This window comes from Brucella sp. NBRC 14130 (assembly GCF_040371715.1).
GTDB lineage: Bacteria > Pseudomonadota > Alphaproteobacteria > Rhizobiales > Rhizobiaceae > Brucella > Brucella intermedia.
On the sequence record NZ_BAABTE010000001.1, the window covers coordinates 1 to 115,343 of the forward strand.

Sequence of the window (115,343 nt, forward strand, 5' to 3'; positions counted from 1 at the left end):
TACAAACCACCGGCACCCGAAGCAGCCGTCTGGCCTCCACAAAATGGGCCAGCGTCAACACCAGCAGTGGCAAGCAGACCGATCATGCACTAACATTCCAAACGGATCACCTCGTGGGGGCAGGCCATGCCGGTGACCTCTGCGATCATGTCGCCGAGACGGTCGCTGGCTGAAAGATCGATCGGTTCGAACCCGACTTTCCGTGCGTGATCCAGACGTTCCTTGTTGAAGTCGCCGATCATGACGACCGCAGCTCCCAGAATGCGTGCGGATGCGGCGACGGCAAGACCGACTGGCCCCGCGCCCGCGACATAGACAATCGAGCCGACTCCGACGCCAGCCTTGACGGCACCGTGAAAACCGGTTGGCAAGATATCGGAAAGCATCGTCAGGTCGCGGATTTTTTCCATCGCCTGTTCGCGATCAGGAAATTTAAGCAGATTGAAATCCGCATAGGGAACCATGACATAGCGGGCCTGTCCGCCAATCCAGCCTCCCATATCGACATAACCATAGGCGCCGCCGGCACGCGATGGGTTGACCGTCAGGCAAACGCCAGTGTCCTGGGATTTACAGCAGCGGCAACGTCCGCAAGCGACATTGAATGGCACCGAGACGATGTCACCCACGTCGAGCATTTCAACATCGCTGCCCTTCTCTATAATTTCACCGGTAATTTCATGGCCAAGTACAAGACCGGGCATCGCAGTGGTGCGTCCCCGGACCATATGTTGATCTGAGCCGCAAATATTGGTGGAAATTACCTTCAGTATAACGGCGTGGTCCAGCTTCCTCCCATCCGGTGCCGCCAACACTGGGTCTTCAATATCGCGTACTTCGACTGTCCCGGGCCGCAAATAAACGACGCCACGGTTCTTGCTCATGTCTACCTCCTCCAGGTCGAACAACACTGACAGATTTCAAACAATGCAATGATCGATAGTTTCCGGGCATACGTTGGAACGCCCGTTTCTGGGAGGTTACAGACAGAACGCGTGTGGTTCAGTCCCAATCGCGACACGTCTCATTCAAATTGACCGTCAAAAGACTGGCTGCGGGCAGTCAGTAGGTAGCGGACTTTGCCTGCGCCGCATCTTCGTCGAAAATGAATGCAGGACCAATCACACGTACATTACGATCACTCATGGGAGCAAAAGACGTTGCCGAAATCGCGACCTCGTCATTGCGTGTCGGTCGCGTGTCCGGCATGGGCACGACCACGTTTTTGAATGCACGACTGCCTTTGCTATTGGCTCGCAATTCGCTGATCTTGTTGACATAACCAGCCCAATCGCACTTTTTGAAATCGCTGCCGCCTTGATAATTGTAGGCAGTTGGAAGCTCGATGTAGGACTTGCCGTTGGAAGCGGAAATCATGTCCGCTGTTTCGCCATTCGGATCGTTCAAAATATAAAGATCGACATTCTCTCCCTGACAGATAAAGCGGCATTGCGCCAATGTCTCCGTCACATTGTCGGATTTCTGGAACTGCGAATGCGGAGCCGGAAAAAGATAACCGTCCGACAAGCGCACGCAATAGGTCAAGGCGCCCTTCACACCGCTGGGAACCCACGGCTTGCCGGGCGTGGTGACCGAAGACGTTTTCGGCCGATCGAGTTTTACTTTTGCAGTTTGCGGTGCAGTCGGCTGTTCCGCACACGCCCTAGAAGAAAGCGAACTGGACGCGATTTGCCGCTGGATTTCAGCAATACGCTGGGCAAGATCACGACACGGATTGAAGAAACCTCCACGTTCGTCGCCCCCCTTGCAGCCACGGCTCCGCTCCATTGCGCGCAGGGCTGAAAGCTGGCGTTGCGTCATCAAATCCGCGGCACCGGCTGCTCGCGTGCAGGACGCGGCAGCCAATTGCGGATAACAAATCAGTCCAATCAAAAGCAGCAAGGCGAAAGATTTTGTCACAACAACACCGTTGAAACCCAAGACTTCTGACAATTATCCTGCCGACAAGAGGTGAAGCGGCCTTTCCATTTCCGAATTCCCGCGCTTGGGGTTCAGCACTTCATCCGGGTCCATTTCCGAGACCAGGGCGGCCAACGCCAATCGCAGATAAAGAGGCGCATCAGTCCGATCTATCGCCTTCAGGGCAACTCGCGAAATACCGAGAGAATGAGCCAGTTCCTGCTCGGATGTGTTCAGGGATGCACAGATTCTCGCGAGCTTTTCGTATGCACGTCTACCCATTGCCGTCGTTCCCTCCTCCAATTTTCTGGCGATCCGTTTCGGTCGCCATTGTTTTTCATCGTTCTGTTTCACCCCGAGACGGCCTTACCCTTAACCGGTGATCGCCCCCGACTTGACGAGGGCTGCAATTTGATCCGGAGCGAGCTTTGTGTCGGTCGAAATGAAGCCGTAAGTGCCCAGATTACGGTCACGCATCATCTCAACTATTGGTCATATCTTACCCGCAACAATAGAAGGACATTTTCTTACATTAAGCAACGTGAAATATCAGACAGAAAATGAAACTACTTCAACCAAACAAGGATAACCAAACAACCCTGCTCCATGTTCCAATATGGCATATACCGGTTTTGAGTATACCGACTCCTTGTATACTTTTTATGCTAAACGGTTGATTTCAATATCAAATATGTACGAATCCCCCTGAATAGGGGAATGCCCACACCCACAAATTTTACCATCTTTAATTGAAAACCAACAAAAAGATCAAATTTAAATTGCATGGATTTCAAACGAAACAAAGGTTAACTTTATCTGGAAGAATGGAGCCCCACTGCGCTTTCGGGTCGGGTGCAGTAGCAGCGCATGGATTGAATCAAAAAACTGGCGAAGAATCGACATCAGGTCGACGCAAGTGCGCGCGACCTTCTGCTCGCCAAGTCGGACGCAAACGGGGATGTGAGGCCCTAGAAGTCATCCCGGTGGCGAATGGACTGCAGATAGGCGTAGGCCGTGCCCAAAAGCACGGGGACGATTACCAAAGCGGTCCAGAATAGAATGTTGCTCATCTCTGCCCTCTCCCATAGTGCGTAGCGATGTGCGTTCTGCATCTCTGCAGGCACTATTCTAACACGGAAATGGTCGTCCTGTTTCAAATTCTTAATGGGAGGTTAATGCGCTTCCAGCATCCTGACGGGCAAATATCGTCACCAACCAGTCGATAAATACTCTGACCCGCGGAGAAAGCTGACGGTCACGGGGGTATATGACAGAGACTGGTGATGGAGTTGGAGGATAAGCAGTGAGTATCTGCACCAGTTTACCATCAACGATGTGCTTCATCGCATGATAGCGGGGAATCTGTATGATCCCCAGCCCCTCACAGGCAGCAGCGGTATAGCTTTCGGCGGCATTGACCGTGACCGACGCAGGGATCGTGACGGTTCGCAATTTTCCGTCGATCATGAATTCCAGCGGCATGCGCGTAATACTACCGCTCGCCCTGAAACCGATCATCCGGTGACCTTCGGCCAACTCATCGGGGTGTTGGGGGTGTCCAAATCGCGAGATATAAGAAGGGGACGCGACGGTGATCTCATCCAGCACCGTAACGCGCCGGGCAATCATGTCGCTGTCTTGCAGCGCACCAACGCGCAGAACGCAATCGATACCTTCCCGAACCAGATCGACGAACCGGTCTCCCTCGGTCATATAGAATTCGATCTCATTATATTTTTCCAGAAAGGCTGGCAGTTCGGGAAAAAGAAAATGACGGGCCAATGTTCCTTGAACTTCAACCCGAAGCAGGCCTTTGGGCGCAGCTCCGGAAAACCCGCCTTCGGCATCCTCCACATCAGCGAGGATTGCTGTGCAACGCTGATAATAGGCCTGACCGTCAAGCGTTGGATTGACGTGTCGGGTGGTGCGTAGAAACAGCTGCGTACCCAGTCGTCTTTCAAGCTGCTTGATCGCGTCGGTAACGGTCGAACGCGGAATTCCGAGATCTTCGGCAGCCAGGGTAAAACTGCGGCGTTCCAATACGCGGGTGAAGACCCGCATCGCGTCGAACCTGTCCATCCGATTGTTCGCTCTTCTCGGATAGTGATACCAAATAATGCCCGATTAAACGGCTAGAGAAAAGTGCGATCTTGTTGGTGCTTAACAAAACGGACCTAAGTGATCGGAGCACACAATGTCAGATATGAAAAACAGGGTTGCCATCGTCACCGGAGCATCGCGAGGCATCGGCGCCGCCATTGCCGAACGTCTGGGGCGCGATGGTTTTACGGTTATCGTCAACTATGCCGGCAACGCTGCGATGGCCAACGCCGTAGTGACCAGGATCGAGGCTACGGGTGGCGTCGCGCTATCAGCACAGGCCGATGTTGCCGATCCCGTCGCAGTAAAGAAAATGTTCGATGCCGCCGAAACCGCATTCGGAGGAGTTGACGTCCTCATCAATAATGCCGGTATCATGGCCCTATCACCTCTCGCTGCTACCGAAGATTTGGATTTCGACAAGACTGTATCGGTCAATCTAAAAGGGACATTCAATACTATGCGGGAGGCAGGCAGGCGTCTGCGCGACAATGGACGCATTATCAATTTTTCGACCAGTGTGGTTGGCCTGAAACTGGAAAATTACGATATTTACGCAGCGACCAAGGCCGCCGTCGAAACGCTGACGGCTATCATGGCCAAGGAAATGCGCGGTCGAAACATCACCGTCAATGCCGTCGCCCCCGGCCCCACCGCGACTGACCTCTTTTTGGATGGAAAATCCGAGGAAGTCGTTGCTCGCATGGCGAAGATGAGCCCGCTCGAACGGCTCGGCACACCGGAGGACATCGCAGGCGTAGTTGCGTTTCTCGCGGGACCCGACGGCGCTTGGGTGAACGGCCAGACCTTACGCGCCAATGGTGGGATCATCTGAAATACGGACATGCTCTGCGAGGCAGGTATCTCGCAGAACGTATTTCCCCTAAAACTATCCTAATAGTTGTAGATAATCCCTATTCGCCTTGACAGTTTGTCGCGGTGAGGCTTCACATGAGCCGGATTCTTTTCGCCTTTTCCAGATAAATTGGAATTGGCATCGGTCGTTGTGAGGGGATGCAAATGCTTATTGGTTACAACCGGCTTTTACGGGCCTTTGCAGTCGCAGCTTGCCTTTTGGCAGCTCCACACAGCACGCAAGCCGCCGAAAGTCGGCAGATAGAGATAACCAAAGACAGCGATTATTTCGGCTTCGACCTGCGAACGGAGAAAAATGTCTCCCTTGACCAGTGCAAAAGCATTTGTCTGGGCGACAACGCCTGCCTCGCCTTCACCTACAATCCGAAGGTCAAATGGTGCTTTCTGAAGTCTGATTTCAACAAGCTCAATCAGTCCGTTGGTTCCATCGCAGGCAAGGTTGTAACCCAATCCACAGCAGCCCGCGAAGTTGAAGATATTGGAGCTCCGCCAACTATCTCCTTTTTTGCCGCCAATCTGATTGACGAAGCCCGTCGCTTGAAGCGCGAACTGGCTGGTCTCGAAAGCCCCGACAGCCTTCGCTCGTTGAAGAGCGAAGGCGCGTCTGCGGCGTTGAATGGCGACCCTCGCACAGCGATGGAAAAGTTCCGCCTGGCTGTCAGCATGTCCCCCGATGAAAGCGAAATCTGGGCCGGATATGCGCTGTCGGCGCTTGCGACCGAGCCATCCAACGGGCAGGAACGTTCAAAATTCCAACGCGATGCGACGTCCGCCTCCTGGTTTGCCTACCAGACTTCGCGCACCAAGGAGGAGCGCGCGCAAGCGCTTGCCATCATGGCCCAGGCGCTCGAAAAGCGCGATGCATCGCGCCCGGCCTTGCAGGCCTATGAAGCAAGCCTTGATCTCGTCAATTCCGCATCCGTTCGTGCGGCCTATGAAGACCTGAAAGCCCGTAAAGGCTTCCGTATCGTCAACAACACGGTCGATAATGACAATGCCGCGCCGCGCATCTGCGCGCAGTTCTCCGAAGAACTGGTGAAAAGCGGAGTCGACTATTCGAGCTTCGTCACGCTCGACAATGGCGCACCGCAGGCAGTTGAAGCCAAGGATCGCCAGATTTGCGTCGAGGGACTGGAGCATGGCCGCAATTATACGGTGACGTTCCGCCAGGGTCTGCCGTCGACGGTCGGCGAAGTGCTGCCGGCGCCGGTCAATCTTTCGATCTATGTGCAGGACCGTGCCCCATCGGTGCGTTTTACCGGCGACAGCTTCGTGCTGCCTGCCAAGGCGCGCCGCGGCATTCCGTTGGTCAGCGTCAATCTGGATGCAGCCAAGGTCAAGCTCTACCGCGTCGGCGACCGTTCGCTCGCTCAGCTTCTTTCAGGTTATCAATTCCTGCGCCAGCTCGACAGCTACGACATCAGCACGGTATCCGACCAGTTGGGCGCACCCGTCTGGGAGGGCGAAATCGAGGTTGCAGGCAACCAGCTGAACAAGGAAGCCACAACCAGCTTCCCGGTTGATGAGGCGCTGCCCGAACGCAAGCCCGGCGTCTATGTACTGACTGCCGAGCCGCTGGTTCAGAAGCCCGATGATGCATATGGCACCAAGGCAACCCAGTGGTTCGTCGTCTCCGACATCGGCCTTTCGACCTATACCGGACAGGACGGCATCAATGTATTTGCCCGTTCGCTGGAAAGCGCAGAACCGCTTAAAGGCGTGAAGCTGACGCTGCTTGCACGCAACAATGAAGTGCTGGGCGAAGCGACCACCGACAGCGATGGCCGTGCGACGTTTACGCCTGGCCTGACACGCGGCATCAACGGCATGGTGCCAGCGGTTCTGATGGCCAGTCAGAATGACGACGATTTCACATTCCTCGATATGGCGCGCGCTGGTTTCGATCTTTCCGATCGTGGTGTGACTGGCCGTGCAGTGCCGAAAGCGCTTGATCTTTATGCATGGACGGAGCGCGGCATTTATCGCGCGGGCGAAGTCGTGCATGTGGGTGCGCTTGCGCGTGACGATACCGCAACGGCGATTGACGATCTGCCGCTCACCTTCATCTTCACGCGTCCCGATGGTGTGGAAGATCGCCGTCTTGTTTCCGACAGCAAGCTCGCGGGTGGTCATGCCATCGACCTGACCTTGCCGTCCAACGCCATGCGCGGCACCTGGAATGTTTCGGTCTATACCGATCCCAAACAGCCCGCCATCGCAACGCAGATGTTTCTGGTTGAAGATTTCGTGCCGGACCGGATCGAGTTCGATCTGACGTCCGACAAGCCGGAAATTGCAGTAGGCGAAGCCGCCAATATCACCGTAGATGGTCGTTTCCTCTATGGCGCTCCTGCCGCGGGCCTTGCACTCGAAGGCGAAGTCACGCTTTCGACCAAGCGCCAATGGGACCGCTTCAAGGGCTATTATTTCGGCCTCGCTGACGAAGAACAGGGCGAAGCCACGCGCCTTCCGCTCGATGGCCTGTCAAAAGTCGATGACAATGGCAAGGCGACTTTCCCGGTTGCGGTCGACGAAATGCCGTCAACGACGCGTCTCGTAAACGCGGCCGTGACAGTTCGTATGCGCGAAACCGGTGGTCGTGCTGTGGAACGCAAGATCGACATCGCCATTCAGCCGGAAACCGATCTCATCGGCATTCGCCCGAATTTCGCTGGCGATGAAGTCCCGCAGGTTGGAACCGCGAAGTTCAGCCTGATCGCCTCTGACAGCAAGGGTGATCGTAAGACACTTGACGGCGCGCAATGGTCGCTGGTCAAAATCGAGCGTAATTATCAGTGGTATCGCAATGGCAACAGCTGGAACTATGAGCCGGTCACCTTCACCAAGGCGATTGCCAACGGCAAGATCGATCTGAAAACCGATAGTGAGGCTGAAATCAGCCTGCCGGTCGATTGGGGTCGTTACCGTCTGGAAGTCGAAACTGCCGACGCCTCAGGCCCGGCTACGAGCTACGAATTCGATGCGGGCTGGTATGTAAGTTCGACCTCGACTGAAACACCGGATGGGCTCGAAATCGCACTCGACAAGGAACATTATGCGGCGGGTGACACTGCAGAACTGAAAGTTTCGCCTCGTTTTGCCGGTGAATTGCTCATCACCATCGGTGCAGAAAAGCTGCTCAAGACCATCACGGCCAGCGTTCCGGAAGGTGGCACGACCATCGATATTCCGGTCGGTGAGGATTGGGGTGCGGGCGCCTATGTTACGGCAACGCTGTTCCGTCCGGGCGAGGCCGCTGAAAGCCGCATGCCTGCGCGGGCGATTGGTCTTAAATGGCTGAAGGTCGATCCTGCCGACAAGCAGCTTGCGGTCAAGCTGACCCCGCCTGAAAAGATCGCTCCGCGTTCCACACTTTCCATTCCGGTTTCGGTTGAAAATGCGGGTGGCGAGCAGGCCTATGTCATGGTTGCGGCAGTCGATGTCGGCATTCTCAACCTGACACGCTACCAGCCGCCGAACCCTGAAAACTGGTTCTTCGGCCAGCGTCAGCTGGGTCTTGAAATGCGGGATATGTATGGCCGCCTGATCGATGGTTCGCTCGGCGTCACCGGCAAGCTGCGCACGGGTGGCGATGGTGGCAATATGGCAGCCGAAGGCAGCCCACCCACCGAAAAGCTGCTCGCGCTGTTCTCCGGTCCGGTTGAACTCGACAGCGATGGCAAGGCGACGATCAGCTTCGACGTACCGCAGTTCAACGGCACTGCGCGTGTCATGGCTGTCGCCTGGTCGAAGAAGGCCGTCGGTCACGCGGTTACCGATCTCATCATTCGCGATCCGGTGGTCATCACCGCTGGCCTTCCGCGCTTCATGGCTCCCGGCGATCAGGCAAATATCCGCTTCGATATTGCCAATACGGATGCGCCGGACGGCGATTATCGTGTGAGCCTCGAGACCACCGATAATCTCGGGGTTCAAGTTGGCTCCTATCCTGAAAGCATTGCGCTTAAAGGTGGCAAGCGGCAGTCGATCACCGTTCCGCTCAATGCTGTGGCCACGGGTGCCGGTGGTGTGACGATCCGGCTTTCCAACGATGCGGGTCTCAATGTTGAACAGGCTTTGGCATTGCCGGTGCGTCCGGTCGATCTGCCGGTCACGAGCCGCCATGTCGTCAATCTCGCAGCCAATGGCGGGAGCCTGAAGGTCGATGGTGGCCTTCTGTCGGAGAGCCTGCTTGACGGTGCCTTTGTCAGCGTCGGTGTCACGCGTAGCGCGGCCTTTGATGTCCCAGCCCTGTTGATGGCGCTCGACCGCTATCCTTATGGCTGCACAGAGCAGACCACCAGCCGTGCCCTCCCGCTGCTTTACTTGAGCGAAATGGCCGCAGGTACGGAAGCGGCAGCAGGTCTGGAAAGTCAGGAAGAACTGAAGAAGCGCGTCCAGGATTCCATCTTCCGCGTGCTGAACAACCAGTCTTCAAGCGGTTCGTTCGGCCTGTGGTCGCCGGGTTCGGGTGATCTCTGGATGGACGCCTATGTGACCGACTTCCTCACGCGTGCTCGTGAAAAGGGCTATGACGTGCCGCAGCAGGCAATGCTCTCTGCGCTCGCCAATCTGCAAAACGCTCTCGGCTATACAACCGACGTGAAAGAACGCGGTAACGACATTGCCTATGCGCTTTACGTTCTCGCGCGCAACAAGAAGGCATCCGTCGGCGATCTGCGTTATTATGCCGATACCCAGCTTGAAAACTTCGCTAGCCCCATGGCAGTCGCACAGCTTGGCGCCGCACTCGCCCTTTATGGTGATCAGCCGCGTTCCGAACGCGTCTTCGATGCGTCGCTCCAGCTTGCAACCAGCCAATCCAGTTTCGACTATAATCGCTCCGATTACGGTTCGCCGCTGCGTGACGGTGCTGCAATGCTTGCGCTTGCTTCGGAAGCCAAGCCTGCGCCGAAAGTGCTGCCGTCGCTCATCACACTGGTCGAGTTCCAGCGTGAAAAGGCGCGCTATCTCAGCACGCAGGATCAGGCATGGATGCTGCTTGCCGCACGCGGCCTGCAAGATGACAATGGCGCAATCAGCCTCGACATCAATGGCACAGTGCATCAAGGTGCATTCTCAGAACGCCTCAATGGTGCAACCCTGGAAGCGCAGCCGCTGATTGTTACGAACAAAGGACAAGGCTCGGTCGACGCAGTCGTGACCGCCGTTGCGCCGCCGGCCCAATCTCTTCCTGCGGGTGGCGAAGGTTTCAATATCGAGCGCACCTATTATACGCTTGACGGTGAACCAGCCAATGTCACCGGGGTCAACCAGAATGAGCGCTATGTGGTTGTACTGAAAATTGACGATTTGCAGGAATGGCAGTCGCGTCTGCTCGTGACAGACCTGCTGCCAGCTGGTTTCGAGATCGATAATCCGGGCCTCGTTTCCAGTGCCAATCTCGGCAATTTTCCATGGCTTGAAAGCACGCAGGCAGCGCATCTCGAATTCCGCAATGATCGCTTTGTGGCGGCTTTCGACCGCTCTGCAAGCACGAAGACGCCGATCACACTGGCTTATGTGGTGCGTGCGGTAACGCCGGGACTTTATACCCATCCGGCGGCCACGGTTGAGGACATGTATCGTCCGCAATTTGCAGCGCGCACGGCAACCGGCATGATGGAGGTGGCAGCGCCGTAAGCAATCCCAAAAGTGGGACCGGTTTTCGGACAAGATCATGGCTAGACATAAATCATGGCCAAAGAGATGAAAAGGCGATGGAAAATAGCCGTTAGCGGTGCCGTGTTCCTCTGCATCGCCGCTTTTGGAACCGTGGTCGGGCTGGACTGGCTCGACCGTGCCTATCCTCCGCCTTTGCCGGAACGGCTGACCATTTCCACCGAGGTCATGGATCGCGACGGCTCGCTGCTGCGCGCCTATGCGACGCCGGACGGATACTGGCGGCTTAACACCCGGATTGAGGACGTTGATCCGAAGTTCCTGAAAATGCTCATCGCTTATGAAGACAAGCGTTTTTACGATCATGGCGGCATTGATTTCCGGGCTCTTGCCCGGGCTGCGATGCAGCTTGCGGGCAGCGGCCGCATTGTATCCGGTGGATCGACGCTTTCCATGCAGCTTGCGCGCCTGATCGAGCCGCGCGAAAGCCGCAGCTTCGGTTCCAAATTCAGGCAGTTGGCCCGCGCTATCCAGATCGAACGGCGGCTGAGCAAATCCGAAATCCTCGAACGCTATCTGACACTCGCGCCCTATGGCGGCAATTTGGAAGGTGCGCGCTCGGCGTCATTAGCCTATTTCGGCAAGGAGCCCTTGCGCCTCACCATATCGGAAGCGGCTTTGCTCGTTGCCTTGCCGCAACTGCCTGAACGTCGCCGCCCGGATCGGGAGATGCATAATGCAGTTGCAGCACGTGATCGTGTATTGAAACGCATGGTTTCGGCGGACGTGTTTACGGAAGAGGAAGCTGACCGCGCATCGCGTGAGCGCATATCCGCTACTCGTCATCCCTTGCCTTCATTGGCCGCCCACTTTGCCGATCTGGCGCTGAAGCAGGCTCCCACCGAAGCACGCCATCATCTCACGCTCAAAAAATCCGTGCAGGCAGGACTGGAAGCCGTTGCGCGGGAAGCCGCAGCGAAACTTGGGCCAAACGTCTCGGTTGCCATGGTGCTGGCCGACAGCCGCAATGGCAATATTCTGGGCGAAGTCGGTTCGGCTGACTATTTCGATGGCAATCGGCAGGGCTGGATCGACATGACCCGCGCCGTGCGCTCCCCGGGCTCAACGCTTAAACCCTTCATTTATGGACTGGCTTTCGAGCAGGGACTGATTGCGCAGGAAACCATCATCGAAGACCGCCCGCAGGATTTCGCAGGCTATCGTCCGCGCAATTTCGATATGAGCTATCAGGGCGATGTCAGTATCCGTCAGGCGCTGCAAATGTCCCTCAATGTGCCGACTATCAGCCTGCTCGATGCGGTCGGCCCTGCACGGCTGACGACGCGCATTCGTCAGGCAGGTGTCAATCTGCAACTGCCTAAGGGCGAAGCGCCGGGACTTGCTATCGGCCTTGGCGGCGCGGGGATCAGCCTGCGGGATCTGGTGCAGCTTTATACCGGGCTTGCGAATGGGGGTCGCGGCACGGCCTTGCGTGATGGCACCGAAAGCTCGGAGCCTGTGCAGCCCTCCGCCCCCATTCTCACCGAGCAGGCGTCCTGGCAGATTGGCGATATTCTGGCCGGTGTCGTGCCGCCGCAAGGGGCGAAACGTTTAGGCATCGCTTACAAGACCGGCACATCCTATGGTTATCGCGATGCTTGGTCGGTCGGCTACGACGGCCGCTATGTACTGGGGGTCTGGGTCGGCCGTGCCGATGGCGGCTCGGTGCCGGGCCTTGCAGGCTATGTTTCGGCGGCGCCCATCCTGTTTGATGCCTTTGTGCGCTCAGGCATCGCTTCCGTACCGCTTCCGCGTGCGCCAGCCGGCGCGTTTCGCACTGCACGTGCCGATCTTCCGGTGACGCAAATACGCTTTTCATCGGCAAGCGATCCCCTGCCGGTTTTCAAAGCCTCGATTGAGCCTGCCCCGCGCATCGTGTTTCCGCCCGATGGCGCGCATGTGGAACTGAAAGCGCTGACGGACAATGCGTCACCCTTGGTGCTAAAATTGCAGGGCGGACGCGCACCATTTCGCTGGCTCGCCAATGGCAAGCCGATCGCCGAGATCGAACGGAGAAGGACGACAAACTGGCAACCGGACGGAACCGGATATTCGACACTGACCGTAGTCGATGCAGCGGGGCGGGCCGCTAGCGTCAATATTTTTGTTGAATAACGACCTACTGGGCGGCTTCTGATAGCACTGGGTTCACCGGAGCCTGCTTCTCAAGCGACATGACTTTTAAATTGCCGGAAAACAGGATGCCGGTGATCGGAAGTACCGGTTGCTCGGGCTGTTCCTCATGGTGCGTGCTGTCTTTCGGAACATGCAGCTTATGTTCAACGCCCTCTTCAGCACCCGACAGGGTGAGCGCAACATTCCCCCGTGCTTCCAGCAGTTTCGCGCCGTAAAGAAACTCGAAGCTCAGCATCGAAACGAGGAATTTGTAGGTTCCGTCGCGAACGCCCCCCTTCATCATGGCAGCACGATGAACCTCCCCGCCCGTCACTACATCAAGCGGCGGAATGCGGGGATCGCAGACGTAACCCAACGCAAGCAGTTGTCCGCCCTCAACCTCGAAGCGCATTTTATCCGCGCCAAGATCGAGTGCTGAGATCGAGAAACGGCGATTGCTGTATCGAACCGGAACACGCCCCAGCCGCTTGCACAATTGCTCGCCGCTCAAGGCGCGCGCATTCGCGAAATGGTCTGGATCGATGGCGAATGGCAGTGCTTTTGCGCGATGCGGAACAGAAAGGGCCGGTTCAAGAACATCCGCAATCAAATTCGCAACGATAGTCGTCGAAACCGGTCGCGCATAATGGCCCTGATCGAGATAGAACGCCGGATTACCCACGACATCGCGGCCATATTGCTGCATCAGCATTCGGGAGACATCGACCGAGATCGTTCCATACCATTGCGAAATATAATTGATGCCCGCATCGATCGACGGAACTGAATTCAGAAACGAGCCATTGCGAGCGCCGAATACAAGCGTTGCAACCCGTAAATTCGGATTGCGGTCAAGCGCGTAGCGAATGATCCCTTCATAAAACCGGGCCCAATGGCGGAATGGCCGCCGCTCATCCCCATAAACAAAGGCATCGTTGATCGCATATTCAATCAACAGCAATTCGCAATCTTCAAGCTGTTCGAACTGCTTGAGTTGATAAAGGCCGAGCGCACTCGTCGTGCCCCCCACCGCGAGATCGGCGACAATATCAAGTTCCACACCGCGCCGCGCCATCGTTGACAGAAGTGTGGGCAGATAGCCGGGAAGCATGACGGTGTTCGAACCGCCGATAATTACAGTCTTGAGTTTCATTTCGTCACCGTTGCAGCTTTACCGGCTGACGTCAGCGCACCGCAACGCCACACACCGTAAGTGCTTGCATCCCAATCAAAATAATAAGCAGCGGCGATCTGGCCGCTATCCATCATCTGTCGAAAGCGGTCGCGCGTCTTTTCGACCAGTTGCTCGCGATTATTGTCATTGGCTGGACAGGCTTTTGAAGTATTGGCAAAACCCCATTCTGTGACCCAGCAAGGCTTGCCGTCCACACCACCGCAAAAAGAAAGCGCATTGTGGATGTGTTTTGCGCGAGCAGCGCGCGTCCCGCTGCTGCCGGGATAGATATGAATACCATAGCCGTCAGCAACGTCGTCCAGACCATATTTCTTCAAAAGATCGGTAAAGGCCGCAGGTTCGACAGTGTCTATCCCGCGCCGGTCCGCATCGATGAAAGGGATATCGGACAGACCCGCAGATACGACCTTTGCCTTGGCGCTGTGCCTGGTTTTCGCTAATTCCGCCCGCACGATGCGCAAAAGTTCGACGTATTTTTCCGCCCCCCTTTCGACCAGAGGAAGCTCCTCCATCTCGGTCAAAGAGCGCGCGGTCTTCATCTTCTCCTTGGGCAGAATGGCGAGATCGCCATTATAGGCACCCCAGTTGATCTCGTTTCCGGGTTCAACCGCCACAAGAGGAATCCCCAGGGCATCGATCTTCTGCAAGGCATCCGCCATCGCGTTCCGGAACCGCTCAGGAGATATGTCGGAAAGCCGATACATGTCCCATATACGCCCGCGCCCCGACCGGGGTTTTGTTCCTTCCGGATAAAAATCCGCATTGTTGAGCGAGATTTCGAGCAGGATCGCCAGCCCCTTCTCGTGAGCAAGGCGTGCGGCATCGATGCTTTGATCGAGCGGTCGGGTGAGCGACAGCCGAACCGCCACTACCCCGTTTTCCACCATCTGATGGAATATCTGCTCGCGCTCGGCTGGCTTGAGCCAGGCCATATTCACCCGGTTGACCCCAAAGCGCGAATCGGCAAGAGCGCTCTGGGATTGAGCGGCCAACAACATGCCGCCCAAAAGCGCCACCGCTGCCGCCATTCCGCCCCCGATGCTCTTGCAGGTTTTCATCATCGGATACCGATATCCTTCAGCGCACCGTTGAAATTGGCTTCGCATTCCGAATAACGGTTGATGGCCGCAGGCACGTCGATCTTGGAAAGGAAGTCGCGCAGGTAGGCTTTCTTCTGCGGCTCGCGGTTCCAGACGCTCGCTTCGATATGCGGAAAACCGACAAAGCCCAGCATCTCGCGCATGCGGTCATCGACTGCGATCATCAGGCCCGGAATACCCGACTGCATGCCGATGATCGTGCCATGGAATCTGCGGCTCAGTCCGAAATCCTGGCTGGAGATCCAACTGCGCCATTTGTGCGTGTCGAAGAACACCAGCAGCTCGTTCTTGCGCTGCCATTTTTCCATATGCTTGTAATCGACGGGCGCAGTGATGCGGCTTGCCGCCTGATCATAGGCTTCGGCATGGTCTTCGCCTGCCATGTTCATGTTGTAGACGATCACCTCGTCCTGAATGACATAGCTTGCAACGCTATCCTTTTCGAGCAGCGCGTGGGCGTCCACAATCGTATCGGCAACGCTGCCGAGATAACCGCCAAAGGAGATTTTCTGCGCATCGGCAAGTGTTGGATCGGCAAGGCGGCTCAGCGAGCGTTTCATCTGTTCCGGCGCATAATAAAGCGAGGGACAGCCGGTCGGGCGGACATATTTCATGCCCGCATCTTTCAAAAACTCCTCGGTGAAATGCCCGCGCGTGAGGAAGAAGCTTTCCTTGCGGCGCAGAATTTCGAGGAAACGACGCGTGCCTTCCGGCAACTCTGCCTTCAGGTTTTCCTTCTTTTGAATGCCGATGCCCATGACCACGATTGGCATGTTCAGCTTTTCAAAGACGAAGGATTCCGTCGTCGCTGCATAGCCGGGTCGCAAAAGATTGGCGGAGGCAAACAGGCACAGGTCGAAATTCTCATTGAGTTCTGCATAGGTGTCCGGCGAATTAAGGCTGTTGGCCAGATGCCAGAACGGAACGTAGGTCACATCGTGGCCGCGCACTGCGTTGGCCGCGCCCTCACCGATGAGATAATTGCCCGTATTGGCAATCTTCTTGACCTGATCGATCACATCCTTCTTGGTGCGGATGGGCTCGAAATAGGGGCGATGCTTCACTCTTGCCCCGGAAACGCTTTCGACGGTCCGCATCAGATATGACGGGATGCCGGTGATCATTATGCGCATGGTGATCCATCTTCGCTGGAATTAAGGAAACTGGTGAAGAGTGCCTGAGATCAGCCGATGCCGATTTCTGAAAGCACGCTCCGGAAATTGCGTTCTCGCGCCGAGTAAGTTTCGATGACTTCGGGAATGTTCATCGAAGCGATGTGGTCGCTGACGAAAGCCCGCCTGTCGTTGGCGGCGTTGAGATCGCGGGCATCTATCTTCGGCAGGCCGGAGAAATTCAGCATCTCGCGCATACGGTCATCGACAGCGACCATCAGGCTCGGCACGCCCGCCTGCATGGAGATGATATTGCCGTGGAAACGGCGACCGAAAGAAAAGTCCATGGCCGAGCACCAGGCGCGCCATTGATTGGTATCGAGGAAGGCGTGAACACTGACCTTCTTTTTCAGATCGCCCGAGCCCTTATAGGTCAACGGGCCGACAAGTTCGCCCGTGGTGGAGTCATAGGCGCGGCCATTCGCATCCGATTCAAGCTGCATGTCGAAATGCAAGAGCTCATCCTGAACCACATAAGCCGAACGCCCGTCATCCGAACCGAGCGCGTTCATATCGCCGATGGTTTCGAGTTCCGCTCCCATATAGCCGGTGAAGACGGTACGGCCCTCACCCACCTTCACCTCTGGCAGGCGACTGATCGCTTTGCGCATATTGTCCGGACGGAAATAAAGCGACGGACAACCGACCGGGCGGACATAGGAAAAGCCCTGATCGCGGAGATAGCCGGCTGCATTTTCGCCCCGCGTGAGAAAATAGTGTTCGCGGCTTTTCAGCACTTCCAAAAGCTTCTTCGTACCCGCTGGCAGGCCGTCCTCGCCTTCAATGTCGGGGCGGTTCTGGATGCCGATGCCGAGCATTACGACAGGCATATCCAGTTTCGACAGAACAAGCGCTTCTGCATCCGCCGACAAGCCCTTGCGGAGAAGGTTTGCGCAGGTAAAGACGCAGATATCGAACTCCTTGTTGACCTCCTCAAGCCCCGTTCCGTTGTTCACGCAATTGTAGAGGTGCCAGAACGGAATGTGCCTGGCAGATGGCAGAAGCGCTGTCATCGCACCTTCGCCGATCAGATAATTGCCGGTATTGCTGATGTTCTTCAGCTCCTGGATAAAACTATCGCGGGCTTCGGAATCCCGCTGCTTTTCCGAATAATAGACCTGCGCCTTATCCGCACGCTGGATGAGGCGGGTCAGATGGCTCGGAATGCCCGTGACGAGGATTCTTGGGTTGGTTGGGCGGCTCATAAGTCGACCTTTCTGGTATAATCAGGCAACTGCACGACCGGGGAGAACGGCGGTCGCGCTGGCATCGTCTGCAACATCCGGCTGGGAAGACCGGGATTTCGGATAAACGGGGCTTATTTCGTTCGCCCAATCGGTAAATTCGGAGAACGCCGAGCTCCATGTGCGATGTGCTGCGGAAGCGAGAGCGCCTTCGGCGGTCCGCATCAAGGCTTCGCGATCCTGTGCAAGGATCGTCAGAATGCGCGTCATGTCTGAGACGATCTGCGCATCGTTGCCATTGCGGATGAGAATGCCATCGCGTCCGTGATTGATAAGCTCATCGACGGCGCCGACCGCCGTGGCGACCGGCACGCAGCCGAGTTGCTGCGCTTCGGCGATCATCAGCGGCGCGCCTTCCCAGCGCGACGGCATCAGGAGAACATCGGCCCAGGCCAGATGGTTGGCAATGTCCTTGCCGTCGAAAACCGGCGGCGAGACTTTCACGCCCGCATCCTTCAAACGTGTCATCCACGATGCGCTCGGATCGTCGGAGAGAATTTCGCCGCCGATGGCCTGCGCTTCAAAAGGAATGCCCTGCTCTTTCAGCTTGACGATTGCATCATGCAAACGGTCGATACCCTTCTGGCGGTCGAGGCGTCCCATGTAAAGGATACGCATGGGCTCGCCCTTGCGCCCCTGCTTGCGCGCGGCGGTGACTTGCGCCCGCTGTTTTGTATCGATTGAAAAACTGGCCCCGTTTGGCACCGAAAACACTTTTTCATACGGCACGCCAAAGCTGTGCAGATAAATTTTCAATTGATCCGAACACGTGAGAAAAGCGTCATAGGCATGTTCGAAGGCGATCGCCGCATAGGGTTGACCTGCCTGACGGCGGAAGACTGTTTCGTCCACCACATGCAGATAGCAGGCGGTGCGGGTGCCTTCCGAGCGAAGCTTACCCATCAGGGGATGAGCGGCCATGACGTGGTTGTTCACGACAAGATCGAAACCGGAAAGCTGGCCGCGCAGGATACTCCAGTCGAGCGGATGATCTTCAGTGATAAAATCCTGACCGAGGAAGCGGTTTGTGTCTCCCCAGGCGGGAATGCCATCCTTCCAGAAATGCAGGTAATCGAAGGACTGGTCGAACTCATCGAGCACGTCCATCCGCTCATTGCCGAGCACGAAGAGATGGGTTTCAAACCCCTGGTTCTTCAGCTCCCGCCCGGCGGCATAAGCGACCTTTTCCGCCCCGCCGAAAGAAGCATTCGGCACCAGAACGGCCGCGGTCTTTTTCCTTGCGGGGTTATGCGCAAGCGGCAAAACTGGTCCGCCGCCAAGTTCATTGCGCAGCACCTGATACATTTCGGAAAGAGCCGGTAGACGGCGCGGACGCCACGTCCAGCGTGTGGCCGCACTCTGCTTCAGCGGGCTTGTTGCAATCGACGTCACCAGATTGAGCATTGATTGTTCTGGCCGTGAGAGAGCGCGGCGCTGGCGAACACGCGGGAACGGAAAGCGCACCTTCATGCGCGCCGAGGTAGGCCATAGTTGCTGCGTACCCAACGAAGCGAACCAATCGAGCGCATCGTTTTCAATGATTTCCTTTATGAGCCGGGTCGAAACGAAAATCAGGTCGGCATGTGGCTGCCGCGTACCCGACGGCATGATTTCGGTGTCGATGCGCCGCTCGTCCTCGACATTGGTGAGTTCCACAAAGACGATGTTGGCCTGTTCCGCCAGCTTCTCAAGCCGCGACAGGATATTCGGCAACAGGCGCGAACGCGCCAGAAGTTTCAGCGTCTCTGTGTTGGACGAGGCAAGAAACGGCGGGAAATGGAAATTATCCGGCTCGGACACACTGCCCCAGAAGGCACGGATCGCATCATCGAACTTGAGATCGGCAGTGCCAAGGCTGAGATCGGTGAAAAGGCTGACCGTCCCCTCGCCTGCGCGGATCACGCCATAACGCGGGCACTCCTCATGCTCGAAACCTACGAGCGTCGGACGGCGAAACAGCGCCTTGTGCCGCTTGCGCAGAAAGTTGATCGAGCCTGAGCGGTCGCGATTGGCTTCCTTGAAACGGCTTTCCGCACGTAAGCGATATTCAAAGCCGGTATCGTGGCATGGCGTCCCGACAAACCCCGCCTCGATCGCCGAAAGCCAGAACTCCCAGTCTTCAAAACCATTCTGGCGATCATCATCAAAACGGACACCGCTACGGAAAACATCCGCAGAAATCATCGATCCCGTATCGCAGATATTGTCAGTGATGCAGTGGATCAGGCGCGAATAGCTGTTGCCATAATGTGCGCGCCAATTGACCGAGAAAGTGTCGATATTGGTGTAGACCCATCCAGCGTTCGACGCCAGTAGCTGACGATAGAGCGTATCGATGGTGTGCGGCTGCACGCGGTTGTCTGCATCGACAAAATATACCGCCTTCACGTCAGGCATTTCTTCAAGAATATAGTCGACGGCGCGATTACGTGCGCCGCCCGGACCGGCGTTTTCGCCAAAGATGATATGGATGTTGGAATGCGCCGCCGCATAGAGCGTCAGGCTGTCGAATACTTCGCGGCGCGGATCGCCATCCACCGACACCACGATCTGGGTACGGAAAACCGTTTCTGATGCAAGAATGGTTTCCAGTGCTTCAAGCGCCAGCGCCGCGTGGCCGTAAAGCGGCATGGCAACGACGATCAAATCCTTGGACCTATCGTACATTCGCGGCCTCTTTGGCTAATTCCTGAGCGGGCCGGGCCTCAATGTGCTTGACCAGCCGGAAGTTGAAGACCTTGAGCCAGGAAAAATCGACGGAATCGGCAGCGGCCTTGCTAAGCACAACGAGATCCATCGTCCGGTCGACCGGTCCCTCAAGCATGAAATTGATATCGATGGGGCGATTGGGCGCGACCTCCGACCAACCGCTGAACAAAACCTGCTGGCGTCGTCGATCAAGATTGGAAATCGCGTCGATTTCCTCCTTCACGTCTGATGCCAGATTGACCAGCAACAGACCGACGGCACAGGGTTTGCCCTCCGGATGGTCAATCACAGCCCGCGCGGACACGCGGACCGTACCCGGAGCAACCACACGGCGAATGGCAGCCGCAGTGACGCCCTCCTCGAGCGGATGGCAGCCGATGGCATCTTCATGTTCCAGAAAACGCACAGTCGGAAAGTCCGGACTAATGGACGTAACGGACACGTTGGCCACGTTGCGCAGCAATTCGACCGGCAGACGGTAGTCGTCAACCTTTCGGCCATTGATCAACGCAGTCGGCACGATGGCGTTCGGCAACGATGCTGGGCGCACACCCGGCAAGCCGGTGAAAATCCTCAATGCCAGCGGGCGCATGTCGAGATCGGCGTGCGGAATACGGGCACGCGCCGCATAGCGCTCGTTGGCGATCACATTGCCCAGCGACAGTTCCGGTGGCACACCGCCCGAGGCGGAGATGCGCAGCCGGAGCGTCCGATGGCTGCCGTCGCATGCCTTGGGAAGCGAGAAGAAATTCCATTCCGACTGCAGCGCGCTGTAGGGCACCAGCCACTCGGCAATTCCCTCGCCATTTTCCAGATAGTCCAGCGTTACGATCAGCTGGCCGTTGCGATTGGCCGGCAGATCGCGGAAATGGAGGGCGAAACCGGAAACGGCATAGCTCGAAACAGGAAAAAGCTGTTCGATCTCCGATTCGCGCAGCAGGCGCGCAAACCCCTCATCCTTTGGATCGACCAGAGGAGCATGACTGAAAATCTCTGTCGAAGAATCCCAGTTGCGGGCGTGGAATGCGTCTTCAATCGCCCGATAATTCTCAAACATGGTCTCGCGCTCGCGGCGCAGCATGGCGAGCTCGGTGTGAACCTTGCTGACATGGCCGACAAGGCGATCCAGGCTGCTCTCAAGCAACTGCGTAACCAGCAGCGGAGCTGTTTCGGGGGACGCTTCATCGACCCGCACAACGGGTAGTTCCGGAATGGTGCTCAGACGATAAATCTGCTGCAGAACCATTTTGAGTTCGTTCTCGCCCTCTTGCGAGGCGGCGACAGCAATGAGCGGAAATGTATTCGCCAGACGAAGGCGTTTTCCGTCTCCTTCGACAAAAGTGGTCAGCTCGCCCAGAGACGTCGCTTCCAGCGCTTCACGATCACGCATCGAAGCAATGGCATATCGGCGGGATTTCCGCGCCGAGATCGCAGGAAGTGGTGTGCTCAACATAATCATCCATTGTGTGATGGCCGACTTGGGAGTCTCGGCCTGCACTTGCAATGAGAAAATACAGTCTATGTATTGTCAACAGTCTTATAGCATCAACTATATGATAATATTACGAATATTTGGAACGAGTTTAATTCAAAATTTGAAACAATGTTCATATATATTACAATAACAGCGTAAACACGCAGAAACACGGAGTTTTATATTTACGTTACAGGACTTGCACGCCCGATTGTCGCCACATACCAGCTACCGTCCGTTCAATACTGCCTCGATCAAGGTTTTTTGCTGCCGTAAACAATCCGACAACCTGAACCGGGTTTCCACGGTTCGTCGTGCTGCAGCTCTCATCTGGAGACATGCATCGGGGTCACGAAGCACGTTCATGATCACTTCCGCCAACACGTCCGGCTCAAAAAACGGTACAAGCAGCCCGTTTTGACCCGAGCGGATCAACTCCCGCACGGGGGGCGTATCCGAACCGATGATGAGCGCGCCGCATGCCATCGCTTCCACGACCGACCAGGACAGGACAAACGGATAAGTCAGATAGATGTGGGCAGTCGATATCTGATAGAGTTTCCGCAACTGGGCGTGCGGGATCGTGCCGGGAAACACGATTCGATCCGGCGGCAGATCAAGATTCCTGACGAGATGCTCGCGCCACGAACCGCCGCCGGGCGGCGGGGTTCCATAGCTGACGCCATCGCCGCCAACAAAAACGAAGATTGCATCATCGTTCTGCCGGATGACCTTGGCCGCAGCTTCGAGCGCTTGAGGAAAGCCGCGATAGGGTTCGAGATCACGCGCGACAAACGTGATTACGCGCGATTCTCCTGCCCTCAGCGTCCGTCCGTCCGGCAGCTGGATCGTTGCGTGACGATCCGGATAGAAGAGTTTGGTATCGACCCCTTCGTGAACCACGGCAATGCGGTTCTGAACGGAACGCGGATAAAGGCTCTTTTGCCAATGCGTCGGGCTGAATCCGCCGTCGATACCCTCAAGGGTAACCAGCTGCGCCATGTTACGCAGGCGCAGGCGTTTGCGGGTTTCAATATCTGGCCGGTCGCCCGGTGCGAAACCGACATCGGCACCATTGGCGCGGTAGAAAAACTCGCAATAGCCAAGTGCGGGAACGGAGGGCAGCACGTCCTTGACGAACATCATGCTGCCCCAGCCAATATGACCGACGACGATATCGGGTGCCTGACCATGATGGGCCATGGATTCCAGGGTTTCGGCCACACGGTACCCGATCCTCGTGTGATGATCGGGTACTTCCAGATATCTGGCCATCGCACCGCCGGTGCGAGGACCAGATTCTACTCTGTGGCGAATGACACGGACCGCTGGGAGGCGACGGTCCACTGTCTCGCAGATCAGGCTTACATCATGTCCACTCGTAGCCAGATTCTCGGCTAACGCAGCGAACTGACCGAAACCGCGCCTGTGCACAAATGCTATACGCATGTTACGAAACGTGTTCGGCTGGCAGCCGAAAATAATCGCAACACATCAAATGCCAAACCGTGCGGCATTACCCCACACGAGTTCCAGTCTGTGCAGTGTCTGATAGGCAATCTCCAGATTACGAAGATCGTCATCATCGCGGGTGAGGATATGGTTGTAGGACCGGCTCGCATTCCGCAAGCTTGCACACAGCCGTTCACCCTTGTCCGTCAGGCGAATACGGGCAGACCGTTTATCTCTCTGCGAGGTTACACGGTCGACATATCCACCATCGGTAAGCTGTTTCAGATAATAGGAAATGTTGGACCCGACATAATGCCCGCGATCCAATAGTTCACCCACAGTGAGCTCGACATCGCCTATAGCCATCAGAACCAGGGTCTGGGCCGGACCGATATCTTCCACGCCTAACTTCGTCAGCTCGGTTTTCAGCAAGCTTACAAAGCGGCGGTTCACTCGTTCTATCATCCGGGCCAGCTCGAAATGCGTGATAACGACTGTATGAACCGGATGTCTGCGTTCCTGTTTTTCGGCGGTAACTTCAGGAAAATCAACGGCAGTAAAGCCATCGACTGATGTTTCGACTTCCACTCCCTCGTGTAGAAGTTTTTGCATCTTTTGCTCTCCATTTTCAATTTTACTTCAAATTTTGAAGAAATTTGCAGTTATATTTTCTTTGCTCCTTTCGCATTTCCCCGCCGCAAGAACCTTTTTTCTGTCACATTCTCTGCAGTATTACTTTACTGATCTTGAGAACTAGCACACAGTTTTTAGGGATATCCGCCACCTGTGACCATTCCAAGGCAGATAGCGTATGAATGATACTCGCGAAATCAACTCGATTGGCAAGAGCCCCGCACACAAAAAGGGGCAGGACGATTCGGTAACTACGCCGAAAGGCCTGATTTTCAAGGCCCGCCGCGTTTTCCTGTCGGGACTACTTTATGCAGTGCTGCTGAGCGCCTGTATCAATTTGCTACAACTCACTGTACCTCTCTACATGTTGCAGGTTCATGATAGGGTGCTTAACAGCCGAAGCATGGACACGCTCACCATGCTGACCGTGCTCGCCATTGGCGCCATGCTCGTGTTCGGGGTGCTGGAATTCATCCGCTCCCTGTCGTTTCAGGCCATGGGCAGCGCACTTGTGCGCCGCCTGAATCTGGCGGTTTTGACGGCCGCGGTGCAGGCATCCGTGAATCAGGGCATGCCGAAAGCGACTCAGACGCTTCGCGATCTCAACGAGTTGCGCAGTTTCCTCACCTCACCGGCGATCAATGCTCCACTCGACGCCGCGTGGTCGCCGATCTTTCTCGGCGTCCTGTTCCTGCTCCACCCCATGCTGGGCGTGATCGGCCTCGTCGCCGTCATTATCCTGATTGCATGCGGCGTGCTGACCGACCTCCTTACCCGAAATCTCATTCAAGAGGCGAACCAGGCGAACATCGAAGCGGTGTCCAAGATCGGCAGCAGCTTGCGGCATGCCGAAGTCATCGAAGCCATGGGCATGCTCCCGGCGCTCGCTCGCCGCTGGCGCACGATGCAGGTTCAGGCGCTTGAAGTGCTTGATCTTGGCGGAACCCGCGCCCGTGCCCTCTCCTCGATTGCCCGCACGGCGCGTTTCATCATCCAGATCGGATCGCTCGGCATAGGCACGCTGCTTGCCATGCAGCAGGAAATCACGCCCGGCGCAATGATCGCGACCAGCATCATCATCGGCCGCCTGCTGATGCCGTTTGACCGAATCGTGGAAAACTGGCGCCAGTGGGTCAGTGCAATCGCCAGTTGGAAGCGCGTCCAGTCATTGCTTTCGGAAAACCTGGCTGTACGCCAGACCATGCCGACGCCGCGCCCCAATGGCGACCTCGTGATCGACAAGCTCATCTATGCCGCACCCGGCGTGGATGTCCCCATCATCAAGGGCATCTCCTTTTCGATCTCGCCGGGTGAAGTCCTTGGGGTTGTCGGCCCATCAGCCGCAGGCAAATCGACGCTTGCCCGGCTGCTGATAGGCATCGTCAAACCCACCTCCGGCGGCGTTTTCCTTGACGGAAACAATGTCTATCTCTGGGAACGCGGTTCTTTCGGAGAGATTGCGGGATATCTGCCGCAGTCCGTCTCGCTGCTGGATGGAACGATCAAGGACAATATCGCCCGCATGGGTGACAGCGATCCGCATCGCGTGCTGGAAGCCGCACGTCTGGCCGATGTGCATGAAATGATCGGCCGCATGCCGCTTGGCTACGATACCCCGGTGGGCGACGGCCGCCTGACTTTGTCCGGGGGGCAGCGCCAGAGAATTGGTCTCGCCCGCTGCCTCTACAATCGCCCGCGCCTGATCGTTCTCGATGAACCGAATTCGAATCTCGATGCGGTCGGCGAACGCGCGCTCATCCGGGCGGTCGAACACGCGCGCGACGATGGCGCCATTGTCATCATGATCGCACATCGGCCATCTATCATGCAGGTCGCCGACAAGCTGCTGGTGCTCGAAAACGGCCGTATCTCGCAGTTCGGGCCGCGCACGGATGTGGTCGCCTCACTGACACCCGCCAATAGTGGCCCGCAAATGGGAGCAGCAAACGCATGATGGGCAAATCGATTATTCCTCGTCGTGTTTCCAGCCTGCTCGCGCCGCGCGCAGAATCGTCGGATCACCAGGCTCTTACCCGTTTTGGCAGCGTCAAACCTGAATGGGCGCTCGATCTGGAGCGCGAGGATTCAAGATCGCCCCTGCGTGGGCTGATCATTGCAGGCCTAGCAACGATCGGCGTCGCTTTCGGCGGGTTTTTCGCCTGGGCCTATTCTGCCAATCTTGGAAGTGCGGCGGTAGCAATGGGTACGGTCATCGTCGATTCCAAACGCAAGACCATCAGCCATCTCGAAGGCGGCATCCTTGATCGCCTGCTGGTGCAGGAAGGCGATATCGTAAAGGTCGGTCAACCGCTTCTGCGACTGGACGACACGAAGGCACGTTCCGACCTCCAGTCCCTTGAAAGCAGGCGCATCGGCTTGATCGCAAAACTCGCCCGTCTGCGGGCCGAACAGGCGGGGGAGAAGGAGATCAGCTTTCCCGCCAGCTTTGCCGAGGGCGGTGAAAACGCGCAGAATGCCATTCGCGCCGAAAACATCTTCTTCCAGAAGCGACTTGCCCAGAAACTGAGCAAAATCGACATACAGCAGAAAACTATCGAGCAATATACGGAGCAAGCCAAGGCATCGACCGCACAGATAGCCGCGACGGACCGGCAAATCGAACTCATCAGCGATCAGCGCAAGGCGATAGCCAGCCTCGTCGAAAAGGGTTTTGCCCAGAAATCGAAGCTTACGGAAATCGATACGCGTCTCAGCCAGCTCGCCGGCGACAGAGGCGAGTATGCCGGTGACAAGGCGAAAGCCGAGCAGGCGAAAGCCGGGGCGGAATTTGCCCTGACTGGAATCGAAAGCGATCTCCAATCCGAAATTGCAGGCGAAATCACATCGAGCCAGGTCGAGCTTTCCGATGTGCAGGAACGTATCGTCGCGGCCAAGGATGTGATGCGGCGCGTGGAAGTCCGCTCGCCGCAAGACGGGATTGTAGCCAACATCCGGCTGCGTACGCCGGGCGGCGTCATCGCACCGGGCGAAGCGATCATGGATATCGTTCCTGAAAACGAACCCCTCGTCGTCGAAATGAAGATCAGCCCGCGTGATATCGACAGCATTTCGGTTGGCGCAGGTGCGCAAATCCGCCTGACCGCCTATAATCAGCGGTCAATGGCGCCGCTTGATGGCAAGCTGACCTATATCGCCGCCGATCAGTCACTTGATGAGAAGACCGATACCGCATTTTTCGTGGCACGCGCTGAAATCACTCCGGCGTCGCTCGCCGCAAATCCGACAGCCCGACTTTATCCCGGAATGCCCGCTGAAATCATCATCGTGCACAAGGAACGTCGTGCCATCGATTATCTGGTTTCCCCCATCACGGACAGCCTGAACCGGGCCTTCCGCGAAGATTAATATCCAGGGAATTTCAAAGTAAAACTCGATCATAGGTTGAAATTCCCGAAGGAAGCGTCGCCGCGCATGATATGACATGCGCGGCGTCATCTTGTTGAAATATTTTCACATTCCCTCTTCCTGGCCAGATAATTCAAATTTATAACCAATTCCTGCGTAAACACAAAACACATATAAATTATAATCACTGCAAATAGATTTCATATTTATGTTTACAGAACTGCAATATAAATTAATGGTAATAATTTGTTACTTACACATGTCGCAATTATACCAAATGACGATGTTGCAATTCCACATAATGCAGAGCAGACTACTAAGAGCATAATGGTCGGAGCATTCCGGCTTGTGGAAACCCCTACAGGAACACAAGGAGAAGCAGATGGCCACTCTAGAAGGCGGCGCCTACGACGACGTGTTGTTCGGCTCCCGCTTTGACGATTTCATCCGTGCCCATGGCGGTGATGATCTCGTATTCGGAGGCGATGGTAACGACACCGTCTTCGGCGGCAACGGGAATGACATCCTTTTCGGCGGCACGGGTAACGACACCCTGTTCGGCGAAAACGGCAACGACATTCTCTTCGGCAATGAAGGAAATGACGTCCTGAGCGGCGGCAATGGCAGCGACGTGCTGTATGGCGGCAATGGAGATGACATTCTCCAGGGCGGCAACGGCTCCGACCTGCTCTATGGCGGCGCACATAATGACATTCTCTACGGTGGAAACGGCAACGACATCCTTGATGGCGGTGCTGGAAACGACGTTCTCATCGGCGGAAATGGCAGCGATACATTCCTGTTCAATGGTGGCGGCGGAAACGACGTCATTCTCGACTTCAATCCCGGCGAAGACATTCTGCAGATTCAGAAGGGTATCAATGGTCTTGATATCTCTTCCGCAGACGATCTTGCCGACCGTGTCACGCAGGTTGGTGGCAATGTCGTTGTCGACCTCGGCAATGGCGACACCGTTACCCTCGTGAACACCAATGCAGACGATGTACAGGCTCATCCCGACCAGTACTTCACTGTTCACTGATTGAACAATTGAGAGCGTGCCCGGCAATCCTCCCGCCGGGCACGTTTCGACTTCGCCGGATACCCAACTTCCCCGTTGGGTATCCGGACCTCCTGCAAGCTGAACTTTTCTGCAAGAATGAAAGGGCCACACATTGAACCTCGACCATTCGGCGGACATTGAAAGCAAAACCGAGAACCTCTCCATTTGCCGTCTTTGCGCCGATGTGGCTGTGGTCATCTGGGATATTCCAGGCCCGGCTCGCACGACCACCAAATGCACATTTGAAATGCCGGTTCAGCCGGTCCCATTGCTGAGCGTCGGCATTCCGCTCGAAAATGGCGGCCTGCGCATGTTCTGGGCCATGCGTACCGGCAGTGAACCCGCGGAACTTTCGCTCTCGGCAGGGTCTCTCGGCCCGACGGCGCAAGCGGTCGTATATCCGGCCAAGGAACTCGCCCCTTTCGATGTTGAATATGTCGTAAGCGATCTCACGCTCCCCGGACATATCAAGCTTCTCACCACTATTCTGACCACGTGGCGCAGCACTTTCCGGCTTTCGCGAAACCAGACTTTCGCATCCCTCGTGCGGGACCTGACTTTCGCATTGACGCCGGAACCGCGCGAGGCCCAGCATTGCGGCGAACCTGTTCAGGGACATCACCTCCTTGAAACAGCGGTCGACCCGATGCTGGGCGAGATTTCGGCTATCTATGGCATCACTTCCGGCAGCGTGATGGTCATTCCACCACGCTTTGTGGTGGGCAGGCAGGCGCGCAACGCCTGGCAGCCATGCCATCTTCTGCTGGAAGCAGCGCAAGACCTGCCCTCATCGCTGCTGCTGGTGCTCACGGGTCAGAAAGGTGTCGCCGTTCGCAAGCTTGCGAGCGCTAGTGAACAAACGGATTTTGCCAAATGGTGGACCAAATGGCAGGGCAATGGCGCATTGCGGGAGTTTCTTGTTCGCCAGCTCGGCAAGCTAAGTCCTGCGGGTGCGGCGGTCGCCATTGATTTGCAAACGCGCACGCCGCTGCCCGTCCGCCAGATTGCGCAGTCTGCCACCCATCCGGCAGCTGAAATCGATCTCGCTCTGGCGCTCGATGGCGGGCTGATCGTGGGCGGTTGGATGCATGATCCCGCCGCCATGCTTGCGGATATCGAATATCTCCCGGAGAACGGAAGCGCGTTGTCGCTGAAGCCGAACTTCCACAAATTTCCCGGCAAGGTGGCCAAGCGCGAAGATACACCCCAGCAGGATGTGACGGGTTTCGTCGCCTGGCTTCCTTCGGTGCAGAATCTTGGACCCCTCCTGCAGCCACGTTTCCAGTTGCGCCTTGCTTCCGGCGCGACCGCGCCTCTGGTGCCCGCACCGCAGCCCTTCGAGCCATCAGCGCAGCGCAACCGCATTTTGCGATCCGTGCCGCCGCAACAGGCAAGGCCGCACGTGTTCTCGCATATTCTGGGACCGGCCCTCACCGAAGTTGAAAAGAAGCTCGCTGCAACGGTACACATAGCCGAGGTGAAGGAATTCGGAACGACGCCTGCCTCCCCGCTCGCGTCCATCGTTATTCCGCTCTATCGCAATCTTGATTTCCTGCGTTTCCAGTTTTCATCCATGGCGACAGACCCGTGGCTGGTGGAGAATGCAGAGTTCATCTTCGTGCTGGATTCTCCTGAAATTCAGGACGACACCGAGCACATGCTGGGTGGACTGCACATTCTGCACGATATGCCGTTCAAGCTGGCAATCATGAACCGCAATGGCGGCTATGCGCGGGCCTGCAATGCAGGTGCCAGCATTGCGACCGGAACAACCATCGTCATGTTGAATTCCGACGTCGTGCCTGCGGAACATGGCTGGTTGCAGCAATTGATCCAGCCTTTGTTCGATCAGCCCAAGCTTGGCGCAATCGGTCCTCGCCTCCTGTTCGAGGACGGCTCGCTTCAGCATGGCGGGCTTTATTTCGCCCGCGACCGTCAGGGCATCTGGCTCAACCATCACTATTACAAGGGCATGCCGGGTAACTATCCACCGGCACTCCGTCCGCGTGAAGTGCCGGGCGTTACCGGCGCCTGCCTCATAACGCGCAAGGATATCTTCGATCTCGTCGGTGGCTATACGGAAGACTATGTCATCGGCGACTATGAGGACAGCGATCTTTGCCTGAAGATCAGGCAGCTTGGCTTCCAGATATTCTACGAGCCTTCCATAGCGCTTTACCATTTCGAGCGCCGCTCGATCCGCCGCAGCGCGGATTACATGCGCGGCCTCGCCAGCCAATACAATTCCTGGCTCCATACGCAGCGCTGGGACGACGATATTACCGAATTGATGGCTCTGCCGCAGGAACAGGAGCGCACTGTCGACCTGTCGAATGTCATCATGACCAAATCTGAAAGGAGCGCCGCTTGACGGACGTGGTAGCGCTGAAACAGCCAGAACCTGAAGCCAAACCAGCAATACCGGATGTGCAGATCGACTGGCTGATGCAGTCGGTATTGAAAAACCGTTTCTTGCCCTCGCCCGATCCGAACAGCGTGTTCGTCGGCGATGGCGATTATCGCGCGGTCGGCGCAGAGTTTCTCGGGCATTTCATTCGCAAGGGCGGCCTTCGGCCCGACGCGCGCGTACTAGACATAGGTTCCGGCATCGGTCGCATGGCAGTGCCGCTGACGCAATATCTCGACCCGGCAAAAGCCCTCTATTCCGGCATCGATCCCGTGGCGGGCGGCGTAAACTGGTGCCGCCAGAACATCACGTCGCGCTACCCGAACTTCGAGTTCCGCCACATCGATATCGCCCATGACCTCTATAATCCCAAAGGGGTGGTCAACGGACTCAGTCTCGTTCTGCCTTTCGCTGACAGGAGTTTCGACTTCGTCATCATGACCTCGGTAGTCACCCATCTGCCGTCCGACGAAGTTAAAACCTATCTCGAACAGGTTTCCCGTGTTCTCGCTCCCGGCGGAAAATTGTTCATGACCGCATTCGTCGTGGACGACGTGGCGGCGCGCGACCGTCACGGCAAACGTGACAAGCGACTTGCATTCGAGCGCCATGGCAGCGGACCATGCTGGTTTGTGCCGGAACTGCCGCCGCTCGCAGCAGTCGGATTTGAGAATGGTTTTCTGGACCGTGCGCTTGCCGGTGCAAAACTGTCGCTCGAAGCAAAATCCTTCGGTCACTGGCGCGGCATCGAGGCGGATCATTATCAGGATATTTTCATCGCTTCGCGAGGTGCTGCCTGATGGCCCAACGTGTCCTCATCGCGGCTCATAATCACCCGTCGCTTCATCCCGGCGGAACGGAAATTTTTGCGCACGACCTGTTTCGCGCCTATCAGCGCGCCGGTTGCGAAGCCATGTTCATGGGCGCCACCAACAAGGTGCACCGCGAGGCCCGCCCCGGAACAAGCTTCCAGAGCATTGGCAATGGCGGCGATGAAATCCTGCTCTGGTCCGGTCATTTCGACCGCTTCTATATGAGCCAGATCGACCTTTACGGGATTGTTCCCGACATTGTCGAACTGCTGCAGGACTTCCGGCCCGACGTCGTGCATCTGCACCATCTGCTTTTGCTCGGCGCCGAATTCCCGCATATTGTGCGCCGCACGTTGCCGGATTGTCGTATCGTGTTGACTTTGCACGACTATTATCCCATCTGCCACCATGATGGACTGATGGTCCGCACCACGGGCAAGGAGCTCTGCCATGGTGCAAGTCCCGACCGCTGCCATGCCTGTTTCAAGGACATTGCGCTCGATAAATTCGTGCTGCGCGAACGGCATATCAAATCGCTCCTGAGCGCTGTCGATGCGTTCGTTTCACCGAGCGAGTTTCTCAAGCAACGCTATGTGGAATGGGGTCTCGCGGAAGAGTTGATCAGCGTCATTCACAATGGTCAACCGGAGCGCCCTTCCCTCGAAACAAAGCAAATCGAGCGCAGCAAGCCGGTCTTCGGCTATTTTGGCAATCTCAATCCGTGGAAAGGCGCAACAGTGCTGCTGGAAGCAGCACGGCAGCTTATATCGGAAGGCTTCGATTTCGAACTGCGCGTACATGGTGCAGCGCCATTTCAAAGCGAAAGCTTCGTCAGTGAAATCGAGCGACTCTTTGCCGAGACATATCCTTTCGTCCAGCGTCGCGGTGCTTATCGGCGCGATGACATCGCCCAACTGATCCAGACCGTCGATTGCGCCATAATGCCGTCGATCTGGTGGGAAAACGCTCCACTTGTCATTCAGGAAGCGCAGGGACAGAACCGTCCCGTCATATGCAGCAATATCGGTGGAATGGCCGAAATGATCGAACATGAGGTCAATGGCCTCACCGTTCCGCCGAACGATCCGCTAGCGCTCGCCCAGGCGATGCGTCGAATGGCGGAAAACCCGGATCTGCGCCACTCGCTCAGCGCGAATGCACGTCATCCGGACACCATCGACACCACGGCAGCACGCTATCTCGATCTGATCGGGACATTGCGGATCGCGCGTGTCGAGGCAGCATGAGAGGTAAATCATGAACATCGCGACCAAAGTTCCATCCGAGGGGGAAGCAAAGCAGGCAGCGACACCCAACGCCGCCGCCGGACCTCAAAGGACCGAAGCCATGAAAGGACGCGTTGACGCCATAGAGGAAGGCCGCCTCTATGGCTGGGCCTTCGATCCTTCGGTCCCGACCGAACGGCTTCTGATCCGTGTTCTGCTGGATGACAAGCCTATCGCTGAAGCTCCGGCCGACAAGGATCGCCCCGACCTGAAGCGCAATGGTATCGGCGATGGCAAGCACGCCTTTGAAGTGATGCTGCCGCAATTCGCCGCTGCACGGGCTGGCGAACTCGTCGTCGTTGCCGCCAACGCCGCAGGCGGCGAGCAGAAACTGCGCGTGCCGAAGCCCGACGAACAGGCTGCCGAAGCGCTTATCGCAGCACCCATGACGCGCATTCTGGACAAGCTCGACATGCTGATGGCGGCGCAACGCCAGTTGCAGGTCAACCAGCGTTCGTTGCAGCGCGTCGCGCCGACCCTCGACGCATCCGGCAATGCAGCCCCCGCGGAATTGCTGGACATTGCCAGTTCCGTTGATGGCCTGCGCACCGATCTTCATCAGCGCATGACCGAGCTTGATGTGCACATCATGCGCATGGACGGTGTTGTCGCCGGATTGGAACAGCGCATGGAAGACGTGCGCAAGCGCAGCAGCGGCGACATCAAGCTTCTGTTCATGCTGATGTTCGTGCTGGCTGGTTTCGTCGCCGGTGCCCTTCTCACCCTTGCAGTCATGCCCTGAGGGGACGTCCATGGCGCAAGACGAAAGACCTGTCGCACAGCAGCCGGCTGCAAGACCTTCACGGTCTCCGGATCGTCCTCCCATGATGATGGAGGGCGAAATGGTCGTCGGCAGCGTCATCGAAGACACGCTGGTGCTGGTGCTTGGCATCGGCAGCGCCGCAAACGATCAGGTCACGGCCTTTCTCAATGGCGATCCCGCCATGAGCGTGAAAACAGGTCTGATCACATGGCCGCTCAAGGAACCTTCCCCTGCGGGAACCCACGGTTTCGTCGCCATCGTGCCAACGGCTGCTCTGCGCCGTGGCGTCCTGAAGACCATCATGTTCCAGCATCGGGCGAAGGTCGCTCGCTACAATTTCGCGTCGCGTTCTGCTTCTATCGCGGATTTTGTCGCCATGATCGGCGATCTGGCCGGACCGAGCCTGCCGGGCGTCATCGATGAACTGGTGGAAGGGCTGATCTCCGGCCCTATCAGCCGGAAGAAACTTTCGGCAATCACCGTTCTGTTGCAGGCCGGAGCCCGCTCCGACGGCTGTATCGAACTCATCGGCGGCAGCGACGAAGGCGAAATTTTCGTTCAGGGCTGGGCACAGGACCTGACGCCTGCCGTCACCCGGCTGCTGATCAGCGGCAAAAATCCATCCCTCGCGGAGTGCGCGATCAGCGTCTTTGCACGGCCTGACCTGAATGATGAAGCATCCGGATTTGCAGGGCTTCTGCTTGCCAATGAGCCGGTCGAGCCGACCGATATCGAACGGCTTCTGTTTCGCGGACGGCGGGGCTGGCGTTTTACCGAAGTCTATGACCGCAGGCTCTTGTCCGGCTCGCGTGAGACGCCGGGCCACATACGGGCGATCCTGCCACGGGTGCGCAGCTCGACAGACATTCTGCTGCGCATGCGGTCTGCCGCCAACCGCTTCGATGGCGCCGACACGGTATCCGGCCTCCCCTTTCCTGTCCGGATGGGAATAGACAATGTCTTCCGTGTGGAAGGAAGCGGCATGCTTGTTTCCGGCTGGCTGCTCGATCCCGACAGCCATGTGGAAAGCGTGAAACTCCGCCGCCATCGCGGTGAAATCCAGATCGACACAAGCTGGACCCGTATAGACAGGCCTGATGTAACCCGCGAATTCGACAATCAGCCGCCGTTCAATGCCGGGCTCGACCCCAGCCGTCACGCCCATGGGTTCGTCGCCTTCGCGCCGGAACTTGCGGGGGACAGCACCTCGCCGTTCTACCTTGAACTTGCCATCAGCGATGGGCGACGCGCCTTTTTTCCATTGACGCCCACCCGCGTCACGTCCCGCGAAGCCATCGTCCGGCAAATCAGGGCAACCGATCCGAACGCATGGGCTCTGCGCCATATTGTGGACCAGCAACTCGTGCCATTGCTGCGTGGCGTCAGCCGCCCTGCACCTGGAGTTTTCGGTGTTGTCGATCTTGGCCCCTTCGAAGATGCGATGGGACCTGCAATCATCATCGGCATCGATGAACGCGTCGAGGAGATCGAAGCCTTGCTTGCACTGCTCGCGCTCGATCCGGAAACCCGGATCGCCCCGATCGTGATCGCGGCGGCAAGCGAGATCATCGACCGCATCGGCGTACAGATCAGACGCCTTGCGGATTTCTACCGCCTGCGCATCCGGCTCGTTTCAGCCACCGGTTCCGAGGACCTCTACGATGCGCTGGAAGTCGGCGCCCGCACGGTTACAACGGATCAGGTCATATTCCTGGCCGGATCGCTCCTGCCGCGCCGCGCCGGATGGCTGAACAAGCTCGTCAGCGCCTATGAAGCACACAAGGACTGCGTCCTGTCACCCACCCTTGCCTATGAGGATGATTCAATCCGTTGGGCCGGAACCTGGGTTGCGGGTCCGCCCTCCGGCATGTCGGCGGATCGGGCCCTGATCAGCCGCTATGCGGGTTATCCCATCGATGCCGTATCGGGAATGTCGTTGACGGAAGTCGCAACGGCGACGTTCGAGTGCTGCATCCTTCCCCGCGAAGCGCTGTTTTCGGTCGGCGGCTTCACGCGCGGCTATCTCGGCACCCACGAAAAGGGATTGGATCTCGGATTGAAACTGAAACAATCGGGCCTGCGCTCCTATTGGTTGCCTTCGGCCCAGATGCTTGGAGCGGACGACACATCCGTTACCGACAGGGCATCGACCATTGCACTCATCGAGCGCATTGACCGGCAGGTCTTCGACGCGCGTTGGTCCTCCATTCTCGCTGGCAGGCGCAAGGCTCAGGCGGAGGAACTTGCATGAGCGATAAACTCCGGGTTCTCGTCATCTCGCACGCCCACCCCTCCATCTCTCTTGGGGGCGGTGAAATCGCTTCCTACAATCTGCACAAGGGGTTGAACAGCATTCCCGAGGTGCAGTCGGTCTATCTGGCGCGGGCGGCCCATCCGATCCCGCGACATGGCACCACGGCGCTCATGAGCATGCGGCGCGCCAGCGATGAAATCCTGTTTCATGCCGACGAATACGACCACTTTTATCTGTCGAACAAGAACACCGATGAAATCCGCCGCGACCTGCTGCGCTTCGTTCGAGACTACGACCCTGACATCGTGCATTTCCATCATGTTCTGGGCCTCGGGCTGGAGACCCTCTACGCCATCCGCGAAGCGTTGCCGGACCGGATCATTCTCGTGACCTTTCACGAGTTCCTGTCCATCTGCAACAATGATGGCCAGATGGTCAAAGCCGGCACCTCAAAGCTGTGCAGCGAGGCGTCCCCCATCGATTGCCACGCCTGTTTTCCGCAGATACCGCCGGCGCGCTTTCTCAAGCGCGAACGCTTTGTGCGCGGCATGCTGGAACTTGCCGACGCCTTCGTTTCACCGAGCGAATTCCTCGCCAATCGCTATCTTGAATGGGGGCTCAATCAGGACAAGATGGAAGTCATCGAAAACGGCATAGCCATCCGCGATATCACCCCTCCACGTGAGTTGACCGGGCCGAACCCGCGCCGCAACCGCTTTGCCTTTTTCGGTCAGATCAATCCTTTCAAGGGCATAGACGTGCTGGTCGATGCGGTATCCCGTGTCCCGGAACAGGTCTGGGGCGAGGATTCCCGGCTGATGATTTTCGGGGGCAATCTCGAGAAACAGCCACCCGCCTTTCAGGAGCGCATGCATAAACTGATCGAGGAGGCTGGTCCCCGCGTGCGCTTCTATGGCGCTTACCAGAATGCCGAAATGCCGCGCCTCATGCAGTCTGTGGACTGGGTGGTCATGCCTTCGATCTGGTGGGAAAACTCACCTATCGTCATTCAGGAGGCCTTGCATCATCGACGCCCGGTCATTTGCTCGAACATCGGCGGCATGGCAGAGAAAATTCGCGACGGCGAAGACGGCCTGCATTTCCGGGTGCGCAGCGCCGAGGATCTGGCCGACCGCTTTACCGAAGTGCTGAGCGAACCGGGCGTGTGGGACAGGTTGCATCACTCCATCCGCAATCCGGTCCATTATATCGACTGCGCGAAGGAGCACCTTGATCTCTATAACCGGTTGCGGGCGTCAAAACCGCGCAGACAGAAACCCGCAGTTACGCAAACTGCTCTTTCACAGGCAAGCTGAGCCTGGCTTGACCTTATTGAAACAGAAGGAAAACCGTATGGCACGCGCCCTCGTCATGATCCCTGCGGGAGAAGTGTACGATCACGACAATGTCCGCTGGTATCGTCATACCGACGTTCAGGGCAGCATCAATCATTATCACAATATCGGCGACGCCTTCGTCTTCGAGTCATCGTTGAAGCTCATGGATTACGAGAAGGCTTCCGAACTCCCGATCACCAATTTTTCCCCGGAAAAGATCGATCAGCTGCGCGAGGAATATGATTATGTGATCCTGCGTGGCTCGAACTATATCAACAAGGATATGAACTGGCGCGACACGATCCCGGTATTGCAGCGGCTGAAACTGCCGGTCATCGCATTCGGCGTTGGAGCGCAGGCGCCGGTCAGAGGGGAAATACAGCTTTCCGAAGAGACGAAGGCGGTCCTGCGCATCATCGCGGATTCCACAACGTCCATCGGTGTGCGCGGTGCTTATACGGCCCAGGTGCTCAACGACATTGGCATCCGCAATGTGCGGGTCATCGGTTGCCCGACCGCGTTTCGCCGCAACAACCAGCATCTGCGCATCAAACTGCCGCCGCTGGAAAACGTTGCGCAGGTCGGCGTTACGGTTCGCCGCGAGGTATCGCCTGCCTATGCGCAGGATATCGAGCAATATCTGACCCGGCACCGCGACCTCATCAAATCCATGGCCCAACGCTTCGATGTAACCTTGATGGCGCAGGGCGAGATCGATGAAAAGAAGATGGTCTTCGGAACAGCGGAGCAGAAGGAAGAGGCCATTGCGGCCCTCAAGGCGCATCGCTGGACAGCAGACTGGTATTTCGACGAAACGATAGAAAACCTCTATCGCCATCGCATGTTCTACTCGGATGTCGTTGCAGATTACGAGGAACTCGTGCGCAAGCAGCAACTCGTCCTTGGTTATCGTCTGCACGGCAACCTGATGGCGCTGGCCAACGGAGTCCCGTCCATCTACTTCACCTATGACAGTCGCACGGCAGAATTTGCAGAAACCTTCAAGATACCGAGCTACGACGTCTTCAGCGACAAGCCCTTCCGGCTGGAGGACTACTGGGACCAGTCGCTTTTCGACAAATACAATCGGGCCTGGTTCGAGACCTATGCCGAAATGAAGCATTTTCTCGATGAAAACGGCGTCCACAACAAGATGACCGAAACCGGGCTTCCCATTGCGGAATTGAAGGTCGCGTGAGTTCAGCTCTTCGGCAGTTGGGCAGGACCGTTGCCCTTCTGCTCTTCTGCCAGAAGCGACCATGCGGCGATGAACATTGCGGCAATCAGCGGGCCGACCACGAAACCGTTGATCCCGATCAGTGAAATTCCTCCGACCGTGGAGATCAGCACGACATAATCAGGCATGCGGGTGCCTTTTCCAACGAGCGGCGGGCGCAGGAGATTATCGACCAGTCCGATCACGAATACGCCGACGAAGACCAGAACAGCGCCGCTGATCCACTCCCCGCTTGCAAAGAACCAGGCCGCCGCCGGTATCCAGACAAGAGCGGCGCCGACGGCCGGCAGCATGGAGAGGAACGTCATCATGACACCCCAGAGCAAGGCTGCTTCCACGCCGAGAAGCCAGAAAGTCACCCCGCCTATCGTTCCCTGAATGATGGCGATGATGATATTTCCCTTCACGGTCGCCCGGATGACGGCGGTGAACTTTTCCAGAAACTGCCGGGTGTAATCGTCGTTGAGCGGAATGGCCTGCCTGATCTTCCGCCCCAGCTCCGCACCGTCGCGAAACAGGAAGAACAGCAGATAAAGCATGATGCCGAAACCGATGAAGAATTGCAGTGTATTCTGGCCGAAGCTCACCAGCCTTCCGGCGAAAAGCTGGCTGCCCTGCATGATGGCGGAGGAAATGCGCGAGCGCCATTCCGCGAAATCACCCAATTCAAACCGGGTCAGCCACTCCTCCAGCGAATCCGGCAAGGCACCCAGGATGCGGGAAATGTAACTGTTCAGGTCAAACTCGCGGCTGCTCAGGCGTTGATAGAGGGAGTTACCCTCCTGAACCAACGAACCGAAAATCGCCAGCATCGGAATGATGACCAGACAGATGCACATCAACACGGAAAGCAGGGCCGCAATGTTCTTCCTGCCCCCGAGCAAACGTTCCAGACGCTGTTGCACCGGCGAGAACACCACGGCAAGAATAACAGCCCACAAGACTGCCGAATAGTAGGGCAGCAGCAACCACGCAAAGGCGATGGTGACCAGTGCCAGAAGAATATAGAAGCTCGCGCGCTGGACGGACATGAACACCTGCTGCAGATTTCCGGGTCGGCAAACCCTGCCCGGAAAACCGTTCCAATTCAATAGGGAAGCACGGGCCAGCCGATCATGCCGCTCTCAAAGGCACCAGCTTTTCATTGGGACGCGAACGCGCAAGCGTGCTCAGAAGATCGCTTTGCGATACGAGCCCGATGATGCGGCGCATTTCGTCGATGACCACGACGGCATGCGCCAGTCCATCGGTGAGGCTCGGCACGAGGCTCATCACCGGATCAGACTGTGACGCGGTGGGAGCCTCCACGATGTAGTTTCTGAAATCATCGCCTGGATGCATCAACTCCCGCAAACCGATCACGCCTTTCAGGCGCCCATCCGATGTGCGCACCGGCAACGTCAGCAGATTATGCCGCAAGATCAGCTCGCGCGCCTGGCTGGCGGTTGCACCTTCGTCGATACTGACGACATCACGCGACATGATATCGGCGCATGTCAGGTCCCCGCGCGAACGAGTGGACACTTCAAGCTCCACCTGCCGCAGCAGACGTCCAAGATCGTTGCGATCAATATCGAAGCTTTCATCCAACGCCAACAAGGCGCGGTCGATATCTTCCTCGCGGATGCCCATGCGGACCGAAGGCGGCAGGTCTTCCGTGCTGTGCTTGTTGACCGGCGCGGCAGCAGCCACATGCGGATACTTCCGGCGCGACAGTTTGTGAAACAGGATCCCCAGCCCGACAAGAAGGCAGGAATTCAGCGCAACCGGCACCAGCGGGAACAGCAAGCCCCATTTGGCGACCGCCGATCCACCCAGAACCGCGGTCAGCGCGGCTGCGCCGCCGGGCGGATGAAGGCTGCGGGTGACGGACATGGCAGCGATGGCCAGAGCCACGCCAAGGCCGATTGCCAGCGCCGGATCATCGACAAACTGCGTGACGGCCAAACCGACGAAAGCCGAAATCGTGTTGCCGCCGATGATCGACCAGGGCTGGGCCAGCGGGCTGGTCGGAACGGCAAAGAGCAGAACTGCCGACGCACCGATCGGTGCTACGATCAAAGGCAGATGCGGCCCGTTTCCCAGCAACATGCTCGATATGAAGCCGGTCAGCGCAATACCGATCAGGGCGCCGAGGCAGGCAATGGATCGTTCCCGCAGCGTTGCGCCGGCAAGAACCGGCTTGAACAGCCGGAAAGCGCGCGACTGGTTTGGTTCGGTATCTCTTTGGGTCATTCCGTCAATCAGGCCGATGATAGGGAGGCTTCAGCGAAAAACCGTTGAAGCTGAAGACTATTCTCTTGGGGGTGAGACAATATCCTGCCCTTGCCGGATTCGAACAAGAAAGCAAATCCGTATCAGCTTGCAGGAACGGAAAAATCCTTCTCCGTTCATCAACTTAACGAGAACAATGGTCTCAATGCCATTTCAAGTCCGAGAACCATGAGGCCTATCAGAAACCAACGACGAAAGCTTTCCGGCCGGATTTTGCGGCGAAAGAACTGTCCGAGGAACATCCCGGCCAGTGCGGGAACGATGGCGAGGACGGAGATCAACAGGAGATTGCCCGAATAGGCCTGCCTGCTTGAAAGCCCAACGCCCAGTGCGGCAGTCGAAACAGTGAAGGAAAGCCCGAGCGACTGCACCAGATCGTCTTTTCTAAGCCCCAGAGAACTCAGATAGGGCACTGCCGGAATGACAAATATTCCCGTTGCACCTGCAATCACCCCCGTCAGGAGGCCGATGACAGGAGATAGCAAACGCTCGAGCTTTTCCGGCACCTGTAGCTGGCGGGCCGATAACGTATAGGCTGCATAGACGACGAGCGAAAAACCCAGCATCGATGTGGTGATTGCAATATTTCCGCCGACCAGAACCGCGGTTCCTGCGATGGTCCCCACCACAATTGCCAGCATCATGCTCCAAAGGCGAAGCATGAGCGCGCCGAAACTCGGCCCCGCCACCAACTGCCACAGATTGGTGACGAAGGAGGGAATAATCAGCAGGCTCGCGGCTGCGAGCGGAGATATGAGCGCGCCCAATATGCCCATCGCGACGGTTGGCAGTCCCATTCCGGTCACGCCTTTGACGAAGCCGGCGCAGAGAAACGTAATCGCAATCGTGAGGATCAGGGAGAAGGAATAAGTCATGTCCCTGCTATAGCGACCTGGCCAGCGGGCGGAATGCGGAAGTTCCTCATCCAGCCTTCGGCTTTCCCATAGGCAGGATTCGCGCTAATATCGGGCATGCGCTTTGATCTTACCGACCTTCGCCTCTTCCTTGCGGTAGCCGACACCGGTAGCATCACCCATGGCGCGGCGGAAGTAGGCCTCTCGCTTCCAGCGGCAAGCGAGCGTCTGCGCGATATGGAAGCGGCGGGACAGGTAATGCTTCTGGAGCGCGGGCGGCGGGGCGTAACCTTGACTGAAGCGGGCGAAGCCCTCGTCCATCATGCCAGAACAGTGATGCGGCAAATGGCGGATATGCATAGCGAATTGGGATTGCATGCCAAAGCCATGCGAACAGCAATCCGTGTTGCGGCAAATACGGCGGCGATTACGGAGTATCTTCCGGCAAAACTCGCCTTCTGGATGGCGGAAAATCCGCGCATCGATGTGGAACTGAAGGAACGGCAGAGCACCGACATTGCCCGGGCCGTCCTGCGCGGGTTTGTCGAGATCGGGATATTATCGGACGCGGCAGACACAGCCGGTCTGGAAAGGATTCCGTTTGCTAAAGATCAACTGGTGCTGATCACGGCCAAGCACCATCGTCTCGCGAGCTATAAGCAGGTGAGCTTTCCGGATATCCTGCAGGAGCAATTCATCGGCCTTTCAGCCGGTGCCTTGCAGGAGCACATCGAGAGCCAGGTGAGCCGCCTGGGCGGCAGGCTCAAAATCAGGACGAGGCTTCGCACGTTTGAAGGAGTCGGCCATATGGTGGCTTCCGGTGCCGGGATTGCAATCATTCCGCAGACAGCCGCCCAACGTCTCAGAAAGACGCTGCCAATCGCGACTGTTGCGATCTCCGATGCTTGGGCCAGAAGAAATCTTGTAATCGCCGTGCGGTCCCGTGAGGAACTGACCGCCGCCGCCAGATCCCTCGTCGACCATCTGGCCGAAGAGCGAGCTACCCAGACTTTGGTAGTATAAGCGCTTTCGTTGAAGCTCAGGCATTGGCAAGCCGACGGGTTGCATCTACATTCTGTTTGAAGCGCGCCCGAAATCATTGCCGATTCAAGAGCAAGTCCGGTGCGGAAGCGATTACTGCAGTGACCTGATAATATCGCATCTGATTGCCCGAAGCGCCCAAAGAGGCGCGGGGAACTGAATTCAGAATACGGGCTTGCCCGCCGCAACATAGTCTGGGAGGACGCTATGATGAAGACTATCGCCGCTCTGGCGACGACACTTGCCATTTCCGCTGCAACTTTCACCGCACAGGCACAAAACTATCCTGAACGGACGATTACCATGGTCGTGCCTTTTGCGGCAGGCGGGCCTACCGACACCGTGACGCGTCTTGTCGCGGAATCCATGTCCAAGGACCTTGGCCAGCAGGTCATCGTCGAAAATGTGGGCGGCGCGGGCGGAACACTTGGCGCCGGGCGCGTCGCAACCGCGGACCCGGATGGCTATACGCTCCTGCTTCACCATATCGGCATGGCCACAAGCGCCACTCTCTATCGCAAGCTTGCCTATGACACATTGAACGGCTTCGAATATGTCGGGCTAGTTACGGAAGTTCCGATGACCATCGTTGCGCGCAAGGACCTTGAGCCGACCGATCTCAAGGGTCTGGTCGAATATGCCAAGGCCAACAAGGATACCGTAACGGTCGCCAATGCGGGCATCGGGGCTGCCTCGCATCTGTGCGGCATGCTGTTCATGAGCGCTATTGAAACTCCGCTCGTCACGGTTCCATACAAGGGAACCGGCCCCGCCATGACCGATCTGCTCGGCGGACAGGTCGATATCATGTGTGACCAGACCACAAACACGACCAAGCAGATTCAGGCAGGCACGATCAAGGCCTATGCGGTCACCTCTCCCGAACGTCTGGACGTGCTGAAAGACCTTCCCACGACCAAGGAAGCCGGCCTTGACGGCATGGAAGTGGGCATCTGGCACGGCATTTACGCCCCCAAGGGAACCCCGGCGGCAATCACCGAGCGGTTGTCGAAATCGCTCCAACTGGCCCTGAAAGACCCGAATGTGGTTGCCCGCTTCGCCGAACTCGGCACAAAGCCGTCATCGGAATCCGACGCCACGCCTGCCGCGCTGAAGGCAAAGCTGGAATCCGAAGTCGCACGCTGGAAGCCCATCATCGAGGCTGCCGGACAATACGCGGACTGACGTCGCGGCCCTCAATCAAGGTGCGCAATCTGGCGCCCTTGATTGTCATGTCCCTGAGGCCGCCTCGCAACCGCTGCCTCGGGATAGCTGATCCCATTCACATGCCGAGCGTCCGGCATAGCCCTTTCAACGGCAAATCCGAAAGATGATTAGCCCATGAATGAGCCCTCAAGGAAATTTTCTATCGATCCGACCAACGGATTATGCGGTGCCCTTCTCACACTGACCGGCGCCTTTTTCGCCTGTCAGGCGTTGGGTCTGGACTTGGGCACATCGCTACGCATGGGACCGGGATATTTCCCGCTTGTTCTCTCAGGCGTACTGGTCCTTCTTGGACTGGTCATACTTATCCAGGCGACGCGGGTCTCCGGTGAGCCGATGGGCCCGATCGCATGGCGCGGCCTGTTCTTCATTCTGCCCGCGCCCATATTCTTCGGCCTCACGGTGCGCGGCCTCGGTTTCATACCGTCATTGTTCCTCACCTGCCTCATTGCCTCTTTCGCCTCGATGCGCATGAAGCCGCTCGCAGCACTGGTTCTTGCGGCTGCAATCACTGTCTTCTCCGTCATCGTGTTCAGCTACGCCCTCGCGCTGCCGTACCAGCGTTTCGGGCCGTGGTGGCCGTTCTAGGAGGCCGACATGGAACTTTTCAGCAATCTTGCGCTTGGTTTCTCCACCGCATCGACGCTTGCAAATCTCGGCTTCTGCCTGATCGGCGTATTGCTCGGCACCTTGATCGGCGTATTGCCCGGCATCGGAGCGACAGCGACAATTGCCATGCTTCTCCCGGTCACGTTCCAGATTGGCGATCCGGTTTCGGCATTGATCATGCTCGCCGGTATTTATTACGGCGCCCAATATGGCGGGTCGACGACCGCTATCCTCATCAACATGCCGGGTGAATCTTCATCCGCCGTCACTGCCATCGATGGCTATCAGATGGCGCGGCGCGGTCGGGCTGGCGCCGCACTTGCCATCGCGGCAATCGGTTCGTTCTTTGCGGGCACTGTCTCGACATTTCTGGTAGCCGTGTTCGCTCCACCACTGACTGAAATCGCGCTTAAATTCGGCTCGGCTGAATATTTTTCGCTCATGGTCGTGGGTCTGGTATCGTCCGTGGCACTGGCGCATGGCTCCATTGTCAAGGCACTGGCGATGGTCGTCCTGGGCCTCCTGCTCGGTCTTGTCGGCACCGACATCTACACCGGAGCGCCGCGTTTCACGCTCGGCATCACGGAATATGCAGACGGGCTTAATTTCGTTGCCGTTGCCGTAGGCGTGTTCGGCATTGCCGAAATCCTGCGCAATCTGGAAAGCGAACATACGCGCGAAGTGCTGATGGCAAAGGTCACAGGACTGATGCCGACACGCGACGATTTCAAACGCATGACGGCACCGATCCTGCGTGGAACCGTCATCGGCTCGGCGCTTGGCATTCTGCCCGGAGGCGGTGCCATTCTCGCGTCCTTTGCTTCCTATACGGTCGAGAAACGCATTTCCAGTACGCCCGAAGAATTCGGAAAAGGTGCGATCGCAGGCGTTGCGGGACCGGAATCCGCCAACAATGCCGGGGCACAGACATCTTTCATTCCCATGTTGACGCTGGGCATTCCTGCCAATCCGGTGATGGCACTGATGATAGGCGCCATGATTATCCAGGGCATTGTGCCGGGGCCGAATGTCGCGACGGAACAGCCTGCCCTGTTCTGGGGCGTGATTGCGTCCATGTGGATCGGCAATCTCATGCTCATCATCCTGAATTTGCCGCTGATCGGCCTCTGGGTAAAGCTTCTGACCGTTCCTTATTATGTGCTTTTCCCGATTATCATGACGTTCTGTTCAATCGGGGTTTATAGTGTGAATTCGAATGTCTATGACCTCTATGCGGTCGCATTCTTCGGATTCATCGGCTACCTGCTGGCCAAGCTGCGTTGCGAACCGGCTCCCCTGCTGCTCGGTTTCGTTCTCGGCCCATTGCTGGAGGAACATCTGCGGCGCGCCATGATCCTGTCTCGTGGCGACCCGGCAACCTTCTTCACCCGACCAATCAGCGCCATTCTGCTTGCCATAGCGGCAGCCGTTCTCGTGGTCGTGCTGCTTCCATCGGTACGCAAGAAGCGCGACGAAGTATTCGTGGAGGAAGGTTAGAGCATTCCCTGTTCACGTAAAAATTGTTGTTTCAGGCGCATCAGATCATGATGCGCCTGAGTTCATCCGCGCCGCGCGCCTGAGGATACGATGTCGAGATAGACAGCCAGAACAAGAATGCTGCCCTTGATGATCTGCTGCCAGAACGTATCGACGCCGAGCATGGACATGCCGTTGTCGAGGCTCGACATGATGAGCGCGCCGACCAGTGCGCCGAGCACGGAGCCGACGCCGCCGCGCATGGACGTGCCGCCGATGAAGCAGGAAGCGATGGCGTCGAGTTCGCCGCCCATGCCCGCCGATGGCGTACCCGCTGCAAGGCGCGAGGTCGTCGTCAGGCCAGCCACCGCAGCCATCAGCCCCATCAGCGCGAAGACGGCCATCTTGACGAAGTTGACATTCACACCGGAAAAGCGGGTTGCTTCGGTATTGGAGCCGACCGCGTAAATATGACGACCGAACACGGTCTGTTTTGCGATCACGGTGAAGACACCGAGGATCACCAGCAGGATCAAGACCGGAACCGGCACACCCTGATAGCTGTTGAGGATCAGGATGAAGCCAAGGATCAGGACGCCGATGCCAAGAAGCCTCGCGACTTCCATGCCGGATGAAAGCAACTGGAGATTATGCTTGCGTTTGCTGGCCCGCGTGCGCAGCGTCATCAGGATAAGCACGCCAAACAGCGCAATGGCGCAGAGATTGCCAAGCCAGCCCGGCAGATAGCCTTGCCCGATATATTTGAATTCCGGCGAGATGGGCGCGATGGTGACGCCGCCCATGATGCCCAGCACGATGCCGCGAAAGACCAGCTGCCCGCCAAGCGTCACGATGAAGGACGGTATGCCGAGATAGGCAGTCAGCCAGCCATTGAACGCGCCGAGCGCCACACCAAGCACCAATACCGTACCGATCGTAGCCCATAACGGCCATCCAAGGAGCACATCGAGGACGGCGGCAATGCCGCCAAGGAGCCCCAGAAGCGCCCCGACCGAAAGATCGATTTCACCGGCAACGATGACGAAAACCATCGCGGATGCGAGCATTCCGGTGATCGCCATCTGGCGCAGAAGGTTGGAGAAATTGCGTGCGGTCAGGAACTGCGATCGCCCCATTTCGGGATCATAGGTGAGGATCGCGAAAAATGCCCATATGAGCGCAACCACGATCAACAGAGCGACGATCTTGTATTCCGCCAGAAACTTTCGAAGGCTTTTGCCCGTCATCGTCATATCATGCACCGGTCATATTTTGAGCATTTCCAGCAAAGACGAGACAGGTTCTTGCGTTCGGAAATGCGTGAAAACAAAGAGTTGATCGCGGATCAGGCCGCATTGCTTGTCGGCTTGCCGATTGCAGCGGCAAGCACCTTCTCCTGGGTCAGATTTTCATTGGGGAAATCACCGCGCAGCCTGCCCTCGCCGATCACGAGCACACGGTCGCTGATGCCGAGCACTTCCGGCATTTCGGAAGACACCATCAGCACCGCGACGCCCTGCTTCGCAAGGGCGAAGATCAGTTTGTAGATTTCATATTTCGCGCCAACATCGACGCCCCGCGTCGGCTCGTCCAGAATGAGAACCTTGGGGTCCGGCAGCATCATCTTTGACAGCACCGCCTTCTGCTGGTTGCCGCCCGACAGGGAGGCGATTTCCAGCATTGGGTCGGCAGTCTTCACCTTGAGACGCAGAATTTCGCGCTGGATCGTGGCCAGTTCCGCTTCCTTGTCGAGCAGTCCGCGCAAGGAAAACCGATCCAGCACCGAGATCGTCATATTATAGCCCACCGGCATGATGGGCAGGATGCCATCCTTCTTGCGGTCTTCCGGCACCATGCAGATGCCTTGTCGAACGGCATCGCGCGGGGTGCGGATCTTCAGTTCCCGGCCCTCCAGAAACACCTGGCCGTCGTGAGCGCCGGGCCAGACGCCGAACAGGCTGGACACCAGTTCCGTCCGCCCCGCGCCAACCAGCCCGGCAATGCCGAGAATTTCCCCGCGCCGAAGAGCGAACGAAACATTATCGACCACCTTGCGGTCGGGGTTCGTCACATCCCAGCAATTTATATTGCGCGCTTCAAAAATGACTTCGCCAATATCATGCGGCTCGCGCGGAAACAGGTTTTTCATTTCGCGCCCCACCATCATGGTGATGATGGCTGGCGTCGTGAGTTCCGCCATCGGCTTCGTGCCGATATGCGTCCCGTCGCGGATGACCGTCACCGTATCGGAAATTTCTGCCACTTCGTCCAGCTTGTGGGAGATATAGACGCAGGCCATGCCCTGCGCCTTGAAGTCCTTGATGAGATCGAGAAGGACGCACGTTTCGGAGGCCGTCAGCGCCGATGTCGGCTCGTCGAGAATGAGCAGCTTCGCGTTCTTGTTGATCGCCTTGGCGATCTCGATCAATTGCTGCTTGCCGCCCGGATAGTGATAGACCGGAAGCGCGACATTGATATCGTGAATATTGAGCCGCGCCAGAAGTTCCGTCGCACGCGCATTCATCTGGTCGTAATCGATAAAGCCTCCGCTTGTCGGCTCCGATCCCAGAAAGATGTTTTCCGCAACCGACAGATGCGGCACCATCATGAGTTCCTGATGGATGATGACGATGCCCGCCGCCTCCGTGTCGCGGATGCCCGTCGCCTTCAATTCCTGGCCTTCCCAGAAAATTTCCCCGCTCCAGGTGCCATGGGGATAAACGCCGGAAAGCACTTTCATCAGCGTGGATTTGCCCGCGCCGTTCTCACCGCAAAGGCCGACACACTCGCCCGCGCGCACTTTCAGGTAGATTCCGTCAAGCGCTTTCACGCCGTTGAAGTCCTTACCGATATTGCGCATCTCTAGAAGATATTCGGACATCGCATATGACCTTGCAGTAACGCAGAGAATGAACCGCCGGGTTTGAGACATTCCGGCGGAACTCCTCCCAGACAACGCTGTCACCGACAGCATCGACAAGTCGGCGAGGCCAGAAGCTGGATCATGATTTCCAGACTTCCGGCCCCACTGTTTCACATCGGGCTGGTTCACCGGAACAACTCCGGCGATCCGCCGGAAAGGCTTACTTTCCGTAGATCTGCTCCTTGGTATAGAAGCCGTCCTGAACGTAGATGTCGATATTGTCCTTGGTCACGGCGGTCGGCGTCAGCAGAAGCGTGTCGACCTGCTTGCCGCCATTGTCGAGCTTGGAATTGAATTCAGGCGTTTCGCCCTTGACCATCTGGACTGTCAGCTTGGCGGCTTCCGAAGCAATGAGCTTCAGCGGCTTGTAGACCGTTACGGTCTGCGTGCCGTCGATCAGGCGCTTGACGGCAGCAAGGTCGCTGTCCTGCCCGGAAACGGCGGTCTTTCCGGCCAGTCCCTGCGCAGCAAGTGCCTGGATGGCGCCACCGGCGGTGCCGTCGTTCGAAGCGACGACCGCATCGATCTTGTTCTGCGCAGCCGTCAGCGCGTTTTCCATGATGGAGAGCGCTTCCGTCGGGCTCCATTCCTTGACCCACTGCGAGCCAATGACCTTCACCTTGCCGGAATCGATGGCTTCCTTGAGGGCCTTTTCCTGACCGGCGCGGAGAAGCTTGGCGTTGTTATCCGTAGGCGAGCCGCCGAGGAGATAATAATTGCCTTCCGGCTTGGCCTTCAGGACCGCTTCCGCCTGCATGAAACCGACGCGTTCATTGTCGAACGAAATATAGGCATCGATATCGGCATTGAGGATCAGGCGATCATAGGAAAGAACCTTGATGCCGGAAGCCTTGGCGTCAGCCACGACCGCGTCGAAAACCTTGGAGTTCATCGGCACGATGACGATGGCGTCAACGCCCTGCGCAATCAGGTTTTCAACCTGCTTGACCTGCTTCTCCTCATTGCCGTCAGCCGACTGCACATTGACCTTGGCGCCCAGCTTTTCGGCAGCTTCGATGAAATAGTCGCGGTCGCGCGCCCAGCGCTCGACACGCAGGTCGTCGATGGAAAAGCCGATAACCGGATTTTCCGGCGAAGCATAGACCGGCGTCGACGCCATGGCGCCGATGCCCAAAGCCGCAGCAACCAGCGCGCCGGTCAGAAAATTACGACGTTTCATGCAAATCTCCTCCAAACAACACCGGCTTGCTGCCGGCTGATACCAATCCGCGCCCCCGAACGTATTCCGCCCCCGGAGTTCGGCACGACAAAACAGCCCACTTTGGAGCTGCTTATTTCTTGAATGGCTGATCCTCCCGAAGGCGCCCCGCGCCAAGATCACTCCATCGGACAGCATTGCAAAAGCGACACTGCCCCATCCTCGGACACCATTGATACGTGAAGAAAAATGAATAGCAAGCATTTTTTGATTTACGTACCTCATTTTTGATCTTATGGTCCGCGTCGAGGAGCGAGGATGAAACCTACAGTCCATGATATAGCCAGAACAGCGGGCGTCAGCCTCGCCACGGTAGACCGTGTGCTGAACGAACGTCCAGGTGTGAGAGCGAAGACGCGCGACCGGGTCATGGCCGCGATGAACACGCTTGGCTATGTGCGCGATGTGGGTGCTGCCAACCTTGCTCGTGGACGGCTTTATCAGTTCGATTTTATTTTGCCAGACAATGAAAACACTTTCATGCTGAGCCTGCGCGCGGAACTGCAATCCGCGACCGAGCGGGCGCTGGCCGAGCGTGTGCTGATCAATCTCGTCCTTGTCCCCGCCTTCGATGAAGCGGCGCTCGTGGCGGCGCTGGATGATTGCGCCACACGCAAGCCTGACGGCGTAGCATTCGTCGCGGTCGATACTGACCCCGTGCGTGCAGCCTGCGACCGATTGGGAGAGCAAGGCGTCCACGCCGTCACGCTGGTATCCGATCTCGGGCATTCCACGCGGACGCATTATGTCGGCATCGACAACGGTGCGGCGGGACGCACGGCGGCGCGGCTTCTCGGACTTTTCGCCAACGGAACTGAAGGCGCGCTTGCAGTCGTCGCCGGTTCGTTGAAGGTCCGCGACCATCAGGAACGTTTCGAAGGTTTTACCGCTGCCATGAAAGCGGACTTTCCTGGCCGCGAGATATTGCCCGTCCTGGAAGGCTTCGATGAGGGCTCGCGCGTGGAGAAACTCGTAGCCGAGTTGCTTGACGAGCGCAGCGATATCGCCGGAATTTACAGCCTCGGCGCGGGCAATAGCGGTCTGGTGAAGGCGCTGGCGAAGCACAACGCCAATCGGCCGCTCGTCATCGCCCATGAGCGCGATAGCGTGACGTCCAAAGCGCTGACGGATGGCATCATCCACGCTGTGCTGGCGCAGGATGCGGGCCATGAGATCCGCAGCGCCATCAGGGTTTTGAAGGCGTCTGCCGATCGTCTGGCTATCGTGCCCGGACAGGAGCACATCCGTATTGAAATTTTCCTCAAAGACAACCTGCCGCATCTCGACTGAAGCGCAGGCGACAAGGCCTTTCCAACAGGAGCAAATATGTATCTCGGGATCGATCTAGGAACATCCGGTGTCAAGGCGCTGTTGATCGATGACGCACAGACCGTCATCGGGTCGGCCCATGGCGAACTGGATGTTTCGCGACCCCATCCGGGCTGGAGCGAACAGGACCCCGCACATTGGATCGACGCCTGCCGGACAGCGATTGACGGCCTGCGCACGGCGCACCCGAAGGCGTTTTCGGCGATTGCCGGTATCGGTCTTTCCGGTCAGATGCATGGCGCTACCCTGCTGGACGAACGGGACCAGGTACTGCGTCCCTGCATCCTATGGAACGATACGCGCAGCTATCGCGAAGCAGCCGCACTCGATGCCGACCCGGCTTTTCGCGCCATCACCGGCAATATTGTCTTTCCGGGATTTACCGCGCCCAAACTTGTCTGGGTTGCCAATAACGAACCCGATATTTTCGCACGTACCCACAAGGTGCTGCTGCCGAAGGATTACCTTCGCCTCTGGCTGACCGGCGAGTATGTCTCCGACATGTCGGAATCGGCTGGCACGAGCTGGCTCGACACCGGTGCACGCCGTTGGTCGCGCGAACTTCTGGACAAGACCGGCCTCGATGAAAGCCGGATGCCGCGTCTTGCCGAAGGCACGGACGCAACCGGACGGCTGCGGGCGGAACTGGCCGCCGAATGGGGCATTGCCGGACTACCGGTTGTCGCAGGCGGTGCAGGCGATAATGCGGCATCGGCCTGCGGCATGGGCACGGTCAAACCCGGTCATGCCTTCGTTTCGCTCGGCACATCAGGCGTGCTGTTTGCTGCAAACGGCGCCTATCAGCCGAATCCAGAAAGTGCGGTTCATGCCTTCTGCCATGCCCTGCCCGATACGTGGCACCAGATGGGTGTCATCCTGTCCGCAGCAAGCGCGCTCGACTGGTATGCGCGGCTTGTCGGAAAGACGGCGCATGAGCTTGATAGGGAACTCGGCGACAGGCTCAATGCGCCGGGCAGCACGACCTTCCTGCCCTATCTGTCGGGCGAACGCACCCCGTATAATGATGCGAAGATACGCGGCGTGTTTTCAGGTCTGGAACATGAATCCGATCAGCGCGCCCTGACGCAAGCCGTGCTGGAAGGCGTTGCCTTCGCGATCCGCGACAATCTCGCCGCGCTTCAGTCTGCCGGTACCGAGATCAGTTCCCTTACAGCGGTCGGTGGCGGCTCCCGCTCCACCTATTGGCTGAAGGCAATCGCAACCGCGTTGAATGTGCCGATCGCCTTGCCGGAAGAAGGCGATTTCGGCGCAGCCTTCGGCGCTGCCCGGCTGGGTCTGATCGCCGCTACCGGCGTCGACCCGCTGGCTGTCTGCACGCCGCCGAGCACCGAGCGAACCATAGAGCCGGAAGCCGCCCTCACCCCGGCCTATGAGGAAGCCTATCAGCGCTATCGCGCCCTTTATCCGGCAATTCACGCCCTCGCCGGTCAGTGACGTTGCCTCAACCAATCAGACATGACGACATTCGAACGGGAGGACACAATGAGCACCGGATTTTTCGGCGACATTCAGAAGATCAAGTATGAGGGGCCGGACAGCGACAACCCGCTGGCATTCCGTCACTATGATCCGAATGAGATCGTGCTGGGCAAGCGCATGGAAGATCATCTGCGCTTCGCGGTCGCCTACTGGCACAGCTTTGCCTGGGAGGGTGGCGATCCATTCGGTGGTCGCACCTTCGACCGCCCGTGGTATTCCAACGAGCTGGATGCGGCAAAGCTCAAGGCCGACGTGGCTTTTGAGTTCTTCTCCCTGCTTGGCGCGCCCTATTACTGCTTCCACGATGCAGATGTGCGGCCCGAGGGGCGCAACTTTGCGGAAAACACGCGATATCTCAACGAGATTGTCGATATCTTCGAGAAGAAGCAGGCCGAAACTGGCGTAAAGCTTCTCTGGGGCACGGCCAACCTGTTCTCCAATCGCCGCTATATGAGCGGGGCCGCAACCAATCCTGACCCGGACGTCTTCGCCTTCGCCGCGGCAACCGTGAAAAGCTGCATCGATGCCACCAAGCGGCTCGGCGGCGAAAACTATGTGCTGTGGGGCGGTCGCGAAGGTTATGAAACGCTGCTCAACACCGATCTCGGACGCGAACTCGACCAGATGGGGCGGTTCCTCAATCTGGTGGTCGATTACAAGCACAAGATCGGCTTCAAGGGTACGATCCTGATCGAACCGAAGCCCCAGGAGCCGACCAAGCATCAATATGATTACGACGTCGCGACTGTCTATGGCTTCCTGAAGCGCTACGGCCTCGAAAACGAGGTGAAGCTCAATATCGAGCAGGGCCACGCCATTCTGGCTGGTCACTCCTTCGAGCATGAACTGGCACTTGCCCGCACACTTGGCATTTTCGGCTCCATCGACATGAACCGAAATGACTACCAGTCCGGCTGGGACACGGACCAGTTCCCGAACAATGTGCCGGAGATGGCGCTCGCCTATTATCAGGTCCTGCTTGCAGGGGGCTTCACGACCGGCGGCACGAATTTCGACGCCAAGCTGCGCCGCCAGTCGCTCGATCCGCAAGATCTGCTGATCGGTCATATCGGGGGCATGGATTGCTGTGCACGCGGGCTGAAGGCAGCCGCCGGAATGCTGGAGGACGGCGCGTTGTCCAAGCCGCTCGACGAGCGTTATGCGGGCTGGAACGGCGATTTCGGCAAGAAACTTCTGACCGGCCTCTCGCTGGACCAGATCACGGCGGAAGTCGAAGCGAAGGACATCAATCCGCAGCCGAAATCCGGCCGTCAGGAATATCTCGAAAACGTCGTCAATCGGTATGTCTGAACCGGCAAGGCGGTGAAAACAAAAAAGGGCGCCACTGGCGCCCTTTCTTTATTCCTCTATCAATTTCTAAAGCTTGACCCACCCACCGTTTTTCTGCGACGAGCGCACACAGGCATCGATGAAAGCAACGCCCTTCAAACCGTCATCGACGGTCGGATAGATCACGGCGCTATCCGGCTTCTTGCCATTGCGATGGGCCTCGATGGCATTGGCCGCTTCCGAATAAATGGTGGCGAAAGCCTCCAGATAGCCTTCCGGATGGCCGCCCGGCACACGGGTCACGCGGGTTGCAGCATTGCCAACGCCTGCGCCGCCCCGCGTGATAAGCCGCTTCTGTTCCCCAAAAGGCGTGAACCAGAGATAGTTCGGGTCTTCCTGCGCCCATTCGATGCCGCCCTTTGTGCCATAGACACGCAGGCGCAGTGCATTTTCATTCCCGGGCGCAACCTGGCTGCACCAGAGCATGCCCTTGGCCCCGCCTGCAAAACGCAGCATCACATGGGCATTGTCGTCGAGGCGACGCCCCTCGACAAAACTGTCGAGATCAGCGGCGAGACTATCGAGCGTGAGGCCGGTCACGAAGGAGGCGAGATTGAAGGCGTGCGTGCCGATATCTCCCGTTGCGCCGCCAAGTCCGGATTGCGCTGGATCGGTGCGCCAGACAGCGCCCTTGGCTCCGGTTGCCTCAACCGCTTCGGTGAGCCAGTCCTGCGCATATTCCACCTGTACGACGCGAAGATCGCCAAGTTCGCCATTGGCGATCATCTCACGCGCCTGCCGCACCATCGGATAGCCGGTATAATTATGCGTCAGGACGAACAATGCGCCGCTTTCGTCGGCGACCTTCTTCAGCTTCTTCGCATCGGCAAGTGTCGAGGTCAGCGGCTTGTCGCAGATAACATGGATGCCGCGTCGCAAAAACTCCTTGGCAGCGTCGTAGTGAACGTGGTTCGGCGTCACGATAGAAACGGCTTCGATCCCGTTTTTCAGGCGCGCCTCGCGAATGGCCATGTCCTTGTAGCTGGAATAGATGCGGTCTTCGGCCAGCCCCAGTTCACGCCCCGAGGCCTGCGCCTTGTCCGCTGACGACGACAAGGCGCCTGCCACCAGTTCAAACCGGTTGTCGAGCCGCGCCGCCATGCGGTGAACGCCGCCGATGAACGCGCCCGCGCCGCCGCCCACCATGCCGAGACGAATACGTGGAACGGCGGTTTCCTTGGTTTTAGCTTCGATGGTCATTGCGTCCTCATAATCCAAGCATGCGTCGGTTGGCGGCGTCATCGGTGCCGCCGGATGCGAAATCGTCAAATGCCTTGTCGGTCACGCGGATAATGTGCGCCTTGACGAACTCCGCGCCTTCGCGCGCGCCGTCTTCCGGGTGCTTCAGCGCGCATTCCCATTCGACAACGGCCCAGCCGTCAAAGTCGTTTGCAGCCATCTTGGAGAACACCGCGCTAAAATCAACCTGCCCGTCACCGAGCGACCGGAAGCGGCCCGCGCGGTTGACCCAGCCCTGATAGCCGCCATAGACGCCCTGTCGTCCGGTCGGATTGAACTCCGCGTCCTTGACGTGGAACATCTTGATGCGGTCCTTGTAGATGTCGATATTGTCCAGATAATCGAGGCATTGCAGGACATAATGGGACGGGTCATAGAGCATGTTGGCCCGCGGGTGGTTTTTGACCTGCTCCAGAAACATCTCGAAGGTCACGCCGTCGTGCAGGTCTTCGCCCGGATGGATTTCATAGCAGATATCGACGCCGTGTTCATCGGCATGATCGAGGATCGGCTTCCAGCGGCGGGCGAGTTCCTCAAATGCCGTTTCCACCAGGCCGGCAGGACGCTGCGGCCATGGATAGATGAACGGCCATGCCAGCGCACCGGAAAAGGTCGCATGCGCGCCGATGCCGAGATTGCGCGATGCACGGATCGCCATCTTCACCTGCTCAACCGCCCATTGCTGGCGCGCCTTGGGATTGCCGCGCACTTCGGGCACCGCAAAGCCATCGAAAGCTTCGTCATAGGCCGGGTGCACCGCGACGAGCTGGCCCTGCAAATGCGTCGAAAGCTCCGTGACTTCGACACCGTTCTGACGCGCCACACCGGCGAATTCGTCACAATAATCCTTCGATTCAGAAGCCTTTTTCAGATCGATCAGCTGGCTCGCCCATGTGGGAACCTGCACCCCGGCATAGCCTTTTTCGGCGGCCCATTTGGTGATGCCATCCCATGTATTGAACGGCGCTTCATCGCCTGCGAACTGCCCGAGAAAAATGCCCGGCCCCTTGATCGTCTTCATCAAATTTCTCCTGAACATGCTCGGACCCCGCCATCAACCGGCATCGAGCAATTTGAGAGCGCGCTTCGCGCTGCATTTCGGGATTGAAAAAGAAAGGCCGTGCGCCCGCTCCCGCAGGCGCACGGTATCTGTTCACCTTAGAATGGCGAATCCGGGAAATAGAAGTCCTTGGCGTTATCCTTCGTCACGAGCGTCGCATCGAGGATGTAATTGCCGCTCACCGGAATCTGGTCGTAGAAATGACCGGCGGCAAGCTGCATCGCGGTCGAAACCATCGCTGGCGGATAGAGAACATCGACCGGCACGAGCTTGTCGCCGTCCATGACCTTCTTGATCATATCCTTGGAGCCTGCGCCGCCTACCACATACTGAATATCGGAGCGGTTCGCCTGCTTGATGGCTTCGAGAACGCCGACAAGCATGTCGTCATCCTGCGCCCAGACCACATCGATCTTCGGATATTTGGTCAGGAAGTCCTGCATGACGCGGAAGGCATCATCGCGGTTCCAGTTGCCGTACTGGCGGTCCAGAATCTTCACGTTGGAGCCTTCAATGCCCTTGTCGAAACCGTCCTGACGCTGCTGATCGATCGGGATCGGCAGGCCGCGAATGACGACGACCTGTGCGTCCGGCGTGGTCTTCTTGATGTATTCGCCAGCCACCTGTCCAAGCGCCGGGTTGTTGCCGGCCACGTAGAGATCGCGGATGGTGTTGTCGTTGCTGCTCGGCGCGCGGTCGACCAGAGCGACAAAGGTTCCCTTGTCCTTGATCTCCTTGATGGCGTTGACGAGCGGGTCGGGATCGGTCGGCAGAACGACCAGCCCGTCGAGGCCCTGTACGGCCAGATCCTGCAACGCATTGGCCTGCGATGCCGCATCGGGCGACGTCTTGACGATGACATTGAGGCCCGGATGTTCTTCCATCAGGAGCTTCGCCACCCGTTCGGCGTGATAAACGACGCCCGCCGTCCAGCCGTGGTCGGCAGCCGGGATCGACACGCCGATCGTCACTTTCTTGTCCTGTGCGCTTGCCGCACCGCCAAAGGCCAGCGCACCCGCCGTCAGAGCGGTGAAAGCAAGCTTCATCAAATTCCCTCGCATAGTCTTCCTCCCAGTAAACGCGGGGCTCTCATTCCTCTCTGGCTGGAATCGCCCCACCAATCCCGCCAATCTCCAAAACCTATCTCCGCGCCAGCGAACGCTGCACCAGCATCGCGATGATGATAATCGCGCCCTGAATGGCTCCCAGCAGATACTCGCTGATGAAATTCGACAGGATCATGATGTTACCGATGAACTCCAGTATGAACGCGCCACAGATCGTCCCCCAGATACGGCCCACGCCACCGCGCATCAGCGTACCGCCGACGACAACTGCGGTAATGGCATTCAGTTCCCACATCATGCCGGTCTGGGCCGAGGTGGAGCCGAGACGCGGTACATAAAGCAGCACCGCAACAGCCACGCACAACCCTTGCACCACATAAGCAATAGTGCGCACCTTCTTGACCGAGATACCGGAATAGCGCGCCACATCTTCGTTGGAACCTGCCGCCAGCAAATGACGGCCATAGCGTGTGCGATAAAGCACAAAAGCTGCTAACGCCGCCGTCGCAAAGATGAAGATAACGGGGACCGGAATGCCAGCTATGTATCCAGAGTAAACCGGGCGATACATGGCCTGAACTTCGGAATTGCGAAGAGTGATCGCGCCGCCCTGTGACAGCCAGGTCGTCAAACCTCTGTAGATCCCCATGGTTCCAAGCGTAGCAATGAAAGGCTCAATTCCGCCGACGGTAGTAATGAGTCCGTTCAGGAGGCCGCAGGCTGCTCCAAGTACCAGAGCCAGCAGGACGGCAACCAGCAGCAGCAGGACCGGGTCGGCAATGACGCCAGAATTGATGAACAGGATCATCAAACTCGCCACAAAGGCCACCATTGATCCTACTGACAGGTCCAGACAACCTGAAGAGATTACATAGGTCGCGCCCACTGCAATAATCGCGATAAATGCAGCGCGTGTCATGACATTGAGCAAATTGTCTAGGCCAATGAAATTCGGGCTAACAACAGCACCAAGTACAAGCAGCAAAGCGAGCGCTACAAAAGGCGCAATTGCGCGCAAATCCCAATCCTTGGACGTCCTCGGCACTCTGCTTTTATCGGTCGCAACCTGTGTCATCTATTTCCCACTTTATTGTTCTTATGCGGCGTCTTCGGCTTCAACGCCGGTTGCAAGCACGACGATGTCATGTTCCGTCATGCGGTCGCCGGACACCTCACCGGCGACCCGCCCTTCCCGCATCACGACGATGCGGTCGCAGATGCCGATCAGTTCCGGCATTTCCGACGAAACGACGATGATCGATTTCCCCTCATCGGCCAGATTGGCGATGAATTGATAAATCTGCTCCTTCGTGCCGACATCGATGCCGCGCGTCGGTTCATCGATGATGACGATGGACGGTTCGAGCATCATCATCTTGGCGAGCAGCAGCTTCTGCTGGTTTCCGCCCGAGAGCTGGCCTGCAAGAATGTCCTTGCGGCCCGTACGAATATCGAACTCGCGGATCGCATCATCAAGCGCGGTGCGTTCCCTGTTGCGATCGATCTGCAAACCGCGCACGAATTTCTTCAGCGACGCAAGCGTCAGATTGACACCCAGGTCCTTGGTCAGCAGCAGCCCTTTGCCCTTGCGGTCCTCGCTGAGATAAACGATCCCCGCCTTCTGGCTTTCATGCGCATTGCGAAAATGAACCGGATTTCCATTGTGGCGCGCATCGCCCTTGCCGGGCCGCAGACCGACGATGCCTTCCATCAGTTCCGTGCGCCCTGCGCCAACCAGCCCGGCAAAGCCGAGTATTTCGCCCCGGTTCAGGTGAAAGCTCGCATTCTGCACGTAACCCGGCACGCTGAAGTTCTGGATTTCCAGAATGGCAGCGTTGTCATGCTGGCTTGCGCGGTCAGGATAGAGTTTTGCGACATCGCGGCCAACCATCAGGCGGGCCATATCGGATGGCTGCAATTCGGAAGCCAGATGCGCCGAAACGAGCTTCCCGTCACGAAGCACGGTCACACGATCGGATATTTCCTTAACTTCCGGCAAGCGATGCGAAATATAGAGGACAGCTACGCCCTTGGCGCGAATGTCGCGAATGACTTTCAGCAGCGCTTCCGTCTCGAAAGGCGTCAGCGAAGCGGTCGGCTCATCGAAGATCACAACACGATGCGGCACCAAAAGCACGCGGGCGATCTGGACCAACTGGCGCTGTGCAATCGACAGAGAGCCGACGACCGTATCGGGGTCGATATCGGCGCCAAGATCACGGATGGCCTTGCGCGCGCCCTCGCGCATCGACTTGTCGTCGACGACGACGCCCCGGTTCAGTTCACGGCCCAGATAAATGTTCTGCGCGACGGTCAGATCGGGTGCGAGCAGGATTTCCTGATGCACGAGCACGATGCCCTGCGCTTCGGCCTCGACCGGCCCCGAGAAGGACACCGGCTTGCCGTCGATGCGGATTTCTCCGCCCGTGGGACGCTCATTGCCCGCCAGCAGCTTCATCAGCGTCGATTTTCCGGCACCGTTCTCGCCGATGATCGCGTGGACTTCGCCGCCGAAAATGCTCAGATCAATGTTTTTCAGAACCTGAACCGGACCGAATGACTTGGAAAGCGACACGGCCTCCAGCAGCGCTGGCCTGCCATCTTCTCCCGGCGCGCTCATAGGCAGCCGCCCACGGCGAATCGCCGCTTCTGGCGCTTTTTCAGCCCAGTCTTTTCCAAAGCTTTCGCCGCTGTTTGTGGCTGCACGTGAACTCCTCCCAAAGCATCACGATTAAAAGATTAGCTTTCGTTTTGAGGTACGTAAAGCAAAATATACGCGTTCTCTCACATGATCCGTCTTTGGGCAAAAGTCCGTCAGTCGTCCTGATGGATGGGCTCATCGACAAATGCGCCGCCCTGGTAGACCGCGAGCGCGGAATCCGGCGCGGGCCGCGGGATCGTGTTCTCCAGTCCGGCGCGGAAGCGTTCGGCATTGTCCTTCGGATGCCAGCCGAGGAAACGGGCGTGGCTGTTATCCCACCACATCGAATCATTGTTGGAAACGCCCCAGATGACGGGGCATCCCAGCATCGGTGCCCGGAAAACGCATTCGATCAGGCTGGCAAAATCGTCATGCGACATCCAGGTGGAGAGCATGCGATGGTTGCGCGGCTCCTCAAAACAGGAACCGATGCGAACGATTGCCGTCTCCTGTCCGAACTTGTCGTGATAGAGGCTGGCGATGGACTCGCCAAAGCATTTTGAAACGCCGTAAAGGCCATCCGGTCGCGTGGGCGCCTTTGCGTCGATATATTCGTCCTGCCGATAGAAACCGATCGTGTGATTGGAACTGGCGAAGATGATGCGCGGATGGCCATGCGCCCGCGCTGCCTCGTAGAGATTGTACATCCCGACGATATTCGCGTTCAGTATCTTGCTGAAAGACGCTTCGGTGGAAATGCCGCCAAGATGCAGAATGCCGTCACATCCCTCGACAAGGCGCATGACCGCATCCAGATCGCCAAGGTCGCATTGCACAAGCTCTTCATGGGGCCCGGCCTCGCCCATATTGACAACATCGGAAAGGCGCAACAGTTCGGCCTGTCCCACCAGCTTTTCGCGCATCACGCGCCCCAGTCCACCCGCAGCACCGGTAATCAGAAGTCGTTTCACGAAAATCTCCATTCGGACGGGATAGGGCATAATTCGACCGTTCGGCTTGCGGCCACCGGCCCTCGCCTACGGTAATCCTATGGATGGAAAAGCAGCGTCCCCTCCCAGGTATGTCGCCGCTCTGGCCATCATACATGCCAGATGATGACGGTCAACGCCGCCCGGACGCCACTCTGCTCAGTCCGAGCCATGGGGATCATTGATCCGGCAACAGGCTTATCAGATTGTCGATCAGCGGGGACCGGTTATTCTTCATCGAAACCAGGCCCAGCCTTGCCAGAAGCGGCTCCCCCTTGATCGGCCTGTAAGTGACACCGGCCAGTTTGATCTGCGCAATGGCGGCGGGAACGATCGAGACGCCGAGATCGGCTGCGACCAGATTGACGACGGACGGCATCTGTGGCGCTTCCTGCGCCACGATCATTTCAAAGCCTGCCTTCCGGCAGGCCTCGACCACGTCGTCATAAAGGCTTAGCCCGACTATGCGTGGGAAAAGCACGAAAGCTTCGTTTGCCAGTGCTGAAATCGGGAGCTCAGGATGAACCGCAAGCGGATGATGGCTTGGCAGGGCGATCATCATCGGCTCGTCGGCCAGCCGCTTCACGCGCACATCCTTGGGGTTTTCGAGACCGGGCCTGATAAAAGCTGCGTCCACTTCGCCCCGCAGCAGGCTCTGCATCAGGAGATGGCTGTTCATCTCGGTCAGGGTCAGCCGGACTTCGGGCCATCTGGCCCGAAACTTTCGGATCGTACCGCTCACCACCGGATTGAACGCGGATGATGCGGTGAAGCCCAATGCAAGCCTTCCTGTCTCTCCGCGCGCAGCGCCTTGCGCCGCAAGCCTCGCCTTCTCGGCGGCGGCAAGGGAAGCCTTGGCTTCATCCAGAAACGCCGTACCTGCCGCCGTCAATTCTGCGCCGTGCGGTACGCGGTGAAACAGCGCCACGCCAATCTCGTTTTCGAGATCACGTATCTGCTGGCTGAGCGGCGGCTGGCCGATCCCGAGCTTGGCAGCCGCTCGGGTAAAATTGCCCTCTTCGGCCACCGCCAGAAAATACCGTAGATGACGCAGTTCCATCGCTATATCCAAAAGCTATTAAAATCGTCACTTCCATATATTGGACAAATGGAATGGCTTTGACTAGATCGAAAAGCGGGAGGATTTGAAAAGGCAAAGTCATGTCACGCCTCGCAGAACGCAGCCTCGACAGCGTAAGAACACCGGAAAGCCAGCTCAAGCTCGTTTCAGCTCCCGCTGCATCCGAACAAAGACACTATCTCACCAAGGGAACCCCAGCGTTTCGCAATGCGAGCATCGCGCTGTTCCTGTCAGGATTTGCAACCTTCTCGCTGCTCTACTGCGTCCAGCCGCTGATGCCGCTTTTCGCGCATGATTTCAACATCACGCCTGCGGCCAGTTCGCTGTCGCTTTCCGTTTCGACGGGGTTTCTGGCCTTCGCAATTTTCTGTGCCGCCGCCATATCCGAGCGCTTCGGACGCAGGACGCTGATGTTCGTCTCGCTTCTCGGCTCCGCGCTCTGCACGATAGCCAGCGCGATTGTGCCGGACTGGCATATGCTGCTCGCCATTCGCGCATTACAGGGCTTGTTGCTGGGCGGCGTTCCGGCAGTCGCCATGACCTATCTTGCGGAAGAAATCGACCCTCGCGGCCTTGGCGCATCGATGGGGCTCTATATCGCCGGGAACGCTTTTGGAGGCATGGCAGGCCGGGTCATTGCCGGAACGCTTGCCGAATATTTCTCCTGGCGTGTCGGGCTCGCGGGCATGGGCGTGCTTGGACTGGCTGCATCGATCGGTTTTCTGCTCCTTCTGCCTCCATCGCAGAACTTCATTGCGCGTCCCGGCTTCAACGCACGATTCCACCTCGGCGCATGGCTCGGCCACATCCGCAACCCGGCGCTGCCGCTGCTCTTCGCCATCGGGTTTCTGGTGATGGGTTCATTCGTCACCATCTATAATTATATCGGTTTCCGCCTCGTTGCCGCGCCCTATAGCCTTAGCCAGACGGCGCTTGGCGCTATTTTCACGGTCTATCTCTTCGGCATCGCAGCCTCCTGGCTTGCTGGCAGAATGGGTGACAGGCTTGGCTATTTCACTGTTTTTCCCATCGGTCTTGCCATCCAGGCCGTGGGCTGTCTTCTGACCCTGTTTGCGCCGCTCCCCGTCATCGTCGCCGGTATCATCCTTGTCACCGTGGGCTTCTTCGTCAGCCATTCGGTCGCCAGTGCACTGGTTGGAAGGCTGGCGCTCCAGACCAAGGGCCACGCCTCATCGCTCTATCTGCTGGCCTATTATCTGGGTTCCAGCGTTGCCGGGGCTGCGGGCGGCTATTTCTGGACTGCAAACGGATGGTCCGCGGTCGCCGAATTCACCTTCATCATGCTCGCCCTTGCCTTTGCAGCGGCGTTGGGTGCGGCCCGTCTCTCCCGGCGGAAATGACGGCAGGCAAAAAGATAAAATTTTATGGAACCATATCCTCCACGGCGCGTTCATGCGGCTCGGAAGGAGAATTATTGCATGCAAATCGTCGATGCTCTGGTCAAAAGATGCGGCAAGGAAAATTCCTATCAGGTCGAATTCATCGGTGAAGATGGTGAGACTGTCTGCGTTTCCTTCCGCCACGATTCCGAGGAAGAATTGAGCCACCACGACGCCATTGCGAGCGCACTTGCAAAGATAGCGCCGCTCACGGCCTACGGGGCTGCGTTTATCAGCATCCTGTCGGCCAACAAGTTGAACACAGCAGCAACCGCTGCCTGATATTGTCCAGCCAGCCCCCTGCGATCCAGCCGGACCGCAGGGATTTGTGTCTGCCTGGATGGCCTTTCGTAACTGGTTCGGGATTGATATCCTTCTGGAAATTGCCTAGCTGCTTGACAGGAGCAAGGCGATCGACGGAGGTGCGGACATGAGCGAACTGGCCGATTGGCTATCGGATACCCATCCGGTCACGCGCAAGAATGCGGCGGAAGTCGTATTCGACGATATTCGTTCCGCCATTACATCCGGCCGCCTTGCGGTCGGCACCCGCCTCCCCTCCGAAACGCAACTGGCTGGCCGGTTCGGCGTCAGCCGCCCCATCGTACGGGAAGCCTTGCGGTCCCTGCAGACGCTCGGCCTTACCCATACGCGGACAGGCAGCGGCACCTATGTCCTGAATGCTTCTCCCGCAAGCGAACTGAATTACGGCAGCTATTCGGCCCGCGATCTGATCGAGGCGCGCCCCTTCATCGAAGTCCCTGCGGCGGGCTGGGCAGCGAAGCGCCGCGACGCCGGGCAGCTCGCCCGTCTGCTCGAACTCTGTGACAAGATGGACCGCCAGACGGACCTTCAGAAGTGGGAGCTGCTCGATTCCGAATTTCATTGCGCCATTGCCGAAACCTCCGGAAATTCGGTCTTTACCAAGATCGTGGGGGATGCGCGAGAAGCGCTGATCCAGCAATCCGAACTCGTCAACTTCATGACTGGCCGGCGCGAAGCATCGAATGTCGAGCATCGCCGTATCGCGGAAGCCATCGAGGCCGGATCGGAAGCCGAAGCCCGCGCTGCCATGGAAGCGCATCTGAGCAAGGTCAAGACGGCGGTGACCACCATCATCGGCAGGGATGAGGTCAGCTGATATTCCACAGGGTCGCCACCTGCCATTGGTGCCGAACCGGACCGGAACGCTGCTTTTGCGTCATTTTAGCAAATGCCGATAAAGCTTTCTTCCGGCTGAATTTTTCGCGGCCAACATAGTTGAAGCGACACAAGCGAAGCTCGTCGGTTGGCGCGCGATACTTGACGCGCGTTCTGCGATATGCGTTAAAACCGCCCAAAACCTGTCATGCAGCTTTACAGAATACCCCATCAAACGGGATGAAATCCGTCCCTCATTGAATGGCTGGCGGCGTGCCTAAGTGGCCTTGCACGCCCCATGGCCGTCCCCGCAAACCGCGCTCTCAGGGAGGAGCAATGCCGACTGAAACCATGAAAGCCGTCCCGGCCCCACGCGAAGTGTTCATCGAAGAGGAACACGGCTATCACAAAGCCCTGCGACCGAGGCAGATCCAGATGATCGCCATCGGCGGCGCAATCGGAACCGGGCTCTTTCTCGGCGCTGGCGGACGTCTGGCGCTGGCGGGCCCGGCTCTCGTCTTCGTCTATGCCTTGTGCGGTTTCTTTGCGTTTCTGGTGCTGCGCGCCCTGGGCGAACTCATCATGCATCGCCCCAGCTCCGGCTCCTTCGTCTCCTATGCCCGCGAGTTCTACGGCGAGAAGCTGGCTTTCGTGGCAGGCTGGATGTACTGGCTCAACTGGGCCATGACCTCGGTCGCCGACGTGACGGCGGTTGCGCTCTACATGAATTTCTTCAAGCACTATGTGCCCTGGCTGCAAGGCATAGACCAATGGATATTCGCGCTGACGGCGCTTGTCATCGTGCTGTCGATGAACCTCATGTCGGTGAAGGTGTTTGGCGAACTGGAATTCTGGTTCAGTCTCGTCAAGGTCATCGCGCTCGTGACGTTTCTGGTGGTCGGCATTTATTTCGTCGTGACTGGAACGCCGATTGATGGCCATCCAGCGGGTTTCAGCATCATCCCGAACAGCGGAGGCCTGTTCCCGAACGGCATATTGCCGGCCTTCATCATCATACAGGGCGTCGTCTTCGCCTATGCATCGATCGAGTTGCTGGGCACCACGGCTGGAGAAACCGAAGACCCGCGCAAGGTCATGCCCCGCGCAATCCGCACCGTCGTGTTCCGCCTGCTGGTCTTTTATGTGGGTTCGGTCCTGCTGCTGTCGCTGCTTCTCCCCTATACGGCCTATTCCGCAGGCGAGAGCCCGTTCGTCACCTTTTTCGGCAAGATTGGCGTCGAGGGGGCGGATATCATCATGAACCTCGTGGTCCTGACAGCGGTTCTGTCGTCGCTGAATGCCGGTCTCTATTCCACGGGCCGCATCCTGCATTCCATGGCGATATCCGGCTCGGCACCGGCGTCTTTGGCCAGAATGAACAAGAACGGCGTTCCCTATATGGGCATTGCCGTCACCGCCGTCGTCACCGTGATCGGCGTCATCCTCAATGCGGTCGTGCCTGCGGAAGCGTTTGAAATCGCGCTCAATCTTTCCGCGCTCGGCATCATCACGGCATGGGGCGTCATCGTCCTTTGCCAGCTCAAGCTTTGGCATCTCGCGCGCCGTGGTGAAATCGCGCGTCCGGATTTCCGCATGTTCGGAGCGCCCTATACCGGCGTCCTCACGCTGGCATTTCTGCTGGGCGTGCTCGTCCTGATGGCGCTCGATTATCCGGTCGGCACCTGGACGATTGCTTCGCTGGCGATTATCGGCCCGGCCCTCATCGTCGGCTGGTATATGATGCGGGAACGCATCCATCGACTTGCCGCCGAACGTGCTGTAGACGCCAGCGTTCCTGATAAGTAAGAGGATTCGGAAATATGTCGCTTGCAACGCCGTCCATAGCGCTGATCACCACTGGCGGGACCATCGCCAGCAAGCGTGGGGAAAATGGAGCAAGCACCCCGGTCCTGTCGGGTGGAGACCTGATGGGACTGGTGCCGGGCCTCGAAGCAAAGCTTCGCGCCGTCAACCTGATGGCCAAGGATTCCGCGAGCCTCACCCTTTCCGACATGCAGCGCATCAGCAGTGCCGTCGAAGCCGAACTCGAGGATGGCGCGGTCGATGGCATCATCGTCCTGCACGGAACCGACGCGATGGAAGAAACCGCGCTGCTGGTGCAGTTGCAGTGTCACATCGGCAAGCCGGTGATTTTCACCGGCGCGCAATTTACCGCCGACCACCCCGACGCGGACGGCCCGGAAAACATCGCAACCGCAATTCGCCTTGCCGGCGATCCGGCCAATGCGGAAAAAGGCGTCCAGATCGCCTTCGGCGGACGCATCATCCCGGCGTGGGGAGCCTATAAATTCAGCAGCGACAATGGCGATGCCTTCCGCTCCGCCCGTCCGCTCCTTGTTCAGAGCCCGGTGTTCCCTGCCCCGGTCGGCGATCGCCGCGTCGACCTGATTGCCATCTATCCGGGCTGCGACGCCCTCCATATTGAAGCGAGCATCGCAGCCGGTGCAAGCGGCATCGTGCTTGCGGCGCTCGGTTCAGGCAACGCCACGCCATGCATTGTCGAAGCCGTCCGCGAGTGTACCCGCCGCAATATCCCGGTCGTGGTTTCAAGCCGCGTGCCGGAAGGCCTGCTGGTTCCCGGCTATGGCGGCGGCGGCGGCGGATACGATCTGGGAGAAGCGGGCGCCATCCATGCGAGCACGCTTCGTCCCGGTCAGGCCCGCATCCTGCTTGCCGCGCTGATCGCCAGCGGCAGCACCAGAGAGGCGATGGTGCAGGCTTTCAGCGACTATCGATAAAGGCGGTTCAGCTCGGAAACTGGCGATAGCATTCTTCCGCCACCTGCCGCAGCCGGTCCCGCGATATCTCGCCGCTCACCGCATAACCGAGATCTTTGTCGATCCAGTAGAAGGTTTCGACGCCGTCGCTGGAAGCGGAGCGAAAACTCGTGTCGCGGTTATCGGGATTGCGCCCGACGATCACCGAAAGCCGCTTTCCCGTCTCGTCTTCATACAGGAAGAAAGCGCCTGCCTTGCCCCCGACGGGCAAGAGGCGTCCGCCGACAAGCTGAAAGCCGAGCGAGCGGAGATCGGGTAGCCGAAGGTCGGCTATGTCGAGCCTTTTGCCAAGCCATGCCGCCAGATGTGCTTCTTCGTTGGAAAAGACCTCGACCGGATGCCGCACTTCGCTGGCATAGATGAGATAGGCCGCCTGAGCCTGCTCCGGCAGGGTCTGCACGCTGGCGCGTTGCGGCGCATTTTCCGAAAGCAGGCGCGAACCTGCAAAGCCGCCCGCACCGCCGATCAGCAAGGCGGCCAGAACGGCAGCAGCAACGGCTCCGCGATAGGTTCGCGACTGGCGCGTTTCCGCCTGCCAGATCATTCCGGCGTCTTCGTTCCGGGACTCGGCATAGCGGAAAAATAAGTGTCTGATCCCCTCGTTCTGCCTGCGCCATTCGTCGGCCAGCGCCGCCTGTTCGGGGTTTTCATCAAGAAGCCCGGCAATGCGCATATGCTCTTCTTCGGACAATTGTCCATCGACAAAGGCAAGCAGTTCCGCTTCGGTTATGGGAGAATTGGAGGCTGTCATCGGTTTCTCCGAAGCGTTACGATATTTGAGCCGTTCATATGTTCGGCAAGGCGGTTGCGTGCTCGTGACAGCCGGGACATGACGGTTCCTACTGGTATGCCCAGCATTTCCGCCGCCTCGCCATAGCTGTAGCCTTCGACGACGATGAGCATCAGCACCGCGCGGTTATCTTCCGGCAGGGTGTTTATCGCCTCTTCCAACTGCTGCAACTGGAACGGATCGGTTTCGGAGGCCGCAATGCTGACATTCTCGGCGGCGTCCAGCGTTTCGTGCCGGGTGCGCGCGCGGCTCTTATAGCCGTTGCGATAGAGGTTGGTCATCATCGTGAGTATCCACCCACGCAGATTGAGGCCGCGCCACTGGCCGCGACGGGCCAGCGCCCTGGCCACACAGTCCTGCAGCAGGTCCTCGCCTTCCGCATCGGACTTTGCAAGGCTGCGCGAATAGCGCCGCATGACCGGCAGGAGGGCCAGAAGCTGGCCCTCGAAAGTTTCCGGAGCGGGATGGCTCACATCGGCCTCATGGCTTTGCGACGTGCCAGACCCCATTAACGCCGTCTCCGGTCACATCGCCGGGCTTCTTGTCCTTCACCCAGTAATAGAGCGGCATTCCATCCTTTGCCCATTGCTCGCTGCCATCCTTGCGCTTGACCAGCGTATATGCGCCGGAAGCCTTCGCCCCCTTCATCGCCTTGAAGGGCGGCCAGTTTTTCGCACAGGTATCATAGCAGCTGGATTCGCCCTTGCTATCCTTGTCGAAAGTATAAAGCGTCATGTCCTTGGCGCCTGCCAGGACCTGTCCCTTCGAGCTTTCCATCGTCTTGACGGATGGCGCTGCCACAGCAGCGGACGCCGCGACTGCTGCAATTGCCAGTACGGACACAAAACCAAACGTTTTCATGATTTGCCTCACAGGGTTCCAATCGCGACATGCGATATGGAGGTAAGACAATCGGCAACCGCGATTTATTCCCGCAGGCGCAGATTTTTTTCGGTTCCGTGCTTTGCAGAGCCACACACGGCATTGATTAGCAGGCGATAATTATTATATATAGCTACACATATAATAGATAGCTATACAATGTCTCAATCAAAACTCGATCTCGAAGCGGCCTTCACCATGGAGCTGTCCACGGCCGCGCGCAAAATGCGCAACCTGTTCGATTCCCGTGTTCGCGAACGCGGGCTGACACTGGCGCGCGCCCGCGTGCTCCTGCTTCTGGCCCAGGAGCGCGACTGGAACCAGCGCGAGCTGGCGGATGCGCTGGAAATCGAGCACCCATCGGTGGTGCGCCTTCTGGATGGCCTTGAGAAGCAGGGATTGATCTATCGTGCCGCAGTCGAAGGCGACCGCCGCGCGAAACGTATCGAACTGACCGACGAAGCGCAGGCACAGGTGCGCGAGTTGCAGGAAATCACCCGCAACATCCGGTCGGAGCTTTTGCAGCGCATCGACAGGCCCACGCTGGAAGCGGCGTTATCGGTGCTTCAGGAAATCAGCCAGACAGTAGAGACGACGCTCGCGGATAAAGACCGCTAGAACCATGTCGGAAGAAAACAAAGCCAATCAATCAGACCAGACACCTCCGGCAGCGCAACCGGCTGCGGCACCGCCCGCTCCGCATATGCCGGTTTACATGTCGGCCATCTATATCGCCGCATCTGTCCTCATGTGGTCGACGCGCGGTCTCAGCATGTACTTCATCTCCGCCAATACGCAGCAGATACAGGGGTCACTCGGCGCAACGCTGACGGAAACTTCATGGCTGATCGCGGCCTATATGGCACCCTATGCCAGCCTGACGATCCTTCTCGTCAAGATCCGCACGCAGTTCGGACTGCGCCGCTTCGCGGAAATCGCCATCGCCGTCTTTCTGGTGTCCTCGCTCTTGCATCTGCTCGTCTACGACATCTGGTCGGCGATCCCGATCCGCTTCATTGCGGGTGCGGCTGCGGCACCGGTTTCGACGATCGGCTTTCTCTACATGCTCGAAGCCTTTCCTCCGCCCAAGAAGATGACGTGGGGCCTCAGCCTCGCGCTCACCTGTTCGGCTGCGGCAGGCCCGCTGGCGCGCGTCATCTCACCCTTGCTGTTCGACATCGGGCAATGGCAGCAGCTCTATATGGTCGAGATCGGCCTGTCGCTCGCCGCCTTCGCTGTGGTCTATATTCTGCCGATGACACAGGCCCCGCGCGCCAAGGTGCTGCACTGGCTGGATTTCGTCGCCTATGGGCTGATTGCCATCGGCTTTGGCCTTCTCGCGGTGGTTCTGGTTCAGGGAAAGAATTACTGGTGGTTTGAAGCGCCATGGATCGGCATATGTCTTGCGATCTCGATAGCGGCGCTGGCCTGCGCCGCCGCGCTCGAGCTCAACCGCGAACAGCCGCTGATGAACCTGCACTGGCTTTTCTCGCCGGAAATCCTGCGCTTCACGCTGATCCTCTTCATATTCCGCATCGTGCTTGCCGAGCAGACAACGGGCGCGGTCGGTCTCTTTCAGGCATTCGGCCTGCAGGACGGCCAGAGCCGCGGACTTTATCTCGTCATCCTCGCCGCTTCGCTGGCGGGTGGCATTGCCTGCGGCATGTGGATGAAGCTGGAACGTGTATCGTTCATCTTCGGGCTGGCATTGGTTTTCATCGCGGTCGGCGCCTTTCTGGACAGCCATGCGACCAACCTTACCCGCCCGCACAACGCCTATCTCAGCCAGGGCCTGATCGCCTTCGGCGGCGCCCTGTTCCTGCCTCCGGCCATGCTTGCGGGCATTACCAAGGCTCTCAAACAGGGACCGACCTACATGACGAGTTTCATCGTCATCTTCCTTTTCACGCAGAATATCGGCGGGCTTATCGGTTCTGCCGTGTTCAGCACGTTCATCACGATCCGGGAGAAATACCATTCCGCCTATCTGGTGGAGCAACTGGTCATGTCCAACCCGATAGTCGCCCAGCGCGTTCAGGCGCTATCCGGCACCTATGCGAAGGTTCTGGCCGATCAGGGACTGACCAGGGCCGAAGGGCTGGCGCTTCTCGGGCAACAGGTCACCAAGGAGGCGACGGTGCTGTCCTATAACGATGCCTTTCTCGCGATCTCCGTCATTGCGGTCCTCTCGCTCGCATGCCTGATCGCCTATCGCCTCTATGAAAACATGCAGGCCCGCCGCCATAGTGCGACGATGGCTGGTTAAATCGACGAGTAATGAAGATGTTAGTTGGAAAACAGTATATTCGCGGCGGTCTCGCCCTCGTCATCGGCCTTGCAGGTGTCCTGATGGTACTGTGGGCGTGGCAGTTGCCGCCGTTCAAGCATAGCGTCGAGACGACCGACAATGCCTATGTCCGCGGTCAGGTGACCGTTATCAGCCCGCAGGTCGCGGGTTACGTCACCAAGGTCAATGTGAACGACTATCAGTCCGTGAAGCAGGGCGACCTCCTTTTCGAGATCGACAGCCGCAGCTATCAGCAGAAGCTGGATCAGGCGCTGGCCGCGCTCAACAGCAAGAAGGCAGCGCTCGCCAATTCGGAACAGAGCCAGCGCTCGGGGGAAGCGACGATCCAGTCGCGGCAGGCGCAGATTTCAGGCGCCAAGGCAGCACTTGAAGTTGCCGAAGCCAATGCCAAGCGCGTCGAGGCCTTGCTGCCGCGCGGCGTGACCACGCAAAGCTCCGCCGATACGGCGCATGGCAGTCTGCTTCAGGCGCAGGCCGCAGTGGAGGAAGCGGAAGCCGCGCTGGCCGTCGCGCAACAGGACCTGCAATCCATAATCGTCAATCGCGACAGCCTCAAAGCCGATATCGCTAATGCGGAAGCAACTGTCGAGCTGGCGCGGATCGACCTTCAGAACACTCATATCATCGCCCCGCGTGACGGCACGCTCGGCGAAGTGGGCGTGCGTCTCGGTCAATATGTGACAGCGGGAACGCAGCTCGTCTCCGTCGTGCCGAAGTCCAAATGGGTGATGGCCAATTTCAAGGAAACACAGCTCTACGGCATGAAGGTCGGCCAGCCGGTCACGTTCACCGTCGATGCGCTGCGCCATGCGAAGCTGACCGGGCGTATCGAAGCCTTCGCACCTGCCGCCGGTTCTGAGTTCAGCGTGATCAAATCCGATAACGCCACGGGCAACTTCACCAAGATCACGCAGCGCCTTTCCGTTCGCATCGCCATCGATGAAGATCAGCCGGATGCGGCACGTCTGGCGCCCGGCATGTCGGTGGTCGTCCGTGTCGACACCAATGCGGAGCCGATTGCAAACTAGAACAACCGCAGCTTTCTGGCATGGAAAGCCTCGGCATAAGTCTCTGGCGCACGGCATTCCATGCCGCGCAGCCGCGCCAGACCGCGAAAGGTTTCGGAGTCGAACCAATCCTTGGAGCGCTGGGTGCCGAAGTGCTTCATCAACAGTTCGATCTTGCGATCCATGATTGCGGCCGGTAGCGCCGAATAGGCGTTGGGCTGGCCCAGATCGCCATCCCATTTCGGAATTTCATATTCGAGGATCACCTGATCCCGAAACAGGTTCCATGTCAGTTCGTTGATCGTCCGGTGATCCTGATGGGCGTCGCCATGGCGATGGGTGAACACCATGTCCGGCACCCCTCGCCCGCGCTGTTCGATCAGCCATTGCTTGATTTCGCGGCCCTGCGCGGGAAAGTAGCTATCCTCGAAAGAGGCGAGATGAATGTTGAAACCGTCTATCCCACGCAGAAAATCGCGGGCGGAAGCTTCCGCCTCCGCCCGCCTTTCCTCATTTCCCGAAAGCACGCACCATTCCACATGCAGCGGCGCGCCGCTCTCGATCAGGCTGAGAAGCGTGCCGCCGCAGCCGATCTCGATATCGTCCGAATGCGCGCCCAGACAAAGCAATTGCAGCGGACGGCTGTGATTTGCGAGCGAACGCAGGTCGATCATAGCGCTATCGCGACATTGGTGGCGCGGCGTCTGGCCTCTTCCGCCTTGTGCCGCTTCCAGGGCATGTCGCCCTTCTCCACCATATCCTCAAGCGTCTGCCAGTCGCGCAGCGTATCCATGGAGCGCCAGAAGCCCTCATATTTATACGCCATCAGCTGGTTTTCCGCGATCAGGCGGCCAAACGGCTCCAGCACCAGTTCCTCACCCTCGCGCATATAGTCGAAGATCTCCTTGCGGAAGAGGAAGTAGCCGCCATTGATCCAGATGTCCGAAGTGTTCGACGTCCGGAAAGCACGCACGTCGCCGCCTTCGGCAATATCGGCAAGGTGATAGGTCAGCGGCGGACGGACGGCGAGAAAACAGGCGATCTTGCCGCTGGCACGGAAGCGTTCCGTCATGTCGTCGAGGTCCACATCGCTGAGACCATCGCTGTAATTGGCGAGGAACATGTCCTCGTTCGCCACATGCGACCGGGCGCTCCACAGTCTTTCGCCGATATTGCGCCATATGCCCGTATCGAGCAGCGTGACACTCCAGTCGCGATCAACTTCCTCAAGCAGTTGCACATTGCGCCCGCCATCGGAAACCACACAGTCCGCGAAGGTCTGCGGGCGGATGGTCAGGAAGAAATCCTTCACGACATTGGCCTTGTAGCCGAGGCACAGAACGAATTCGTTGTGCCCATAATCGCTGTAATATTCCATGACGTGATGCAGGATCGGCTGATGGCCGAGCGGAATCATCGGCTTCGGTATATTCTCCGAATATTCGCGAATTCTGGTTCCAAGACCGCCGCAGAACAGAACGACTTTCATGATTACCGCTCCTCAGTGAGTAGTGCCGGGTCAATCAACGTGACGTGCGGAATGGGAATGATGAACTTCGCCCCCCATTCGACCACGTGCTGCATTTGCCGGATGATCTCATCCTTGAAGTTCCACGGCAGGATGAGGATGTAATCGGGCCGGTACTTGTCGATTGCCGATACATCGTAGATCGGGATGTGCATGCCGGGCGTGAAACGGCCATGCTTGTACGGGTTTCGATCCACCGTGAAATCCAGGAAATCCGTGCCGATGCCGCAATAGTTCAACAGCGTATTGCCCTTGCCCGGCGCGCCATAGCCGCAGATGCGCTTGCCAGCATTCTTGGCGGCGATCAGGAAGGACAGGAGATCGCGCTTGGTACGCCGGGTCTTTTCGGCGAACTGCTCATAGGTCGAAATCTCGTTGAGGCCGAAACTCTCTTCGCGCTTCAGGAGTGCCGCGACACGCGGTCCCGCCTTCCGCTTGCTGCTGTTATGCGCAAGATACACCCGCAGCGACCCGCCATGGGTCGGCAGTTCCTCCACGTCGATGACCTTGAGGTGATGGCGATGCGCCATGAAGCGGATCGTCAGCAGCGAGAAATACGAGAAATGCTCGTGATAGATGGTGTCGAACTGGTTCTGCTCGATCAGGTTGGCAAGATGCGGAAACTCCAGCGTAATGACGCCTTCCGGCTTCAACAGCAGTTGCAGGCCACGAACAAAGTCATTGAGATCAGGCACTTGCGCCAGAACATTGTTACCGATCAGGAGGTCGGCCTTGCGTCCTGCGCCGACCAGTTCGGCGGCAAGCGTCGAGCCGAAGAAATCCACGCGCGTCGGCACGCCCTTGGCGATTGCCGTTTCGGCCACATTGGCCGCCGGTTCGATGCCAAGGATCGGGATGCCCTTCGGCAGAAAATGCTGCAGCAGATAGCCGTCATTGCTGGCGATCTCGACCACGAAGCTGTTTTCATTCAACCCCAGCCGCTCTGTGATTTCGTCGCAATAGGTCTTCGCATGGCTGACCCAGCTTGTGGCGAAGGATGAGAAATAGGCATATTCGGTGAATATCTCGGCAGGCGAGAAATACTCCTTCAGCTGCACCAGATAGCAATGGTCGCAGACGAGCGCATAGAGCGGGTAGTATGGCTCCATACGGTCGAGGCGATCCGCGGTGATGAAGCTTTCGCAAGGCGGCGACATACCGAGATCGACAAAGCTATGCTTGAGTAGTTTACCGCACAGCCGACAGCCGGTCTGCTCTTGCGCCATGCTCGTGCTCCGCGAAATATCCGGCGTCTGGATGGTCATACGTCATTCCTCGCCTTTTAAACCTTTATGGCCGGGTCTTCTGTAGGGTTGAATTCCGATCCGCGTCGGATAGCCAAAACTACTAAGCGGTCTAAAAATTGCCGAGACTGTCATCAGGGGCGAGCCGTACATACGATCGGGCGCAACATTCACCGGATGGACTATGAAGCGTAGATACCCGATCTTCGCCCAATGGCGATGGGGGCGTAGGCGCGTACCTCTTTCGGACAGGGCCGACTCATCCGCAAGCCTGCCGAATGCGTCGAAGAAGGTCCTATCGTCCGAAAAACCCGCTGGCAGAATGACGCTTGCACAAATTGGGGCACGACATGCGTTTCACTTCGCTAAATATTGAGGGCGCCTGGTCCATCGAGCCTGAAAGGCTTGAAGACGAGCGCGGCTGGTTTGCACGCGTCTTTTGCGAAGGCGCCTTCGCCGAGCGGCAGATGGAAACGCATTTTCCGCAGCACAGCCTCTCCTTTTCCCGCGAGGAAGGAACGTTGCGCGGCCTTCATTACCAGAGCGAGCCGCACTCGGAGACGAAACTCGTCACCTGCCTGCAAGGCGTGATCTGGGACGTTCTTGTCGATCTGCGCCCGCACTCGCCCACCTATCGGCGCTGGACCGGCGTGGAGCTTTCAGCGGAAAACGGCGTGCAGCTCTATATTCCGGAAGGCTGCGCGCACGGTTTCCAGACCCTGACGCCTGATGTGCTCGTGCGATACATGATCTCGAAGCCCTATGCGCCTGATTATGCAACAGGTTTGCGCTATGATGATCCTTCATTGGGCATTCCCTGGCCGAACAGGCCAAGCGTCATTTCCGACAAGGATCTGGCGTGGCCGCTGCTTTAGGTCGCCGCCAGCAAACCCGCATCGCGGAGCCGGTCAGCCGCATCGGCAAGGGTTGCGAAGGGCAATTTCGCCCGCTCTGCCATATCGAGGATGGAATGCTCGCCATCCGCCAGATTGAGCACCCATAACAGCGCCATTGCGTTTTGCGCGGCACGGCTGTCGCCGCCCGTGCTTCTATAAAGCCCGCGCCTTCCAAGCTGCGGTTCTCCCTTTGGGGAAAGGTTCATCGGACGCCAGTTTCGGTCAGCAATTTCAATGGCCTGCATGACCGTATTGAAAGATTGATCGAGATATTCGGGTTCGATGAAATCGAGATTGTCGGCCGATGTGTGGTATTCGGGAAAAGTGCCATAAAGGCTGCGCTGGAACATGCCGACCGGCAGATCGAATCCCGGCGAACAGAACTGGCGCTCGTCATAGCCATAGGGCCAGAAATCATGGAGCACCGCATCGGCGCGTCCGGCAAGCACATGGCCCATGATCAGATCAATCTCGGCATCGCCGCGACGGCTGCGCTTGTAGTTCGGCCCGCCCGCATCGCCGACGCAGGACAGGACCAGCCCATGCCGCACCAATCCCAGATGCGCCTCGTTCTGTTGAAGCCATGCAAGCGCGCCGAAAGTCGCCGGACCGAAAAGCAGGCGATAGGTCAGGCGCGTGCGCCTTGATTGCAGCACTTCACCGAGATGGGCAAGCAGCGCCAGCCCGGAACAATTGTCATTGGCGAGCGACGGATGGCAGAGATGGGCCGACAGGATAAACGTCTCGTCGGTTTCTCCCCGGTGAATGAACTCGCCGAAGGTCAGAAAGCCGTCGCGCCGCTCCGCGTCGATCACGACGTCATAATCGCCATCCTGCATCGCCAGAAATTCACGATGCGCCATGCAGAAACCCCATCCCTCCGCATGATAACAGGTACGGTAGGGAATAAGGTCCGGCTGATCGGGCAGCGTATGAATATGCGCCTTCAGGGCACTCAGCGGCATTCGCGCCCGCACGCCCACGCTGAAATTCACCACATGCAGATTGTGTCGGGCAAAATCGACGATGCGATTGCCGTTCATATCCGCGATATAGGCCTCACGAATGATCCATTCCTGCGGCGCTTTCCAGTCGTAAAGCGGCGTGCCGCTCGGCACCTGATGGACCGTCAGCGGCAGATGTTCGCCGATGATGGCGAGCGTCTCGCGCACGGCGTCGCCCGCCAGACTGCGGCAATGCGGATAAAGGCGGGCAGCAAGTTCGTATATGGCTGTTCCGTTCGTTTGCGGTGGAACGGCCCATTCGGTGCTTCTGCCTGCCCCTGTATCCATTATGCCGTGGCCCGCAGAGGTTGCGACTGTTCTTCGACACGCCGCAGATCGGCATCCAGCACGCCTTCGGCTATCAGCTTGCGGATATGGGCGATGCGCTGGAACCGTGGCCCCTCGAACTCCTCAAGCGTCAGGGTCGAGCGGCTATAGGCGGCAAGCAGTTCACGCGTGCCGGCAACGGCATCCCATTCCGGCTTGGCTTCCGGCAGCACCCGCGCCAGCTTTTCAAAACTGACGCGATAGGAGCGCGTATCCGGCCCCGCATCATCCGCATATTCGATGCGGCAATCGGGGACATTCTCGGCAACGATCCCCGCAATATCGCGGATGCGGTAATTGTGCTCGGTCGAGCCGACATTGAAAGCCTCATTCCAGACCTTCTCGCGCGGGGCTTCCATCGCCGCCATGAAGGCGCGGGAAATATCGCGAATATGAACGATGGGACGCCAGGGCGTGCCGTCGGACTTGAGATAGATCAGTCCCTTCGTCACCGCCCATGCCACCAGATTGTTGAGCACGATATCGAAGCGCAGGAAGGGCGAAACGCCGTAGGCGGTCGCAGGCCGCAGATAGACCGGGCAGAAGCTTGCATCGGCCAGTTCCCGGATTTCCTGTTCCGCCCGCACCTTGGACCGGCCATAGGCCGTTACCGGCTTCAGGTCGCCGGTTTCATCAATCAGGTCGGCATCGCTGATGCCGTAATTGCTACAGGATGAGGCAAACAGAAAGCGCCCGACACCGGCGCGCTTGGCAGCCTTGGCCATGGCGACGCTCGCCCGGTGATTGATGTCGTAGGTCAGTTCCTCATTGAGATTGCCGAGCGGATCGTTGGAAAGTGCTGCAAGATGAATGACCGCATCGAAACCCTCAAGATCGCGCGGCGACACATCGCGCACGTCCTTGCGAAGGGTCGGCACGTTCATCACCGCGCCGCCTTCTTCAAAATGGCAATGTTCGTAAAGGCCAATGTCATAGCCGGACACTTCATGCCCCGCATTTATCAGGACCGGCACCATGACCGACCCGATATAGCCCTGATTGCCCGTAACCAGTACCTTCATGTCCGACTCCTCAAGCTTTGATAAATGCATGTTAGCGATGGAGGGCGGGAGCGACGACTTGACCGAAGGCATGTCCGGTTAGGACAAGCGTTTATGAAAGGAGGAAAAGGGCGTATCGCCTACTCCTTTCGGATGCAGCGCAGGCGCTCGGCGCTGCCGATCAGCAAAAGCCAGTCGGTTCCGCCGCCCGCATTTTTTGCCTGCGCGGGCATATAGGTCGCAACCGTTCCCTCGATCTTCGGCGGGCCCGCAGCCGCGAACATGCCGGAAACCGGATCGAACCAGATTGCCTTCCTGCCTTGCCAGTTCGCTGGCCCGACCGCCTGCTTTGCCACCGCAAAGTCGTCGGCGTCGCCGTAGATAACCGACAGCGTGCCATCAGGCAGGGACGAGGCGTAGCTTTCCGGCTTCAATGCAATGCGCTTTTCACGATCCGGTCGCAGTTGCGGCCATGGCAGCCTGTCGAACAGTTTCTCCAACACGGACATCGATCGCGCGCCCGGGCTGCCAAGCGCTTCCTGCCAGCTGCGGTCAGCGTTGAAGATACCGGGTCCGGTGAAATGCCAGATCGGGTTATTGCCGAAGAACTGTCCGGCGGCACCGGCCAGCAGCGCGCCATAGGCATTGCGGCGGATCATGCGCGCCGTGGTTTCGCGCTCGAACTCATAGGCGCCTTCCAGCAGGATGACGGGCATCCTGCCCGTTTGCCGCCGGGCAGAAATCGCCGCATGAACATCGTCATAGGTATAAACCGTATCGAGGCTCAGCCATGGCTGGTCGGCCCAGAGTTCCGCCGTATTGGTGTTGCGACCGGAATGTACGGTCTGGAGCGCATTGGGAGAAACCAGCGCTATGCCCTCGGCTAGATCAGAGACGAGCTGGCGATCCGGCGCATTGAAATCACCGCCCAGAACCCAGACGACATTGTGAAATCCGGCAAATCGCCGGGCAATCGCTTCGCCATAGCCCCGCATTTTCGCCGGTCCCGCGGCCTGAACCTTGGAAAACCAGCCCTGACTGTTGCCGTTCACGCCCAGATAGGCGGGCGCCAGAAAGACAGCCATTCCCAGTTGCTCCGCCCGCCCGATCACCCAGGCGGCATGGTCGAAATATCTCGGATTGAGCTCACCGAACGCATCGCCCTCGAAGGGCTTCTCTCCATCGGCATTGGCAGGCGGATGGCTGGAAAACCGGTGTTCGAGAAGATTGACCAGAATGGCGTTGAAGCCGCGCTTCCTGCGATCCTGAAGATAGATTTCGACGTCTTCCCGTTTCAATTCGGCGATCAGCGACCATGCCGTATCGCCGTGCAACAGGAAGGGCTTGTCCGTCGCATCCTCGAAAATACGTCCGTCCTCAGCGACCCTGATCGGAAACTGGCCAGCCGCATGGGACGACCCTGCCGCCATAGACAGCAGGATCGTGGCGATCAGAACCGCTGCGAGGCGCTTCATCGCATCGCGGGCGGATAGGTCGGCGCTTCATTGAAGCGGCGATAGACCACCTGCGAGGGACGCCCGGCCAGATAGGACCCCACCCCGTCATTGAGCGCGCGGACATAAATGCCGAGCGCCCCGTCGATTGCATCCACCGTGCGCGCAATGTCGGTGTCGCTGTGGGTGTAGCTCACGACCAGCGACGGCATCAGCACGCCGCGCCGGATCGTCTCCTGAAGGAACAGCGTGCGGAAAGCCTGCGACGGCTGGCCCGCTTCATCGAGCGTTCCATAGGCAAGACAGCACGGACGCCCGAACAGGCGGACATGCTTCTGAAGTCCGTGGGCGGCAATAGCCGCATTCACGCCCGCCGCCAGTTTGGAACCCTGCTCATAGAGCCTTTCGATCACCGGTTCGTCACGATAGATTGTCATCGTGGCAATCGCCGCCGCCATTGCATGGGTTTCCGCGCCATGGGTGGTGGAAAGCAGGAACACACGGGGGTGATCCGTCTGGATCAGACCGCCAAGCTGCATATATTCCGCCTTGCCCGCGAGCGCCGAAATGGCAAACCCGTTGCCGAGCGCCTTGCCGAAACAGGAAAGATCGGGCTCGACATCGTAAAGCTTCTGCGCCCCGCGCAGATGCCAGCGAAAGCCGGTAATCATCTCGTCCAGAATGAACAGGGCCCCGTTTTCATGGGCGATGCGCCGTGCTTCACGCAGGAAATTGTCCTGCGGTTCATCGGCCTTGGCCGGTTCCAGGATAATGGCGGCGATCCGCCCCGGATAATCGTCGAACACGGCCTGCACGCTTGCGATGTCGTTGTAGCGGAACGTCGCCGTCAGGGCCGAGACCGATGCGGGAATGCCCGCATTCATTTTGGTGGTTCCGATAAACCAGTCATCGGTCGAGAAGAATGGATGATCGGCGCAGCAGGCAACCATGTCGCGCCCGGTATAGGCGCGCGCCAGCCGCACCGCGCCTGAAGTCGCATCGGACCCGTCCTTGCAGAATTTCACCATCTCCGCGCTGTCGATCAGCTCGAGAAAGCTTTCCGCGCATTCGACCTCGATAGCGCTCGGGCGCGTGAAATTGCATCCATCCTGCAAGGCATCGCGCACCGCGCGCACGACGGGCGGATAGGCATGACCGAGGCCGACGGCGCGATTGCCCATGCCGTATTCGATATATTCATGGCCGTCGACATCGAAGACATGCGAGCCGGAGCCGCGCTGGATGAAGCCGGGCGCCAGAACCGGATACTGGTCGTCGCCCTTGGCATAGGTGTGACAGCCGCCGGGAATAAGCGCATGCGCCTTGCTGGCGAGCAATTGAGAATTGCGGAACTGCGGTGTGAAAAGGTTCATGCCCCTTCTCCTTTCTATTCACAGGTCATGCTGCCGACCATCCCGCATGCAGGCGCTCGCGCATCTGGCGCAGCCAGTTCTTCACGGGCTTCGGCAGGCGGCTGCGCAGGCTGGAATGAAGCGCGTTCGGCATCGCCCATTGCGAAAGCGCCAGCGGCGGGGCGATGGCAGGGCGTTCCGCCGCCAGATGTTCGAGGAGGCCCGCATAGGCGCGCCCGACAACATCATTGTCGAACACCGTTTCCACCTTCTGCCGGGCGGCGGTGGCCATGCCCGCAAGCAGTTTCCGGTCACTGGCAAGCCGTTCGATATGGCGTGCCGCCTGGCGAAAATCGCCGACGCGGAACAAGAGCCCGTCCTCGCCATCGGTGACGATGGTATCGGTCACGCCTGCGATCCTCGATACAACAGCAGGGCAACCCTGGCTCATCGCCTCGATGAGCGTCAGGCCGAACCCCTCGAAGCGCGAGGGCATGACCAGCACGTCATGCTGGCTCACCCGCCACGGCACATCGGAAGGCGCAACCCAGCCGGTAAAGCTGACGTGATCGCCAAACGGCGCCAGACGGCGGCGCAGTTCAGCCAGATCGGGGCCGTCACCGGCGACTGTCAGGTGATAGCGGCAGTCGAGTTCGCGCAATATGTTCGGCAGCCAGAAAATGCCCTTGGAGTTGTCCTCGATGCGTCCGAGATAAAGCAGGCGCAGCGGCCCGCTTTCGTCCTGCTTCGTCACATTGCGCGCCAGATGAATATCCCGGTTCAAACCGTGCGGGATGACCAGAGTCCGGGCGGCATCGAAGCCGTGCTGGCGGACGAGGTCATCGCGGCAGCGTTTTGAAACGCCGACCGTCGCATGGACATGATCGCGGATCGCCCTTGCCGCCGCGTAGGTGCCGGGCGTGATGTTGTGCACGATCATGACGCGCAGGATATCGGCAGGCAGATAGCGCACCAGATTGGTTTCAAAACGGTTCGCGAGAACATTGACGAAAACGGCGTCGAAGCGATTGTCGCGCAGAAAGCCGATCATGTGCCGGGCGCGGGTTTCTTCGTCCAGCAGCCCCATGCGGTCGATCGCATCGCCCTTGCGAAGCGCATCCTCAAGCCCCTGCCCGCTTGGCACGTTGACCGTATCGCCAGCAGCGCCCGCCGCAAGCCAGCGAAGCTCGATCCCGGACTGGCCGAGCGACGAACGCAGCCGCGTGAAGACCGAATAGGTCCCGCCGATGTGAGGACGGACAAAGTAAGCACATTTCATGGCCAGAACCTTGTTGCCCATCTTGCAAGGGAGACAAGACTTCGAGGGAACAACTCCCTCGAAGCCTTACTCCGGTATATCGGGGGGCAATGGATATACCGCGGGCCAGTGTATCGAAATCGCAACGCTGCGCATTTCGGCTATGAGGGGTACATGCCCTCCTACAATAGAGGATGGTGTTCACCCTTCTGCCAGTTTTCCCGACAGCGCGTCCGGCATTAGCTTCTAGCTGTAGCGGGAGACACGCGTATGAGAATTGGACTTTTCGGGCAGTTTGGTTCCGGCAATACCGGCAATGACGGTTCGCTGGAGGCCATGTTGCAGCTCTTGAAACGCAATTGCCCCGGCGCACAACTTGTCTGTATCTGTTCCAGACCCGACATCGTTGCGCAGAAGTTCGATCTTACGGCCCGTCCGGTCTCGCAGCCCTACCCGTCCAACTGGCTGCTGCGCGCCGTCAACAAGGCCATGCTGCATGTTCCCCGCAGAGCGGTCGGCTTCTGCTGCGCGCTGCTGCTCGCTTCCCAGCTCGACCTCATCGTCGTGCCGGGAACGGGCATTCTGGACGACTTCAACGAGAACCCGTTCGGCTGGCCTTTCGCGGTGCTGCGGTGGTCCCTCGCAGCGAGGCTCACCGGCACGCGCATGATTTTTGTGTCGATCGGCGCCGGGCCCGTCAGTCATCCATTGAGCCGGCGCTTCGTTCGCTGGGCCTCGACGCTTGCAGCTTTCCGCTCCTACCGGGATCAGGTTTCGCACGACTTCATGAAGCAGCTCGGGGTTGCCCCTTCCGGCGATTTCGTAAGCGCGGATATCGCCTTCGCGCTGCCGACGGCTCCCGATGGACGACAGGACGAAAAGGATCAATGTGTCGGCATCGGTGTAATGTCCTATCGCGGGTGGAAGAAGAAGAGCAGTGATGGGGATGCCGTTTACGCCGATTACCTCGCCAAAATGACCACACTTGCAAAAAGACTTCTTGGTGACGGACGGCAAGTCCGGCTGCTGATCGGCGACAAGGGCGATATGGAGGCGGCGCGCGATATACTGGAGCAGCTTGGCGCGGCGGAAGCGGGCAAGGTGATATTCGAACCCTCCGCATCCCTGCACGACCTCATGCAGCAGATCGCAAGGACCGACATCGTGGTCGCCAGCCGCTACCACAATATCGTCTCGGCCCTTGCCATGGGGCGTCCGGCAATTTCACTGGCCTATGCGAGCAAGAACGATGCATTGCTGCACGATACCGGGCTTTCGGCATTCTGCCACCGGATCGATAGTTTCGACCCCGAAACCATTCTCTCCCAGATCGATTTTGCCTTTGCGGAGCGAACGGCATTGACCAGACAAGTCGAGGCGGGCGTGGAGCGCTATCGAAGCCGGCTGGCAGGGCAGGAAGAAATCCTTCGCGCCCTTTTTCTCGATCCGACAACGCAGAAGGCTGATTGCGCGGCGCAATCATGCGCCGCGTCCGTTTCGCCAGGCGGATCGTTTCAACAGGTAGTCGAACGGGGGCATGACTGCCAGTAAGGGCTCCCGCTTCAGCGCGAACGCCATCAGCGAACCCGCCACTTTCGGCTGCCGCGCCAGACTGGAGATCGCAGACCAGTAGGCGCGCTTGGTCAGGCAATCCCGCACCATCGCGAACAACCGGTCCCGTTGCGGCAGGCTGGCGCCTTCGTGCTCGAAAAAGGACCGGAAACCCGCCTCAAATTCCCGATTCCAGTTCAGGATGCCATTCACCGCCGCCGACTGGTTCTGCGGGTGCGAACGCGCGAAAGCCTGTATCCGGTTTGTCGATGCAATACATCCACGCATGGCGATGCGCAGCCACATCTCCAGATCGTCCGTATGGGAAAGCGACGTGCGGTAATATCCAGCCTGTTTCTGGATCGCGGTCCGCACTACCGCCGTCGGACCGATCACCGGGTTAATCGCATACCGGCATGCAAATTCAATAAATTCTTCCCCGGACCGTATTCGCCAATCATCCGGCACGGTGTCTGCAACGGCCAGAGGCGGTTCGCCGTCATCGGCCTTCATCCTTCCGGTCGCGCCGTGCGCCAGATGAACATCCGCCTGTTGCGAAAGCAAACCTGCCGCCCTTTCCAGCGCGCCGCCTGCCAGCAGGTCATCCGAACACAGGATCAGGAAATAGTCCGATGCGGCCCAGTCTATGCCTTCGTTGAACGAAGCATGCGGCCCCAGATTCTTCCGGCGCAGCAGCAATTCCACACGGCTGTCCCCGGCAGCAAGGCCCTTCGCCACCTCGACGCTGTTGTCCGTCGAGGCATTGTCGATAATGAGCAGGCGGACATTGACGCCTGTCTGCCCCAGAACGCTGTTGGCGCACAGGGAAAGATAGCGGCCATAGTTGAAATTGGGGATGACGACGTCGATCGTCGGCAGTCTGTTTTCGCCCATGACCCGCCGCCCTATTCCGCAAGCCTGGAAGCTGGCGGATGCACGCTCCGCGTCCGGATTTTACCGGCAAGCCAGCCCAGTATCGATTCGACCTCGATGGTGAAGGGATGCCGCACCACGAACAGCGCGCCAAGCCAGCTGAATGCCGCGATGAGGCCCATCACAACGCCGCGCGACCAGTGAATTTCGAGCGAAAAGCCGTTCGCCGCCACCATTGCAAGCGGTATGGCGAGCGTGATCAGCGTGACGAGCCCGCTTCTCAGCAAGGCCCGGCCAAGCACCGCATAGGAAAAGGCCACATGCCTGCGCACGAACACGATGGCTATGACCATCTGGATCGGCAGGCTGATGAACTGGCCGAGCGCAACGGCAAGCAGCCCGTAGAAAGCGGCGGCGCTGATGACGGTGACTGCCACCAGCCGCGAAATCAGGTTGGACAGGAACGCCTCGCGGTTCTGGCCCAATGCCATCAGCAGCGGATAGGTCAGGATGGAGGGAAACCAGAAAAGGCAGGCCAGACTGAGGATCGCGACGATGGGTGCCGCTTCGGACCAGCCGGGACCGAGAACGATATGCACCGCCGGATAGGCAAGGAGCGCAAGCAAAGCCTGCGCAGGCCAGTAGACCACGGTGATATAGGACAAGGCCCGTATGTAGGATTGGCTGATATCGGCTCCTTCACGGACCTGTGCCGAAAGCATCGGAAACGCAACCGTGAAAACGGCGGAAAGGATGATGCGATCCGGCAGGCCGCTCAGCGTGTCGGCACGATTGTAAATTCCGACCGCCGATATCGGCATGAAGCGCCCGAGCAGGAGCTGCGGAAGCGTCATGCAGATCTTGTTCAGCCCGGCATTGCCTCCAAGAAAGATTCCGAACCGCCAGGCCGTATCGAAACTGGCCAGCGATGGGCGCAGCAAGGTGCCCAAAGGATGGATCGCAACCGCCAGCCCCGTCGTCATCAGCGCGCTTGCCAGCAGGCCGAAGGCAAAACACATATGCCCGAACCCGCAAAAGGCCATGGCAATGGTTACAAGTGCGCCGAGCCCGGAGCCTGCGGTCCGAATGCGGGCCAGTCTTCCAAAGGCCATTTCGCGCCTCAACAGCGCAACGATCGGCAAGGACAGGCTTTCGACCAGCGCGGCCACAATCGTGATGCTGAGAAAAAGCTTCAGTTGCGGATCACTATAGGTATCGGCGAAGTAGCCCAGCGAGAGATAGAGGGCAGCGGACAGCAGGACCGTCACGCTCATCAGGAACGTAAGCGAAGTCTGGATGTCCTGATCGCGCACCTTGTCGATCTTGATCAGGAACTCCGGACTGGCGAATTCACGCAGTGAAAACACGATTGCCGTAAGGCTGAGGCCAATCACACCCATTCCGGTTTCCGCAGGCCCCAGAAAGCGCGATACCGCAGCAACCGTCACGAAGTTGAAGAGCAGCCCCGCATACTGCTCCAGCGCCGCCATGAGAAAGCCTCTGCGACCGCCATTCATGATGCGCTCCAACAAGTGGTATTCCCCGGCGCGGCCGGCGGTTTTCGTGTCACCTTTTCGTCCCCCATCCATTTCAATCCGGCAGCAGCGCCCGAAGGCGCAATCTTCCCGGTTCCGCCCAGAATAGTCTTTTGCTACAGGCACGAAATGTCGCCCTTGGTGTTAGCACCCGACCTGAAAGGAGTATGCGGCACGCTCTAAAGCCAAGTCGTGGACCCGGGTCGCAGTGCGTAAAAATTTGCGGAGTTCTATCTTTTGCACGCGCCCTTTTGCACACGCCTTGGAGGAGACATGGCGAGTCTTTCCTGGATCACGCTTCTGGCCTTTGTCCTTTCCGTGGCCTTTTGCCTCGGCTTTCGCGGGCTGGCACGCGAATGGTATCTCATCGACGTCCCGGATGCCCGCAAGACGCATGACGGAAATGTCCCGCTTTGCGGAGGGATCGCCATTTTTCTGTCGTTTTCCGTTGCCGCACTGCTGGCGCTCGGCGTTTCAGGTCATGCCAATGCCGTGACCCTGCTGCCGGGGCTGGTGCTAATCCTCGTTACCGGCGTTCTCGATGACCGCTTCAATCTGCCCGTAGCGCCACGCCTTGCAATTCAGCTGCTGGCAGCCTTCCTGATGCTGGGCATGGCCGGGGTCTGGCAGATTTATCTGGGCCTTGCCTCGGACGCGATCGGAGCACCCGCAGCCCCACCCGCTGACATGCTGATCCAGCTTCTTACCGGACCGCTTTTCCTCTTCATCGCGCTTGCTTTCATTGTCGGCCTCGTCAACGCGGTCAATATGAGCGATGGCGTCGACGGACTGGCTGGCTCGGCGAGCGCCGCCGCCTTCTTCTGGCTGGCCGTCATCGGCTTCGGCGTGGGCGAGCATCGCCTCGGCCTGCAGGCTCTCGCCATTGCCGCCGCCTGTCTCGGCTTTCTGGTCTTCAACATGCGGCACCGCTGGCGCGCAAAGGCAAGCCTTTTCCTCGGCGATGGCGGCAGCACCTTTCTTGGCGCAGCCCTTGCCGGATTTATCCTCATCCTTGCAAGCCGAACAGCCGCCGTCCCCTTTCCCGTCCTGATCTGGATCGTCATCGTGCCGGTCATCGATACGCTGAGCCTGATCGTGCGCCGCATGTCGGCGCGCCGGAGCCCGTTCTCGCCAGACCGGCAACATCTGCATCATCTGCTGATGGATGCAGGGCTTTCCTGCGGGCAAACAGCCGTCGCGATCATGCTGCTCAACCTCATCGCCGGTGCCGTCGCCTATGTCGCCGTCCGGTTCGACATGCCCGTCTGGCCGATGCTTCTGGCGCTGGCGATCCCCGCTGCGACGCACACGCTTTTCGTACTGCACATGACCAGAGGTCCGCGTCAGGCCGTCGCCGCCTCAATGGCAGAGGCCAATCCGGCCACCAAACCGAAAATCACTTATCCCGGGGCAACTTCATGAATGTTTCCGTACTCATCATGACGCTGAACGAAGAGGCCAACCTGCCGGCCTGCTTGGCATCTCTGGACTGGTGCGACGATATCGTCGTGCTCGATTCCTTCAGCAGCGACCGCACGGTCGAAATCGCCAGGGCAGCAGGCGCCCGCGTTTTCCAGCGCGCCTACGACACCGAGGACCGCCAGCGCATGTATGGCCTGACGGAAATCAAATTCAAGCATGACTGGGTCTATACGCCTGATGCGGACGAGATCACCCCGCCGGACCTGCGTGACGAAATGCTGGCAATCGCCGCCGACCCCGACCGGCCGGAGGTGTTCTTCAAGGCGCGTTACAAGAACATGTTCATGGGGCGCTGGATTCGTCATGCCAGCCTCTACCCCACCTGGATCACACGGCTGGTGAGGCCGGACCGCGTGCGGTTCGAACGCTCGGTGCATTCGCGCGCCAGCGGCGGGCCGGAAGGTGCCTTGCAGGCCCATTTCATCCATTACAGCTTCAACAAGGGCCTCGAAGCCTGGTACGACAAGCATAACCGCTATTCTTCCGCCGAGGCTGATCTGTCCGCCTCGCGCCAGCTCGAACACAAGATCGACTGGGGCGGCATGCTTTCGGCAGTGCCGGAACGGCGGCGGCGGGCGCTGAAATCGCTTTCCTATCACATGCCGTTCAGGCCGGGCCTGCGCTTCCTCTACATGTACCTGCTGCGCGGCGGCTTTCTGGACGGCAAGCCCGGCTATCTCTATTGCCGCCTGCTTTCGGCCTACGAGTTCATGATCGTGGTCAAGATGGAAGAGCAACGCCAGCGCCGGTTGGCCACCCTCGCGGAAACCGCACCGGCGATGCGGCCTCTGGAATCCGAAGCACCAGAACGGCGTATGGTATGATGCTTCTCGTCGTTCTGCCCTGCGCCATCCTGTTCGGGATTGCCGCAATGTTCTTCTCGCAACCGGTCCTGACCTTGCAGGACGATGGCGGCAGGGCGGATGTCATCGTCGTGCCGGGAGGAGACGGCCCGCCCCGCGCGGCGCAGGCCGCCCGCCTGTGGAAGGAAGGCCGCTCGCCGGTGATCCTCGTTACCGGCGATGGCGACTGCCTCTATAACAAGCGGATCATGGTTCGCAACGGCGTGAACCCGTCGGCGATCTTCGTCGAATGCCAATCGGGCAGCACCTGGCAGAATGCGCAATTTTCCGCTCCCGTCCTGCGCGAAATCCGGGCCAGAAGCGCACTGGTCGTGACCAACTGGTATCACTCCCGCCGGGCCATAGCGAGCTTTCGCGCCGCCTGCCCGCAGATGCGCTTCATCTCGTCACCCATCGGCGGCGATGACGGACGTCCCGGCTTTCCGGCAACGCCCGCAGACATGGAACTCGTCGCCAAGGAATATGTGAAGCTTGGCTGGTATCTGGTTTCGGGCCGCATTTTCCCGCACGATCTTTCCGCGGGCGAACCCGCGCCCGACCTTTCAGACACATGCGCTGCGGCGGGGGTCACGCAATGAACCTGTCGCTCACATGGATCTTTGTCGGCTTCGTCCTCTACCTTCTGGCTGGCGGCCTCTTCTCGCGGCCGGAGCGCATGTATCAGTTTCCCTTCCTTGCCGGGGTGATGACGTTCGGTTTCCTGCTGCCGCAGCTCCCGGCCCTCGTCTATGACCAGTTCCTGCCTTCCGGCGCTTATGCCAAGACGATGATCATGGGCATCCTGTCATTCGCAATGCTTGTGATCGGGTGGCGGATGACGAAAAAGCCGATCCGGTTTCTCCGCATGAGTTTCAGCGAGCGGCGGCTGATCTGGGCCGCAGCCGGGCTGTCGGCTTTCGGCGCCGTCTTCTATTTTCTCCTGAGCCGCCTTCCCGGAGATGTCTCCATCGGCATGCAGATGACCGGAATGCCGGTTGTCTATCTCTTCTTCGCGCAGCTCATGCCCTATGGTCTTGCCATCGCCGTCCTGTGTTTTGCGCGGCGTCCCTCATGGTCGGCGCTGGCGATCATCCTGTTCGATCTGGTTTTCTATCTGGACCGGATTCTGGTGACGGGAAAACGGGCAGAGACAATTCAGCTCGTCCTCATGTTCCTTCTCGCGTTCTGGTTCTACCGGCGGATCGTCGTGCCTCGAACCGTCATGGCGATCGGCATCCTCGCCGGCACTTTCCTGATGACCAGCATGGGCGATTATCGTCAGGTCACCCGCACCGATGCGAGTTTCGTTCTCGATGAGATTCTCGAAATCGACTATGCCGCCAATTTCCGCAGCACCCTTGAGCGCGGCGGCCCCGAAATGCGCAATGCCGTGCAGCGCATCGATGAAATCGACCGGCGGCTGGAATTCGACTACGGCAAATATCACTGGAACCGGATCATCTTCACATTCATTCCAGCGCAGCTCGTCGGCGGCGACGTCAAGGAAGCGCTCTATCTCAACGTTCCCGAACCCAGCCGCGATTACAATCCGCTGACCGGCACCACCGAGACCGGGCTGGTCGACGCATTTTCGTCATTCTGGTACTTCGGCGCGCTGAAATTCCTGGTGCTCGCCTGGGCGATGCGCAGGCTCTGGGAAACCGCGATGGCAGGCGAGATGCTGGGCCAGCTGGTTTACATGCTTTCCATCGTACCGGCCATGCATTCCATTTCCCACCACACGGATTGGGTCGTGCCGGTCTGGATTCACATGTCATTGTTCCTCATTCCCGTTCTTTCGTTCTGCGTGATCCGCAATCGATCGATCCATCTGCCGCTTCCTGCATCGCATAGCGGCAAGCTTCAGGAAGGATGGTCATCATGACCGTAACGTCGAACCACAATGCACTCGGAGAAGGCATCAGGGGCAGAATGAATGCCTCGCGTCCGCTTGAGGGCGGGGCGACCTTCACGCTCGGGCATCGCGTCCAGCGCCTGTGCTGGCAGGCAAGCTGGCTGCTGCTCGCCGCATGGACACCGTCCTTCCTGTGGCGCTGGCGCGGCGCGGTGCTGCGCGCCTTCGGCGCGAGGCTGCACAAGACGGCCATCGTGCGCGGCAGCGCCCGCATCTGGTGGCCGGGCAACCTGACCATGGGCGCGCATTCATCGCTTGGTCCCGGCGCGCTGTGCTACAACGTGGCCCATGTGACGCTTGCGCCTTTCGCCATTGTCTCCCAGCGCGCGCATCTGTGCACGGCCGGACACAATATCGATCAGGCCGACTTTCCCCTGACGGCGGCGCCCATTCATGTCGGCGCCTATGGCTGGGTTGCGGCGGAAGCCTTCGTCGGACCGGGGGTGAATATCGGTGAAGGGGCGGTTCTCGGCGCGCGCGGGGTCAGTTTCCGCGACATGGAACCGTGGATGGTCTATGCAGGCAATCCGGCCAAGCCGGTGCGGCCACGGCGAAAGCCCTGACCCTCAGCTTGCAGTAACGGACCGGAGCGCCTTGCGGCTTGCAACCGCGTCCGGCTTTTGTGACTGAAAATCCTGATAGGCCGCAATCGTCTGGACCGCGATGCGCGGCCAGGTGTAATTGTCGCGCACCAGTTTTGCACCGGCGGCACCCATCCGCGCCGCGCGATCCGGGTCTTCCAGAATCCGCTCAAGCGCCGCAGCGACCGCCATCGGATCGAGCGGGGAAACAATACCGGCCCCCGCCTCGCCCACCTCCGGAAAATGACAGGCATCGGTAATCGCCACCGGCACGCCGCAGGCAAGCGCTTCGGTAATGGCGACGCTGAACCCCTCCTGACGGCTGGGCAGGCAGAAACAGGCCGCTCGTTTGAGGGCGGCGATCTTGGCCGGGCCGTAAAGCCCGCCGGTCATGTGCACGCGCTCTTGCAGCCCGTATTGACGGATACGCTCGCGAAATTCGTCTTCCGCCCCGCCATCAGGACCAGCCACCACCAGATCGACATCGGGAAACAGGGGGGCAACCCGGCGAAAGGCATCGGCAAGGATGTCGAGCCCCTTCTTGTAGTGAAGCCGCGACAGAAACAGCACATAGGGCCGCCGGGGCAAGCTGCCCACATCGGCCTCTCCCCCCTCCACCTCGTTCAGAAAAATCCCATTCGGGATAATCACCGGCGGAGCCTTCAGGCCAAGGGGCCGCATCAGCTCGATCTCATCCGCATTCAGCGCATGGATAAAGGCCGCGCCGTCGAGCATCCGGCGAAAGCCCAGCCTCATGGCGAGTTTCTTCTTCCACGCGCTTTGCTGCATGCTCCACACGTCGAGCATCCCGCAGCAGCACACGCAATAGGGCACGGAAAAGCGGCGGCAGAGCATCGATGCGCGCAACAGATTGGTCTCCCACACGCCGTGCAGATGCACGAAATCCGTGGCCCGCAACAGTGCTTCCATCGCCTTCGCGGCAGCGCTTCCAGACCACGTTTCGCGCAGATCGGGCATTGGCAGCAACAGGGTGCGCACCCGGTCGAACCCAGGAATTGCAGCAGTCGCCGCGACAGCGCGCCTGCTCACCTCGTCGTCGCTGTAGCTTACGATTGTCACCTCATGGCCGAGCGCCGCCTGTGCCGCCGCCAGCCGCACCACGACCGCCTGCGGCCCGCCCTTGGCCGGATCGTAGGAGCCGATGACGTGGACGATGTTCATGCCGCCCTCTCCCCAAAGATCGCCGCAGCAAGCCTTTCGCCATAGCGTGACAGGGTATAATCGGCCGCACGCTCACGTGCATTTTCCCCCATCCGTTCCAGTGCCGCCGGATTGCCCGCCAGCTCCCGCAAGATTTCGGCCGTCTCCCTGACGTCGCGTATCGGCACGATGTAACCATCGACACCGTTGCGAACCACGCTGCCGGTATTTTCGGTACAGATCACGGGCAGTCCTGCGGCCAATGCTTCATAAACGGAAATCGCCGACCCTTCGCACAAGGACGGAAGCAGGAAAACATCGGCCCATTCAAACTGCTTGCGCATTTCGCTGCGCGGAATGGGGCCGGTCAATTCAACCGTTGCAGCCAGTTTTGCCTGCGCCTCGGGCAGGAGTTCCAGCGGCCCCACCATCCGGAACTCCGCCTGCCCCGCCAGCAGTTTTGAAACCGCGCCGACATAGGGCGAGCCCTTGCGCAATCCCACCGCGCCCACCGTCAACACGCGCAATTTGCCCGGCGCCCGCGCCTTCCGTTCGATCTGGAAGCGTGTATCGACACCGGTCGGAACCACGACGATCTTTTCGGGCGCGCAGCCTTCCTCGGCAACATGACGGGCAACGAAAGGCGACGGACACACGACCAGATCGGCGAGCTGCCATTCGGTTCGCTCACGTTCCGCGAAAGCCTCGCAATAGCCATCGTCTTCGACCGGCAATTGCCAGCCCGGATTCAGCAATTCCTCTTCCTGCCCCAGCCGATCGACAATCGCGCGCGGCGCGATAACCTGATCGACAGCGGTCCACAGCCCCGCTTTCCGCGCAGCCGACAGGACTTCCACGGCTTCGCCGCTGAACGCATAGACCCCGCCCGCGCCGTGGAAACCGCTTTCGGCCACCAGCCTGCCGAATGTTTCGCCCGCCCAGATCGCATTGGCGGTGGATTTCGGCCCGGTCTGGTTCGCCAGCCTGCGGATGGCGGAATGCAGTCCGAAAACCGGAAAGGTCGTCATCTGCTTCAGCGGGATTCCCTGCGGCTTGCGCCCGATCAGCCGCCGCACCGAGGATGGAAGCGCATTAGGCGGAACGCTGCCGAGCAGACGCGGCCATCCCTGAAAGGCGCAGATATCCGTATAGAAATGCGCCAGCCTCTGATTGTTTGCGAAAATGCGCGGGACCGCATAATGCCGGCGCGCGCCAAGCTGGCTGACAACGACCGAGCCTTCCATCACAGTTCCCTCGGCTGGAACTGGCGGTCAAGAACCGGCATGGCCTGCGGCACCACCTTTTCCTCAAGCCGCGAGATGGCGGACTGCCAGACGGCTGCGCCATATTCCCGCGAATAGGCGGTTTCCATCAGATAGCGGGCATTGTTGCCCATCGACATGCGTCCGACCGGCGAGTGGCGCAGATGAAGGATCGCGTCAACCAGCGCATCGACATCGCCGGGCCTCAAGGCCATACCGCACTGGAAATCGCGGACAATGGTGCCGATCTCGCCTTCCGTGTCGCCGATGAAGATTGTCGGGCGGGCGGCGGCAAGCACACCGTAAAACTTGCTGGGAACGATGCAATGTTCCAGTTCCGGCTTCAGCGAAACCAGATGCACATTGGCCGCGCCAAGGCTTTCGGAAAGCTTTTCCACGGGCTGGAACGGCTTCATCATTACATTGGTGAGGCCCCGCCGCCTGACCTCGCTTTCGACGAAACCGCGCTGCTGCCCTTCACCGATCATCAAAAACACGATGCTTTTCATGTGCTTGAGCCGCTCGGCTGCATCAAGCACCGTCTGAAACTCGTGCGCGCGCCCGAAATTGCCCGAATAGCCGATGACGAATTTGCGCCCGAGGCCCCAGGCACGACGGAGCGAATTATGCGCGGGCTCCACCGGAACGATCTCGTTTCGGTCAGCCCAGTGGTGAACCACGCTCAGGCTTTCCGCCGGAATGTCCCGCGTCGAAAGATAATGCGCCATGCGCTCGATCGGACAGATGGTCAGCGCCGACTGGCGCATCGACCAGTTGCGCAGGATGAGGGCAAGCCTGCCGGAAACCGTATTGGACCTGATGAGCCCCAGTTCCATCGCCGTTTCGGGAAAAAGGTCCATCACCCAGTTGACCAGCTTTGCCCGGCGAAGACGGACAGGCAGCGCAGCCGAAACCGACAGAAGCGGCGGATCGGTGCAGACGACGCAGACATCGTCCTTCTTGGCATTGGATGCGAACCATGCGGCAGCGGACAGATGGAAGGTCGCATAATCGACCGCACGCCCCACGAGCCTGCCGCGACCGAAGCCGGAGGTCCATATGCGGTGCACATCCACGCCGCCGATGGTCTCGCGCGCCGGGAGCACGTCCTTTCGCCTGTCGTGATAGCTGCGGCTTGCCAGCACCGTCGTTTCGATGCCTTCGCGCACCAGCGTGTGGGCAAGGCTCGTCACCATCCGGCTCGTCGCCGACTGGTCCGGATAGTAGTAACGATTGGCAAGCACCACACGCATGATTTCGCTTCCTGTGCATGTTTCTCTTGTGCAGAGGATCGCAACAGCGCAGCCGAACCCGCAAGAAACACAAAGGCATGGCAGGCACCGACAGCGGGCGAACCGCCTACCTCTTTGGGTGAAACAGGCCATGCCGGGCGCGCCGCAAGCCTCATCCTAAGAGGGAGGTTACAGCCCGCGATTGCCGTTTTGGAGCCGTTCTGCCCGCGCCGGAAATCGCTAACATGGCTCCATCGAGTTTCTGATCGGAGGCAGGGTCTTGCAGGAGAAAACAGCTCTCATCGTGGGTGTGACCGGACAGGACGGCGCTTATCTAAGCGAGCTTCTGCTCAAGAAAGGCTATCGCGTGCATGGTCTGAAACGGCGGTCTTCCTCGTTCAACACGGCCCGCATCGACCATCTCTATCAGGACCCGCACGAGGAGGACATTCGCTTCCGCCTGCATTTCGGCGACCTGACGGATGCGACCAATCTGTGCCGGGTCATTCAGGAAGTGCGGCCCGACGAGATTTACAATCTCGGCGCCCAGAGCCATGTGCAGGTGAGCTTTGAAACGCCTGAATATACGGCAAATGCCGATGCGCTCGGCACGCTTCGCCTGCTTGAATCCATGCGCATTCTGGGGCTCGGCAAGACCTGCCGCTTCTATCAGGCTTCCACATCGGAGCTTTTCGGCAACAGCTCGCCCACGGCCCAGAACGAACAGACGCCTTTTGCGCCGCGCAGTCCTTATGCGACCGCAAAGCTCTATGCCTACTGGACAACGGTCAATTACCGCGACGCCTATGGTTTCCATGCTTCCAACGGCATCCTGTTCAATCACGAAAGCCCGCTACGCGGCGAAACCTTCGTCACCCGCAAGATCACCCGGGCCGTCGCGGCAATCGAACGCGGCCTTCAGGACAGGCTTCGCCTCGGCAATCTCGATGCCCGCCGCGACTGGGGCCATGCCCGTGATTACGTCGAGGGCATGTGGCGCATCCTGCAGGAAGATGTTCCCGACGATTATGTGCTTGCCACCGGCGAAACGCATACGGTGCGTGAATTTGTCGAACACGCATTCAAGGCGGTCGACAAGGAGATCGAGTGGCACGGCGACGGCGTGGAGGAAATCGGCCGCGACCGCAAATCCGGCAATTGCCTGATCGAGATCGATCCGCGCTATTTCCGCCCGAACGAAGTCGATTTCCTGCTCGGCGATGCCTCCAAGGCGAAAAACCGCCTCGGCTGGCAGCATACGACCGGCTTCGACAATCTCGTCGCCGAAATGGTCGACTGGGATTTGCGCAACATCATGCGGGAGGTCGGACGCAATGACTTCTACGGCTGAGATCGCCCCTCTCTATTCGCTCGAAGGCAAGAAGATCTTCGTTGCCGGGCATACGGGCATGGTCGGTTCGGCCATCCTTCGCTGCCTGCAAGGCACGGATTGCGACATCATCACCGCCGCGCATAACACGCTCGACCTGACCCGGCAGGGGCCGACGGAAAATTTCATCAGCGGCCGCAAGCCGGATGTCATCATCATCGCCGCCGCCCGCGTCGGCGGAATTCTTGCCAATTCGCAATATCCGGCGGATTTTCTCTACGACAATCTCGCCATCGGCATGAACATCATCCGCGCCGCCCACCAGAACGGCGTCGAGCGCCTTTTGTGGCTCGGCTCAAGCTGCATCTATCCCCGCGACGCGGCGCAGCCGCTCACCGAGGACGCACTGCTGACCGGACCTCTGGAGCCGACAAATGAAGCCTATGCCATCGCCAAAATCGCCGGGCTGAAATATGCCGAGGCCTGCGCGCGGCAATATGGCAACCGCTTCATGACGGCGATGCCGACCAATCTCTACGGCCCGAACGACAATTTCGATCCCGAAAGCTCGCATGTGCTGCCAGCGCTAATCCGGCGGATTCATGAGGCCAAGGTGCGCGGCATCGATCACGTCACGCTGTGGGGCAGCGGCAAGCCCTTGCGGGAATTTTTGCATGTGGACGACCTTGCCGATGCCTGCCTGCACATGCTGCGCTTCTATGACGGCATCGAGCCGATGAATATTGGAACGGGCGACGAGATTTCGATCAGGGACCTGGCGCTGACCGTCGCCCGCGCCGTCGGCTATGAGGGCCGCTTCGAGCATGATCTCAGCAAGCCCGACGGCACGCCGCGCAAGCTTCTCGACACGTCGCGCATGCGGGCGCTTGGCTGGAAACCGCGCATCCGTCTGGAAGACGGCCTGCGCGACGTCTATCGCGATTGGGTGCGGGAAACCGCCGATCCTGTCGCGGCCTGAAAACCGGCGCTGAAAAATTCCTAATCCTGACTGGAGAAAAAGCTCGCCCTATGAGGGCGAGCCGCCGACCCTGCTCATGTCGAGCTCGACGCGCAGGATATCGCCGGGCTTGATCTCCGTGCGCTCATTGGCAACGATATCCTGGAAACTTCCATCAACGATGCGGCTGATCGAGAAGATCAGCTTCTGGCGCAGCGTGGACGAGGCGATATTGCCGGAGGACTTAGCGATTTCGGCCATGGTCTGAAGCTGCGCATTGCTGCGGCGCTCCATCCGGGCAATGTTGAGGTCTATGTCCTGCAAGGCCGTCGCAGCCTCGCTCTTGCGGATTTCGTCCAGATTGGCGATCCGCTGCTGCATGGCAAGCTGGTTCTGCCTCGCCCGCGCGAGGAAGGAGGCAAGCTCCAGCGCGGCACGCCGGGTCGCCGACAGATCGCGCTCCATGTCGCGCAGGTTGGACCTGGCGGCCAGTCCGCGATCCACCAGCGACTTGCTGGAATCCACATTCTCCTGCAACAGCCCGATTTCCGTGTCGTGCAGCTTGATGCTCTGCTGCAAGGTCTCTATTTCGTCGCCATAGCTCGCGGCCTGCGCTTCCAGCGCCTGACGCTCGGCGGCGAGATTGTTGCGGCGGACATTGAAGACGGTCTTTTCCCCGTCCAGCATCTGCTGCGTCAGCGCCGCCGTATCCTTGCTGGCGGCGGGCTGCTCCGGCAGGGCATAGTTAAATTCCGTGCCGTTCAGTTCCGCCTCGAAGCGGGCGCGCCGTATCGTCATGGCGGTGATCTGCATCTGCAAATCCACATATTCCTGCTGGACGGTGATAAGCTGCATCCCGGCGGTCAGCGCGGGCGTCTCGGCCTTGCCGGCCCCGCCGCCCAGCGCCATCAGTTCAAGCGCCACCATGCCGGGCCGGAACTGGTATTTTCCCGGCGCCTTCACGTCGCCGACGACAAACACCGGCGCGTACTGGTTGATGGTTGCAGTAACCGTCAGGCCGGGAATGTGCTGCGACAGCGACCCGGCGATTTTCTCGCCGATCTCGTTGATGGTAAGCCCGCTCACCGGAATATTGCCCACGATCGGATAGCCGATATTGCCGTCCACATCGACCGGGTAAAGACCCGTCAGGGAGGGCTGGCCATAAACTGTCACCTGCAACACGTCGTTGGCCCCGACCCGGTAGGCCTGCCCTTCACCAAGCGCGGCGAAGCTTCCGCCAGCCAGAATGAGCCCCGCGAGCATGGTGGCCCGCAGATGGGCGGCGATGCGGTTTTTCATGATCCTGTGTGCCATTGGCTTGCCCTCACGCCTGTTCCTGAACGCTGCCTGCGACCGGCTTTCGCCGCCGCGAGAAAATGCCGCTTAAAGCCTGCCCCGTCTTGCGCAGGCCCAGCCCGCACAGCGCGACGGGAAGCGTGATCCAGCTTCGATAGGACGCAATGTTCTGGTTCACCACCGCCAGCGCGGGCTTGCGCCCGAAGGAGGCCATCGTCTGTATCAGCGCATTGGTTGCAAGCTGGTCCTGGCGGTCTGACTGGACCACGAGCAGCGCCGTATCGGTTGCCCGCGAAAGGAGAACCGAGCGCTTGTCTTCCATGACCGCCGGAAGATCGACGAGAATGATCTTGTGATCGGCGCGAAGCTGGGCAATCAGTTCGGCCAGCCAGTCTCCCTCGCGCATCAGGCTGTTCGGCTTGATGATATCGATGCCGGAGCCATGATCGTGCACGAGCGTCGCGCCGGTGAGCTGCCGACCGGTGGATACACCGCCCAGATCATTGTGCGGCAGCCCGAAAGCCTCCGCCAGCCCCGACCGCCGGTTGGTCGCGTCGATGACTGCAACCGTCAGGCCGGTGGCGGCGATCTGTTGTGCGAGCGCGGTGATCAGCAGTGTCTTTCCCTCGCCGCTGGACAGGGAAACCACCGAAAGCGCCAGCGAATCCCGACCGCGCGTCAGCGCCCGCACACGATCATGCACGGACTTGATGGCGCGACCGAACGGGCTTGCCGGATCGAGACCGCGATTGACCAGAAGCGGCACGGTCATCTGCGGCGAGACCGGCAGCAGCGTCGCCGCCGGAATGCCGGGCAGCACCAGCGATGCCGTCTGTGCGGGCCTGATCTTGTCGAATGTTTCCTTCAGCATCGTGCCAGCAAGCGCAACCAGCCCGCCAAGCCCCAGCCCCAGCAACAGCCAGTTGGGCAGGTTCGGGCTGGCCTTGGCCATTGCCGGTTCCGCCGGAGAAATCATCTGCGCTTCCGGCACAGCCATGCCGTCCTGCTCGATCAGTTGCTTGTAACGCGTCAGATAGCTTTCATAGACCGTGCGGCTGGCATTGGCTTCACGGTCAAGCTGCACGGCTTTCACCTGCGCCTGATTGGCTTCGGCTAGATCGGCCTCCGCCTTCTTCAAGGCTTCTTCCAATCCGCTGCGCCGCTGGCGCGCTATCTGGATTTCGTTGCCGAGGCTCTTGATGATATCGCCGACCTGGCTGGAAATCTGCTGTTTCAACGCTTCCTGTTCGGCTTTCAGCACGGGAATTTCGGCGCTCTTCAGCGCACCGTTCGACTGCAATTCGCCAAGCTGCCGCTCGACGCGCGCCTGCTCGCTGCGCAATGTCTGGATCGCGGGCGACGCCAAAACTTCCGCCAGCGCGGGCGCTTCATCCTTATCCTTCAATTCTTCCGCCGTGCGCAGCCGCGCCTCGGCAAGCGAAACGGCGCCCGTCGCGGCAACGATCTCGCTGTTCAGCGCCGCCACGCGCTGGGCCTGAAAGCTGATCTGCCCCTGATCGCCCGCAAGCCGCGACTTCTGGCGGAATTCTTCCGCCGCGCGCTCCGCACTTTCAAGGTCGCTGCGCAAGTTTCCAAGCTTGTCGCCAAGCCACTCGCTGATGCGCCGCGTTGCCGATTGCTGCACGTCGATCTGGTGGTCGAGATAGGCGGTGGCGAACGCATTGGCGACCTGCGCCGCATAGACCCTGTCGGATGCGCGATAGGAAATGAAGATCGTGTAGGACCGTCCGTCATTGGTGACGCGCAACCGCGAAAGAAGCAGGTCTATCTGCTGGCGCTCACGCAAGGCTGGATCGACCTCGCGTGCGCCTTTGGCCTGCGAAGCCGCATCCGAGGCGGACGATAAAACCGTGCGCGAACGGAATTGCGTCGGCACGGTTATGTTCTCCGCTTGCAGTATGTCGATGACCTTGCGCGCCATCATGCGGGAATTGATGATATCGAGTTCCGATCGCAGAACGGGACTGTCCTGCGGCAGCGGCGTGATGGCGCTTTCATTGGGAAGCGCCTGCAACCGCCGCATATCCAGCACCAGCACGGACTCCGACACATAACTGACCGGCGCTGTGAGATAGCCTGCAAAACCGACGCCAATGCCCGCGACCACCGGCACGATCAGCATCATTTTTCTGCGTTTTATAATGTCGAGCAGGTCAGCCACCGGCTGCCGCCCGTTTCCTGCCGAAACGTCGGAGATAATCACCCAAATTCTCCTTCACGGAATAGTTCAGTCCGCTGAATGTCCCCTTGAGCGCCCCTTGAGCGGGCGTCGGGTCGCGCCCTATTGCAGGTCGGAAAACGATGTTTCCGACGGGAACAGCTCGTTGATGATGCAAGCCACCTCGGTGCGGTTGGATGCCTTCAGCTTCTTCATGATATTACGGATATGAACCTTCACGGTGCTTTCCCGCAGTTTCAGTTCATAGGCGATGATCTTGTTCGCCTTGCCCCGGCGCAGCGCATTGACCACTTCGGCCTGGCGCTGGGTGAACATTCCGCCGAGAGGCTGCAGGCGCTGCGAATTCGGATCGGTAGCGTGCCGCAGGGCGAGAACGCTGCTGGCCGGCACGAAGGTTCCTCCCGCCATGGCAAGCCGCAATGCTTCGACGCAGACATTCACATTGACCGAGGTGGGGATATAACCCTTCACGCCATGGTCGAGCGCCTTGAGGACCTGCGAGATTTCTTCCTTGTCGGCCAGAAGAATGACGGGCGCCGGGGCGCAGTCCGTAACGATGCGATTGAGATAATTGCCGACCGCTGGGTCGGAAACCTTCTGGCCGCCGATATTGAAAAGCACCGCGCCAGCCGTGCGGCCCCGACGCTGATGCTGCCACTGCTCGAACGAGCTGAATGTGGCAATCGACATTTCGATACTGTGATTGGTCAATCCGTGTGCCAGGCACTCGCGATCCAGCGCACGGTTATCTATGATAACCAGCAACGGCAACACGCTGTCACTGGGCAGTTCAGGCTTGAAGGAAGCATCTCTTGTCGCTCCAAAGCCGTTATTCTTTATTTCAGTGGTTCTGTTGCTGAATTTTGGTGAAATGTTCATTTGTTCGCCCTCTAACCCAATTTAATTACACGCCTCCGTTTCTTGCGCATGACAATCAAGCATGCGCATCGGTTACCCTGTTTTATTGATCTTTGTGATATATAGACAACCAACGGGGGAAACTAGTCTGGAAAGTTGCCTGAAATTTTCTACAGTGTCATTAACCTAGATTAAGGGCTTCGGCAAAATATGGTTTAGAAGAAGCGCGGATATATACCCAATTAGTGGTAGAAATTACTACCTTGCCAAAACAACCGCCCTCGATAAAACTCTTGCGATGCCCCGCTTCCGGGCGAGAGCGGGGAAAAACGAATGCGGGGACACCTGACTTAAAATTTATATTTCCTTTGCTGGGCGAAACGGCAGGTAGGCTCAATGGTGGTAAATGCCGACGAAGCAAAATCGCTGCGCCATTTTCTGGAAAGCGCGCCCATAGGCGCGGTTTTTGAAGAAAGCGATCTCAGCGTGCTCGCCGCCCTGCCCATGGCTTCCAAGACCTATGCCGCCCACACCGTGGTAAGCAGCCAGGGAGACTGGGCCAATTCGGTCCATATCATAAAGAGCGGCTGGGGCTGCATCTATCGCGATCTTCCCGATGGCGACCGCCAGATACTCGACTTTCCCATGAAAGGCGATTTTCTCGGTTTCCGCACTGGGCTCGGTTTTAACTATTACACGCTCATTTCGGTTACGGAGCTTTCCGTCCTCGAAATCTCGCTGGACCATCTCACCGAAAGCCTACTCAAATCGCCCCGCCTGGCCATGACGTTCATGGAACTGATGGCCCGGCAGCGTGCGATCCTGATCGAACATCTCATCAGCATCGGCCGCCGCAGCGCACTTGTTCGCATCGCCCATCTTCTGCTGGAACTCGGCCACCGGGCGCGCATCAACGGCACGGGCGACGAGAACAGCTTCTTTTGCCCGCTGACCCAGAGCGAACTTGCCGATGCGCTCGGGCTGACGCCGATCCATATCAACCGCATGCTGCGCGAACTTCGCGAAGACGAACTTCTGGTGTTCCGCAACAATGAGGTGGAGTTTCTCAACCGGTCAGCCCTCGTCCATATTTCCAGTTTCGACGAGCACTATCTGACCATGGAAATTTTCCCCCGTGTCCGGATCAGCCGGTAGGTCCGGGTTTCCGGTTTTGCAGTTCTTCAACAGTTCGTCATTTGCGGCGGGCTGGAATAGTTGCTCTCGTCGTCCTAGATTCTGGAGACATATCAAGGGAGCGCACATCATGACCTACAGCAAGAACCCGGAAGCGATTGCCAGGCTGACGCCGGAGCAATATCGCGTCACGCAGGAAAGCGGCACCGAGCGCCCTGGAACCGGCGAATATCTCTATAACAAGGAGCCGGGAATCTATGTCGACATCGTTTCGGGCGAACCGCTTTTCGCCTCTGCCGACAAATACGAGTCCCATTGCGGCTGGCCCAGCTTCACAAAGCCCATCGAACCCGCCAATGTCGCGGAACTGACCGATGTTTCGCATGGCATGGTGCGGACGGAAGTGCGTTCGGCCCATGGCGACAGCCATCTGGGGCATGTCTTTCCTGACGGCCCGGTCGATCGCGGCGGACTTCGCTACTGCATCAATTCCGCATCGCTGCGGTTCATTCCGAAGGACCGGATGGAAGCCGAAGGATATGGCCAGTATCTCGATCAGGTCGAAAATATCGGCTGAACGGAAGTCAAATCAAAGGCATGGCCGTGCGAAGTATTTGAAATAAAATTCGTGCGATTTGAAATTAATCCGGGTCCGGATTAATTGATCCACAGCCATTCCTTGCGCCTGCGAAGTAAGACTTCTTTCTGTCGCAATGATCACTAATCTGATCCCGCGCACCGCTTCGGCGGAATCAGGCAAATGCGCAGCCTCGGTATGATTATGCTATCACCACACATACCGAGGCTTTTTGGGGCTATCGACCGGCTTTCCGCCATCCCCTCGCCAATTACGTCCCCTTACCACCGGACGAGCCGCCCGTAACATCGGTTGCATTGGCTGCGTGAATTCCATTGCAAATAGCGGGCAATTATATTCAATATACTGTCCTGCTATTACTGGATGACGGATTTCGATCACGCGACATTTTGGGAGGCGGCTTGGATAGTGCGGTTGGGGCCTATCGGATCTATTCCGAAACGGAGTGCGCGGAGGCGCCGGCACTCGACTGGCCCTATGTCTGCGCATTGCATCTGCTTCGGAAACCTGTCGGAAACGCCATTTCGGAATTTCTCGCCGCAGTCGGCAATGCATCGCGGGCGGACCGGGCATGGATGATCGAATATACGCCCGATCTCCTGCGGTTTCGCAATTCGCATGAATGGTGCAAGGGCAGTACGACGCCCTATATTGCCGAGCTTCAGGAAGTTCCCACGACGCTGATCGCATGGCTGCACCGCTATCTGACCAGGGGACAGGCCGTCGCGGTTCACGACGTCCGCGGGCTGCCACGCACCGCCCGCGCCCTTCAGGCGGAGTTTCTGCGGCAGGGAAACCAGAGCATTCTCAGCATTCCCCTCTTTCATCACGACCGGCTGCGCGGGATCATCGGCTTCGATACGACAGTGGAAGCCAGACGATGGTCGCGCGCCGAGATCAAGGCCATGTTCCAGTGCGCAAGCCTGATCGCCCAGGCGAAATATGCGACGCCTGAAGACGAGCCCGGCAGGCATGAGGAAACCGACCCGACTTCGGTGATCTATGTCAGCAAACGCGGCGTGATGCGCGGTGTTTCACCGGAAGAAATCATAGGAGTCCGCTCGGCGGGCAATTACAGCGAGATATGGCTTGGCGACGGTTCCAAGGTTCTCGATTCCCGACCGCTTGGCATATGGGCGGGCATTCTTCCGCCAAGTCTCTTTTTGCGCATTCACCGCACGACATTCATCAATGTTCTGCATGTTTCGGACATAGACAGAAGCATGATCGACAAATGGCTGGTCAGGATGCGCGGCGTCGATCAGTCATGGCCGGTTTCGCGATCCTATCGGAAGCCTCTGCGGGAGCGAATGGGGTTCTAGCCTTGATTTCGCCATGATTTAGTCGGTTCTTCGCCACAAGAATCGATGCCAAAAGCGCACGCTTTCGTTCCGCAAACAGCATTTCGCTGCCGATTTCGCGGTATTCGCGGTTCTGCCTCAATTTGAAATCGCTGCTCAAGACAGGTCGAGATGCGCCTTGAGCGGCATGTCGTCATGCACCGGAACCGTCTGCCTTTCGATCATGCGATGGACCAGCGGCGGCTTGTCTCCCTTGTGCAAGGCGAGCAGCCTTTCCGACACTTCGGCATCGGCCTTGGTCCGGCGCTGGTTATGGCGGACATATTCCACCCAGGTCGGCACGTGATAGCTTTCCGTCCAGGTTTCCGGGTTCTCCAGATCGCGCAGCAGCACCCATTGCCGGGCGCCGTCGCGGATACGCATGCGCCGCCGCAAGGCCATGGCGGAAAGGAATGCGGGAACATCTTCCTGCGCGATCTTGTAGTCGACCATGATCATGATCGGGCCGCTGCGCGAACGAAGATCAAGCCGAAGCTGCGGCTCACTGAAACGGTTGAGCGGATCGAGATTGAGGGATTCGAACTCGGGCTGCGGCAGGAGAAGACCGATCAGCGCGCCGAAAACGAGCACGACAGCGGCAGCCAGAAGCGCACCCGGCACGTTATATTCATCCGCCACGGCGCCCCAGAGCCAGCTGCCCGCCGCCATTCCGCCGAAGGTCGCCGTCTGGTAAAGCGCCAGCGCGCGCCCCACTACCCAGCGCGGCGTGGAAAGCTGCACGGTGACGTTGAACAGCGACAGCGCCAGGACCCACGACACACCGGCAGGCAGCAGGAAAATGCAGCTGAGCCACATGTTCCGGCTGATCGACAGCAGGCCGCAGCTGACCGCAAAGGCGACGAAAGCCCCGCGCACCAGCCACTCATTGCCGAGAAGCTCGCGCAGCCGGGCGCTGAGCAAGGCACCGCCGATGGCGCCAAGCCCGAAGAAACCCAGCATGATGCCGTAGGTAAGCGCCGTTCCGTGGACGAGATCGCGGGCGACCAGCGGCAGAAGCGCCAGGATGACGATCGCGGACAGGCCGAACAGAAAGCCCCTGAACATCACTTTCAGCAGGTTCGGCGACATGGCCACATAACGCAGCCCCGCCACCATGGCCGGTCCCAGCGTTTCGCGCGGCAGGGTGGATTTGACCGTTTCCGGCTTCCACTGCCATAGCGCCAGAATGAGCGCACAATAGCTGAACGCATTGAAAATGAAGGCAAAAGCAGCGCCAGCCGCCGCAACGATGATACCGCCGATGGCGGGACCGATGCTGCGCATGAGATTGAAGCTCATGCTGTTGAGCGCCACGGCAGCAGGCAGGTCGGTGCGGGGCACGATGTCGCCCATCGACGCCTGCCATGAAGGATTGTGCAAGGCTCCGCCGCAGCCGATGAGGAACGTGAAGCTCAGCAGCATCCAGGGCGTCAATATGCCAAGATAGGCAAAAGCGGCCAGCGCGACCGAAATGACCAGCAGCAGAACCTGCGCAGTGAGCATGATGCGGCGGCGATCGAAATTGTCGGCCAGGGCACCGGCGGCGACCGAAAAGATCATCACGGGCAAGGTTGTCGAAGCCTGCACCAGAGCAACCATATCGTCCGAATGGGCGATGGTTGCCATCATCCAGCCAGCGCCGACCGTCTGCACCAGACCGCCAAGGTTGGAAACCAGTGTAGCTGACCAAAGCGCCCGGAATGTCTTGTATTGGAAAGGCGCGAGGGGGGAAATTCTCTGCGGCACCGGACGACCTCCCGTTCCATCTGCCTCACATAGGCGATACGTGAATCTCTCCCGGGGGACAAGGGGGATAGTGCCAAACTTGTCACGACATCCCATCAACGTTTATATGTGCTGTAAATATTGAGCCAACCCTTTATTCCTGATTATTATTTTTCCTGTTGGAGTGCAGTTGCCCATGGGCTTGCGAACAGCACAAATTTCTGACGCTTCTGTTCTCGCAGCCATCTCGATTGAGGTTTGGCTGGGCACCTACATCCGCCAAGGCGTGAACGCATTTTTTGCCGATTACGTTCTAAGCGAGTTCACGGAGGAAAAATTCCGGAGCCTCATCGAAGACGCCTATGAACATATTGTCGTTTCGGAGAATAAAGACGGTCTGGATGGCTTCACCCGGATCAGTTCCAAAAGCGCCGCTCCGATAGATAATTGTTCGACGATGGAAATTTCGACCCTTTACGTCCAGCCACGACATCACGGAAACGGGATCGGGCGAGCACTGTTGCAGGAAGCTTTGCGCCACGCGCGCGATGCGAAGGTTCCTTCCGTATGGCTGACCACGAACTCGGAAAATACCTCCGCAATCAACTTCTAGACGTCCCAAGGCTTTGAACGAATTGGAACAACGCACTTCCGGATTCAGAACCAGGCCTATTTGAACGACGTGTTTCGATATGCCTTTCTCTGACAACTGACAGGCCTGTTCGGGTCAGACGTCAAGGCTGACCCGGATTGACTCCATCCTTCGATTAGGTAGACTGGTCTACCTAATCATCCGGGCATATATTATGAGCGATTCCGCCACACCAACTTCCAAACCGGCGCGCGAGCGGCTTCTGCAAGCGGCAGCGGAATTGTTTTACGACGAGGGCATTTCGGCCACCGGGATCGACGCGATCATCCAGCGCGCGGGCGTGGCGAAGCAGAGCCTCTACAATAACTTCACCTCCAAGGCGGAGCTGGTGGCAACCTATCTGGAGCATCGCCACGCCGAATGGCTGGGCCTCTATGAAAAGCGGCTGGAGAAGGCAGCAGGCCCGATGGGCGGGCTGCTGGCGGTGTTCGACGCCTATCGCGATCACGCGGAATTTGCCTATGAACACGGGTTTCGCGGCTGCGGCCTTCTGAATGCGGCGGCGGAACTGCCGGCTGGCGATCCGGGCCGCGAGGCGGTGAGAAAGCACAAGGAAGAGGTCGAGGGCCTGCTCGTGACCCACCTCACCGGCCTGATCCCCGACGATCCGCCACGCGTCCGCCAGCTGGCCGTGCAGCTCTCCTTCATTCTCGAAGGAGCGATCATGCGGGCCGGGCTGGAGGGCAACAGTGCGCGTCTTGGCGAAGCCAGGGCGATGGTCGCAACGATTTTGAAACCCGTGTAAAAATGCAATCATCGAAAAGCTATTTTCTGGGCGTGGCCGCCATCATCGCCGCCTCCACGATCTGGGGGACAACCGGCACCGCGGCGACTTTCGCGCCCGAAGTCGGCGCGGCTGCAATCGGCGCCGCCGCCATGGGCCTTGGCGGGCTTGCACAGGCGGCAATCGCCTGGCGCGGCATCATCGCCTCGCGAAAGGCGCTCGCCGATCAATGGCGCATCCTGATGCTGGGCGCGATCTGCGTCGCCATCTATCCCCTCGCCTTCTATGCCTCCATGCGGATGGCGGGCGTAACCATCGGGACGGTCATTTCGCTCGGCTCCGCCCCGCTGCTTTCCGCCGGGATCGAATACAGGCAAAGCGGCTTTCGCCCATCGCTCCGCTGGCTGGCAGGGGCCACGATCGGCATCATCGGCATGGTCCTGCTCAGCATATCGGAGGATGGCGGCAGCCACGCCGTCTCCGCTGACGGCTCACCACTCATCGGCTCGCTGCTCGGCCTCGTGGCAGGCTTTACCTATGCGCTTTATTCCTCCTGCGCGCGCCAGCTGATGCAGGGCGGCATATCGTCGACGACCGCCATGGGCGCAACCTTCGGCATAGGCGGCATTCTGCTGATGCCGGTTCTGATCGCGACCGGCGGACCGTTTCTCGCCTCCTGGAACAATGCGGCAGTCGGGCTTTACATGGCTTTCGTGCCGATGTTCCTCGGCTATGTCTGCTTCGGCTACGGCTTGAGCCGCGTGGAAACAAGCGTGGCGACCACGATTACCCTGTTCGAACCGGTCGTCGCCGCGTTCTTCGCGGTGGTGATCGTCGGCGAGCGACTGTCCGCGCTCGGCTGGTTTGGCGTCCTTCTGGTCGTCATCTGCCTCGTCTGCATCACCATGCCGGCCCGCAGCGGCAAAAATCCGCTGGAAGTGCCCGAGCCATCAACCTGATGGGCTCGCGCTTTATCTGCATTGCGCGCATCTTTTCCAAAAACCGTTTCACACTTTTCGGGATGCGCTTTTCAGCCAGCCCTTCACGGCCTCCACGGATTCCGGATGGCGCGGCTTTCGCAGCGAAACCGCATAGAAATCCGCGCCAACCCGCAATTCGGTAGCCAGCGCCTGAACGAGACTGCCCGCGGCAATTTCCTTTTCCACGAAGAAGCGGCTTGCCAGCGCCAGCCCGTGCCCGGCGATTGCCGCATCGATGGCGAGCGAAGTCTGGTTGAAGCGCGTATTTTTCGGTGAAGCAGACACGCCGCCGGGAAACGCCTTTTCCAGATATCGCGGCCAGAAATTATGCGCATCGTGCAGCAGCGGATAGCGCTGCAGATTTTCCGGCAGGCCCGGATCGCCCAGCCTCTCGACCAGAACCGGACTTGCGACGGCAACGATCACATGCTCGAAAAGCAGCTCCGCATTCAGCCCCGGGCCGAAAGGCGGCTCGCCATACCGCACCGCGAGATCGACGGCATCTGTCTGGAAATTGGCAACCTTGTCGCTGGCGACAATGCGCAATTCTATATCGGGATGCGCCTGCGTAAATTCGGCCAGTCGCGGGATCAGCCATTTCGACGCGAAGGTCGGTGTCACGCTCACGGTCAGGTGCTGCGGCTCGGGTCGCAGCATTTCGGTCGCTTCCGAAAGCAGGTCGAATGCCCGTCGCACACTGGCGATATAGGCGCGGGCCGCCTCGGTCATGACCAGCGTGCGGGGTTGGCGTTCAAAGAGTTTCAGTGCAAGCTCCGCCTCAAGGCCGCGTATCTGCTGGGCCACCGCCGCCTGCGTCACGCCAAGCTCCTCCGCCGCCAGACGAAAGTTCAGATGCCGCGTGACGACTTCGAACACACGCAGACCATTAAGCGAGGGAAGTCTCTTCATGAACGGAACCCGATAGATTTTCTACTGTCCGACGTTACGCATTTTCGTTCGTCAGGATAATGGCTCTCGGCTATAACTGCAAAGAATGGTTATCGGCGGTTGACCGCTCGTGCAACATTTCCCCGAAAGGAAAGCATCATGACAGTAGAAAAAGTAGCGATTGTGACGGCTGGCGGAAGCGGTATGGGCGCCGCCGCCGCACGCAGGCTTGCGCAGGACGGTTTCAAGGTTGCAATCCTTTCGTCCTCCGGCAAGGGCGAGGCATTGGCGCAGGAACTGGGCGGCATCGGCGTCACCGGCTCCAACCAGTCGAATGATGATCTGAAGCGCCTTGTTGACCTTGTTCTGGAAAAATGGGGCCGTATCGACGTGCTGGTCAATAGCGCAGGCCACGGCCCGCGCGCGCCGATCCTCGAAATCACCGATGAAGACTGGCACAAGGGAATGGACACCTATTTCCTCAATGCGGTTCGCCCGGCCCGTCTTGTCGTGCCGACGATGCAGAAGCAGAAATCCGGCGTCATCATCAATATCTCGACCGCATGGGCCTTCGAGCCGAGCGCCATGTTCCCGACTTCGGCGGTGTTCCGTGCCGGGCTTGCCTCCTTCACCAAGATTTTCGCCGACACCTATGCCGCCGACAATATCCGCATGAACAATGTTCTTCCGGGATGGATCGACAGCCTGCCGAAGACGGAAGAGCGCCGCGCCAGCGTTCCGTTGCAGCGCTATGGCAAGAGCGAGGAAATCGCCGCGACGATCTCGTTCCTCGCATCGGATGGCGCCGCCTATATCACCGGGCAGAACCTGCGCGTGGATGGCGGGTTGAGCCGTTCGGTGTGATGGGCGTTTGGAACGGTCGTCCGCCGCATGGCGGCGACCGTTGTGCGTACCGGCGAAGCTGCTAGACTGGAGATACAGCCTTGCTCCTTTTTCGGTCTAAAGCTCGATCTTTAGTAGCATCAATAGAAATACAACTTGTCACGCCAGATCGTAACCGCAGCAAAAATACCTGCAAAGAGCGCGACAATCATAATAGCACCACCGGCTAAAGCGGCTCCAAACACTTCTACAAAGACGCTGAGAATGTCTACGACAATTTTCATAATCCCATGATATCCGCCATCGGAGATATTCACGCCCGCCTGAATCTTGTATCCAACAAGAAATATAAAGCCGAAGACAGCAGAGGTAAGAGCGATGTAAAACAACTTCCTTAATCGTATCATTAGTGCCTTCCATTATTCATTTCATTCTACATTACAATATTATTGGACCGCTATTCAGCGCCATCCATCCAGCTCATCGAACTTGATTGCGTCCGGACACTCGCCCAGCTTGATGCCGGGGCTTCCTTACGTTGAAAACGAGGGGCTTTTCAATCGCCTCTGTCGTCTCGGGTCGCTTGATCTTTACGCCTTGGATTTTTTCCGCGTCTTTTTTGCTTGATTATGCGCGATGGCAGCGTGAACGAGCGCGATGAAGGCGTCTTCATCCACCGTTTCACCCTCGCTGATATCCAGCGCGCGGCGCGTATTGCCTTCGAGACTGGAATTGAAGATGCGGGCGGGGTCGTCCAGCGCCGCGCCATTGGCGAAAGTCAGCTTCACGACGTTCTTGTAGGTCTCGCCGGTGCAGATGATGCCGTCATGCGACCAGACCGGAACGCCGCGCCATTTCCATTCCTCAACCACTTCCGGGTCGGCTTGCCTTATGAGTGCGCGCATTCTGGCAAGCGTCTCGCCGCGCCAGTCGCCAAGCTCCGCAATGCGCCCATCAATCAGCCTCGACGCTTCGTTATCGTCTGCCATGAAGTCCTCCCCTGGTCTAAATTGTAAATTCGTCCGGCCGTGGTGGCATCACGAAACTGCATCTACATTTTCTCGCCCGGCAGGCGGCTCGCCTGTCCGATCCAGTCCGCAAGCTGGGTTTCGTCCACCGCGTCATGCTCGTGGATGTGGAAGTAGCGCGTATCCTTGCTCTTCGATCCGACTGGCGGCATCGGCTTCAGCCCTGCGCCGCGAAAGAACGCAACCTTTATATATTTCTCGAAGCAATGATAGCTGAGGAACCAGCCCTCTCCCTTCATGCCGTAAAACGGCGAGTTCCATTTGACCGCCTTATGCACATCCGGCACCGTGCGCACGATCAGGGCGTCGAGGCGGCGGCCTGCCTCGCTCTTCCAGCCCGGCATGGCCGCGATATAGGCCTGCACCGGCCCATCCCCTTCCCCCTTGGCGATCTGCGGGTTGCCGCCCGATAAAAGTACCGGGCCGTCAGGTTTCTTTTCGGCCATGATGCTTCCTCCACCTTTTCCAACGAGGACCATAACATCCGGGCCGGTTTGCACCCAAGCCCCGGATGAGTGGAAAGAACGACTCCCGTTTAGGCCCGGCCTCATGTAAGCCAGACGCACGATATCAAACGAGAAAATGGCGATGAGACGATTTTTCTACCTTTCGGCACTCGGATTTGCGCTGGCCTTTCTGTCGCCGGGCCAGATGAAGCGCGCCTTCGCGGAAGAGGATCTTCCTCGCCTCCTGCCGGAACCGGGCGTGAGCGCCCATATCGAAAGGCGCGAAGAGGGCTATGTTCTGATCCAGCCCGACGGATCGAAACTGGTCTTGCTGGATTCCGACTGGCTCACCGGGCTCGACGGACCTGTCGGCTTTGACACCGCCGACTATGATTTCGATGGCTATACGGACCTCGCGTTGCGTGCCCGCGAGGCGGGAAGTCTCGACGTCGGCGTGGCGCTTTATCTCTACGATCCGAAAACCAGATCTTTTTCTCCCCTGATCATCGAGGACGAACTTGGCGGAAAACTGAACTGCGGCGAACTGTGGAATGTCGAGCGCATCGTGGAGCGAAAGCTGATCAAAAGCAGTTGCAGCCGCGACGGGCATTATACCCGGGTGGATATCCTGTCGATCGGCCCGGACAAGTCACCACGGCTTGTGGAGCAGTCGCGCCCGGAGGAACAGATGTCCGGCTGGCCCTATATGGAAAAGCCCATGCGCATGGTCACTTACGACCCGCAGGGGAATATCGTCCTCGAACTGCCGCTGGCGCCCGATGAAACGGAACAGGGCTGGGAAGTTCCGATAGAAAAGCTGGCGCTTTACAGCAATCCTGACCGGGAAAGCGCCACAAATTCCCATCTGGTCCGGGGCGACAAGGCGCGCAAGCTCGCTTTTGCCGGTAGCGACTGGATGAAGATCGCCTATCAGGACAAGACCGGGCCGCTTGAACGCTGGATATCCCTGAGCGAAGCCTATGACCTTGCAGAATGGCAGGCGGAAAACGGGCAGAAGCCGCAATCCCTGCAGCTTGGTCTCGCGGATTACAGCGATGTCGACAAGGACCAGGATTACTACAGGCACCTGTTCACCCTGACGCTGGCGAACAAGGGGAGCGAAGCGGTGGAACTGAGCTATGCCGAGTTGCATCTGCTTTTCACCTGCGCCGACGGCCAGCAGACCACCCACAAGCTCTACGACCTTTTCAACAAGACCATTGAGCCGGGAAAGAGCGAAACGCTCGACGACAATCCCGTTCAGAAGCGCGACGGCCAATATGTCATCTACCATCCGGTTGGCGATGAAGACGCCTATTCGTCGTTCTTTCCGCAAGGACTTCCCGCCGGGAAATACAGAATCCGCCCTGTCGTGACCGGCCCCAACCTCAAAGCCCCCATTTATGGCCGGGACGAGATCGAGATGGACTATCCGCCCCGGCTACCGGACAGCCTGATCGACCCTTGATCCGGCGCTCGACCGGGCAAGGGCTGCAAGCGCCATGCCCATCGGCAGGGCGGGGGCGAACAGGAAGCCCTGCCCGCTGCTGCAGCCAAGCGCGCACAGCATGTCCCGGTCTTCCTCGGTCTCGATGCCTTCGGCGGTCACCTTGACGCCGAGGGCGTCAGCCAAAGCGACCATCGCCCGCACGATGTGCTGGTCGCCCTCCGATTCCGCGATGCCGCGCACAAACACCTGATCGATCTTGATCTTGTCGATGAGACCTTTCTTCAACGAAGCAAAGGTCGCAAAGCCGGTGCCGAAATCGTCGAGCGCGATGGAAACACCGGCATTCGACAGCGCATCCAGACTGTCATTCATCCCGCGCTGGTCGAAGGGCGCCTCCTCCGTGATCTCGATTTCCAGCATGGAAACCGGCAGGTCGCGTCGTTCCATCTGGGACAGGATTTCGTGCGGAATGCGGCCTCCCGCCATTTCGCGCGGCGACAGGTTCATGGCGACCGTCAGATCGCAGCGACCGCTTTCGGTGAGCTTGTCGATCATCTCGCAGCAATTGAAGAAGACATTCTTCGTAAGCTGCCGCACCACGCCCACTTCGCAGGCAACATCGATGATTTCAGGCGGAGCGATGGTGCCGTGCTGCGGATGGTCCCAGCGCAGCAGCGCCTCGAAGCCCACCATCCTCCCGCTGGAAAGTTCCACCACCGGCTGGAAATAGGTCTGTATCTGCCCGGTCTCGATGGCGATGCGCAGATCGCGCTCGATGCTCTGCTTGCGCTCCCACTCGTGATGCAGGCGCTTTTCGAAAAAGTAATATTCGTTGCGGCCACGCCTCTTGGCGGCATAAAGCGCGAAATCGGCGCGCAGCAGCATTTCGACCGGGTCGAGCCGCTCCAGCCGGCAGATGCCGACGCAGGCGCCGATCTCGACCGACAGGATGCCTTCATAATGAGCGCTCAGGCTGCCGATGATGCGCGCCGCGACCAGCCCCGCCTCGATGGTCGCCGATGGTTCGGGATAGACGAGCACGAATTCATCGCCGCCGATGCGCGCCAGCACGGAGCGCTCGGGTGAAATCTGCCGGATGCGCTGCGCGATGGCGACGAGGAGATCGTCCCCCACCTTGTGTCCGTAGGTATCGTTGACGGACTTGAACCCGTCGAGGTCAATCAGCATGACGATGAAAGGGCCTTCCGCGACGGGAAAAAGCCGGATGGAGTTTTCCAGCCCGCGCCGGTTGAAGAGGCCGGTCAGCGGGTCTTCCTGCGACTTGAGCGCCATTTCGTCGGCCAGCTGCTTGGCCTCGTGCTTCAGCCTGCTTGTCTGGATGAAGCGGTTCTGCCCCAGTAGCGCGCCGCGCGTAAGCCCGCACCAGAACAGCACGACGGAAACGGCGATCACGCCGCGTTGCAGGTCAGCTTGCACGGCCAGACATATCACCGTCACGACGAGCGGCGGGGTTATGAAATTGATCGCAATCGAAGCATAGGACGAACCGTAGGTGACGGCGCCCGCGCAAATTCCGGCAAGGATGACGAGATAGACCGGCGATTGCGGGTCGGTGAACCCGCTGGAAAGGACGGCGACGCCGGACCAGAAAAAGCCGGACAGGGCGGCGAGAAACTGGAACCGCCTGATCTGGCGCTGCAAATCCGCGACATTTTCAATCGGCGCCTGGCGGCGGCTATAGGCAATTGCCTCGAAGAAGCGCAGCGCATTGACGATATTGACGAGCGCGAACCAGACGATCGACTCCCAGAAATGCCCGGCGGCGCTCTGCACCAGCACGATGAGCACCGAAAGAATCGTGCTTATGGGCATCGAGAAGCGAGCGCCCTCGCAAATCTCGCCAAGCTGGTCCGCCAGTATCTTGTCGGCTATCGGACTGTCGTGGCTGCCATATGCCGACCTGACCAGTTGAAGCCAATATGCAGTTTTCGACCCCATCGATACGCAACCACCGGCCAGAGCACGTTCAG

At 58.7% G+C, this 115,343-nt stretch carries 94 protein-coding genes and 1 pseudogene; 45 read left to right on the forward strand and 50 right to left on the reverse strand.

Annotated features, from left to right (window positions below; all coding sequences use genetic code 11):
- Positions 1-128: 128 nt before the first annotated feature.
- The 4 genes and pseudogenes from ABWW28_RS00005 to ABWW28_RS00020 form a co-directional block, all read right to left on the reverse strand.
- Positions 129-884: pseudogene (locus ABWW28_RS00005) on the reverse strand (alcohol dehydrogenase catalytic domain-containing protein); the annotation flags it as partial.
- A 178-nt stretch (positions 885-1,062) separates the two neighbouring features.
- Positions 1,063-1,941: a DUF2865 domain-containing protein gene (locus tag ABWW28_RS00010; protein ID WP_176588031.1), complete on the reverse strand. Its 879-nt coding sequence runs from the start codon at positions 1,939-1,941 to the stop codon at positions 1,063-1,065.
- Positions 1,942-1,953: 12 nt separating this feature from the next.
- Positions 1,954-2,274: a hypothetical protein gene (locus ABWW28_RS00015; RefSeq protein WP_006468708.1), complete on the reverse strand. Its 321-nt coding sequence runs from the start codon at positions 2,272-2,274 to the stop codon at positions 1,954-1,956.
- 807 nt (positions 2,275-3,081) lie between these two features.
- Positions 3,082-3,999, reverse strand: coding sequence for a LysR family transcriptional regulator (locus tag ABWW28_RS00020; RefSeq protein WP_176587874.1), 918 nt, complete (start codon positions 3,997-3,999; stop codon positions 3,082-3,084).
- 115 nt (positions 4,000-4,114) lie between these two features.
- Between ABWW28_RS00020 and ABWW28_RS00025 the strand changes: the two genes are divergently transcribed.
- From ABWW28_RS00025 to pbpC, 3 genes are all read left to right on the forward strand, one after another.
- The gene (locus ABWW28_RS00025) at positions 4,115-4,855 is read left to right on the forward strand and encodes an SDR family oxidoreductase (RefSeq protein WP_176587875.1); all 741 of its coding nucleotides are present in this window, start codon (positions 4,115-4,117) and stop codon (positions 4,853-4,855) included.
- 179 nt (positions 4,856-5,034) lie between these two features.
- Positions 5,035-10,539, forward strand: coding sequence for an alpha-2-macroglobulin family protein (locus ABWW28_RS00030; protein ID WP_176587876.1), 5,505 nt, complete (start codon positions 5,035-5,037; stop codon positions 10,537-10,539).
- 54 nt (positions 10,540-10,593) lie between these two features.
- Entirely contained in the window at positions 10,594-12,693 is a 2,100-nt protein-coding gene (gene pbpC / locus ABWW28_RS00035) for a penicillin-binding protein 1C (protein WP_176587877.1), read from the forward strand.
- A 4-nt stretch (positions 12,694-12,697) separates the two neighbouring features.
- Here pbpC and ABWW28_RS00040 read toward each other — a convergent pair whose 3' ends face one another.
- The 8 genes from ABWW28_RS00040 to ABWW28_RS00075 all read right to left on the reverse strand — a co-directional run bounded on the left by ABWW28_RS00040 (position 12,698) and on the right by ABWW28_RS00075 (position 23,651).
- Entirely contained in the window at positions 12,698-13,846 is a 1,149-nt protein-coding gene (locus tag ABWW28_RS00040) for an SGNH/GDSL hydrolase family protein (RefSeq protein WP_176587878.1), read from the reverse strand.
- On the reverse strand, positions 13,843-14,949 hold the full coding sequence (locus ABWW28_RS00045) for a glycoside hydrolase (RefSeq protein ID WP_176587879.1): 1,107 nt from the start codon (positions 14,947-14,949) through the stop codon (positions 13,843-13,845). Before ABWW28_RS00045 ends, ABWW28_RS00040 begins: the two co-directional genes overlap by 4 nt.
- The gene (locus ABWW28_RS00050) at positions 14,946-16,121 is read right to left on the reverse strand and encodes a polysaccharide pyruvyl transferase family protein (RefSeq protein ID WP_176587880.1); all 1,176 of its coding nucleotides are present in this window, start codon (positions 16,119-16,121) and stop codon (positions 14,946-14,948) included. Before ABWW28_RS00050 ends, ABWW28_RS00045 begins: the two co-directional genes overlap by 4 nt.
- Positions 16,122-16,171: 50 nt before the next feature.
- On the reverse strand, positions 16,172-17,365 hold the full coding sequence (locus ABWW28_RS00055) for a polysaccharide pyruvyl transferase family protein (RefSeq protein WP_176587881.1): 1,194 nt from the start codon (positions 17,363-17,365) through the stop codon (positions 16,172-16,174).
- A 21-nt stretch (positions 17,366-17,386) separates the two neighbouring features.
- A complete protein-coding gene (locus ABWW28_RS00060) occupies positions 17,387-20,071 on the reverse strand; it encodes a glycosyltransferase (RefSeq protein WP_176587882.1) in 2,685 nt (894 codons plus the stop codon).
- Positions 20,061-21,566 (reverse strand): DUF6212 domain-containing protein, encoded by a 1,506-nt coding sequence (locus ABWW28_RS00065; RefSeq protein WP_176587883.1) that lies wholly within the window; start codon positions 21,564-21,566, stop codon positions 20,061-20,063. The genes ABWW28_RS00060 and ABWW28_RS00065 overlap by 11 nt, the downstream gene beginning before the upstream one ends.
- A 249-nt stretch (positions 21,567-21,815) precedes the next feature.
- Entirely contained in the window at positions 21,816-23,036 is a 1,221-nt protein-coding gene (locus ABWW28_RS00070) for a glycosyltransferase family 4 protein (protein ID WP_176587884.1), read from the reverse strand.
- A 45-nt stretch (positions 23,037-23,081) separates the two neighbouring features.
- Positions 23,082-23,651, reverse strand: coding sequence for a MarR family transcriptional regulator (locus ABWW28_RS00075; RefSeq protein WP_006468694.1), 570 nt, complete (start codon positions 23,649-23,651; stop codon positions 23,082-23,084).
- Positions 23,652-23,850: 199 nt separating this feature from the next.
- Between ABWW28_RS00075 and ABWW28_RS00080 the strand changes: the two genes are divergently transcribed.
- The 10 genes from ABWW28_RS00080 (at position 23,851) to ABWW28_RS00125 (ending at position 38,158) form a co-directional block, all read left to right on the forward strand.
- Positions 23,851-25,626 (forward strand): type I secretion system permease/ATPase, encoded by a 1,776-nt coding sequence (locus ABWW28_RS00080; protein WP_176587885.1) that lies wholly within the window; start codon positions 23,851-23,853, stop codon positions 25,624-25,626.
- Positions 25,623-27,038: an HlyD family type I secretion periplasmic adaptor subunit gene (locus tag ABWW28_RS00085; protein ID WP_025092027.1), complete on the forward strand. Its 1,416-nt coding sequence runs from the start codon at positions 25,623-25,625 to the stop codon at positions 27,036-27,038. The genes ABWW28_RS00080 and ABWW28_RS00085 overlap by 4 nt, the downstream gene beginning before the upstream one ends.
- Positions 27,039-27,420: 382 nt before the next feature.
- Positions 27,421-28,080: a calcium-binding protein gene (locus tag ABWW28_RS00090; protein ID WP_006470323.1), complete on the forward strand. Its 660-nt coding sequence runs from the start codon at positions 27,421-27,423 to the stop codon at positions 28,078-28,080.
- 133 nt (positions 28,081-28,213) lie between these two features.
- Positions 28,214-30,472: a glycosyltransferase family 2 protein gene (locus tag ABWW28_RS00095; RefSeq protein WP_176587886.1), complete on the forward strand. Its 2,259-nt coding sequence runs from the start codon at positions 28,214-28,216 to the stop codon at positions 30,470-30,472.
- Positions 30,469-31,308 carry a class I SAM-dependent methyltransferase gene (locus ABWW28_RS00100; protein ID WP_176587887.1) on the forward strand — a complete coding sequence of 280 codons (840 nt, stop codon included), beginning with the start codon at positions 30,469-30,471 and terminating at the stop codon, positions 31,306-31,308. The genes ABWW28_RS00095 and ABWW28_RS00100 overlap by 4 nt, the downstream gene beginning before the upstream one ends.
- Positions 31,308-32,567, forward strand: coding sequence for a glycosyltransferase family 4 protein (locus ABWW28_RS00105; protein ID WP_176587888.1), 1,260 nt, complete (start codon positions 31,308-31,310; stop codon positions 32,565-32,567). The genes ABWW28_RS00100 and ABWW28_RS00105 overlap by 1 nt, the downstream gene beginning before the upstream one ends.
- 10 nt (positions 32,568-32,577) lie before the next feature.
- Entirely contained in the window at positions 32,578-33,348 is a 771-nt protein-coding gene (locus ABWW28_RS00110; RefSeq protein ID WP_151569554.1) for a hypothetical protein, read from the forward strand.
- A 10-nt stretch (positions 33,349-33,358) separates the two neighbouring features.
- The gene (locus ABWW28_RS00115; RefSeq protein WP_353389724.1) at positions 33,359-35,620 is read left to right on the forward strand and encodes a glycosyltransferase family 2 protein; all 2,262 of its coding nucleotides are present in this window, start codon (positions 33,359-33,361) and stop codon (positions 35,618-35,620) included.
- Positions 35,617-36,939 carry a glycosyltransferase family 4 protein gene (locus ABWW28_RS00120; protein ID WP_176587891.1) on the forward strand — a complete coding sequence of 441 codons (1,323 nt, stop codon included), beginning with the start codon at positions 35,617-35,619 and terminating at the stop codon, positions 36,937-36,939. Before ABWW28_RS00115 ends, ABWW28_RS00120 begins: the two co-directional genes overlap by 4 nt.
- Positions 36,940-36,976: 37 nt before the next feature.
- The gene (locus tag ABWW28_RS00125) at positions 36,977-38,158 is read left to right on the forward strand and encodes a polysaccharide pyruvyl transferase family protein (protein ID WP_100649778.1); all 1,182 of its coding nucleotides are present in this window, start codon (positions 36,977-36,979) and stop codon (positions 38,156-38,158) included.
- A 2-nt stretch (positions 38,159-38,160) separates the two neighbouring features.
- On the opposite strand, the gene ABWW28_RS00130 is transcribed toward ABWW28_RS00125, so the two are convergent.
- The 3 genes from ABWW28_RS00130 to ABWW28_RS00140 all read right to left on the reverse strand — a co-directional run bounded on the left by ABWW28_RS00130 (position 38,161) and on the right by ABWW28_RS00140 (position 41,346).
- Positions 38,161-39,228 carry an AI-2E family transporter gene (locus ABWW28_RS00130; RefSeq protein WP_025092035.1) on the reverse strand — a complete coding sequence of 356 codons (1,068 nt, stop codon included), beginning with the start codon at positions 39,226-39,228 and terminating at the stop codon, positions 38,161-38,163.
- Positions 39,229-39,310: 82 nt separating this feature from the next.
- Complete coding sequence (locus ABWW28_RS00135; RefSeq protein ID WP_006468684.1) at positions 39,311-40,432, reverse strand: HPP family protein; 1,122 nt, start codon at positions 40,430-40,432, stop codon at positions 39,311-39,313.
- A gap of 158 nt (positions 40,433-40,590) precedes the next feature.
- A complete protein-coding gene (locus ABWW28_RS00140) occupies positions 40,591-41,346 on the reverse strand; it encodes a sulfite exporter TauE/SafE family protein (protein WP_176587892.1) in 756 nt (251 codons plus the stop codon).
- A 96-nt stretch (positions 41,347-41,442) separates the two neighbouring features.
- On the opposite strand from ABWW28_RS00140, the gene ABWW28_RS00145 reads away from it, so the two are divergent.
- The 4 genes from ABWW28_RS00145 (at position 41,443) to ABWW28_RS00160 (ending at position 45,699) form a co-directional block, all read left to right on the forward strand.
- Positions 41,443-42,348 carry a LysR family transcriptional regulator gene (locus tag ABWW28_RS00145; RefSeq protein ID WP_176587893.1) on the forward strand — a complete coding sequence of 302 codons (906 nt, stop codon included), beginning with the start codon at positions 41,443-41,445 and terminating at the stop codon, positions 42,346-42,348.
- Between the two features lie 225 nt (positions 42,349-42,573).
- Complete coding sequence (locus ABWW28_RS00150; RefSeq protein WP_006468679.1) at positions 42,574-43,551, forward strand: tripartite tricarboxylate transporter substrate-binding protein; 978 nt, start codon at positions 42,574-42,576, stop codon at positions 43,549-43,551.
- Between the two features lie 156 nt (positions 43,552-43,707).
- The gene (locus ABWW28_RS00155) at positions 43,708-44,181 is read left to right on the forward strand and encodes a tripartite tricarboxylate transporter TctB family protein (RefSeq protein WP_353389730.1); all 474 of its coding nucleotides are present in this window, start codon (positions 43,708-43,710) and stop codon (positions 44,179-44,181) included.
- A gap of 9 nt (positions 44,182-44,190) precedes the next feature.
- Positions 44,191-45,699 carry a tripartite tricarboxylate transporter permease gene (locus ABWW28_RS00160; RefSeq protein ID WP_151658725.1) on the forward strand — a complete coding sequence of 503 codons (1,509 nt, stop codon included), beginning with the start codon at positions 44,191-44,193 and terminating at the stop codon, positions 45,697-45,699.
- Positions 45,700-45,761: 62 nt separating this feature from the next.
- Here ABWW28_RS00160 and ABWW28_RS00165 read toward each other — a convergent pair whose 3' ends face one another.
- From ABWW28_RS00165 to xylF, 3 genes are all read right to left on the reverse strand, one after another.
- Positions 45,762-46,931: a sugar ABC transporter permease gene (locus tag ABWW28_RS00165; RefSeq protein ID WP_176587894.1), complete on the reverse strand. Its 1,170-nt coding sequence runs from the start codon at positions 46,929-46,931 to the stop codon at positions 45,762-45,764.
- Positions 46,932-47,023: 92 nt separating this feature from the next.
- Positions 47,024-48,559 carry a xylose ABC transporter ATP-binding protein gene (locus ABWW28_RS00170; protein WP_176587895.1) on the reverse strand — a complete coding sequence of 512 codons (1,536 nt, stop codon included), beginning with the start codon at positions 48,557-48,559 and terminating at the stop codon, positions 47,024-47,026.
- Positions 48,560-48,761: 202 nt separating this feature from the next.
- Positions 48,762-49,781 (reverse strand): D-xylose ABC transporter substrate-binding protein, encoded by a 1,020-nt coding sequence (xylF, locus tag ABWW28_RS00175; protein WP_021585501.1) that lies wholly within the window; start codon positions 49,779-49,781, stop codon positions 48,762-48,764.
- 297 nt (positions 49,782-50,078) lie between these two features.
- On the opposite strand from xylF, the gene ABWW28_RS00180 reads away from it, so the two are divergent.
- The 3 genes from ABWW28_RS00180 to xylA are packed head-to-tail and all read left to right on the forward strand — an operon-like array spanning position 50,079 to position 53,960.
- The gene (locus tag ABWW28_RS00180) at positions 50,079-51,110 is read left to right on the forward strand and encodes a LacI family DNA-binding transcriptional regulator (RefSeq protein WP_176587896.1); all 1,032 of its coding nucleotides are present in this window, start codon (positions 50,079-50,081) and stop codon (positions 51,108-51,110) included.
- A 36-nt stretch (positions 51,111-51,146) separates the two neighbouring features.
- Positions 51,147-52,604, forward strand: a complete 1,458-nt coding sequence (gene xylB / locus ABWW28_RS00185; protein ID WP_176587897.1) for a xylulokinase — start codon at positions 51,147-51,149, stop codon at positions 52,602-52,604.
- 48 nt (positions 52,605-52,652) lie between these two features.
- Positions 52,653-53,960, forward strand: a complete 1,308-nt coding sequence (gene xylA / locus ABWW28_RS00190; RefSeq protein ID WP_196107917.1) for a xylose isomerase — start codon at positions 52,653-52,655, stop codon at positions 53,958-53,960.
- A 66-nt stretch (positions 53,961-54,026) separates the two neighbouring features.
- Here the strand turns inward: xylA and ABWW28_RS00195 are convergent, their stop codons facing one another.
- The 7 genes from ABWW28_RS00195 to ABWW28_RS00225 all read right to left on the reverse strand — a co-directional run bounded on the left by ABWW28_RS00195 (position 54,027) and on the right by ABWW28_RS00225 (position 62,055).
- A complete protein-coding gene (locus ABWW28_RS00195; protein ID WP_176587899.1) occupies positions 54,027-55,199 on the reverse strand; it encodes a Gfo/Idh/MocA family protein in 1,173 nt (390 codons plus the stop codon).
- 7 nt (positions 55,200-55,206) lie between these two features.
- Positions 55,207-56,259 carry a sugar phosphate isomerase/epimerase family protein gene (locus ABWW28_RS00200; RefSeq protein WP_176587900.1) on the reverse strand — a complete coding sequence of 351 codons (1,053 nt, stop codon included), beginning with the start codon at positions 56,257-56,259 and terminating at the stop codon, positions 55,207-55,209.
- A 137-nt stretch (positions 56,260-56,396) separates the two neighbouring features.
- On the reverse strand, positions 56,397-57,359 hold the full coding sequence (locus ABWW28_RS00205) for a substrate-binding domain-containing protein (RefSeq protein WP_176587901.1): 963 nt from the start codon (positions 57,357-57,359) through the stop codon (positions 56,397-56,399).
- A 79-nt stretch (positions 57,360-57,438) separates the two neighbouring features.
- Entirely contained in the window at positions 57,439-58,440 is a 1,002-nt protein-coding gene (locus ABWW28_RS00210) for an ABC transporter permease (protein WP_176587902.1), read from the reverse strand.
- Between the two features lie 21 nt (positions 58,441-58,461).
- Positions 58,462-59,985 carry a sugar ABC transporter ATP-binding protein gene (locus tag ABWW28_RS00215; RefSeq protein ID WP_176587903.1) on the reverse strand — a complete coding sequence of 508 codons (1,524 nt, stop codon included), beginning with the start codon at positions 59,983-59,985 and terminating at the stop codon, positions 58,462-58,464.
- A 194-nt stretch (positions 59,986-60,179) separates the two neighbouring features.
- Complete coding sequence (locus ABWW28_RS00220) at positions 60,180-60,977, reverse strand: NAD-dependent epimerase/dehydratase family protein (RefSeq protein ID WP_176587904.1); 798 nt, start codon at positions 60,975-60,977, stop codon at positions 60,180-60,182.
- Positions 60,978-61,173: 196 nt separating this feature from the next.
- A complete protein-coding gene (locus ABWW28_RS00225; RefSeq protein ID WP_151569584.1) occupies positions 61,174-62,055 on the reverse strand; it encodes a LysR family transcriptional regulator in 882 nt (293 codons plus the stop codon).
- 101 nt (positions 62,056-62,156) lie between these two features.
- Between ABWW28_RS00225 and ABWW28_RS00230 the strand changes: the two genes are divergently transcribed.
- The 5 genes from ABWW28_RS00230 (at position 62,157) to ABWW28_RS00250 (ending at position 67,375) form a co-directional block, all read left to right on the forward strand.
- Positions 62,157-63,437: an MFS transporter gene (locus tag ABWW28_RS00230; RefSeq protein ID WP_176587905.1), complete on the forward strand. Its 1,281-nt coding sequence runs from the start codon at positions 62,157-62,159 to the stop codon at positions 63,435-63,437.
- 78 nt (positions 63,438-63,515) lie between these two features.
- The gene (locus ABWW28_RS00235; protein ID WP_247886195.1) at positions 63,516-63,758 is read left to right on the forward strand and encodes a hypothetical protein; all 243 of its coding nucleotides are present in this window, start codon (positions 63,516-63,518) and stop codon (positions 63,756-63,758) included.
- Positions 63,759-63,906: 148 nt separating this feature from the next.
- Complete coding sequence (locus ABWW28_RS00240; protein ID WP_176587907.1) at positions 63,907-64,617, forward strand: FadR/GntR family transcriptional regulator; 711 nt, start codon at positions 63,907-63,909, stop codon at positions 64,615-64,617.
- A 335-nt stretch (positions 64,618-64,952) separates the two neighbouring features.
- Complete coding sequence (locus tag ABWW28_RS00245; RefSeq protein WP_176587908.1) at positions 64,953-66,422, forward strand: amino acid permease; 1,470 nt, start codon at positions 64,953-64,955, stop codon at positions 66,420-66,422.
- Between the two features lie 14 nt (positions 66,423-66,436).
- On the forward strand, positions 66,437-67,375 hold the full coding sequence (locus ABWW28_RS00250; protein ID WP_353389741.1) for an asparaginase: 939 nt from the start codon (positions 66,437-66,439) through the stop codon (positions 67,373-67,375).
- Between the two features lie 7 nt (positions 67,376-67,382).
- Here the strand turns inward: ABWW28_RS00250 and ABWW28_RS00255 are convergent, their stop codons facing one another.
- From ABWW28_RS00255 to ABWW28_RS00265, 3 genes are read right to left on the reverse strand one after another with little or no spacing between them, the layout of a single operon-like run.
- Entirely contained in the window at positions 67,383-68,165 is a 783-nt protein-coding gene (locus tag ABWW28_RS00255; protein ID WP_353389744.1) for an anti-sigma factor family protein, read from the reverse strand.
- Positions 68,162-68,713 (reverse strand): RNA polymerase sigma factor, encoded by a 552-nt coding sequence (locus ABWW28_RS00260; protein ID WP_176587911.1) that lies wholly within the window; start codon positions 68,711-68,713, stop codon positions 68,162-68,164. Before ABWW28_RS00260 ends, ABWW28_RS00255 begins: the two co-directional genes overlap by 4 nt.
- Positions 68,685-69,065 (reverse strand): COG4315 family predicted lipoprotein, encoded by a 381-nt coding sequence (locus ABWW28_RS00265; RefSeq protein ID WP_151683949.1) that lies wholly within the window; start codon positions 69,063-69,065, stop codon positions 68,685-68,687. Before ABWW28_RS00265 ends, ABWW28_RS00260 begins: the two co-directional genes overlap by 29 nt.
- 180 nt (positions 69,066-69,245) lie before the next feature.
- Here ABWW28_RS00265 and ABWW28_RS00270 point away from each other — a divergent pair, with 180 nt between their 5' ends.
- The 3 genes from ABWW28_RS00270 to ABWW28_RS00280 are packed head-to-tail and all read left to right on the forward strand — an operon-like array spanning position 69,246 to position 72,422.
- Positions 69,246-69,704 (forward strand): MarR family winged helix-turn-helix transcriptional regulator, encoded by a 459-nt coding sequence (locus ABWW28_RS00270; protein WP_176587912.1) that lies wholly within the window; start codon positions 69,246-69,248, stop codon positions 69,702-69,704.
- A gap of 4 nt (positions 69,705-69,708) precedes the next feature.
- Positions 69,709-71,352 (forward strand): MFS transporter, encoded by a 1,644-nt coding sequence (locus ABWW28_RS00275; RefSeq protein ID WP_176587913.1) that lies wholly within the window; start codon positions 69,709-69,711, stop codon positions 71,350-71,352.
- A gap of 17 nt (positions 71,353-71,369) precedes the next feature.
- Positions 71,370-72,422, forward strand: a complete 1,053-nt coding sequence (locus ABWW28_RS00280; RefSeq protein WP_176587914.1) for an HlyD family secretion protein — start codon at positions 71,370-71,372, stop codon at positions 72,420-72,422.
- Here ABWW28_RS00280 and ABWW28_RS00285 read toward each other — a convergent pair.
- The 3 genes from ABWW28_RS00285 to ABWW28_RS00295 are packed head-to-tail and all read right to left on the reverse strand — an operon-like array spanning position 72,419 to position 75,194.
- Positions 72,419-73,075: a PIG-L deacetylase family protein gene (locus ABWW28_RS00285; RefSeq protein ID WP_176587915.1), complete on the reverse strand. Its 657-nt coding sequence runs from the start codon at positions 73,073-73,075 to the stop codon at positions 72,419-72,421. The two genes, ABWW28_RS00280 and ABWW28_RS00285, sit on opposite strands and share 4 nt — an antisense overlap.
- Complete coding sequence (locus tag ABWW28_RS00290) at positions 73,072-73,890, reverse strand: sugar phosphate nucleotidyltransferase (protein ID WP_006468651.1); 819 nt, start codon at positions 73,888-73,890, stop codon at positions 73,072-73,074. Before ABWW28_RS00290 ends, ABWW28_RS00285 begins: the two co-directional genes overlap by 4 nt.
- 2 nt (positions 73,891-73,892) lie before the next feature.
- Positions 73,893-75,194: a class I SAM-dependent methyltransferase gene (locus ABWW28_RS00295; RefSeq protein WP_021585523.1), complete on the reverse strand. Its 1,302-nt coding sequence runs from the start codon at positions 75,192-75,194 to the stop codon at positions 73,893-73,895.
- Positions 75,195-75,523: 329 nt separating this feature from the next.
- Between ABWW28_RS00295 and rfbC the strand changes: the two genes are divergently transcribed.
- Positions 75,524-76,048, forward strand: a complete 525-nt coding sequence (gene rfbC / locus ABWW28_RS00300; RefSeq protein WP_176587916.1) for a dTDP-4-dehydrorhamnose 3,5-epimerase — start codon at positions 75,524-75,526, stop codon at positions 76,046-76,048.
- Here rfbC and ABWW28_RS00305 read toward each other — a convergent pair.
- The 5 genes from ABWW28_RS00305 to ABWW28_RS00325 form a co-directional block, all read right to left on the reverse strand.
- Entirely contained in the window at positions 76,045-77,361 is a 1,317-nt protein-coding gene (locus ABWW28_RS00305; protein WP_353389751.1) for a DUF4910 domain-containing protein, read from the reverse strand. The genes rfbC and ABWW28_RS00305 overlap by 4 nt on opposite strands.
- Positions 77,361-78,422 carry an NAD-dependent epimerase/dehydratase family protein gene (locus tag ABWW28_RS00310; protein ID WP_021585526.1) on the reverse strand — a complete coding sequence of 354 codons (1,062 nt, stop codon included), beginning with the start codon at positions 78,420-78,422 and terminating at the stop codon, positions 77,361-77,363. Before ABWW28_RS00310 ends, ABWW28_RS00305 begins: the two co-directional genes overlap by 1 nt.
- Positions 78,423-78,541: 119 nt before the next feature.
- Positions 78,542-79,876, reverse strand: coding sequence for a glycoside hydrolase family 140 protein (locus tag ABWW28_RS00315; protein WP_176587918.1), 1,335 nt, complete (start codon positions 79,874-79,876; stop codon positions 78,542-78,544).
- Positions 79,873-81,228 carry a glutamate-1-semialdehyde 2,1-aminomutase gene (locus tag ABWW28_RS00320; RefSeq protein WP_176587919.1) on the reverse strand — a complete coding sequence of 452 codons (1,356 nt, stop codon included), beginning with the start codon at positions 81,226-81,228 and terminating at the stop codon, positions 79,873-79,875. The genes ABWW28_RS00315 and ABWW28_RS00320 overlap by 4 nt, the downstream gene beginning before the upstream one ends.
- Positions 81,229-81,253: 25 nt before the next feature.
- Complete coding sequence (locus ABWW28_RS00325; RefSeq protein ID WP_176587920.1) at positions 81,254-82,486, reverse strand: glycosyltransferase family 4 protein; 1,233 nt, start codon at positions 82,484-82,486, stop codon at positions 81,254-81,256.
- Between the two features lie 249 nt (positions 82,487-82,735).
- On the opposite strand from ABWW28_RS00325, the gene ABWW28_RS00330 reads away from it, so the two are divergent.
- Positions 82,736-84,016: a polysaccharide pyruvyl transferase family protein gene (locus tag ABWW28_RS00330; protein ID WP_176587921.1), complete on the forward strand. Its 1,281-nt coding sequence runs from the start codon at positions 82,736-82,738 to the stop codon at positions 84,014-84,016.
- Here ABWW28_RS00330 and ABWW28_RS00335 read toward each other — a convergent pair.
- Positions 83,945-84,910 (reverse strand): glycosyltransferase, encoded by a 966-nt coding sequence (locus ABWW28_RS00335; RefSeq protein ID WP_113475928.1) that lies wholly within the window; start codon positions 84,908-84,910, stop codon positions 83,945-83,947. The two genes, ABWW28_RS00330 and ABWW28_RS00335, sit on opposite strands and share 72 nt — an antisense overlap.
- Before the next feature lie 11 nt (positions 84,911-84,921).
- Positions 84,922-86,406, reverse strand: coding sequence for an oligosaccharide flippase family protein (locus ABWW28_RS00340; protein ID WP_353389756.1), 1,485 nt, complete (start codon positions 86,404-86,406; stop codon positions 84,922-84,924).
- Positions 86,407-86,697: 291 nt separating this feature from the next.
- Here ABWW28_RS00340 and ABWW28_RS00345 point away from each other — a divergent pair, with 291 nt between their 5' ends.
- From ABWW28_RS00345 to ABWW28_RS00365, 5 genes are read left to right on the forward strand one after another with little or no spacing between them, the layout of a single operon-like run.
- Positions 86,698-87,846 (forward strand): MraY family glycosyltransferase, encoded by a 1,149-nt coding sequence (locus tag ABWW28_RS00345; RefSeq protein WP_176587923.1) that lies wholly within the window; start codon positions 86,698-86,700, stop codon positions 87,844-87,846.
- Positions 87,843-88,730, forward strand: coding sequence for a glycosyltransferase family 2 protein (locus tag ABWW28_RS00350; protein ID WP_176587924.1), 888 nt, complete (start codon positions 87,843-87,845; stop codon positions 88,728-88,730). Before ABWW28_RS00345 ends, ABWW28_RS00350 begins: the two co-directional genes overlap by 4 nt.
- Positions 88,730-89,347, forward strand: a complete 618-nt coding sequence (locus tag ABWW28_RS00355; protein ID WP_025092056.1) for a YdcF family protein — start codon at positions 88,730-88,732, stop codon at positions 89,345-89,347. Before ABWW28_RS00350 ends, ABWW28_RS00355 begins: the two co-directional genes overlap by 1 nt.
- Positions 89,344-90,633 carry a hypothetical protein gene (locus ABWW28_RS00360; RefSeq protein ID WP_176587925.1) on the forward strand — a complete coding sequence of 430 codons (1,290 nt, stop codon included), beginning with the start codon at positions 89,344-89,346 and terminating at the stop codon, positions 90,631-90,633. The genes ABWW28_RS00355 and ABWW28_RS00360 overlap by 4 nt, the downstream gene beginning before the upstream one ends.
- The gene (locus tag ABWW28_RS00365) at positions 90,630-91,226 is read left to right on the forward strand and encodes a putative colanic acid biosynthesis acetyltransferase (RefSeq protein WP_006470352.1); all 597 of its coding nucleotides are present in this window, start codon (positions 90,630-90,632) and stop codon (positions 91,224-91,226) included. Before ABWW28_RS00360 ends, ABWW28_RS00365 begins: the two co-directional genes overlap by 4 nt.
- 3 nt (positions 91,227-91,229) lie before the next feature.
- Here ABWW28_RS00365 and ABWW28_RS00370 read toward each other — a convergent pair whose 3' ends face one another.
- The 3 genes from ABWW28_RS00370 to ABWW28_RS00380 are packed head-to-tail and all read right to left on the reverse strand — an operon-like array spanning position 91,230 to position 94,920.
- Complete coding sequence (locus ABWW28_RS00370; protein WP_176587926.1) at positions 91,230-92,426, reverse strand: glycosyltransferase; 1,197 nt, start codon at positions 92,424-92,426, stop codon at positions 91,230-91,232.
- On the reverse strand, positions 92,423-93,649 hold the full coding sequence (locus ABWW28_RS00375; protein WP_176587927.1) for a glycosyltransferase family 4 protein: 1,227 nt from the start codon (positions 93,647-93,649) through the stop codon (positions 92,423-92,425). Before ABWW28_RS00375 ends, ABWW28_RS00370 begins: the two co-directional genes overlap by 4 nt.
- Positions 93,649-94,920, reverse strand: a complete 1,272-nt coding sequence (locus ABWW28_RS00380) for a glycosyltransferase family 4 protein (protein ID WP_006470354.1) — start codon at positions 94,918-94,920, stop codon at positions 93,649-93,651. Before ABWW28_RS00380 ends, ABWW28_RS00375 begins: the two co-directional genes overlap by 1 nt.
- Before the next feature lie 259 nt (positions 94,921-95,179).
- Between ABWW28_RS00380 and gmd the strand changes: the two genes are divergently transcribed.
- Positions 95,180-96,250 (forward strand): GDP-mannose 4,6-dehydratase, encoded by a 1,071-nt coding sequence (gmd, locus tag ABWW28_RS00385; RefSeq protein WP_176587928.1) that lies wholly within the window; start codon positions 95,180-95,182, stop codon positions 96,248-96,250.
- Positions 96,234-97,208, forward strand: a complete 975-nt coding sequence (locus ABWW28_RS00390) for a GDP-L-fucose synthase family protein (protein WP_151658757.1) — start codon at positions 96,234-96,236, stop codon at positions 97,206-97,208. Before gmd ends, ABWW28_RS00390 begins: the two co-directional genes overlap by 17 nt.
- 48 nt (positions 97,209-97,256) lie before the next feature.
- Here the strand turns inward: ABWW28_RS00390 and ABWW28_RS00395 are convergent, their stop codons facing one another.
- The 3 genes from ABWW28_RS00395 to ABWW28_RS00405 form a co-directional block, all read right to left on the reverse strand.
- The gene (locus tag ABWW28_RS00395) at positions 97,257-98,504 is read right to left on the reverse strand and encodes a polysaccharide biosynthesis/export family protein (RefSeq protein ID WP_176587929.1); all 1,248 of its coding nucleotides are present in this window, start codon (positions 98,502-98,504) and stop codon (positions 97,257-97,259) included.
- A gap of 10 nt (positions 98,505-98,514) precedes the next feature.
- Positions 98,515-100,710 carry a GumC family protein gene (locus tag ABWW28_RS00400; RefSeq protein ID WP_176587930.1) on the reverse strand — a complete coding sequence of 732 codons (2,196 nt, stop codon included), beginning with the start codon at positions 100,708-100,710 and terminating at the stop codon, positions 98,515-98,517.
- A gap of 78 nt (positions 100,711-100,788) precedes the next feature.
- Positions 100,789-101,565 (reverse strand): response regulator transcription factor, encoded by a 777-nt coding sequence (locus tag ABWW28_RS00405; protein ID WP_006468628.1) that lies wholly within the window; start codon positions 101,563-101,565, stop codon positions 100,789-100,791.
- 375 nt (positions 101,566-101,940) lie between these two features.
- Between ABWW28_RS00405 and ABWW28_RS00410 the strand changes: the two genes are divergently transcribed.
- From ABWW28_RS00410 to ABWW28_RS00420, 3 genes are all read left to right on the forward strand, one after another.
- A complete protein-coding gene (locus tag ABWW28_RS00410; protein WP_006468627.1) occupies positions 101,941-102,699 on the forward strand; it encodes a Crp/Fnr family transcriptional regulator in 759 nt (252 codons plus the stop codon).
- A 109-nt stretch (positions 102,700-102,808) separates the two neighbouring features.
- Positions 102,809-103,255 carry a peptide-methionine (R)-S-oxide reductase MsrB gene (gene msrB, locus ABWW28_RS00415; RefSeq protein ID WP_176587931.1) on the forward strand — a complete coding sequence of 149 codons (447 nt, stop codon included), beginning with the start codon at positions 102,809-102,811 and terminating at the stop codon, positions 103,253-103,255.
- Between the two features lie 422 nt (positions 103,256-103,677).
- The gene (locus ABWW28_RS00420; protein ID WP_176587932.1) at positions 103,678-104,598 is read left to right on the forward strand and encodes a GAF domain-containing DNA-binding protein; all 921 of its coding nucleotides are present in this window, start codon (positions 103,678-103,680) and stop codon (positions 104,596-104,598) included.
- 135 nt (positions 104,599-104,733) lie between these two features.
- On the opposite strand, the gene ABWW28_RS00425 is transcribed toward ABWW28_RS00420, so the two are convergent.
- Positions 104,734-106,362 (reverse strand): MFS transporter, encoded by a 1,629-nt coding sequence (locus ABWW28_RS00425; RefSeq protein ID WP_176587933.1) that lies wholly within the window; start codon positions 106,360-106,362, stop codon positions 104,734-104,736.
- A 175-nt stretch (positions 106,363-106,537) separates the two neighbouring features.
- Between ABWW28_RS00425 and ABWW28_RS00430 the strand changes: the two genes are divergently transcribed.
- The 3 genes from ABWW28_RS00430 to ABWW28_RS00440 all read left to right on the forward strand — a co-directional run bounded on the left by ABWW28_RS00430 (position 106,538) and on the right by ABWW28_RS00440 (position 108,676).
- Positions 106,538-106,954 carry a GNAT family N-acetyltransferase gene (locus tag ABWW28_RS00430; RefSeq protein ID WP_247886197.1) on the forward strand — a complete coding sequence of 139 codons (417 nt, stop codon included), beginning with the start codon at positions 106,538-106,540 and terminating at the stop codon, positions 106,952-106,954.
- A gap of 193 nt (positions 106,955-107,147) precedes the next feature.
- Positions 107,148-107,738, forward strand: coding sequence for a TetR/AcrR family transcriptional regulator (locus ABWW28_RS00435; protein ID WP_151569639.1), 591 nt, complete (start codon positions 107,148-107,150; stop codon positions 107,736-107,738).
- Between the two features lie 2 nt (positions 107,739-107,740).
- Positions 107,741-108,676: a DMT family transporter gene (locus ABWW28_RS00440; protein WP_176587934.1), complete on the forward strand. Its 936-nt coding sequence runs from the start codon at positions 107,741-107,743 to the stop codon at positions 108,674-108,676.
- A 48-nt stretch (positions 108,677-108,724) separates the two neighbouring features.
- On the opposite strand, the gene ABWW28_RS00445 is transcribed toward ABWW28_RS00440, so the two are convergent.
- Positions 108,725-109,606: a LysR substrate-binding domain-containing protein gene (locus tag ABWW28_RS00445; RefSeq protein ID WP_176587935.1), complete on the reverse strand. Its 882-nt coding sequence runs from the start codon at positions 109,604-109,606 to the stop codon at positions 108,725-108,727.
- A 138-nt stretch (positions 109,607-109,744) separates the two neighbouring features.
- Between ABWW28_RS00445 and ABWW28_RS00450 the strand changes: the two genes are divergently transcribed.
- Positions 109,745-110,449, forward strand: coding sequence for an SDR family oxidoreductase (locus ABWW28_RS00450; RefSeq protein WP_006470358.1), 705 nt, complete (start codon positions 109,745-109,747; stop codon positions 110,447-110,449).
- Between the two features lie 119 nt (positions 110,450-110,568).
- Here ABWW28_RS00450 and ABWW28_RS00455 read toward each other — a convergent pair whose 3' ends face one another.
- From ABWW28_RS00455 to ABWW28_RS00465, 3 genes are all read right to left on the reverse strand, one after another.
- On the reverse strand, positions 110,569-110,835 hold the full coding sequence (locus ABWW28_RS00455) for a hypothetical protein (protein WP_006468617.1): 267 nt from the start codon (positions 110,833-110,835) through the stop codon (positions 110,569-110,571).
- 183 nt (positions 110,836-111,018) lie between these two features.
- A complete protein-coding gene (locus ABWW28_RS00460) occupies positions 111,019-111,417 on the reverse strand; it encodes a DUF1801 domain-containing protein (RefSeq protein WP_176587936.1) in 399 nt (132 codons plus the stop codon).
- 62 nt (positions 111,418-111,479) lie between these two features.
- Positions 111,480-111,902: a DUF1801 domain-containing protein gene (locus tag ABWW28_RS00465; RefSeq protein ID WP_176587937.1), complete on the reverse strand. Its 423-nt coding sequence runs from the start codon at positions 111,900-111,902 to the stop codon at positions 111,480-111,482.
- Between the two features lie 142 nt (positions 111,903-112,044).
- On the opposite strand from ABWW28_RS00465, the gene ABWW28_RS00470 reads away from it, so the two are divergent.
- Entirely contained in the window at positions 112,045-113,370 is a 1,326-nt protein-coding gene (locus tag ABWW28_RS00470) for a hypothetical protein (RefSeq protein WP_353389768.1), read from the forward strand.
- On the opposite strand, the gene ABWW28_RS00475 is transcribed toward ABWW28_RS00470, so the two are convergent.
- Positions 113,344-115,311, reverse strand: a complete 1,968-nt coding sequence (locus tag ABWW28_RS00475; protein ID WP_176587939.1) for a putative bifunctional diguanylate cyclase/phosphodiesterase — start codon at positions 115,309-115,311, stop codon at positions 113,344-113,346. The two genes, ABWW28_RS00470 and ABWW28_RS00475, sit on opposite strands and share 27 nt — an antisense overlap.
- Between the last annotated feature and the right edge of the window lie 32 nt (positions 115,312-115,343).

Excerpts from the sequence above, each read along its gene's own strand:
- ABWW28_RS00250 (WP_353389741.1), top strand. The coding sequence starts at position 66,437 with ATGTCGCTTGCAACGCCGTCCATAGCGCTGATCACCACTGGCGGGACC.
- ABWW28_RS00320 (WP_176587919.1), bottom strand. The coding sequence starts at position 81,228 with ATGAACCTTTTCACACCGCAGTTCCGCAATTCTCAATTGCTCGCCAGC.
- ABWW28_RS00395 (WP_176587929.1), bottom strand. The coding sequence starts at position 98,504 with ATGGCACACAGGATCATGAAAAACCGCATCGCCGCCCATCTGCGGGCC.
- ABWW28_RS00055 (WP_176587881.1), bottom strand. The coding sequence starts at position 17,365 with ATGAGCCGCCCAACCAACCCAAGAATCCTCGTCACGGGCATTCCGAGC.
- ABWW28_RS00275 (WP_176587913.1), top strand. The coding sequence starts at position 69,709 with ATGTCGGAAGAAAACAAAGCCAATCAATCAGACCAGACACCTCCGGCA.
- ABWW28_RS00310 (WP_021585526.1), bottom strand. The coding sequence starts at position 78,422 with ATGAAGGTACTGGTTACGGGCAATCAGGGCTATATCGGGTCGGTCATG.
- ABWW28_RS00105 (WP_176587888.1), top strand. The coding sequence starts at position 31,308 with ATGGCCCAACGTGTCCTCATCGCGGCTCATAATCACCCGTCGCTTCAT.
- ABWW28_RS00165 (WP_176587894.1), bottom strand. The coding sequence starts at position 46,931 with ATGACGATGACGGGCAAAAGCCTTCGAAAGTTTCTGGCGGAATACAAG.
- ABWW28_RS00110 (WP_151569554.1), top strand. The coding sequence starts at position 32,578 with ATGAACATCGCGACCAAAGTTCCATCCGAGGGGGAAGCAAAGCAGGCA.
- msrB (WP_176587931.1), top strand. The coding sequence starts at position 102,809 with ATGACCTACAGCAAGAACCCGGAAGCGATTGCCAGGCTGACGCCGGAG.
- ABWW28_RS00455 (WP_006468617.1), bottom strand. The coding sequence starts at position 110,835 with ATGATACGATTAAGGAAGTTGTTTTACATCGCTCTTACCTCTGCTGTC.
- xylA (WP_196107917.1), top strand. The coding sequence starts at position 52,653 with ATGAGCACCGGATTTTTCGGCGACATTCAGAAGATCAAGTATGAGGGG.
- ABWW28_RS00470 (WP_353389768.1), top strand. The coding sequence starts at position 112,045 with ATGAGACGATTTTTCTACCTTTCGGCACTCGGATTTGCGCTGGCCTTT.
- ABWW28_RS00150 (WP_006468679.1), top strand. The coding sequence starts at position 42,574 with ATGATGAAGACTATCGCCGCTCTGGCGACGACACTTGCCATTTCCGCT.
- ABWW28_RS00445 (WP_176587935.1), bottom strand. The coding sequence starts at position 109,606 with ATGAAGAGACTTCCCTCGCTTAATGGTCTGCGTGTGTTCGAAGTCGTC.
- ABWW28_RS00180 (WP_176587896.1), top strand. The coding sequence starts at position 50,079 with ATGAAACCTACAGTCCATGATATAGCCAGAACAGCGGGCGTCAGCCTC.
- ABWW28_RS00065 (WP_176587883.1), bottom strand. The coding sequence starts at position 21,566 with ATGTTGAGCACACCACTTCCTGCGATCTCGGCGCGGAAATCCCGCCGA.
- ABWW28_RS00120 (WP_176587891.1), top strand. The coding sequence starts at position 35,617 with ATGAGCGATAAACTCCGGGTTCTCGTCATCTCGCACGCCCACCCCTCC.
- ABWW28_RS00240 (WP_176587907.1), top strand. The coding sequence starts at position 63,907 with ATGAGCGAACTGGCCGATTGGCTATCGGATACCCATCCGGTCACGCGC.
- ABWW28_RS00440 (WP_176587934.1), top strand. The coding sequence starts at position 107,741 with ATGCAATCATCGAAAAGCTATTTTCTGGGCGTGGCCGCCATCATCGCC.
- ABWW28_RS00075 (WP_006468694.1), bottom strand. The coding sequence starts at position 23,651 with ATGCAAAAACTTCTACACGAGGGAGTGGAAGTCGAAACATCAGTCGAT.
- ABWW28_RS00335 (WP_113475928.1), bottom strand. The coding sequence starts at position 84,910 with ATGGGCGAAAACAGACTGCCGACGATCGACGTCGTCATCCCCAATTTC.
- ABWW28_RS00225 (WP_151569584.1), bottom strand. The coding sequence starts at position 62,055 with ATGGAACTGCGTCATCTACGGTATTTTCTGGCGGTGGCCGAAGAGGGC.
- ABWW28_RS00115 (WP_353389724.1), top strand. The coding sequence starts at position 33,359 with ATGGCGCAAGACGAAAGACCTGTCGCACAGCAGCCGGCTGCAAGACCT.
- ABWW28_RS00160 (WP_151658725.1), top strand. The coding sequence starts at position 44,191 with ATGGAACTTTTCAGCAATCTTGCGCTTGGTTTCTCCACCGCATCGACG.
- ABWW28_RS00475 (WP_176587939.1), bottom strand. The coding sequence starts at position 115,311 with ATGGGGTCGAAAACTGCATATTGGCTTCAACTGGTCAGGTCGGCATAT.
- ABWW28_RS00465 (WP_176587937.1), bottom strand. The coding sequence starts at position 111,902 with ATGGCCGAAAAGAAACCTGACGGCCCGGTACTTTTATCGGGCGGCAAC.
- ABWW28_RS00380 (WP_006470354.1), bottom strand. The coding sequence starts at position 94,920 with ATGCGTGTGGTGCTTGCCAATCGTTACTACTATCCGGACCAGTCGGCG.
- ABWW28_RS00140 (WP_176587892.1), bottom strand. The coding sequence starts at position 41,346 with ATGACTTATTCCTTCTCCCTGATCCTCACGATTGCGATTACGTTTCTC.
- ABWW28_RS00370 (WP_176587926.1), bottom strand. The coding sequence starts at position 92,426 with ATGAACATCGTCCACGTCATCGGCTCCTACGATCCGGCCAAGGGCGGG.
- ABWW28_RS00295 (WP_021585523.1), bottom strand. The coding sequence starts at position 75,194 with ATGACCATCCAGACGCCGGATATTTCGCGGAGCACGAGCATGGCGCAA.
- ABWW28_RS00330 (WP_176587921.1), top strand. The coding sequence starts at position 82,736 with ATGAGAATTGGACTTTTCGGGCAGTTTGGTTCCGGCAATACCGGCAAT.
- ABWW28_RS00450 (WP_006470358.1), top strand. The coding sequence starts at position 109,745 with ATGACAGTAGAAAAAGTAGCGATTGTGACGGCTGGCGGAAGCGGTATG.
- xylB (WP_176587897.1), top strand. The coding sequence starts at position 51,147 with ATGTATCTCGGGATCGATCTAGGAACATCCGGTGTCAAGGCGCTGTTG.
- ABWW28_RS00405 (WP_006468628.1), bottom strand. The coding sequence starts at position 101,565 with ATGAACATTTCACCAAAATTCAGCAACAGAACCACTGAAATAAAGAAT.
- ABWW28_RS00210 (WP_176587902.1), bottom strand. The coding sequence starts at position 58,440 with ATGACACAGGTTGCGACCGATAAAAGCAGAGTGCCGAGGACGTCCAAG.
- ABWW28_RS00280 (WP_176587914.1), top strand. The coding sequence starts at position 71,370 with ATGTTAGTTGGAAAACAGTATATTCGCGGCGGTCTCGCCCTCGTCATC.
- ABWW28_RS00135 (WP_006468684.1), bottom strand. The coding sequence starts at position 40,432 with ATGACCCAAAGAGATACCGAACCAAACCAGTCGCGCGCTTTCCGGCTG.
- ABWW28_RS00060 (WP_176587882.1), bottom strand. The coding sequence starts at position 20,071 with ATGTACGATAGGTCCAAGGATTTGATCGTCGTTGCCATGCCGCTTTAC.
- ABWW28_RS00230 (WP_176587905.1), top strand. The coding sequence starts at position 62,157 with ATGTCACGCCTCGCAGAACGCAGCCTCGACAGCGTAAGAACACCGGAA.
- ABWW28_RS00375 (WP_176587927.1), bottom strand. The coding sequence starts at position 93,649 with ATGGAAGGCTCGGTCGTTGTCAGCCAGCTTGGCGCGCGCCGGCATTAT.
- ABWW28_RS00080 (WP_176587885.1), top strand. The coding sequence starts at position 23,851 with ATGAATGATACTCGCGAAATCAACTCGATTGGCAAGAGCCCCGCACAC.
- ABWW28_RS00460 (WP_176587936.1), bottom strand. The coding sequence starts at position 111,417 with ATGGCAGACGATAACGAAGCGTCGAGGCTGATTGATGGGCGCATTGCG.
- ABWW28_RS00030 (WP_176587876.1), top strand. The coding sequence starts at position 5,035 with ATGCAAATGCTTATTGGTTACAACCGGCTTTTACGGGCCTTTGCAGTC.
- ABWW28_RS00205 (WP_176587901.1), bottom strand. The coding sequence starts at position 57,359 with ATGCGAGGGAATTTGATGAAGCTTGCTTTCACCGCTCTGACGGCGGGT.
- ABWW28_RS00355 (WP_025092056.1), top strand. The coding sequence starts at position 88,730 with ATGCTTCTCGTCGTTCTGCCCTGCGCCATCCTGTTCGGGATTGCCGCA.
- ABWW28_RS00340 (WP_353389756.1), bottom strand. The coding sequence starts at position 86,406 with ATGAATGGCGGTCGCAGAGGCTTTCTCATGGCGGCGCTGGAGCAGTAT.
- ABWW28_RS00345 (WP_176587923.1), top strand. The coding sequence starts at position 86,698 with ATGGCGAGTCTTTCCTGGATCACGCTTCTGGCCTTTGTCCTTTCCGTG.
- ABWW28_RS00410 (WP_006468627.1), top strand. The coding sequence starts at position 101,941 with ATGGTGGTAAATGCCGACGAAGCAAAATCGCTGCGCCATTTTCTGGAA.
- ABWW28_RS00130 (WP_025092035.1), bottom strand. The coding sequence starts at position 39,228 with ATGTCCGTCCAGCGCGCGAGCTTCTATATTCTTCTGGCACTGGTCACC.
- ABWW28_RS00290 (WP_006468651.1), bottom strand. The coding sequence starts at position 73,890 with ATGAAAGTCGTTCTGTTCTGCGGCGGTCTTGGAACCAGAATTCGCGAA.
- ABWW28_RS00170 (WP_176587895.1), bottom strand. The coding sequence starts at position 48,559 with ATGTCCGAATATCTTCTAGAGATGCGCAATATCGGTAAGGACTTCAAC.
- ABWW28_RS00215 (WP_176587903.1), bottom strand. The coding sequence starts at position 59,985 with ATGAGCGCGCCGGGAGAAGATGGCAGGCCAGCGCTGCTGGAGGCCGTG.
- ABWW28_RS00090 (WP_006470323.1), top strand. The coding sequence starts at position 27,421 with ATGGCCACTCTAGAAGGCGGCGCCTACGACGACGTGTTGTTCGGCTCC.
- ABWW28_RS00200 (WP_176587900.1), bottom strand. The coding sequence starts at position 56,259 with ATGAAGACGATCAAGGGGCCGGGCATTTTTCTCGGGCAGTTCGCAGGC.
- ABWW28_RS00365 (WP_006470352.1), top strand. The coding sequence starts at position 90,630 with ATGACCGTAACGTCGAACCACAATGCACTCGGAGAAGGCATCAGGGGC.
- ABWW28_RS00195 (WP_176587899.1), bottom strand. The coding sequence starts at position 55,199 with ATGACCATCGAAGCTAAAACCAAGGAAACCGCCGTTCCACGTATTCGT.
- ABWW28_RS00070 (WP_176587884.1), bottom strand. The coding sequence starts at position 23,036 with ATGCGTATAGCATTTGTGCACAGGCGCGGTTTCGGTCAGTTCGCTGCG.
- ABWW28_RS00155 (WP_353389730.1), top strand. The coding sequence starts at position 43,708 with ATGAATGAGCCCTCAAGGAAATTTTCTATCGATCCGACCAACGGATTA.
- ABWW28_RS00350 (WP_176587924.1), top strand. The coding sequence starts at position 87,843 with ATGAATGTTTCCGTACTCATCATGACGCTGAACGAAGAGGCCAACCTG.
- ABWW28_RS00125 (WP_100649778.1), top strand. The coding sequence starts at position 36,977 with ATGGCACGCGCCCTCGTCATGATCCCTGCGGGAGAAGTGTACGATCAC.
- pbpC (WP_176587877.1), top strand. The coding sequence starts at position 10,594 with ATGGCCAAAGAGATGAAAAGGCGATGGAAAATAGCCGTTAGCGGTGCC.
- ABWW28_RS00025 (WP_176587875.1), top strand. The coding sequence starts at position 4,115 with ATGTCAGATATGAAAAACAGGGTTGCCATCGTCACCGGAGCATCGCGA.
- ABWW28_RS00260 (WP_176587911.1), bottom strand. The coding sequence starts at position 68,713 with ATGGGGTCTGGCACGTCGCAAAGCCATGAGGCCGATGTGAGCCATCCC.
- ABWW28_RS00390 (WP_151658757.1), top strand. The coding sequence starts at position 96,234 with ATGACTTCTACGGCTGAGATCGCCCCTCTCTATTCGCTCGAAGGCAAG.
- ABWW28_RS00285 (WP_176587915.1), bottom strand. The coding sequence starts at position 73,075 with ATGATCGACCTGCGTTCGCTCGCAAATCACAGCCGTCCGCTGCAATTG.
- ABWW28_RS00325 (WP_176587920.1), bottom strand. The coding sequence starts at position 82,486 with ATGAAATGTGCTTACTTTGTCCGTCCTCACATCGGCGGGACCTATTCG.
- ABWW28_RS00315 (WP_176587918.1), bottom strand. The coding sequence starts at position 79,876 with ATGAAGCGCCTCGCAGCGGTTCTGATCGCCACGATCCTGCTGTCTATG.
- ABWW28_RS00255 (WP_353389744.1), bottom strand. The coding sequence starts at position 68,165 with ATGACAGCCTCCAATTCTCCCATAACCGAAGCGGAACTGCTTGCCTTT.
- rfbC (WP_176587916.1), top strand. The coding sequence starts at position 75,524 with ATGCGTTTCACTTCGCTAAATATTGAGGGCGCCTGGTCCATCGAGCCT.
- ABWW28_RS00085 (WP_025092027.1), top strand. The coding sequence starts at position 25,623 with ATGATGGGCAAATCGATTATTCCTCGTCGTGTTTCCAGCCTGCTCGCG.
- ABWW28_RS00305 (WP_353389751.1), bottom strand. The coding sequence starts at position 77,361 with ATGGATACAGGGGCAGGCAGAAGCACCGAATGGGCCGTTCCACCGCAA.
- ABWW28_RS00360 (WP_176587925.1), top strand. The coding sequence starts at position 89,344 with ATGAACCTGTCGCTCACATGGATCTTTGTCGGCTTCGTCCTCTACCTT.
- ABWW28_RS00145 (WP_176587893.1), top strand. The coding sequence starts at position 41,443 with ATGCGCTTTGATCTTACCGACCTTCGCCTCTTCCTTGCGGTAGCCGAC.
- ABWW28_RS00265 (WP_151683949.1), bottom strand. The coding sequence starts at position 69,065 with ATGAAAACGTTTGGTTTTGTGTCCGTACTGGCAATTGCAGCAGTCGCG.
- ABWW28_RS00235 (WP_247886195.1), top strand. The coding sequence starts at position 63,516 with ATGCAAATCGTCGATGCTCTGGTCAAAAGATGCGGCAAGGAAAATTCC.
- ABWW28_RS00045 (WP_176587879.1), bottom strand. The coding sequence starts at position 14,949 with ATGATGAAAACCTGCAAGAGCATCGGGGGCGGAATGGCGGCAGCGGTG.
- ABWW28_RS00435 (WP_151569639.1), top strand. The coding sequence starts at position 107,148 with ATGAGCGATTCCGCCACACCAACTTCCAAACCGGCGCGCGAGCGGCTT.
- ABWW28_RS00430 (WP_247886197.1), top strand. The coding sequence starts at position 106,538 with ATGGGCTTGCGAACAGCACAAATTTCTGACGCTTCTGTTCTCGCAGCC.
- ABWW28_RS00270 (WP_176587912.1), top strand. The coding sequence starts at position 69,246 with ATGTCTCAATCAAAACTCGATCTCGAAGCGGCCTTCACCATGGAGCTG.
- ABWW28_RS00245 (WP_176587908.1), top strand. The coding sequence starts at position 64,953 with ATGCCGACTGAAACCATGAAAGCCGTCCCGGCCCCACGCGAAGTGTTC.
- ABWW28_RS00050 (WP_176587880.1), bottom strand. The coding sequence starts at position 16,121 with ATGCGCATAATGATCACCGGCATCCCGTCATATCTGATGCGGACCGTC.
- xylF (WP_021585501.1), bottom strand. The coding sequence starts at position 49,781 with ATGAAACGTCGTAATTTTCTGACCGGCGCGCTGGTTGCTGCGGCTTTG.
- ABWW28_RS00040 (WP_176587878.1), bottom strand. The coding sequence starts at position 13,846 with ATGAAACTCAAGACTGTAATTATCGGCGGTTCGAACACCGTCATGCTT.
- ABWW28_RS00020 (WP_176587874.1), bottom strand. The coding sequence starts at position 3,999 with ATGGACAGGTTCGACGCGATGCGGGTCTTCACCCGCGTATTGGAACGC.